This is a genomic window from Mesorhizobium sp. B2-3-14 (genome assembly GCF_006442175.1).
In the GTDB taxonomy this organism is placed as follows: domain Bacteria; phylum Pseudomonadota; class Alphaproteobacteria; order Rhizobiales; family Rhizobiaceae; genus Mesorhizobium; species Mesorhizobium australicum.
In genome coordinates this window covers 743274-856878 of sequence record NZ_VFVP01000001.1, presented here as the reverse complement: position 1 = coordinate 856878, position 113605 = coordinate 743274, and the positions used below count along the sequence as shown (strand labels likewise).

The 113605-nt window shown below is 63.6% G+C and carries 105 protein-coding genes, 1 tRNA gene and 1 riboswitch (2 of these 107 only partly in view); of the genes, 35 read left to right on the top strand and 71 right to left on the bottom strand.

Annotated features, from left to right (window positions below; translation table 11 throughout):
* Positions 1 to 16, top strand: the 3' end of a protein-coding gene (gene msrB, locus FJ950_RS03940) for a peptide-methionine (R)-S-oxide reductase MsrB (protein ID WP_015314404.1). The gene continues 488 nt to the left of window position 1, outside the view; only the last 16 of its 504 coding nucleotides appear in the window; its start codon lies beyond the left edge, outside the window; the stop codon is at positions 14 to 16.
* 117 nt (positions 17 to 133) lie between these two features.
* On the opposite strand, the gene FJ950_RS03935 is transcribed toward msrB, so the two are convergent.
* Together FJ950_RS03935 and FJ950_RS03930 are read right to left on the bottom strand one after the other, a co-directional pair.
* A complete protein-coding gene (locus FJ950_RS03935; protein WP_246681275.1) occupies positions 134 to 1690 on the bottom strand; it encodes a DHA2 family efflux MFS transporter permease subunit in 1557 nt (518 codons plus the stop codon).
* Positions 1691 to 1814: 124 nt separating this feature from the next.
* Positions 1815 to 3002, bottom strand: a complete 1188-nt coding sequence (locus tag FJ950_RS03930; RefSeq protein WP_140615189.1) for an HlyD family secretion protein — start codon at positions 3000 to 3002, stop codon at positions 1815 to 1817.
* A gap of 127 nt (positions 3003 to 3129) precedes the next feature.
* On the opposite strand from FJ950_RS03930, the gene FJ950_RS03925 reads away from it, so the two are divergent.
* Complete coding sequence (locus FJ950_RS03925) at positions 3130 to 3864, top strand: TetR/AcrR family transcriptional regulator (RefSeq protein WP_140615188.1); 735 nt, start codon at positions 3130 to 3132, stop codon at positions 3862 to 3864.
* Positions 3865 to 3959: 95 nt separating this feature from the next.
* Here FJ950_RS03925 and yihA read toward each other — a convergent pair whose 3' ends face one another.
* The 3 genes from yihA to FJ950_RS03910 all read right to left on the bottom strand — a co-directional run bounded on the left by yihA (position 3960) and on the right by FJ950_RS03910 (position 5691).
* Positions 3960 to 4619 (bottom strand): ribosome biogenesis GTP-binding protein YihA/YsxC, encoded by a 660-nt coding sequence (gene yihA / locus FJ950_RS03920; protein WP_140615186.1) that lies wholly within the window; start codon positions 4617 to 4619, stop codon positions 3960 to 3962.
* Positions 4616 to 5254: a CatB-related O-acetyltransferase gene (locus FJ950_RS03915; RefSeq protein ID WP_181171067.1), complete on the bottom strand. Its 639-nt coding sequence runs from the start codon at positions 5252 to 5254 to the stop codon at positions 4616 to 4618. The genes yihA and FJ950_RS03915 overlap by 4 nt, the downstream gene beginning before the upstream one ends.
* Positions 5255 to 5376: 122 nt before the next feature.
* Positions 5377 to 5691 carry a hypothetical protein gene (locus tag FJ950_RS03910; protein ID WP_015314398.1) on the bottom strand — a complete coding sequence of 105 codons (315 nt, stop codon included), beginning with the start codon at positions 5689 to 5691 and terminating at the stop codon, positions 5377 to 5379.
* 177 nt (positions 5692 to 5868) lie between these two features.
* On the opposite strand from FJ950_RS03910, the gene FJ950_RS03905 reads away from it, so the two are divergent.
* The 3 genes from FJ950_RS03905 to FJ950_RS03895 are packed head-to-tail and all read left to right on the top strand — an operon-like array spanning position 5869 to position 9162.
* The gene (locus FJ950_RS03905) at positions 5869 to 6333 is read left to right on the top strand and encodes a MarR family winged helix-turn-helix transcriptional regulator (protein ID WP_140615184.1); all 465 of its coding nucleotides are present in this window, start codon (positions 5869 to 5871) and stop codon (positions 6331 to 6333) included.
* On the top strand, positions 6326 to 7618 hold the full coding sequence (locus FJ950_RS03900; protein WP_140615182.1) for an HlyD family secretion protein: 1293 nt from the start codon (positions 6326 to 6328) through the stop codon (positions 7616 to 7618). The genes FJ950_RS03905 and FJ950_RS03900 overlap by 8 nt, the downstream gene beginning before the upstream one ends.
* Entirely contained in the window at positions 7615 to 9162 is a 1548-nt protein-coding gene (locus FJ950_RS03895; RefSeq protein WP_140615180.1) for a DHA2 family efflux MFS transporter permease subunit, read from the top strand. The genes FJ950_RS03900 and FJ950_RS03895 overlap by 4 nt, the downstream gene beginning before the upstream one ends.
* 206 nt (positions 9163 to 9368) lie before the next feature.
* On the opposite strand, the gene FJ950_RS03890 is transcribed toward FJ950_RS03895, so the two are convergent.
* From FJ950_RS03890 to rpmH, 6 genes are all read right to left on the bottom strand, one after another.
* Positions 9369 to 9929, bottom strand: a complete 561-nt coding sequence (locus FJ950_RS03890; RefSeq protein WP_140615178.1) for a fasciclin domain-containing protein — start codon at positions 9927 to 9929, stop codon at positions 9369 to 9371.
* A 212-nt stretch (positions 9930 to 10141) separates the two neighbouring features.
* A complete protein-coding gene (locus FJ950_RS03885) occupies positions 10142 to 12112 on the bottom strand; it encodes a protein-L-isoaspartate(D-aspartate) O-methyltransferase (protein WP_140615176.1) in 1971 nt (656 codons plus the stop codon).
* A gap of 140 nt (positions 12113 to 12252) precedes the next feature.
* Positions 12253 to 12471 (bottom strand): hypothetical protein, encoded by a 219-nt coding sequence (locus FJ950_RS03880; RefSeq protein WP_015314392.1) that lies wholly within the window; start codon positions 12469 to 12471, stop codon positions 12253 to 12255.
* A 375-nt stretch (positions 12472 to 12846) separates the two neighbouring features.
* Positions 12847 to 14667 carry a membrane protein insertase YidC gene (gene yidC / locus FJ950_RS03875; RefSeq protein WP_140615174.1) on the bottom strand — a complete coding sequence of 607 codons (1821 nt, stop codon included), beginning with the start codon at positions 14665 to 14667 and terminating at the stop codon, positions 12847 to 12849.
* Between the two features lie 14 nt (positions 14668 to 14681).
* Entirely contained in the window at positions 14682 to 15035 is a 354-nt protein-coding gene (rnpA, locus tag FJ950_RS03870) for a ribonuclease P protein component (RefSeq protein WP_015314390.1), read from the bottom strand.
* Positions 15036 to 15049: 14 nt separating this feature from the next.
* Positions 15050 to 15184: a 50S ribosomal protein L34 gene (rpmH, locus tag FJ950_RS03865; RefSeq protein WP_008833937.1), complete on the bottom strand. Its 135-nt coding sequence runs from the start codon at positions 15182 to 15184 to the stop codon at positions 15050 to 15052.
* 277 nt (positions 15185 to 15461) lie between these two features.
* On the opposite strand from rpmH, the gene FJ950_RS03860 reads away from it, so the two are divergent.
* Both FJ950_RS03860 and FJ950_RS03855 read left to right on the top strand, forming a co-directional pair.
* A complete protein-coding gene (locus tag FJ950_RS03860; protein ID WP_140615172.1) occupies positions 15462 to 16949 on the top strand; it encodes a HAMP domain-containing sensor histidine kinase in 1488 nt (495 codons plus the stop codon).
* 258 nt (positions 16950 to 17207) lie between these two features.
* A tRNA-Arg gene (locus FJ950_RS03855) sits at positions 17208 to 17284 on the top strand.
* Positions 17285 to 17361: 77 nt separating this feature from the next.
* Here FJ950_RS03855 and FJ950_RS03850 read toward each other — a convergent pair.
* From FJ950_RS03850 to FJ950_RS03830, 5 genes are all read right to left on the bottom strand, one after another.
* Positions 17362 to 19020 carry an FAD-binding dehydrogenase gene (locus FJ950_RS03850; protein WP_140615170.1) on the bottom strand — a complete coding sequence of 553 codons (1659 nt, stop codon included), beginning with the start codon at positions 19018 to 19020 and terminating at the stop codon, positions 17362 to 17364.
* A gap of 39 nt (positions 19021 to 19059) precedes the next feature.
* The gene (locus tag FJ950_RS03845) at positions 19060 to 20046 is read right to left on the bottom strand and encodes a Gfo/Idh/MocA family oxidoreductase (RefSeq protein WP_140615168.1); all 987 of its coding nucleotides are present in this window, start codon (positions 20044 to 20046) and stop codon (positions 19060 to 19062) included.
* A gap of 124 nt (positions 20047 to 20170) precedes the next feature.
* Positions 20171 to 20746 (bottom strand): YceI family protein, encoded by a 576-nt coding sequence (locus FJ950_RS03840; protein ID WP_140615166.1) that lies wholly within the window; start codon positions 20744 to 20746, stop codon positions 20171 to 20173.
* Between the two features lie 69 nt (positions 20747 to 20815).
* Positions 20816 to 21388 carry a cytochrome b gene (locus FJ950_RS03835; RefSeq protein ID WP_140615164.1) on the bottom strand — a complete coding sequence of 191 codons (573 nt, stop codon included), beginning with the start codon at positions 21386 to 21388 and terminating at the stop codon, positions 20816 to 20818.
* 59 nt (positions 21389 to 21447) lie between these two features.
* Complete coding sequence (locus FJ950_RS03830) at positions 21448 to 22338, bottom strand: LysR family transcriptional regulator (RefSeq protein WP_140615162.1); 891 nt, start codon at positions 22336 to 22338, stop codon at positions 21448 to 21450.
* A gap of 96 nt (positions 22339 to 22434) precedes the next feature.
* Here FJ950_RS03830 and FJ950_RS03825 point away from each other — a divergent pair, with 96 nt between their 5' ends.
* Positions 22435 to 23430, top strand: a complete 996-nt coding sequence (locus FJ950_RS03825) for an aldo/keto reductase (RefSeq protein WP_140615160.1) — start codon at positions 22435 to 22437, stop codon at positions 23428 to 23430.
* Between the two features lie 252 nt (positions 23431 to 23682).
* Here the strand turns inward: FJ950_RS03825 and FJ950_RS03820 are convergent, their stop codons facing one another.
* The 7 genes from FJ950_RS03820 to infC form a co-directional block, all read right to left on the bottom strand.
* A complete protein-coding gene (locus FJ950_RS03820) occupies positions 23683 to 24285 on the bottom strand; it encodes a nucleotidyltransferase family protein (protein WP_140615158.1) in 603 nt (200 codons plus the stop codon).
* A gap of 38 nt (positions 24286 to 24323) precedes the next feature.
* Positions 24324 to 26732: a phenylalanine--tRNA ligase subunit beta gene (gene pheT / locus FJ950_RS03815; protein ID WP_140615157.1), complete on the bottom strand. Its 2409-nt coding sequence runs from the start codon at positions 26730 to 26732 to the stop codon at positions 24324 to 24326.
* Positions 26733 to 26775: 43 nt separating this feature from the next.
* Complete coding sequence (gene pheS / locus FJ950_RS03810) at positions 26776 to 27828, bottom strand: phenylalanine--tRNA ligase subunit alpha (protein ID WP_224525363.1); 1053 nt, start codon at positions 27826 to 27828, stop codon at positions 26776 to 26778.
* A 299-nt stretch (positions 27829 to 28127) separates the two neighbouring features.
* Positions 28128 to 28529: a 50S ribosomal protein L20 gene (gene rplT, locus FJ950_RS03805; protein WP_006201247.1), complete on the bottom strand. Its 402-nt coding sequence runs from the start codon at positions 28527 to 28529 to the stop codon at positions 28128 to 28130.
* Between the two features lie 88 nt (positions 28530 to 28617).
* A complete protein-coding gene (gene rpmI, locus FJ950_RS03800; protein WP_006201248.1) occupies positions 28618 to 28821 on the bottom strand; it encodes a 50S ribosomal protein L35 in 204 nt (67 codons plus the stop codon).
* A 184-nt stretch (positions 28822 to 29005) separates the two neighbouring features.
* Entirely contained in the window at positions 29006 to 29653 is a 648-nt protein-coding gene (locus FJ950_RS03795; RefSeq protein ID WP_140615153.1) for an isoprenylcysteine carboxylmethyltransferase family protein, read from the bottom strand.
* 163 nt (positions 29654 to 29816) lie between these two features.
* Entirely contained in the window at positions 29817 to 30353 is a 537-nt protein-coding gene (infC, locus tag FJ950_RS03790; protein ID WP_023772325.1) for a translation initiation factor IF-3, read from the bottom strand.
* 222 nt (positions 30354 to 30575) lie between these two features.
* Between infC and FJ950_RS03785 the strand changes: the two genes are divergently transcribed.
* The 4 genes from FJ950_RS03785 (at position 30576) to FJ950_RS03770 (ending at position 33964) form a co-directional block, all read left to right on the top strand.
* Positions 30576 to 31361, top strand: a complete 786-nt coding sequence (locus tag FJ950_RS03785) for an alpha/beta hydrolase (RefSeq protein WP_140615151.1) — start codon at positions 30576 to 30578, stop codon at positions 31359 to 31361.
* Positions 31362 to 31363: 2 nt separating this feature from the next.
* On the top strand, positions 31364 to 32506 hold the full coding sequence (locus FJ950_RS03780; protein WP_140615435.1) for a benzoate/H(+) symporter BenE family transporter: 1143 nt from the start codon (positions 31364 to 31366) through the stop codon (positions 32504 to 32506).
* A 117-nt stretch (positions 32507 to 32623) separates the two neighbouring features.
* Positions 32624 to 33106 (top strand): DUF2852 domain-containing protein, encoded by a 483-nt coding sequence (locus FJ950_RS03775; RefSeq protein ID WP_140615149.1) that lies wholly within the window; start codon positions 32624 to 32626, stop codon positions 33104 to 33106.
* 99 nt (positions 33107 to 33205) lie between these two features.
* Entirely contained in the window at positions 33206 to 33964 is a 759-nt protein-coding gene (locus FJ950_RS03770) for a M48 family metallopeptidase (protein WP_015314374.1), read from the top strand.
* Between the two features lie 6 nt (positions 33965 to 33970).
* Here the strand turns inward: FJ950_RS03770 and FJ950_RS03765 are convergent, their stop codons facing one another.
* On the bottom strand, positions 33971 to 34189 hold the full coding sequence (locus FJ950_RS03765) for a hypothetical protein (RefSeq protein WP_041163587.1): 219 nt from the start codon (positions 34187 to 34189) through the stop codon (positions 33971 to 33973).
* A gap of 113 nt (positions 34190 to 34302) precedes the next feature.
* Between FJ950_RS03765 and FJ950_RS03760 the strand changes: the two genes are divergently transcribed.
* The 5 genes from FJ950_RS03760 (at position 34303) to FJ950_RS03740 (ending at position 39654) form a co-directional block, all read left to right on the top strand.
* Positions 34303 to 34962 (top strand): phosphoribosylanthranilate isomerase, encoded by a 660-nt coding sequence (locus FJ950_RS03760; RefSeq protein WP_140615147.1) that lies wholly within the window; start codon positions 34303 to 34305, stop codon positions 34960 to 34962.
* A gap of 90 nt (positions 34963 to 35052) precedes the next feature.
* A complete protein-coding gene (gene trpB / locus FJ950_RS03755) occupies positions 35053 to 36303 on the top strand; it encodes a tryptophan synthase subunit beta (protein WP_140615145.1) in 1251 nt (416 codons plus the stop codon).
* Between the two features lie 61 nt (positions 36304 to 36364).
* A complete protein-coding gene (gene trpA / locus FJ950_RS03750; protein ID WP_140615143.1) occupies positions 36365 to 37204 on the top strand; it encodes a tryptophan synthase subunit alpha in 840 nt (279 codons plus the stop codon).
* A 48-nt stretch (positions 37205 to 37252) separates the two neighbouring features.
* Entirely contained in the window at positions 37253 to 38179 is a 927-nt protein-coding gene (gene accD / locus FJ950_RS03745) for an acetyl-CoA carboxylase, carboxyltransferase subunit beta (RefSeq protein WP_015314369.1), read from the top strand.
* A gap of 149 nt (positions 38180 to 38328) precedes the next feature.
* On the top strand, positions 38329 to 39654 hold the full coding sequence (locus FJ950_RS03740; protein WP_140615141.1) for a folylpolyglutamate synthase/dihydrofolate synthase family protein: 1326 nt from the start codon (positions 38329 to 38331) through the stop codon (positions 39652 to 39654).
* A gap of 192 nt (positions 39655 to 39846) precedes the next feature.
* Here the strand turns inward: FJ950_RS03740 and FJ950_RS03735 are convergent, their stop codons facing one another.
* The 13 genes from FJ950_RS03735 to FJ950_RS03670 all read right to left on the bottom strand — a co-directional run bounded on the left by FJ950_RS03735 (position 39847) and on the right by FJ950_RS03670 (position 57759).
* Entirely contained in the window at positions 39847 to 40128 is a 282-nt protein-coding gene (locus tag FJ950_RS03735) for a cupin domain-containing protein (protein WP_140615139.1), read from the bottom strand.
* A 132-nt stretch (positions 40129 to 40260) separates the two neighbouring features.
* Positions 40261 to 40584: a thioredoxin gene (gene trxA / locus FJ950_RS03730; RefSeq protein ID WP_015314366.1), complete on the bottom strand. Its 324-nt coding sequence runs from the start codon at positions 40582 to 40584 to the stop codon at positions 40261 to 40263.
* A 74-nt stretch (positions 40585 to 40658) separates the two neighbouring features.
* On the bottom strand, positions 40659 to 44165 hold the full coding sequence (gene addA, locus FJ950_RS03725) for a double-strand break repair helicase AddA (RefSeq protein WP_140615137.1): 3507 nt from the start codon (positions 44163 to 44165) through the stop codon (positions 40659 to 40661).
* A complete protein-coding gene (gene addB / locus FJ950_RS03720) occupies positions 44162 to 47296 on the bottom strand; it encodes a double-strand break repair protein AddB (protein WP_140615135.1) in 3135 nt (1044 codons plus the stop codon). The genes addA and addB overlap by 4 nt, the downstream gene beginning before the upstream one ends.
* Positions 47293 to 48015 (bottom strand): nucleotidyltransferase family protein, encoded by a 723-nt coding sequence (locus FJ950_RS03715; protein ID WP_181171045.1) that lies wholly within the window; start codon positions 48013 to 48015, stop codon positions 47293 to 47295. The genes addB and FJ950_RS03715 overlap by 4 nt, the downstream gene beginning before the upstream one ends.
* Before the next feature lie 2 nt (positions 48016 to 48017).
* The gene (tsaE, locus tag FJ950_RS03710) at positions 48018 to 49529 is read right to left on the bottom strand and encodes a tRNA (adenosine(37)-N6)-threonylcarbamoyltransferase complex ATPase subunit type 1 TsaE (protein WP_140615131.1); all 1512 of its coding nucleotides are present in this window, start codon (positions 49527 to 49529) and stop codon (positions 48018 to 48020) included.
* Between the two features lie 8 nt (positions 49530 to 49537).
* Positions 49538 to 52078: a PAS domain-containing sensor histidine kinase gene (locus FJ950_RS03705; protein ID WP_140615129.1), complete on the bottom strand. Its 2541-nt coding sequence runs from the start codon at positions 52076 to 52078 to the stop codon at positions 49538 to 49540.
* 188 nt (positions 52079 to 52266) lie between these two features.
* Positions 52267 to 53667 carry an adenosylhomocysteinase gene (gene ahcY / locus FJ950_RS03700; protein ID WP_015314360.1) on the bottom strand — a complete coding sequence of 467 codons (1401 nt, stop codon included), beginning with the start codon at positions 53665 to 53667 and terminating at the stop codon, positions 52267 to 52269.
* A 192-nt stretch (positions 53668 to 53859) separates the two neighbouring features.
* Positions 53860 to 54156: an HPr family phosphocarrier protein gene (locus FJ950_RS03695; protein ID WP_015314359.1), complete on the bottom strand. Its 297-nt coding sequence runs from the start codon at positions 54154 to 54156 to the stop codon at positions 53860 to 53862.
* Positions 54153 to 54554 carry a PTS sugar transporter subunit IIA gene (locus FJ950_RS03690; protein WP_140615127.1) on the bottom strand — a complete coding sequence of 134 codons (402 nt, stop codon included), beginning with the start codon at positions 54552 to 54554 and terminating at the stop codon, positions 54153 to 54155. The genes FJ950_RS03695 and FJ950_RS03690 overlap by 4 nt, the downstream gene beginning before the upstream one ends.
* Positions 54555 to 54718: 164 nt before the next feature.
* Positions 54719 to 55165 (bottom strand): serine kinase of the HPr protein, regulates carbohydrate metabolism, encoded by a 447-nt coding sequence (locus FJ950_RS03680; RefSeq protein WP_015314358.1) that lies wholly within the window; start codon positions 55163 to 55165, stop codon positions 54719 to 54721.
* A 24-nt stretch (positions 55166 to 55189) separates the two neighbouring features.
* Entirely contained in the window at positions 55190 to 56974 is a 1785-nt protein-coding gene (locus FJ950_RS03675; protein ID WP_140615125.1) for a sensor histidine kinase, read from the bottom strand.
* 83 nt (positions 56975 to 57057) lie between these two features.
* A complete protein-coding gene (locus FJ950_RS03670) occupies positions 57058 to 57759 on the bottom strand; it encodes a response regulator transcription factor (protein WP_010912942.1) in 702 nt (233 codons plus the stop codon).
* A gap of 343 nt (positions 57760 to 58102) precedes the next feature.
* Here FJ950_RS03670 and FJ950_RS03665 point away from each other — a divergent pair, with 343 nt between their 5' ends.
* Positions 58103 to 59713 (top strand): phosphoenolpyruvate carboxykinase, encoded by a 1611-nt coding sequence (locus FJ950_RS03665; RefSeq protein ID WP_140615123.1) that lies wholly within the window; start codon positions 58103 to 58105, stop codon positions 59711 to 59713.
* Positions 59714 to 59736: 23 nt separating this feature from the next.
* Here FJ950_RS03665 and FJ950_RS03660 read toward each other — a convergent pair whose 3' ends face one another.
* Entirely contained in the window at positions 59737 to 60564 is an 828-nt protein-coding gene (locus FJ950_RS03660; protein ID WP_140615121.1) for an oxidoreductase, read from the bottom strand.
* 81 nt (positions 60565 to 60645) lie between these two features.
* Here FJ950_RS03660 and FJ950_RS03655 point away from each other — a divergent pair, with 81 nt between their 5' ends.
* From FJ950_RS03655 to lysM, 3 genes are all read left to right on the top strand, one after another.
* Positions 60646 to 61572: an AraC family transcriptional regulator gene (locus FJ950_RS03655; RefSeq protein ID WP_140615119.1), complete on the top strand. Its 927-nt coding sequence runs from the start codon at positions 60646 to 60648 to the stop codon at positions 61570 to 61572.
* Between the two features lie 80 nt (positions 61573 to 61652).
* Complete coding sequence (arfB, locus tag FJ950_RS03650) at positions 61653 to 62090, top strand: alternative ribosome rescue aminoacyl-tRNA hydrolase ArfB (protein WP_140615117.1); 438 nt, start codon at positions 61653 to 61655, stop codon at positions 62088 to 62090.
* Between the two features lie 91 nt (positions 62091 to 62181).
* Positions 62182 to 62652, top strand: coding sequence for a peptidoglycan-binding protein LysM (gene lysM, locus FJ950_RS03645; RefSeq protein WP_140615115.1), 471 nt, complete (start codon positions 62182 to 62184; stop codon positions 62650 to 62652).
* A gap of 70 nt (positions 62653 to 62722) precedes the next feature.
* Here lysM and FJ950_RS03640 read toward each other — a convergent pair whose 3' ends face one another.
* Positions 62723 to 64921 carry a TonB-dependent siderophore receptor gene (locus FJ950_RS03640; protein WP_140615113.1) on the bottom strand — a complete coding sequence of 733 codons (2199 nt, stop codon included), beginning with the start codon at positions 64919 to 64921 and terminating at the stop codon, positions 62723 to 62725.
* 237 nt (positions 64922 to 65158) lie between these two features.
* Between FJ950_RS03640 and FJ950_RS03635 the strand changes: the two genes are divergently transcribed.
* The gene (locus FJ950_RS03635; protein ID WP_015314350.1) at positions 65159 to 65788 is read left to right on the top strand and encodes an alpha-ketoglutarate-dependent dioxygenase AlkB; all 630 of its coding nucleotides are present in this window, start codon (positions 65159 to 65161) and stop codon (positions 65786 to 65788) included.
* A 59-nt stretch (positions 65789 to 65847) separates the two neighbouring features.
* On the opposite strand, the gene FJ950_RS03630 is transcribed toward FJ950_RS03635, so the two are convergent.
* The 7 genes from FJ950_RS03630 to FJ950_RS03600 all read right to left on the bottom strand — a co-directional run bounded on the left by FJ950_RS03630 (position 65848) and on the right by FJ950_RS03600 (position 72840).
* Complete coding sequence (locus FJ950_RS03630) at positions 65848 to 67332, bottom strand: nucleotidyltransferase family protein (protein WP_140615111.1); 1485 nt, start codon at positions 67330 to 67332, stop codon at positions 65848 to 65850.
* The gene (locus FJ950_RS03625; RefSeq protein WP_140615109.1) at positions 67332 to 68009 is read right to left on the bottom strand and encodes a glycosyltransferase family A protein; all 678 of its coding nucleotides are present in this window, start codon (positions 68007 to 68009) and stop codon (positions 67332 to 67334) included. The genes FJ950_RS03630 and FJ950_RS03625 overlap by 1 nt, the downstream gene beginning before the upstream one ends.
* A gap of 1 nt (position 68010) precedes the next feature.
* Positions 68011 to 68763, bottom strand: a complete 753-nt coding sequence (locus FJ950_RS03620; RefSeq protein WP_140615108.1) for a glycosyltransferase family A protein — start codon at positions 68761 to 68763, stop codon at positions 68011 to 68013.
* Positions 68760 to 69809: a serine kinase gene (locus FJ950_RS03615; protein ID WP_140615106.1), complete on the bottom strand. Its 1050-nt coding sequence runs from the start codon at positions 69807 to 69809 to the stop codon at positions 68760 to 68762. The genes FJ950_RS03620 and FJ950_RS03615 overlap by 4 nt, the downstream gene beginning before the upstream one ends.
* A gap of 32 nt (positions 69810 to 69841) precedes the next feature.
* On the bottom strand, positions 69842 to 70273 hold the full coding sequence (locus FJ950_RS03610) for a PqqD family peptide modification chaperone (RefSeq protein WP_140615104.1): 432 nt from the start codon (positions 70271 to 70273) through the stop codon (positions 69842 to 69844).
* 141 nt (positions 70274 to 70414) lie between these two features.
* Positions 70415 to 71515: a hybrid-cluster NAD(P)-dependent oxidoreductase gene (locus FJ950_RS03605; RefSeq protein ID WP_140615102.1), complete on the bottom strand. Its 1101-nt coding sequence runs from the start codon at positions 71513 to 71515 to the stop codon at positions 70415 to 70417.
* 77 nt (positions 71516 to 71592) lie between these two features.
* Complete coding sequence (locus FJ950_RS03600; RefSeq protein ID WP_140615100.1) at positions 71593 to 72840, bottom strand: aromatic ring-hydroxylating dioxygenase subunit alpha; 1248 nt, start codon at positions 72838 to 72840, stop codon at positions 71593 to 71595.
* A 111-nt stretch (positions 72841 to 72951) separates the two neighbouring features.
* A riboswitch (cobalamin riboswitch) is annotated at positions 72952 to 73154 on the bottom strand.
* Positions 73155 to 73646: 492 nt separating this feature from the next.
* Here FJ950_RS03600 and FJ950_RS03595 point away from each other — a divergent pair.
* From FJ950_RS03595 to FJ950_RS03585, 3 genes are all read left to right on the top strand, one after another.
* On the top strand, positions 73647 to 73847 hold the full coding sequence (locus FJ950_RS03595) for a DUF680 domain-containing protein (RefSeq protein ID WP_015314343.1): 201 nt from the start codon (positions 73647 to 73649) through the stop codon (positions 73845 to 73847).
* 69 nt (positions 73848 to 73916) lie between these two features.
* On the top strand, positions 73917 to 74123 hold the full coding sequence (locus tag FJ950_RS03590) for a DUF680 domain-containing protein (RefSeq protein ID WP_015314342.1): 207 nt from the start codon (positions 73917 to 73919) through the stop codon (positions 74121 to 74123).
* 70 nt (positions 74124 to 74193) lie between these two features.
* Entirely contained in the window at positions 74194 to 74442 is a 249-nt protein-coding gene (locus FJ950_RS03585) for a DUF680 domain-containing protein (protein ID WP_015314341.1), read from the top strand.
* 73 nt (positions 74443 to 74515) lie between these two features.
* On the opposite strand, the gene ugpC is transcribed toward FJ950_RS03585, so the two are convergent.
* From ugpC to FJ950_RS03560, 5 genes are all read right to left on the bottom strand, one after another.
* Entirely contained in the window at positions 74516 to 75628 is a 1113-nt protein-coding gene (gene ugpC / locus FJ950_RS03580) for a sn-glycerol-3-phosphate ABC transporter ATP-binding protein UgpC (protein ID WP_140615098.1), read from the bottom strand.
* 29 nt (positions 75629 to 75657) lie between these two features.
* The gene (locus tag FJ950_RS03575) at positions 75658 to 77322 is read right to left on the bottom strand and encodes an alpha-glucosidase (protein WP_140615096.1); all 1665 of its coding nucleotides are present in this window, start codon (positions 77320 to 77322) and stop codon (positions 75658 to 75660) included.
* 4 nt (positions 77323 to 77326) lie between these two features.
* A complete protein-coding gene (locus tag FJ950_RS03570; RefSeq protein WP_140615094.1) occupies positions 77327 to 78481 on the bottom strand; it encodes a carbohydrate ABC transporter permease in 1155 nt (384 codons plus the stop codon).
* A 1-nt stretch (position 78482) separates the two neighbouring features.
* Complete coding sequence (locus FJ950_RS03565; protein ID WP_140615092.1) at positions 78483 to 79496, bottom strand: sugar ABC transporter permease; 1014 nt, start codon at positions 79494 to 79496, stop codon at positions 78483 to 78485.
* A gap of 173 nt (positions 79497 to 79669) precedes the next feature.
* A complete protein-coding gene (locus FJ950_RS03560; RefSeq protein ID WP_140615090.1) occupies positions 79670 to 81025 on the bottom strand; it encodes an ABC transporter substrate-binding protein in 1356 nt (451 codons plus the stop codon).
* A gap of 363 nt (positions 81026 to 81388) precedes the next feature.
* On the opposite strand from FJ950_RS03560, the gene FJ950_RS03555 reads away from it, so the two are divergent.
* The gene (locus tag FJ950_RS03555; RefSeq protein WP_140615088.1) at positions 81389 to 82411 is read left to right on the top strand and encodes a substrate-binding domain-containing protein; all 1023 of its coding nucleotides are present in this window, start codon (positions 81389 to 81391) and stop codon (positions 82409 to 82411) included.
* Positions 82412 to 82469: 58 nt separating this feature from the next.
* On the opposite strand, the gene FJ950_RS03550 is transcribed toward FJ950_RS03555, so the two are convergent.
* Positions 82470 to 83378, bottom strand: coding sequence for a LysR family transcriptional regulator (locus FJ950_RS03550; protein ID WP_140615086.1), 909 nt, complete (start codon positions 83376 to 83378; stop codon positions 82470 to 82472).
* Between the two features lie 99 nt (positions 83379 to 83477).
* Between FJ950_RS03550 and FJ950_RS03545 the strand changes: the two genes are divergently transcribed.
* Positions 83478 to 84011: a hypothetical protein gene (locus FJ950_RS03545; protein ID WP_140615084.1), complete on the top strand. Its 534-nt coding sequence runs from the start codon at positions 83478 to 83480 to the stop codon at positions 84009 to 84011.
* Here the strand turns inward: FJ950_RS03545 and FJ950_RS03540 are convergent.
* From FJ950_RS03540 to puuE, 17 genes are all read right to left on the bottom strand, one after another.
* Positions 83983 to 85422 (bottom strand): S8 family serine peptidase, encoded by a 1440-nt coding sequence (locus FJ950_RS03540; RefSeq protein ID WP_140615082.1) that lies wholly within the window; start codon positions 85420 to 85422, stop codon positions 83983 to 83985. The genes FJ950_RS03545 and FJ950_RS03540 overlap by 29 nt on opposite strands.
* Complete coding sequence (locus FJ950_RS03535; RefSeq protein ID WP_140615080.1) at positions 85412 to 86080, bottom strand: anti-sigma factor; 669 nt, start codon at positions 86078 to 86080, stop codon at positions 85412 to 85414. Before FJ950_RS03535 ends, FJ950_RS03540 begins: the two co-directional genes overlap by 11 nt.
* Positions 86077 to 86643 carry a sigma-70 family RNA polymerase sigma factor gene (locus tag FJ950_RS03530; RefSeq protein ID WP_023772366.1) on the bottom strand — a complete coding sequence of 189 codons (567 nt, stop codon included), beginning with the start codon at positions 86641 to 86643 and terminating at the stop codon, positions 86077 to 86079. Before FJ950_RS03530 ends, FJ950_RS03535 begins: the two co-directional genes overlap by 4 nt.
* Before the next feature lie 180 nt (positions 86644 to 86823).
* Positions 86824 to 87663 carry an alkaline phosphatase family protein gene (locus tag FJ950_RS03525; protein WP_140615078.1) on the bottom strand — a complete coding sequence of 280 codons (840 nt, stop codon included), beginning with the start codon at positions 87661 to 87663 and terminating at the stop codon, positions 86824 to 86826.
* 83 nt (positions 87664 to 87746) lie between these two features.
* Positions 87747 to 89333 carry an ABC transporter substrate-binding protein gene (locus tag FJ950_RS03520; RefSeq protein ID WP_140615076.1) on the bottom strand — a complete coding sequence of 529 codons (1587 nt, stop codon included), beginning with the start codon at positions 89331 to 89333 and terminating at the stop codon, positions 87747 to 87749.
* 221 nt (positions 89334 to 89554) lie between these two features.
* A complete protein-coding gene (locus FJ950_RS03515; RefSeq protein WP_140615074.1) occupies positions 89555 to 91213 on the bottom strand; it encodes an ABC transporter ATP-binding protein in 1659 nt (552 codons plus the stop codon).
* The gene (locus FJ950_RS03510; RefSeq protein WP_015314327.1) at positions 91210 to 92034 is read right to left on the bottom strand and encodes an ABC transporter permease; all 825 of its coding nucleotides are present in this window, start codon (positions 92032 to 92034) and stop codon (positions 91210 to 91212) included. Before FJ950_RS03510 ends, FJ950_RS03515 begins: the two co-directional genes overlap by 4 nt.
* 10 nt (positions 92035 to 92044) lie before the next feature.
* Positions 92045 to 93004, bottom strand: a complete 960-nt coding sequence (locus tag FJ950_RS03505) for an ABC transporter permease (RefSeq protein ID WP_015314326.1) — start codon at positions 93002 to 93004, stop codon at positions 92045 to 92047.
* A 16-nt stretch (positions 93005 to 93020) separates the two neighbouring features.
* Positions 93021 to 94607 (bottom strand): ABC transporter substrate-binding protein, encoded by a 1587-nt coding sequence (locus tag FJ950_RS03500; protein WP_140615072.1) that lies wholly within the window; start codon positions 94605 to 94607, stop codon positions 93021 to 93023.
* A gap of 154 nt (positions 94608 to 94761) precedes the next feature.
* Positions 94762 to 96747 (bottom strand): CocE/NonD family hydrolase, encoded by a 1986-nt coding sequence (locus FJ950_RS03495; RefSeq protein WP_140615070.1) that lies wholly within the window; start codon positions 96745 to 96747, stop codon positions 94762 to 94764.
* A 79-nt stretch (positions 96748 to 96826) separates the two neighbouring features.
* Positions 96827 to 97183 carry a type II toxin-antitoxin system MqsA family antitoxin gene (locus FJ950_RS03490; protein WP_224718912.1) on the bottom strand — a complete coding sequence of 119 codons (357 nt, stop codon included), beginning with the start codon at positions 97181 to 97183 and terminating at the stop codon, positions 96827 to 96829.
* A gap of 65 nt (positions 97184 to 97248) precedes the next feature.
* Positions 97249 to 97380, bottom strand: coding sequence for a type II toxin-antitoxin system MqsR family toxin (locus FJ950_RS30045; protein ID WP_281408376.1), 132 nt, complete (start codon positions 97378 to 97380; stop codon positions 97249 to 97251).
* Positions 97322 to 97555: a type II toxin-antitoxin system MqsR family toxin gene (locus tag FJ950_RS03485; protein ID WP_281408375.1), complete on the bottom strand. Its 234-nt coding sequence runs from the start codon at positions 97553 to 97555 to the stop codon at positions 97322 to 97324. Before FJ950_RS03485 ends, FJ950_RS30045 begins: the two co-directional genes overlap by 59 nt.
* Before the next feature lie 57 nt (positions 97556 to 97612).
* A complete protein-coding gene (locus tag FJ950_RS03480; RefSeq protein WP_140615066.1) occupies positions 97613 to 98206 on the bottom strand; it encodes a nucleoside deaminase in 594 nt (197 codons plus the stop codon).
* Positions 98206 to 98709: an ureidoglycolate lyase gene (locus FJ950_RS03475; protein WP_015314321.1), complete on the bottom strand. Its 504-nt coding sequence runs from the start codon at positions 98707 to 98709 to the stop codon at positions 98206 to 98208. Before FJ950_RS03475 ends, FJ950_RS03480 begins: the two co-directional genes overlap by 1 nt.
* On the bottom strand, positions 98706 to 99569 hold the full coding sequence (locus tag FJ950_RS03470) for a bifunctional allantoicase/(S)-ureidoglycine aminohydrolase (protein ID WP_140615064.1): 864 nt from the start codon (positions 99567 to 99569) through the stop codon (positions 98706 to 98708). Before FJ950_RS03470 ends, FJ950_RS03475 begins: the two co-directional genes overlap by 4 nt.
* 10 nt (positions 99570 to 99579) lie before the next feature.
* Positions 99580 to 100998, bottom strand: a complete 1419-nt coding sequence (gene puuE / locus FJ950_RS03465; protein ID WP_140615062.1) for an allantoinase PuuE — start codon at positions 100996 to 100998, stop codon at positions 99580 to 99582.
* Positions 100999 to 101202: 204 nt separating this feature from the next.
* Between puuE and uraH the strand changes: the two genes are divergently transcribed.
* The 4 genes from uraH to xdhC all read left to right on the top strand — a co-directional run bounded on the left by uraH (position 101203) and on the right by xdhC (position 106493).
* Positions 101203 to 101577, top strand: coding sequence for a hydroxyisourate hydrolase (gene uraH, locus FJ950_RS03460; protein WP_140615060.1), 375 nt, complete (start codon positions 101203 to 101205; stop codon positions 101575 to 101577).
* 3 nt (positions 101578 to 101580) lie between these two features.
* The gene (gene xdhA, locus FJ950_RS03455; protein WP_140615058.1) at positions 101581 to 103062 is read left to right on the top strand and encodes a xanthine dehydrogenase small subunit; all 1482 of its coding nucleotides are present in this window, start codon (positions 101581 to 101583) and stop codon (positions 103060 to 103062) included.
* Positions 103062 to 105425 (top strand): xanthine dehydrogenase molybdopterin binding subunit, encoded by a 2364-nt coding sequence (gene xdhB, locus FJ950_RS03450; RefSeq protein ID WP_140615056.1) that lies wholly within the window; start codon positions 103062 to 103064, stop codon positions 105423 to 105425. Before xdhA ends, xdhB begins: the two co-directional genes overlap by 1 nt.
* Positions 105426 to 105488: 63 nt before the next feature.
* Positions 105489 to 106493, top strand: a complete 1005-nt coding sequence (gene xdhC / locus FJ950_RS03445) for a xanthine dehydrogenase accessory protein XdhC (RefSeq protein WP_140615054.1) — start codon at positions 105489 to 105491, stop codon at positions 106491 to 106493.
* Positions 106494 to 106940: 447 nt separating this feature from the next.
* On the opposite strand, the gene FJ950_RS03435 is transcribed toward xdhC, so the two are convergent.
* Positions 106941 to 107861 (bottom strand): LysR family transcriptional regulator, encoded by a 921-nt coding sequence (locus tag FJ950_RS03435; RefSeq protein WP_140615052.1) that lies wholly within the window; start codon positions 107859 to 107861, stop codon positions 106941 to 106943.
* A 132-nt stretch (positions 107862 to 107993) separates the two neighbouring features.
* Between FJ950_RS03435 and FJ950_RS03430 the strand changes: the two genes are divergently transcribed.
* The 4 genes from FJ950_RS03430 to FJ950_RS03410 all read left to right on the top strand — a co-directional run bounded on the left by FJ950_RS03430 (position 107994) and on the right by FJ950_RS03410 (position 112557).
* On the top strand, positions 107994 to 109211 hold the full coding sequence (locus tag FJ950_RS03430; RefSeq protein ID WP_140615050.1) for a urate hydroxylase PuuD: 1218 nt from the start codon (positions 107994 to 107996) through the stop codon (positions 109209 to 109211).
* Positions 109212 to 109213: 2 nt separating this feature from the next.
* A complete protein-coding gene (guaD, locus tag FJ950_RS03425) occupies positions 109214 to 110527 on the top strand; it encodes a guanine deaminase (protein WP_140615048.1) in 1314 nt (437 codons plus the stop codon).
* 76 nt (positions 110528 to 110603) lie between these two features.
* Entirely contained in the window at positions 110604 to 111110 is a 507-nt protein-coding gene (locus FJ950_RS03420; protein WP_140615046.1) for a heme-degrading domain-containing protein, read from the top strand.
* A gap of 181 nt (positions 111111 to 111291) precedes the next feature.
* A complete protein-coding gene (locus tag FJ950_RS03410; RefSeq protein WP_140615042.1) occupies positions 111292 to 112557 on the top strand; it encodes a glycerate kinase in 1266 nt (421 codons plus the stop codon).
* A gap of 9 nt (positions 112558 to 112566) precedes the next feature.
* On the opposite strand, the gene FJ950_RS03405 is transcribed toward FJ950_RS03410, so the two are convergent.
* Positions 112567 to 113605 carry the 3' portion of a UdgX family uracil-DNA binding protein gene (locus FJ950_RS03405; RefSeq protein ID WP_140615040.1) on the bottom strand. Its footprint extends 431 nt past the window's final position, so only the last 1039 of its 1470 coding nucleotides appear in the window; the start codon falls outside the window, past its right edge — the gene reads right to left on this strand; its stop codon occupies positions 112567 to 112569.

Below are 113605 nucleotides of genomic sequence, written 5' to 3'. Positions count from 1 at the left end.
GCCCGCCGCCGCCTGAGGACCCAAAGGCAATAAAAAAACTCCGGGCTTTGCGGCCCGGAGTTTTTGCGTGGTCAGAGCTTTTCGGGCGTGGACTGGAGGAGCTTCCCGAAAACCGTTGCCACGTTTCCTTGCTTCAGTGCCCGCCGCCTCCGCCGCCACCGGGCGCGGCCGGCTTCCTGATCAGCATGGTGAAGAAGCCCAGCGTCCCGAACAGCACCGTCAGCAGATAGAACACATCCATGAAGGACAGCAGCGCCGCCTGCTGGTGGACCATGCCCGACAGCTTGGAGATCGCGGCACTGGTGGCGTCGAGGCCGGTGGTCTGCTCGAAATTGAGCGTCATGTGCTGCAGCTTGGCCTGCGCGGCGGCACTGCCCCACTGCACATGCTCGGAGAGCCGGGCATAGTGGAAGGCATTACGGTCGATCAGCACGGTGTTGATGAGGGCGAGGCCGACGGCGCCGCCGAGGTTGCGAGTCAGGTTGAACAGTCCCGACGCATTCTTCAACCGGTCCGGCGGCAAAGTGCCGAGCGCGATGTTGTTGATCGGCACCATGCACAGCATCATCGAACAGCCGCGCAGGATCTGCGGGATGAGCAGCTCGTAGAAATCCCAGTCGGCGGTCAGGTGCGTCATCCACCAGGTACCGGTGGCGAAGCCGAACAGCCCGATCATCATCATCAGCCGCAGGTCCATCTTGCTCGACAGGATGCCGGAGATGGGCGCGGTGAGGAACATGGCCAGGCCGCTGACGAACAGCGCTTCGCCGATCATCATCGAATCGTAGCCGCGGATGCGTCCGAGGAAGACCGGATACAGATAGGTCAGGCCATAGAGACCGATGCCGATGACGAAGGAAAACAGCGAGCCGAAGGCGAAGTTGATGTTGCTGAACGCCTTGAGGTCGACGATCGGCTCCTCGGCGGTGAAGACACGCCAGAAGAAGATCACCGCGCCGATGGTCATGACGATGGCGCAGATGAAGACGCCCTGGTCCTGCAGCCAGTCATTGTTCGGGCCCTCTTCAAGCACGTATTCCATACAGCCGAGGAAGGCCGCCATGCCGGCCAGGCCCCACCAGTCGAACTTCGAGAACAGCTTGAGATTGGGCTTGTCGAAATCGATCAGCGACCAGGCAGCGGTCGCCACCAGGATGCCCGGCACGACATTGACCAGGAACAGCCAGTGCCAGGAAAAAGCGTGGCTGATATAGCCGCCGACGGTCGGGCCGATGGTCGGCGCCAGCGTCGCCACCAGGCCGATCATCGGCGAGACGATGGCACGGCGCGAGGGCGGGAAGATGGTGAAGGCCGCGGCGAAAACGCTCGGGATCATGCCGCCGCCGATGAAGCCCTGCACGGCGCGGTAGACGATCATCTGGTCGATGTTGGTGGCGGTCGCGGCAAGGGCGCTCGCCGCGGTGAAGCCCGCCGCCGCGACGGTGAACAGCACGCGTGTCGATAGCATGCGGCTGAGGAAGCCCGACAGCGGGATCATGACCACCTCGGCGATCAGGTAGGCTGTCTGCACCCACGGGATCTCGTCGGAGCTGGCGCTGAGGCCGGCCTGGATCTCGGCCAGCGAGGCCGAAACGATCTGGATGTCGAGGATCGCCATGAACATGCCGAACACCATCGCCAGGAAAGCGATGACGCGGCGCGTCGAAATCGTGTCGGGGGCAGCCGGCATTGCCGGCGGCGATCCTGCGGTGATGGTTGCGGTTGCCATTTCCTGGCCCTCCTTGGGGCCCCGTTGAGGCAGGCCGGGCGGCTCGGTGCTTCAATCAGCCACCAAGCCGCCCTCCGAAAAGCGATCAGTTACTGGTGGCGGCAGGCGCGGTACGGCTGTCGACGGCGACGACGACGCTCAGGCCCGCGCGCAGCTTGCCGGTCTTCAGCGCATCGGCCGGTACGTCGATGCGGACCGGAACGCGTTGCACCACCTTGGTGAAGTTGCCGGTGGCGTTTTCAGGCGGCAACAGCGAGAACACCGCGCCCGAGGCCGGCGCCAGCGAGGAGACGGTTCCCTGGATGGGCTGGCCGTCGATGGCGTCGACCGAGATGTTGACCTTTTCGCCGGGCACGAGCCTGGCAAGCTGCGTCTCCTTGAAGTTGGCGACGATGTAAAGCTTGTCCATAGGCACGACCACGGCGAGCTTTTGGCCGGGGCTGACCAGATCGCCTTGTTCGACGGACCGGTTGCCGACGACGCCGTCATAAGGCGCCTTGAGCACCGTGAAGGAGAGGTCGCGCGCGGCCTTGTCGCGGCCGAGCTGCAGGGATGCCAGCGTGCTGGCGGATTCCGCGCGCTGTGCCTCGAGCACACCGATATTGGCCTGCGCGGCGGCGATCTGTGCGTCGGCGCCGACGAGCGCGGCATTGGCCTGGTCGAGCGCGGTCTGGGCGTCGTCCAGCTGTGCCTGCGTGCCGACATGGGTCTTGACCAGTTGCGCGGCGCGCTGCTGGGCCCGGCCGGCATTGTCGGCTGCGGCCCGATCGGCGACCTTCTGCGCCTGTGCCTGCTGAAGCGAGGCTTGCGCGGCCTTGGTCTGCGCGTCGATGCGGTCGAGCGTCTTGGCCAGCGTGGCGATCTGCGCCTCGGCCTGGGCGACGGCGATCTTGTAGTCGCCGGCGTCGATCGTCAGCAATGGATCGCCGGCCTTGACCTGCTGGTTCTCGCTGACGAGGACCTGGTCGACATAGCCGGAAATTTTTGGCGAGACGAACGCCATGTCAGCCTGGACATAGGCGTCGTCGGTGGAGATCATGAAGCGGCCCGTGGTCCAGTAGTCATAGCCATACCAGGCGCCGCCGCTCAGAAGGGCAAGGCCGATGATCGGCAGCAGGAAGGAGCGCACCGAGCGCTTTTTCTTGGCCGGCGCTTCCGCCGGCGGCGGTGCGACGACCGGCTGGAGGGGAACTTCCGGAGCTTCCGTCGCCGGCGCGACCTTGGCGTTGGGGAAAGGGCGGACTTCGGCAGATGTTGGCGCGGTCGAGGACATGACATCTCTCTAAAGTTACAATACTGAACCGTTCGGTTCGATCAGGCCGTTGACATAGCGCGTAAAGAGGACCATATCAAGGGGCAATCGAACCGGTTGGTTCGAATTATTTCGAGGTCCGACTTTTATGGTTGAGATTGTACGCAACAGCGAAACCGATCCGTGCGAAGACCTGCTGGATGGTCTGCGCCGCGGTCGCCCGGCCGCTGGACAGGACCCGGTCAAGCGCAGCCAGATCATCGACGGCGCCCGCCGCGTCTTCATCGAAAAGGGCTTCGAAGCCGCCTCGATGAATGACATCACCCGCGAGGCCGGTGTCTCGAAGGGCACCATCTACGTCTACTTCGCCAACAAGGAAGAGCTGTTCGAAGCGCTGATCGAGGAAGAGCGCGGCACCATCTTCAAGAACATGTACGACATGCTCGACCGCGCCGACGACTTGCGCCAGACGCTGGTGAAGTTCGGCAAGGTTCTGTCGATGAAGATCACCTCGGCCAGGGTCATCCAGGCGCAGCGTACGGTGATCGGCGCCTCCGACAGAATACCAGACATGGGCGCGCGCTTTTACGAACGCGGGCCCAAGCGCGGCCACGACAAGGTGGTGACGTTCCTCAACGCCGCCATCGAGCGCGGCTTGCTCGAGATCGACGATGTCGACCTCGCCGCCTATCAGTTCACCGAACTGTGCCTGGCCGGTCTTTTCCGGCAGTGCATCTTCGCCTATCGCACCAAGGCCCCGACCCAGGACGAGATCGACCACATCGTCAGGTCGGGCGTCAACATGTTCCTGAAAGCCTACGGCACCGAAAGGCTGGCAGAGGAAGAAAGCCACGAGATGATTGCAATCGAGGCGAAACCTTAGAAGCAATCCAGGAAATTGCGTGCAGGTTTCCGTCCGAATGCGAGAAAACAGGGAGATAGAGCTGCCCGTTCTGATGGCCGACCTATCCCAGCTTTTTACCCGCCATTGGCGGCGAGCACGATCGCGGCCTGCAATTCCTCCAAGCCTTCGCCTTTTTCCGATGACGTCGCCAGCACGAACGGGAACGCCGCGGGACGCTTCTTGATCTTGGCCAGCGTCTCCTCGATCAGCCGCGGCACGCCGGCGGCCTTGATCTTGTCGGTCTTGGTCAGCACGATCTGGTAGGACACCGCCGCCTTGTCGAGCAGCGACAGCACTTCGTCGTCCTTGGCCTTGATGCCGTGGCGGGCATCGATCAGCACATAGACCCGCTTCAGCGTGACCCGACCCTTGAGATAATCGAAGACCAGCTTGGTCCACTCGTCCACCTTCTCCTTGGGCGCGGTGGCATAGCCGTAGCCCGGCATGTCGACCAGCGCCATTGGCGGCAGGTCGGTGCCCTCGCCCGAAAATCCATCCGGCACGAAATAGTTGAGCTCCTGCGTGCGCCCTGGCGTATTGGAGGTGCGCGCCAGGCCCTTCTGGTTGACCAGCGCATTGATCAGCGACGACTTGCCGACATTGGAGCGGCCGGCGAAGGCGATCTCGGGCGGCCCTTCCGGCGGCAGGAACTTCATGGCCGGCACGCCGCGGATGAAGATCCACCCGCGCGTGAACAGGTCGGTGCTGATCGCGGTGCTGTTGGGAACGTTCAAGCTGCTGCCTCCAGAAGAGAAATATCGGCGCCTCTGATGAGGTCGAGGTTGCGGCCGATCTTGTCCACCGGCCAATCCCACCATGCCACCGCCAGCAGCCGCCGGATCGTCCTGTCGTCGAAACGCATCTTGACCACTTTCGCGGCGTTGCCGGCGACGATCGCATAGGGCGGCACATCGTGCGTCACCACCGATTTGGCGGCGACGATGGCGCCATGGCCGATTTCCACGCCGGGCAGGATCACAGCCTCCATGCCGATCCAGACATCGCTGCCGACCATTGTGTCGCCGCGCACTTCCTTCGACCACGTGGCTGGGTCAAAACCGTTTTCCCAGCCATGACCGAAGATGTTGAACGGATAGGTTGAAAAGCCGGACATCGCGTGGTTGGCGCCATTCATGATGAAGCGCGCGCCTTCGGCTATGGCGCAGAACTTGCCGATGATGAGCTTGTCGCCGATGAAGGGATAGTGATGCAGCACGCATTTTTCGGCGAACTTGTCCGGCCCGTCGGGGTCGTCATAATAGGTGAAGTCGCCGATCTCGATATTCGGCACTGTCACCAGAGGCTTCAGGAAGCCGACGCGTGTGTGCATCGGGATCGGGTGCTTGATGCCGGGGTTGGGTCCGTCCATGTCGAAGTCCGTCCAGGAATTGATAGCCACGCCGATCCGCAATCCGCGCGCCTGGTCAAAATAACGTGATCCGCCCTATAGCACCAATCGGCTGACGAGCGAGCCTTCCTTGCTCGCCATGCTCATTTGTCGCCGCGGCAGATCACGATCGGATTGGACAGCGCGCTGTCGAACCCACTGCCCTGATACACCTGCACGTTCGACGCTCCGGGCGGCAGCATGAAGCTGCCTTCGACGACTTTTTGATCGCCCGCCATCGTGTGTAGATCCCAGCTAAACGTGCAGAACTGCGGCGGCGCCTTGGATTCGACGTGGCTGCAATTGAGCTGTGCGCCGCCCAGCATGGCGGCGCCGCCACAACTGACCGCATCCTTGGCAGCCGCAGCGCCGGGGCACCCAACGAGAGCCGTGACGGCCGCGATCCCAATCCAATTCATCGCCAAAATCCTTGCCGGCAAATCCACATCGCCAGGCGGCCTTCGCGGTGCCGTGGCCCATGCGTTTTTTCCTGCCCGACGCTTAATCGGTCTTGCGCGGGGCGTCCAGCAGGATTATGTGCATGATGATAATAAGCATGCTCACGAAAAGTTGCCTGTCGACCCCGATCTCCCGCCATGCCATCTTCCCCCAATATCAGCTTCGTGCTGCACGACGTTGCGCGCCTGCTTCGCAAGCGGTTCGAGCAGCGGTCGCGCGCTTCGGGGCTGACCCGCGCCCAGTGGCAGGTGCTGGCGTACCTTTCGCTGCATGAAGGCATCCACCAGAACAAGCTCGCCGACCTTATCGAGATCGTGCCGATCACGCTCGCCCGGCTGCTCGACAAGATGGAGGCGCGCGGCCTCATCGAGCGCCGGCCCGATCCCGCCGACCGGAGGGCGTGGCTGCTTTACCTGAAGCCGCAGGCCCGTCCGCTGCTCGAGATCATGCGCGGCAACGGCCAGAAAAGTCGAGACGAGGCCTTAGCCGGCCTTTCGCCTGAGACACAGCAGCGTCTGCTGCAAACCCTAAGCTTGATCAAATCCAATCTGCTCGCGGCTTGCACCCAGCCGGCCGTCGACCGGGAGAAAATACATGGCTGAATCAACATATCCCAAAAAGCCCGCTGGAGACGAGACGCCATCGGGTCGAAGCGACCAGATCATCCAGCTCGACAATGAGCGGGAGCAGCGGCGGGCCAACGTCGTCATCGACAATGACGAGCTGGAAACGCCGGCCGCCCTGGAGCCTGCGGCACTCGAGGCTCCGGCCAAGGAGCCGCAGCCACGGCAGGCCCCCGCCGCCGTCGCCCCTCCTGTTCCGGCCAAACCGAAGCGCAGCCTGACACGGCCGGTCCTTTTTGCCCTGCTTCCGGTCGCGCTCGTCGTCGGTGGCTATTACTATGTCACCGGCGGCCAGCTGATGACGACCGACAATGCCTATATCCAGGCCCAGTCGCTCGGCGTCTCCACCGACGTCTCCGGCACGGTGCAGGAGATCGACGTGCATGAGAACCAGGCCGTGAAGAAGGGCGACGTGCTGTTTCGCCTGCGTCCGGCCTCCTTCGAGACCGCTCTCGCCGCCGCCCAGGCCCAGCTCGGCACCGTGCGCAACCAGGTGCTGACCCTGGAGGCGAGCTACCAGCAGTCGCTGTCGCAGATCGAGCAGGCGCAAGCCGACATCCCCTATTATGAGGCCGCCTTCCAGCGGCAGCAGGATCTGCTCAAGACCTCCACCGCCTCGAAGGCGTCTTTCGACAGCGCCCAGCACGACCTCGTCGCCGCGCGCCAGAAAGTGTCCGTCGCCAAGGCGCAGGCGCAGGCCACGCTGGCCCAGCTCGGGGGCGACGCCAACCAGCCGGTGGAGAAGAACCCCTTCTACCTGCAGGCCAAGTCGGGCGTCGACGATGCGCAGCGCAACCTCGGCGATTCCGTGGTCAAGGCGCCGTTCGACGGCATCGTCACCAATGTCGACGCGCTGCAGGTCGGCAAGTACCTGCCGGCTTCGCAGCCGGCGTTCAGCCTGGTCTCGTCGACCGACCTGTGGATCGCGGCCGAGCCGAAGGAAACCGAGCTGACCTATGTCAGGCCGGGACAGACGGCGACGATCAGCGTCGACACCTATCCGGGCGCCGTGTGGCACGGCACCGTTGCCTCGATCAGCCCCGCCTCCTCGTCGAGCTTCTCGCTGCTGCCGGCGCAGAACACCACCGGCAACTGGGTCAAGGTCGTGCAGCGCATCCCGATGCGCGTGACGATCGATGGTATCGACGGCAAGCCGCCGCTGCGCGGCGGCATGAGCGCGGTGGTCGACGTCGAGACGGGCCATGCACGCGGCCTGCCCGACTTCGTCACCAATCTCGTCGGCCTGTTCGGACAAAAGTCATGACCAGCGCGTCCGCGACAGCTGCCACGCCGGTGGTCGCCAATCGCGGCGCCATCACTGCCTGCGTGATCCTGGCCGTCATCATGCAGGCGCTGGACACCACCATCGCCAATGTCGCGCTGCCTTACATCCAGGGCAGCGTCTCGGCCAGCGCCGACCAGATCAACTGGGTTCTGACCTCCTACATCGTGGCGGCGGCGGTGATGACGCCGCCTTCGGGCTACCTCGCCAACCGCTTCGGCCGCAAGCGCATCCTCCTGACCTCGATCACCGGCTTCGTCGTTGCCTCGGTGCTGTGCGGCTTCGCGCAATCGCTGCCGCAAATCGTCGGCTTTCGCCTGCTGCAGGGCCTGTTCGGCGCGGCCCTGGTGCCGCTCTCGCAGAGCATCCTGCTCGATATCTACAGTGTGGAAGAGCGCGGCTCCGCCATGGCGCTGTTCGGCATTTCGGTGATGGTCGGGCCGGTGCTGGGACCGGTCATCGGCGGCTGGCTGACCGAAAATGTCAGCTGGCGCTGGGTGTTCTACATTAACGTGCCGATCGGCGCGCTGGCCTTCGCCGGCGTGTCGCTGTACGTCCTGGAAACCAAGCTGGACTTCAGGGCGAGGCTGGATTGGCTGGGTTTCGGCATGCTCAGCATCACCATCGCTGCCTTGCAGATGTTTCTCGATCGCGGCGAGCAGCTCAACTGGTTCTCGTCATCCGAGATCATCGTCGAGGCGGTGATCTGCGCATCGGCCTTCTACATCTTCCTCGTCCACACCTTCACCGGCCGCAACACCTTCGTCAATCCGAGGCTGTTCCTGGACCGGAATTTCGCCGTCGGCATGATCTTCATCTTCATAATCGGCATCACCTACTTGGCCTCGCTGGCGCTGATGACGCCCTATCTGCAGACGCTGATGGGCTACCCCGTGGTGACGGCCGGCATCGTCATGGGGCCGCGCGGGCTTGGCACGATGGCCTGCATGTTCCTGGTCGGTCGGCTGATCGGCAAGGTCGACACGCGCTGGCTGCTGCTCATCGGCCTGCTGATCACCGCCTGGGCGATGTACGACATGACCGGCTGGACGCCCGACGTTTCGCAATGGACCATCATCTCCATCGGGTTCATCCAGGGGGCGGGGCTCGGCTTCCTGTTCGTGCCGCTGACCACCATAACCTTCGCCACGCTGGCGCCGGAGCGGCGCGCGGAAGGCACCGGCCTCTACAATCTGTCGCGCAACATAGGCTCCAGCGTCGGCATATCGGTGGTCACCGCGCTCCTGACGCAGAATGTGCAGATCAACCACGCCAACATCGCCACCTATGTGACGCCCTTCAACCAGGCGTTCAACGATCCGGCGATCTTCCAGGCGATGAACCCCTACACCGCCGCCGGTCGCGCCGCGCTCGACGGCGTGGTGACGCTGCAGGCGACTGTTATCAGCTACATGAACGACTTCAAGCTGATGATGCTCCTGTCGCTGGCCGCCATCCCGCTGGTGCTCCTGCTGCGCAAACCGGGAACGCCGGCCAAGATCGACCACAGCGCTGTCATGGAATGAGGCGGTGGAAGCGGTCGGAAGTTGAGCGCCGCTGACGCCCATTCGCCCTCACAGGACGCAAAAAGAAACCGGGGTCCTGTGAGGGACGACAGGACCCCGGCCTCGCCGATACGGCTTCCCAGAAACATGGCACCTCGTCACGAGGCGGGGATGGCGGACCGAGAAAGCCCCAACGGCCTGCCAACGCCCCCTTTCGCCGGAAGCCGTTACTTCGGCAACAGCACCTTGTTGACGACGTGAATGACGCCGTTCGACTGGTTGACGTCGGCGATCGTCACCTTCGCCTCGCCTCCGGACTCGTCCATGATGTAGAGCTTGCCTTTCTTGATCTCGGCCGTGAGCGTGTCGCCCGAGACGGCCCTCATCTCGTATTTGCCGCCCATCGCCTTGGCCTTCTTCATCATCTCGGCACCTGAAATCTTGCCAGCCACGACATGCGCGGTCAGCACCTTGGTGAGCTTGTCCTTGTTCTCGGGCTTGAGCAGCGTATCGACGGTGCCGGCCGGCAGTGCGGCGAAAGCCTCGTTGGTCGGAGCAAACACGGTGAACGGACCCGCGCTTTGCAACGTGTCGACCAGGCCGGCGGCCTTGACGGCGGCGACCAGCGTCGTGTGATCCTTCGACTTGACCGCGTTCTGCACGATGTTCTTGGTGGCGTACATCGGCGCGCCGCCGACATTCGGGTTCTTGGCGTGGGCTGGGGCGGCAATCGCCATGCCGGCGACAAGGGCTGATACGGCGATGGTCCTGAATGTGGGCAAGCGCATGTGGTCTTCCTCCGGGTGAGGGCTGATCGGAATTGATAGCCTTTGGAAACGCACAGGCAGTCACGCCGCGCGAGTGCTCGCAGTTTCGCCGATCACGGGAACGTGAACGGAGCCCTGCTCAAAGAAATACCTGGACGAACCGGGCTTTTTCGACAGGCCGCGCGATTGCGGACAGGCCGACCCGTCAGGCGCTGGAAGTGAGTCCCGGACATTCAGATACCGAAGGGAAATGTATCCGGTACCTTGCCGATGCTGCCGGCCGGCTTGCTGAGCGGCGTGACCGCGGACGTTCGATCGAACCAGACGAAGGCGTCGAACTGGCGGGAGACGGACGAGTCCATGTAATGGCTGAGCCGTTCAGTCTCCGGCCTGTAGATGACGCCGATATAGCGTTCCGGCCTCGGCGCCGCCAGGTCGGCGCCGAGCTCGCCATGGCGCTCAAAATCCAGCAGGAACGACGGTTTGCCGCTCTCGTGACACAGCCGCTCGAAGCTGCCCGGCAGCGACGGATTTACGTCCTTTACCTCCATCTCACGGTCCCAATCCGAGGCACAGGCGACGGTACCGGTATCCGTCCCGAAGCCGATCAGCGCCGTCTGGGCACCGAAGCGCTCCCGGCAGAGCTGGCCGATGTTCAACTCGTCACGGACAGTGCCCATGTCGGTATGCCGCGCGTCCCCGATATGCGAGTTATGCGCCCACACCACGGCCTTCGACTTCGGCCCATGCGCTTCGAGAAGTTGATCGAGCGTTTCAAACATGTGCCGATCGCGGAGGTTCCAGGTCTCGGCGCCACCATGATACATCACGCGGTAGTAGCGCTCGGCCGATGCGACCAGACGTGCACTCTGCTTGGCGTCGAGGAGATCGCCGTCGCCCTCCATCATGGATCGCTCGAACAGATCCATGCACTGTCGCACAACGGCCTCTTCGCAGGTTCTGTAGCCCGGCCGCAGCGCCGCGCGTCCGTAGGTGCTGGGCTCGTTCTGCCAGGGCATCAGACAGCCATAGCGCTCGCGCGCGACGGCGGCCGCTTCGGGATCGACCTTGTCCAGATAGGCAAGCACCGTGGCGATCGAGCCGCTCATATTGTAGAGATCGAGCCCATAGAAGCCTGCTTTCCGCGCATGACCGGGCACATCCCGGTTGTATTCATGCAGCCAGCCGATGAATTCGGACACCTCGGCGTTGCGCCACATCCAGGTCGGGAAGCGCTGGAAGAGCGGCTGCGCATCCGACCGCCGCTCCCCTCCGCGAACATACCGGTTGATCTGCGCCGCATCCGGCCAATCCGCCTCGACGGCCACGATGGTGAAGCCGTGTCGCTGGAGGAGGCGTCGGGTGACAGCCGCACGGGCACGATAAAATTCCGAAGTGCCGTGGCTCGCCTCCCCGAGCAGGACGACGCGCCGGCTGCCGAACCGATCGAACATCGCGCCGAAGGCCGGATCGTCGATCTGCGGCAAATCTTCGGCCGCCCTTGCAATTTGCTGCGGCAATGGAGGAGCGCGCGCCTCGCGCACCGATGCGTTTTCGTCGTGCCAGCCATGCTCGCCGATCAGCGGCACGAACATGACACCACCGAGGTCCTCCTCCTCGAACTTGTTTGCAGCGATCCGCGTGACGCGAACGAGCCGCTGGGAGTAGAGGTCTTCACCGACCGGGATGATCAGCCTGCCGCCGATCTCCAACTGCTCCTGCAAGCCGAGGGGGATGGACGTTCCGGCGGCCGCGACGACGATGGCGTCAAAGGGTGCCTTTTCCTGCCAGCCTTTTGTGCCGTCGCCGATCCTGACCTCGATATTTCGGTAACCGGCGGCATTGAGCCGCCGCTCCGCCTGCTGCGCGAGCGATCGATGCCGCTCTATGGTGAAGACGTGTTCAGCAAGTTCGGCCAGCACGGCCGCCGCGTAGCCCGAGCCGGTGCCGATTTCCAGCACGCGATCGGTCGCCTCGATCTCGGCGATCTCCGCCATTTTCGCCACGATGAAGGGTTGCGAGATCGTCTGTCCGCTGCCGATCGGCAGCGGGCTGTCCTCATAGGCGAATTCCTCGAAACCCTCGTCGACGAATTGCTCTCGCGCAACCCGGCGTACCGCATTCAGAACCCGCCTGTCATGCACTCCACGGCGCGCGATGTGCGCCTCCACCATCCGATGCCTGGCGTGCTCGAAATCCAGCATGAGAGCCTCCAATCAGGCGATTGATCGGATCGACGTGATGTCATCTTGAGAGCGAAGTCGTTTTCGGTGCCATTCGCTCTCCCGGCTCCCGGGCTCGGACCATCCGGTCTTCCTCGGCAGCCCACGCCGATCGCGCAGGCTTATTGGTTGGTTCGCCCGGTCTGTCGGGGATTGACGCCGCCTTGCGGCGTGGTGTCGTTATCGACATCTCCCTTGAAAGTGTTCTCGCCGTCCAGTTCCTCGTCCTCGTCGAGAAGATTGCCTCCCTTGATCGTGCCCCTGGAGGCGCCGATTCCGGGATTCTGCTTCAAATCCTTGTTGGTGGGCTTGGCCGTCTTTGGGTGAATGTTGCTGCTCATCGGAATGCCTCTCTGCAAGTAGCATGTGATGAGGTCGATCTACTGCACTGCCTTGAATTTGGATGGGCGCGCCGACCTGATCCTTTCCACGCGGGAGCTTAGGAAGCCTTTTGCGCGAACTCTTGAACGCAGGATAAGTTCCATGCGGAACAATCCGGCAGCGGCGAGGGCCGGCTGATTTGCCGGCAATGACGGAGACCAGGAATTGCCGACTCGGTGCCTGTTTTATCGCGTGCCGGACCACCGCATCGCTGAAACTAAAAGGCTGGGCCCTGTAGAACACAGGACCCAGCCGTCAAATCTGTTTGCTTGCCGAGACCGTCCAACTTTATGGCTCAGTCGCTGGGGCGGGCTCTCTTGCCAAAGAGGCGCCGGCTATTCCGCCGGTGACGGTTTCTTGCGGAACAGCGCCACCAGATTGTCCCACAGCTCGATCTTGGCGCCCTGGCGCTTCATGATCACGCCCTGCTGCAGGATCGACAGCGTGTTGTTCCAGGCCCAGTAGATGACGAGACCGGCCGGGAAGCCCGCCATCATGAAGGTGAAGATGACCGGCATCCAGGTGAAGATCGCGGCTTGCGTCGGGTCCGGCGGCGTCGGGTTCATGCGCATCTGCAGGAACATGGTGACGCCCATGATCAGCGGCCACACACCGATCATCAGCATATGCGGCAGCGTGACCGGAACCAGCCCGAACAGGTTGAAGATGGAGGTCGGATCGGGCGCGGCCAGATCCTGGATCCAGCCGAAGAACGGCGCGTGCCGCATCTCGATGGTGATGTAGAGCACCTTGTAGAGGGAGAAGAAGACCGGGATCTGCAGCGCCACCGGCCAGCAGCCGGCGAGCGGGTTGATCTTCTCGGTCTTGTACAGCTCCATCATCGCCTGCTGCTGCTTCATCTTGTCGTCCGCGTATTTCTCGCGGATCTCGAGCATCTTGGGCTGCACCTTCTTCATGTTCGCCATCGACGCGTAGGACTTGTTGGCGAGCGGGAAGAAAATGGCCTTCACGATGACGGTGGTGGCCAGGATCGCCAGGCCGAAATTGCCGAGGAACTTGTAGAGCGTGTCGATCAGCCAGAACATCGGCTTGGTGATGAAGTGGAACCAGCCCCAGTCGATCAAAAGGTCGAACCGCTTGATATGGCGGTCTTCGGCATAGGCGTTGATCTTGCCGACTTCCTTGGCGCCGGCGAAGATTTCGGTCTCGACGGTCGCCGACTGGCCGGCCTCGACATTGATCGGGTCGGTCAGGAAGTCGGACTGGTAACGGTGGCGGCCATCCTCGAAATACGCATAGCGCGGCTGGAACGGCTGCTTCTCGGTCGGCACCAGCGTGACGGCCCAATATTTGTCGGTGATGCCGAGCCAGCCGTCGGTCGACTTGCCAGGCTGGTACTGCTTGTCCTTCTCGACCGACGCGTATTTGTGCTCCTGCAGGCCTTCCGTGCCGGTGAAGCCGATCAGGCCTTCATGCAGCACATAGGTGCTGGCGACGGCCGGCTTGTCATAGCGCGTGACACGGCCATAGTTGAACAGCGAAACCGCGCTCGAGCCGGAATTCTGCACCGTGTCCGACACCGTGAACATGTAGTTTGCGTCGACGGAGAAGGTGCGCTTGAAGGTCAGGCCCTTGTCATTGGTGTAGGTGAGCGTCACCGGCGTCGACGGGGTCAGCGTCGGATTGCCGTCCACGCTCCAGACCGTCTCCGCACCCGGCACCGCGCCGGTCTTGTCGTTGCCGACAAAGCCGATCTCGGCGAAATAGCCGGTGGGCAGCGCCTGCGGGTTGAGCAGCTCGATCTCGGGCGAATTCTTGTCGACCGTCTCGGTGTAGTGCTTGAGCTTGAGGTCGTCGAGCCGCGCGCCGGTCAAATTGATCGAGCCCTCGAGGCTCGGCGTGTCGATCTTGACGCGCTTGGATGCCGCCAGCGCCTGATCGCGGCCGGCCACGGTGACCACGTCACCACCGGGCGCGTTGGGAATGGCGCCCGGGGTGGTCGCGCCTGGGGCCGGTGTCGACGCGCCCGGATTGGCCGCATCGGCCGCCTTCTTCTGTTCCTCGACGCGCTGCTGCTCGATCTTGGCGGCCTCGCGCTGCGCCTCGCTGCGCGGCAGCACGTAGAAGTACTGCCATACCGCCAGGATCAGCACCGACAGGGCGATGGTGATGAAGAAGTTCCGGTTGTTTTCCATCGAGAGCCCTTGGCCTATCGTGTTCCGCGAAGTCGGCGGGAGAGTTCGGCCTTCAACTGGCCGAAAGGGGCGCGCAGCGCATCATCGCGCCCGACGATGACATAATCATTGCCGGGCACCATGTCATCTGCGGCATGGACGCGGACGGCTTCTTTCAGCCGCCGCCTGACGCGGTTGCGCACAACGGCGTTGCCGACCTTCTTGGTGACGGTGTAGCCGACGCGCGGCACCCCGCCGTCGCCGCGGTCGAGGACCTCGACGAGGAAAAACCGTCCGCGTCGCTTTTCACCACGACGGACGGCCAGGAATTCCGCGCGTTTCAGAAGCCGCTCGGGATTTTGCCCCACTGGCTTGCCGGTTGCGGGCAACGATCTCGTCTCGCTTAGGCGCTGAGCCGCTTGCGGCCGCGGTTGCGGCGAGCTGCGACGACGCCACGGCCACCCTTGGTGGCCATGCGGGCACGGAAGCCGTGCCGGCGTTTGCGGACGAGTTTGGACGGTTGGTAGGTACGCTTCATTTGTTTTAATACCGCGGGGTGCGGCCCTTCTTGATTCTGTCACTTTGTAACAGGAGCTTTGCCGGGCCGGTTTTGGCGCGATCGAAACCGCGCCGGGACGAATGGCCCGAGCGTGAGCGGGCTTATAGAAAGAAGGGTTTTGGAAGTCAATCCGGCGTCGGCGCCCTAAAGACACACCTGTTTTGGAGCATCTATTTTTCCGACCAAGGGAGAAATTGGCAAAAAAGCCGTAATCGCCTAATCTTGGCTGATCAAGTGATTGTGAAGATCGAGTCGCATGAGCGAAGCCAGCCAAGCAGGGGAAGGGACCGGACCGGCGTCAGCCGTTGTCCGCACGGTACCCCTGTCGCGTGGTCTGTCGACGAAGCTGCTGCTGCTCACCATCGTTTTCGTGCTGCTGGCCGAAGTGCTCATCTTCCTGCCCTGGATCGCCAGCTACCGGCTGAGCTGGCTCAAGGAGAGGCTGAGCACGGCCGCAGCCGTCTCGATCGTGCTGGTGCAGGGCGAGTCGACCTCGCTGTCGCGTACGGCCCAGAATGACGTGCTGATGGCGATCGGTGCCAAGGCGATCGCGGTGCGCGACGGCGGCGTGTCGCGGCTTCTGGTGGTGGCTGACATGCCGCCGCAGGTCGACGAACACATCGATCTCGCCAGCGTCGGCATGGTCAAGGGCATGACCGGCGCGCTGGATACGCTGTTTTTCGGCGGCGACAGGATGCTGCGCGTCTTCGGACCGGTTGGCGACAGCGACAAGGAGTTCGAGCTGATCATGCCGGACTACTCGCTCCGCAAGGCCATGCTCATCTATTCGCGCAACGTCGCTTTCGTCTCGCTATTGATCTCGCTGTTCACGGCCATGCTGGTCTATGCGGCGATCGACCTGATCATGATCGGGCCGATCCGCACCATGACGCGCTCGATGCTCTCCTTCTCGGAGGCTCCCGACGACCCTGGACGGATCATCCGCCCCGCCGCTCGTTCCGACGAGATCGGAGTGGCCGAGCGCGAACTGTCGCAGATGCAGGAGCGGCTGCAAAAGATGCTGGCCGAGCAGAAGCATCTGGCCGATCTCGGTCTCGCCGTGTCGAAGATCAACCACGACATGCGCAACATCCTGGCCTCCGCCCAACTGATGTCGGACCGCCTGCGCCTGGTCAAGGATCCGACCGTGCAGGCCTTTGCGCCGAAGCTTCTGCGCGCGCTCGACCGCGCCGTCTCCTATTCGGAGGGCGTGCTTCATTACGGCCGCACGCAGGAGCCGCCGCCGTCGCGCCGCAGGGTGAGGCTGCGCCAACTGGTCGAGGACGTGCACGGCCTGCTCGACATCGAGCAGGGCATCGAGTTCATCAACGCCGTCGAGATGGCTTTCGAGGTGGATGCCGATTCCGACCAGTTGTTCCGCGTGCTCACCAATCTTTGCCGCAACTCGGTGCAGGCGATGGCGGCCGATACCGAAAGCGCCGTGGTGCGGCGGCTGGCGGTCTCGGCCGAGCGCATGGGCAGCGTCAGCCGCATCGCCGTCACCGACACCGGCCCCGGCCTGCCGCCGAAGGCGCGCGAAAACCTGTTCGCGGCCTTCCGCGGCTCGGCGCGCAGCGGCGGCACCGGCCTTGGCCTGGCGATCGCGCATGAACTGATCAGGGCGCATGGCGGCACGGTGGAATTGGTCGAATCGATCGGCGGGCGCACCACATTCGCCGTCACCATCCCCGACCAGCCGGTGCGGCTCGACCAGGCCCGTGGCAGCCTGCGCCGCCCGGCCTGACGGCTTCCGTGCCGTTTCCCGAGATTACCACCTTCCGGACCTGTCGCTCTCCCCAACGGTTCCCGATCGTCTGGATCAGGCCGGTCACAGCGGCTCGAAGTGCCGGGATGGGCGCCGGCATCGCCGCATGACAGGCTTGCGACAAAACTTTTGCCGGATCGGCTTGCTTTTCGCGAATTCAGTCGTTAGGGAACTGCACACATTCGCGGCCGGTCTTTCGGACCGGATCGCGGGGCCGTCGAAAACATGGCCTGATGCGCGCCCGTAGCTCAGCTGGATAGAGCACCAGACTACGAATCTGGGGGTCAGGAGTTCGAATCTCTTCGGGCGCGCCAAATCTCCTAAGCCGCGGTTTATTGGGTGCACGGTCGATGGCAGCGGCTCAGCCAAGTGCCGGCAACACGCCGCTGTCTCACCCCACCGAACGTGCCGCCGCCCGGCCGGCGCTGCGGCCCGAGAAGATACAGCCGCCCAGGAATGTGCCCTCAAGCGCCGCGTAGCCATGCACGCCGCCGCCGCCGAAGCCCGCCACTTCACCGACCGCATAGAGGCCCGGCACCGGCTGGCCGCCGGCATCGAGCACGCGGCTGTCGAGATCGGTCTGCAGGCCGCCCAGCGTCTTGCGGGTCAGGATGTTGAGGCGCACCGCGATCAGCGGTCCGTTCGCCGGGTCGAGCATCTTGTGCGGCTTTGCCGTGCGGATCAGGCGGTCGCCGAGATAGGCGCGCGCGCCGCGCAGCGCGGTCACCTGCATGTCCTTGGAGAACGGATTGTCGAGTTGCATGTCGCGGGCGCGGATCTCGCGCTCGACCGTGGCGACGTCAAGCAGCGGTTCGCCGCCGGCCAGCGCGTTCATGCGCGCGACCAGTTTCGAAAGATTGGCCTCGACGATGAAGTCCTCGCCCTTTTCCATGAACGCCTTGACCGGGCCGGGAATGCCCGACGTGGCGCGACCGAGCACCTGGCGCCAGCTTTTTCCCGTCAGGTCGGGGTTCTGCTCCGAGCCCGACAGCGCGAATTCCTTCTGGATGATCTTTTTCGTCAGGATGAACCAGGAATAGTCGAAACCGGTGCTCATGATGTGGCTAAGCGTGCCCAGCGTGTCGAAGCCGGGATAGAGTGGCACCGGCAGGCGTTTTCCCCGGGCATCGAGCCACAGCGAGGATGGGCCGGGCAGGATGCGGATCGCATGGTCCGTCCAGATGGGCGCCCAGTTCTTGATGCCCTCGACATAGTGCCACATGCGGTCGCGGTTGATGACCCTGCCGCCGGCCTGTTCCGATATGGCCAGCATGCGGCCGTCGACATGGTCCGGCACGCCGGTGATCATGCGCTGCGGCGCGTTGCCCAGCCGCGTGGGCCAGTTTTCCCGCACCAGCCGATGGTTGGCGCCAATGCCGCCGGAGGCGACGATCACCGCCTGCGCTTGCAATGCGAAATCGCCTGATACCTCGCGCGGGCTCTTGTGGCCGCGCTCGACAGGACTCGGTTGCAGGATGTCGCCCTGTACGCCGGTCACGGCTGCACCCGTCCGCGTCAGGGCATTGACCCGGTGACGAAACCTGAAGTCGATCAATCCCCGCTTTTGCGCCTCGCGCACGCGCAGCACGAAAGGTTCGAGCACGCCGGGACCGGTGCCCCAGGTGATGTGGAAGCGCGGCACCGAATTACCGTGGCCGATGGCGTTGCCGCCGCCGCGCTCGGCCCAGCCGACGACAGGAAAGAATTTCAGGCCGCGCTCGATCAGCCAGGAGCGCTTCTCGCCGGCGGCGAAGCCGACATAGGCCTCGGCCCATTTGCGTGGCCAGTGGTCTTCCGGCCGGTCGAAGGCGGCGGTGCCCATCCAGTCCTCGAGCGCCAGGTCATGGGAGTCGCGGATGCGCATGCGCCGCTGCTCCTGTGAATCGACGAGGAAAAGCCCGCCGAAGGACCAGAACGCCTGGCCGCCCAGCGATTGCTCCGGCTCCTGGTCGACGATGATGATTTTCTTGCCCGCTTCCGCAAGCTCGGCGGCGGCAACCAGCCCGGCAAGGCCGGCGCCGACAATGATCACATCCGCGTCGTCAGCCATTTTTCCTCCCCAGGATTAGCCGGCTATGTAATGCGGGTTTCAGACGGTCTCCCAGCCGCCTGTGTCGCCGGCGCGGAAGATGGCGTCGATGACTTTCTGGTTGAGCACGGATTCTTCCAGCGTGAAGACGCGCTCCTTGCCGCCAAGAGCTGCCCGCGCGAAGGTCTCGACCTCGAGCCTGTATTGCTGCGTGCCGGGGAAGCGGAACACCTGGGCCTCGGTGTGGTTCTGGTTGTGCAGTTCGACGCGGTGATGGTCGTAGAGCCCGGCATTGAAGGGCGAGAACAGTTCGATGAAACCCTTCTCGCCGTGGAACACCATCACCTGCCGCGCCGCCATCTGCGTCGACAGGTAGAAGGACAGTTCGAAATCGCCGAAATCGGCGCGGATCGAGGAATAGATGTCGGTGCCGAATGTCTTGTCGCGCTCGATCGTCGCCTGTACGCGCAGCGGCTCCTTGCCGGTCGAGAAGCGTGTCGACACGGTCGGGTAGACGCCGATGTCGGGCAGCGCGCCGCCGCCGAGATCGAGCTTGTTGCGCATGTTGTTGGGATCGACATTGTAGTAGGAAAACGCGCCCTGCACATGGCGCAGCCGTCCGATGGCCCCGCTGGCGATGAGATCACGCACCTTGATCCACTGCGGGTGGTAGATAACCATGAAGGCTTCGCAGACCAGCACCTTCTTCTGGTCGCGCAACTTGATCAGCGGCGCGATGTCCTTGGCATCGAGTGCCAGCGGCTTTTCGACCAGCACATGCTTGCCCGCTTCGATGGCTTTTGCAGTCCATTCGACATGCTGCGAGGTCGGTAACGGGATGTAGACGCCATCGACCTCGTTGGAAGCGAGCAAATCCTCATAGGAGCCGAAGGCATGGCGCGCGCCAAAGCGGTCGCCCAATGCCTTGGCCTTCGACAGGTCGCGGCTGGCGATCGCCGACAGGACGCCATTCTCCGCTTCGACGATTGCCGGCAACAGCTGCTCGCGGCCGATCTTGGCCGTCGACAACACACCCCATCGGAACATCACGCTTCTCCATATCGATTACAGGCAAGGAGGTTTGCCTGAAATCGCTGGAAAAGCCAATGCAGGTCGCTCGGTTCCTCGCCCCGTGAAAGCGGGCAAGGAACCCAGGCACCTCAACCGCGCGCTAGCCCCTTTTCCCGGTCAGCGTCATGTCGAAATCGACGACGTTGGAATAGAGCGGCGTGCCGACATCCATGCCGTAGCGCGAGCGCAGCACCTTGCCGGTGACATGGAATTTGATCGTCCCGCCCTTCAACCCGTCGAGCTCGGCGGTGAATTTTTCCGGAAACGTCTTGCCGCGCGCCGTCAGCCTGCCGGTGACAAGGGCCGACGTGTCGCCGGTGCGGGTCACGCTGGTCGAGCGGAACTGGATTTCGGGACTGTTGGTCGCGTCGAACACCGCGTCGGAGCGCAGGAACGCATCGATGCGGCCTTGGCCGGTGCCGACGCTTTCGGGATAGATGGTCAGGTCGACTTTCGAGCGGCCGACATCATTGTTGTCGATGCGGATCATGCCCTTGAAACGGGCAAAGGCGCCGTCGAACCCGCCGCCGCCGGCCTTGCCGATGGTGAAGCGGATCGCGGAGCCAGTTTGGCTGATCGTATAGCTGCCGGCGGCATCGCCGAGCACGACCGCCGCATAAACAGGCATGGCAAGGCAGGCGGCGATAGCCGCCAATCCGAGGATTCGCGCACGCATTGGGTTGTTCCTTGTTAGGAGGAAGCGCTCTCTGGCGTCCTCACCCCACAAACGAGACCAAGGCGCCTTCTATTCCCCGGCTGACGAAGGCGTGATCATACGCGCGAGCACCCCGTCGCGGAGCAGGAAACGGTGGCGCAGGGCAGCCGCGACATGCAGGGCGACAAGCGCCGCGCCGGCATAGGCGAGATACCAGTGTGCCGACGTCCAAAAGCTTTCGGCGGCATCGGATTCGGCGAGCGGCAGGTTCGGCATGACGAACAGGTTGAACGGCATGCTGGGAATCTCCAGCGTCGAGACCGACACCAGCGCCCAGCCTGACAGGGGCAGGGCGATCTGGAAGGCATAGAGCGCCAGATGCGCCAGCGGCGCCGAGCGGCGCTCCAGGGCGCCGACAGAAGGCGGCAAGGGCGGTGCCGCATTGCCGAGCCGCCAGGCTATACGCAGGATGATGAGCCCCAGCAGCAGGAAGCCCAGGGATTTGTGCAGCTGGATCAATTCGAAGGCCGTGCGTTGGCTCGGGGTCCTGACCATGACGAAGCCGAGCATGAACTGGCCGATGAAGATAATCCCGATCAGCCAGTGGAGGACGATAGTTGCCCATCCATAGCGGGTCGCGGTGTTGGTGATTGAAGCCTGCATGCGAGGCGAACGTTGGCGCGGCCAGCTTTCTTCCCCTTGCCGACGAGGAGGAGAGTTGCCTACCCACCCACCTTGAAGAAATCGACGAAAGCCCTCAGCGCCGGCCGCATCTGGCGGCGGCTCGGGTAATAGACGAAGAATCCCTGGAAGGGTGGGCACCAGTCCTCCAGCACGCGGATCAGCCGTCCATCGGCGAGCGGCGCGCGGACATAATCCTCGAAAACGAAGGCGAGCCCGGCGCCGTCGATCGCGGCCTGGGCGATCAGATGGTCCTCGTCGAGGATCAGCGGCCCTTGCACAGCCATTTCGACCTCCTCGCCGTCCTTTTCGAATTCCCAGCGGTAGAGGATGCCGCTGGAGAAGCGGAAGCGGATGCAGCGATGCTCGGCAAGATCGCGCGGGTGGCGGGGCCGGGGCCTGCTCTCGAAATAGGATGGCGCGCCCACCACCGCGCCACGAATGTCCGGCCCGATGCGCACCGCGATCATGTCGCGCTGCAGGCTCTCGCCGAGCCTGACACCAGCATCGAAACCGCCTGCCACCACGTCGGTGAAGCGATCCTCGATGATGATCTCCAGCACGATGTCGGGATAGGCTGATGCAAAGGCGCTGAGCCGTGGCGTCAGCACCAGATGCGCTGACGTGCGCGGCACGCTGAGCCGTAAGTTCCCGGCGGGCCGGTCGCGCGCCTCGACGGCCGTCTCCAGCGCCAGGTCGATCTCGGAAAGCGCCGGCCGCAATCGCTCCAGCAATTGTGCGCCTTCCTCGGTCGGAGCGACACTGCGCGTGCTGCGCGCCAAAAGGCGCACGCCAAGCCGCGCCTCCAGGCTGGAGACCGCGTGGCTCACCGCGGAGGGAGCTATCGCCAGTTCCCTGGCCGCGCCGCGAAAACTGCCGCATTGGGCAACGGTTGCCAGCACCGCGAGCTGTGAGAGATGTGCTCGATTCATTGATCTATTTCATGGAACGACCCGTACGAAGAAGAGCCGATTATCGAACGTGCTGCAAGGCGTTATTTCCTAGGCATCACAACAAGGAGATGCGTGATGAAAACCCGCAAGCTAGGAACTGAACTCGAAGTCTATCCGGTCGGCCTCGGTTGCATGGGCATGAGCTTTGCCTATGGCGGCCAGCCGGAAGCCGAGGCGATCGCCACCTTGCACCGCGCCGTCGAGATCGGGGTCAACTTCTTCGACACGGCCGAGGTCTACGGCCCCTACGAGAACGAGATCCTGCTGGGCAAGGCGCTGAAATCGGTTCGCGATAAGGTGACGATCGCGACCAAATTCGGCTTCAAGATCCTGGAGGAAGGCACTGGCATGGATCGCATGGCCGGTGTCGACAGCCGTCCCGAGCACGTCAAGGCGGTCGCCGAGGCGTCCCTAAAGCGGCTCGGCACCGATGTCATCGACCTCTACTACCAGCACCGCGTCGACCCGGACGTGCCGATCGAGGATACGGTCGGCGCCATGGCCGAGTTGGTGCGCGAGGGCAAGGTGCGGGCGCTTGGCCTGTCGGAGGCAAGTGCCGCCACCATCCGCCGGGCACACGCAGTGCACCCGATATCAGCAGTGCAGAGCGAATACTCGCTGTGGAGCCGCGACCCGGAAGACGAGACATTCGCCGTCTGCCGCGAGTTGGGCATTGGCTTCGTGCCCTACAGCCCGCTCGGCCGCGGCCTGCTCACCGGCACCATCGCGAGGCCGGAGACCCTGAGCGACGACGATTGGCGCCGCACCTTGCCGCGCTTCCAGGCCGACGCCATGGAAGCCAATGGCAAGGTGATCGCCACGCTGGAAAGGATGGCGATGGAGAAGGGCGTCACCTCGGCGCAGCTGGCGCTGGCCTGGGTGCTGCACCAGGGCGACTTCATCGTGCCGATCCCGGGTGCGCGAAAAATCCGCCATTTGGAGCAGAATACGGCGGCGGCTGACATCGTGCTCAGCGCGGCAGAGGTCGCGGCGATCGGCGATGCGCTGTCGCCCGACAAGGTTATGGGCAAGCGCTATACGGAGGAGTTGCTGGCGCTGGTGAATGGGTGAGCTCGTCGCCATGAGGCAAGAGAAGGGACGCTTCGGCGCCCCTTTCTCGTTAGATGTTAGCGCCAGGCACCCCCCTCTGTCCTGCCGGACATCTCCCCCGCAAGGGGGGAGATCAGATGTCAATTCGGCTTTCGCCAGTCTTCCACGCTGCAGGAAGGGCGTAGCGAGTGAAACTGCCAATCTCCCCCTTGAGGGGGAGATGTCCGGCAGGACAGAGGGGGGTGCCTCGCGCCGACCTGAAACTCTATTCGCTCACCACGGCATCACCTCAAGCTCCGGCCAGTTCTCCTTCGCTCGCGCTCCCTTAGTCTCATGTGTCCGCTGATTATCCATCACTCGGTTCGGCGTGATCCGAAACGAGAAGACATCGTAGAGCCCGAACGGCGCCACCAACTCCAGATTTCCGTCCCCGTCGAACCGCACCCCCACCGCATGCGTCTTCGAAGCGAAATAGCTGACGGACTCGCTGGCGCTGACGTAACGCGGGCACGGCTGCCCGAACTTTTGCGGATACCACAGATGCACGCGCGCCTGGTTGCGCACTTCCACCGGCAGCGGCAGTCCTTCGAAATGCCTGGCCGCCCGTTGGATCACCGCGTCTTCGGCCTCGTAGGACAGGTCGGAACCGTCGAAATAAAACAGGTCGACATCCTTGATGCCGTAGCCCGGCGGCTTGCCGGTCAGGTGGTTCCAGACGCTGTTGTAAAGCGCGCCGGAAACCACCAGCCAATCCGGCAGCGCAAGCGCGCGCGCCCTCGCCAGCATTTCGGCAAGCAGCGGGTCAGCCGCGACGATGTCGAGAAAAGCCGTACGCTGTTTCTCGAAGGAGAGCCCAGAATAGCGCAGATGGTCCATCGCCCTTTGGAGAGCGATTCGCCATCCGCTCGCAAGTCTCAGCCGCGCAGCACGCCGCCCGTCTGCTTGCCGACATTCTCGACGATGCGCTTGGCCAGCGTCTCGAAATCCTCGTCTGTCAACGTCTTCTCGACCGGCTGGATCGACACTTCGATGGCGATCGACTTCTTGCCTTCGCCCAGCGACGCACCTTCGAACACGTCGAAGACCGAGACAGCCGTGATCAGCTTCTTGTCGGCGGCAAGCGCGGCACGTACCAGCGTGCCGGCCTCGACTCCCTTGTCGACGACGAAGGCGAAGTCGCGCTTCACCGCCTGGAAAGCGGACAGGTCCAGCCTGGGCTTGGTCTTGGTCGGCTTGGCCTTCGGCTCGGGCACGGCATCGACGAACACCTCGAAGCCGCAGAGCGGCCCCGAGACATCGAGCCCTTCCAGCGTCTTCGGATGGAACTCGCCGAACGTGCCGAGCACGGTCTTCGGGCCAAGCTTGATCGTTCCGGAACGGCCGGGATGGTACCAGGCGGGTCCGCCGGCCTCGATCTGCAGCCGGTCGACCGGTGCGCCACAGGCTTCGAGTGCGGCGATCGCATCCGCCTTGGCGTCGAACACGCCGACCGGGCCCGAATTGCCGGCCCAGTTGCGGCCGGAGCCGTCGAGCTTTGCCGTGCCGCGGCGCACGCCGGCGGCGACGCGCCGCTGCTGGTCGGCGCCGTCGCCCTCATAGGTGCCCGAGACCTCGAACAGCGCCACGTCGCCGATGCCCTTGTCAGCGTTGCGCTGCGCGGCCGAAATCAGCCCCGGCAGCAGCGAGGGCCGCATGTCGGACATGTCGGCGGCGATTGGGTTGGCAAGCTTCAGCGCCGTCTGGCCGCCGCCGAACAGTTCGGCGTGTTTGGCCGGGATGAACGACCAGGTAACGGCCTCCATCATGCCGCGCACCGCAAGCGAACGCTTGGCGGCACGGGTGCGGATCTGCAGCGTCGTCAGGATCTTGCCGTTGACCACGTCATGCGCGCCGAGCGGCTGCGGCGCGATGTTGTCGACGCCATGGATGCGCATGACCTCCTCGACCAGATCGGCCTTGCCGTCGACATCGGGCCGCCAGGACGGCACGGTCACGTCGACGACGTCGCCCGATCCCTGCGCGTGGAAGCCGAGACGCGACAAGATGTCGAGGCTCTCCGACCTTGGCACCTCGATACCGGTCAGCCGTTTCACTTCCGATAGCGGGAGCGACACGATCTTCGGCTGATGCCCGGCATAGCCGGCCACCTCGGCCTCGGTCGGCGTGCCGCCGCAGAAATCGATCACCAGCTTGGTCGCCAGTTCGATGCCCGGCACCATGAATTCAGGGTCGACACCGCGCTCGAAGCGATAGCGCGCGTCGGTGATGATGCCGAGCGTGCGGCCGGTGCGGGCCGTGGTGATCGGGTCCCAAAGAGCGGATTCGATCAGCACGTCCGTCGTGTTCTCGTCACAGCCGGAGTGTTCGCCACCCATGATGCCGGCAATGGACTCGACGCCATTGTCGTCCGCGATCACGCACATCTCCGGCGTCAGCGTGTATTCGCGCCCGTCGAGCGCCTGCACCTTTTCGCCATTCTTGGCGCGGCGCACCATGAGGTTGCCGGCGACCTTGGCGGCATCGAAGACATGCAGCGGCCGTCCGCGATCGAAGGTGACGTAATTGGTGATGTCGACCAGCGCGCTGATCGGCCTCAGCCCAATGGCGATCAGCCGCTGCTGCAGCCATTTCGGCGAGGGCCCGTTCTTGACATCCTTGACCAGCCTGAGTGCGAAGCCGGGGCAAAGCTCCGGCGCTTCGATCGTCACCTTCACCGGGCACATGCCGTTGCCGACATGCGGCATGATCGCCCCGCCGACAAGGCGGCCAAGCCCGCTCGCCGCCAGATCCCGGGCGATGCCGTAGACGCTGGTGGCGTCGGGCCGGTTCGGCGTCAGATTGATCTCGATGACCGGATCGTCGAGATGCGCATAGGACGCAAAGCTGGTGCCGACCGGCGCATCCTCGGGCAGGTCGATGATGCCATTATGCTCGTCGGACAGTTCCAGCTCGCGCTCGGAACACATCATGCCATGGCTTTCGACGCCACGGATCTTGCCGACCGTCAGCGTCACGTCGATGCCGGGCACATATGTGCCGGGCGCGGCGAAGGCGCCGATCAGGCCGGCGCGGGCGTTCGGCGCGCCGCAGACGACCTGCACCGGCGGCTTGCCGTCGCCGGTATCGACCGTCAGCACCTGCAGCCGGTCGGCGTCGGGATGCTGCACCGCCGTCAGCACCTTGGCGATGACGAAGGGTTTCAGCCCCGCCTTATCGTCGACATGCTCGACCTCGAGGCCGATCGAGGTCAGCCGCCCGACGATTTCGGCCAGCGTGGCGTCGGTTTCAAGGTGATCCTTGAGCCAGGAGAGGGTGAATTTCATTGGGCTGTTCCGTAATAGCTGGCAGCAGGAGTCTTCAGGACCATCACGCGCTTAGGCCTCCGAACAGCGTCGGCATGTCGAGCGGCCGGAAGCCGTAATGCGACAGCCAGCGCACATCGGCGTCGAAGAAGGCGCGCAGGTCGGGCATGCCGTATTTCAGCATGGCGATGCGGTCGATGCCCATGCCCCAGGCGAAACCCTGGTATTCATCCGGGTCGAGCCCGCCGGCCCTGAGCACATTGGGGTGCACCATGCCGCAGCCCAGGATCTCCATCCAGTCGGAGCCTTCGCCGAAGCGCACTTCGCCGGGCCTGGAGCGGTCGCACTGGATATCGACCTCGAGGCTTGGCTCGGTGAACGGGAAGAAGGAGGGGCGAAAGCGCATCTTGACCTGCGGCACCTCGAAGAAGGCCTTGCAGAACTCTTCCAGCACCCACTTCATGTTGGCGACATTGGCCGATTTATCGATCACCAGCCCCTCGACCTGATGGAACATCGGCGAGTGGGTGGCGTCGGAATCCTGGCGATAGGTCTTGCCCGGAATGACAATGCGGATCGGCGGCTTTTGCTTCTCCATGGTGCGGATCTGCACCGGCGAGGTATGAGTGCGCAAAAGCTTGCGCTCGCCCTTCTCGTCCGGCTGGAAGAAGAAGGTGTCGTGCATCTCGCGTGCCGGGTGGCCCTCCGGAAAATTCAGCGCGGTGAAATTATAGTAGTCGGTCTCGATATCGGGACCTTCGGCGATGGCGAAGCCGAGATCGCCGAAGATCGCGGCGATTTCGTCGATGACCTGGCTGATCGGATGGATGCGGCCGCGCTCGGCCGGCGACTGTCGCACCGGCAGCGTCACGTCGACCTTCTCAGCCGCCAGACGGGCGGCGATCGCCACATCCCTCAGTTCAGCCTTGCGGGCCGTCAGCGCCTCGGTGACACGGTTCTTGAGGCCGTTGATGGCCGGGCCCTTCACCTGCCGGTCCTCGGCGCTCATCGCGCCAAGCGTCTTCAGCATTTCCGAGATTGAGCCCTTCTTGCCAAGCGCCGAAACGCGCACCGCCTCGATCGACGTCTCGTCGGCGGCCGAGGCGATGTCAGCCATCAGGGTATTTTCGAGTGCATCAAGGCCAATGGTTGCGTCGTTCACGATCAAACTCGCTGCGTTGGAAGTCGGCTTAAGTGAAAGTCACTTTAAAAGTGAAATTTCAGGCAGAGACAAAAGAACCCGCGCCAGCCGTGCCAGCGCGGGTTCCCAAATCAGAATTTCGAATGCTTGGGAAGCGCTGGGCTCGGAGCCCGATCCCGAAAAGTTGCAGACTTTTCGGAAAAGATCGCGCTCCCCGCTAATTTCCCTGGAGCATGATGTTGTCCAAAAAGTCAGAAACTTTTTGGCATCATGCTCTAGGCGACAGCGCTTTCAAAAGCATTCGGAGTGGTGTTCTTGAGGTACTCAAGAGCAACCTTGGCCTTGGCCACCAGGGCGGCGAAAGCCTGCGGCTCGTGGATGGCCATGTCGGACAGGATCTTGCGATCGATCTCGATGCCGGCCTTGTTCAAACCGTCGATGAAGCGGCCATAGGTCAGGCCATGCTCGTGCGTCGCGGCGTTGATGCGCTGGATCCACAGCGCGCGGAACGAGCGCTTGCGGTTCTTGCGGTCGCGGTAAGCGTACTGCAGCGACTTTTCCACCGCCTGCTTGGCGATGCGGATGGTGTTCTTGCGGCGGCCGTAGAAGCCTTTCGCGGCTTTCAGGACCTTCTTGTGCTTGGCGTGCGAGGTGACGCCTCTCTTTACGCGTGCCATGTCATGATCTCCTTAAAAGCAATTCCAGGTGCCTGGCGGCGTTCCGTTCGAAATTGCGTAAAACTGATGCGTGTCCGGACCGAATGCCTTAGAGGCCGTTCGGCAGAAAATTCTTGATGACCTTCTTGCCATCCGGTTCAGCCAGAACCATCGTGCCGCGGGCATTTCGAATGAACTTGTTGGAACGCTTGATCATGCCGTGACGCTTGCCGGCCGCAGCCGACAGGACTTTACCCGTACCTGTGATCTTGAACCGCTTCTTGGCGGCCGATTTGGTCTTCATCTTGGGCATTTTGCTACTCCGTATTGTTGGCGCACGATCGCGCTTCTTGTTCGCTCCGGGCCGACCAAAGCCCGAAAAGCAAATGAAACCGCCACGGCATGCCCTGCCGGGCGGTTTTCTTGGAACGGCGGTGCTATAGATCAAAGATGGAGCGGGCGCAACACCTCAGCACCGTGCGACGCACTGTCCCCGGTCAGGGCAGCCTAAACCAGACCGGCAGCATGCCCGATAGCTGCGCGCCGTCGATCAGTTCGAAAGCCGGCAGCGCGATCAGGAACACCAGTCCGTCGAGCAGTGTGGTCAAAAGCAGGCGCGGCTTGAAGCTGCCGGTGTCGCCTTCCTGGTAGAGCGAAAGCTTGGGGAAGAAGCGCGGCACGCGTGCCAGATAGTCGGCATAGGGTGCGCCGAGCGCTTCCTTGAGGAACTTCTCCTCGCGCAGGATGACGATATGGAAGGCGCCGGCGCACAGAACCGCGAAAAGGATGATGCCGGAGAACGAGCCGATCTGCGCGCCGACGCCGGCGGCGGCCACGGTCGAGAACACGTAGAGCGGGTTGCGGGTGATCGAATAGGGGCCGCCGGTCACCACCTCGGAGGATTTGCGCCCGCCTATATAGAGCGTCGCCCAGAGGCGCCCGACGATGCCGAGGAAAATCAAAAGCACGCCGAACATCTCGATCGTTTCGTGCACCGGCGTGTCCGGCGGGAAGGTCGACTGGCCGAACAGCAGCGCCAGAAACAGCACCACCACGAGCACGGCAAGCACCAGCCGGCGCATCTGCTGGTAGTTGCCCAGCCCGTGTTTGACGTCCTTGACGTCCGAAACCTTTTCGTTGGCCATGCGGGAATCCGATCGTCGAAGAGCTTTGCCGGCGATCGCAGCTTTGAGCTAAGAAATAAGGCGTCCCGCCGATCGCCGGGACGCCCTGTAGCACAATTCAGGCGGATTTAGAGCGCGATGTCCAGGCCTGACGTCATCGTGATCCAACTGGGTTCCGCAAACCTTAGCGCGGCGCCAGCACCATCATCATCTGGCGGCCTTCGAGCTTCGGCTCGGCTTCCACCTTGGCGATGGTCGCCACCTCCTCGCGCACCTTGTTCAGAAGCTGCATGCCGAGTTCCATATGCGCCATCTCGCGGCCGCGGAAGCGCAGCGTCAACTTGACCTTGTCACCTTCCTCGAAGAAGCGGCGCACCGCCTTCATCTTGGTTTCGTAGTCATGGCTGTCGATGTTCGGGCGCATCTTGATCTCCTTGATCTCGATGACCTTCTGGTTCTTGCGCGCCTCGGCCGCCTTCTTCTGGTTGGCGTATTTCAACTTGCCGAGATCGAGGATTTTTACGACGGGGGGGACCGCGTTGGGCGATATTTCGACGAGATCGAGCCCGGCCTCTTCGGCGAGCAGCAATGCGTCGTTGATGGAAATATCGCCGCGATTCTGACCGTCGGCGTCGATAAGCTGGACCCGGGGAACCCGGATGTCACGATTGGAGCGCGGCCCATCCTTGGTCGGCGCCGCTGCTTTGAAAGGTCTGCGAATGGTCGTGGTCTCCTTGGCCGTTTCGTTCGGGATTTGTCGGTCTTGATACGTGGACGCGCCAATGTGGTGAGCGCGCGGGCGGAGTCAATAGCACAGCATTGACAGAAAATCACCCTGATCGCTGGCCTGCACCAAACAAAGAAACAGCGCGAGTACTTTTCGCCACGCCTCCGGCTGTGCCACAAGGACCGCGTGCCAAAAGACGGGCCTGAGGAAAAAACCATGATCGCCACGCCCCCATCCTCTCTGGCTCCAACTTTTCTGGATGTCGACGGATCTGATATCGCGGTGCGCCATTCAGCCGGCTCGACGCCCGGCATCGTCTGGCTCGGCGGCTACAAGTCGGACATGCTGGGCACGAAGGCCGAGACGCTGTCGGACTGGGCGGCACGGGAAGGCCGGGCCTTCCTGCGGCACGACTATTCCGGTCATGGCGAATCCGGTGGCGCCTTCGCCGACGGCACGATCTCGAAATGGCTTGCGCAAAGCCTGGCCGTCTTCCGGCATTTCGCCAAAGGCGATCAGATCCTGGTCGGCTCGTCGATGGGCGCCTGGATCGCGCTGCGCATGGTGCAGGAATTGCGCAAGGCGGGCGACGCAAACGTCGTCGGCCTGGTGCTGCTGGCCCCGGCGCCGGATTTTACCAGCGACCTGATCGAGCCGGTGCTGACCAAGCCACAGAAGCGCGATCTCGCCGAAAAGGGCTTCTTCGCGGAACCCTCGGATTATTCCCCCGAGCCTTACGTCTACACCCGCGCCCTGATCGAGGATGGGCGCGATAACCGGGTGATGACCGGGCCGATCGACACGCATTGCCCGGTTCACATCCTGCAGGGACTGGCCGACGCCGACGTGCCGTCGAGCCATGCCTTGAGGCTGGTCAGTCTGCTGCCGGCCGACGATGTCACGCTGTCGCTGATCCCTGACGGCGACCACCGCCTGTCGCGGCCGCAGGATCTCGACATGCTGGTGCGGGCGGTCGGCGCTATGGCCAGGCGAGGCCAGTGACGATGCGCCTGTCCATCCCGATCTCCGCCTTCGTCGCGGCCATCGTCGGTTTCGGCGGCACGCTGGCCATCGTCATTGCCGCCGCCAAGGCGGTCGGCGCGACACAGGTCGAGACGGCAAGCGGTGTGACGGCGATCTGCCTGGCCATGACCGTCGAGTGCCTATGGCTGTCATGGCGCACGAAAATGCCTGTCATCACCGCCTGGTCGACGCCGGGCCTTGCACTGGTCGCCGCCTCGAGCGGCTTCTCGATGGGCGAGGCCGTCGGCGCCTATATCGTCACGGGCGTGCTGCTGGTCGCTACCGGCCTGTTTGGACCGCTGACCCGGCTGATATCGAGAATACCGGCTTCGGTCGCCTCCGGCATGCTGGCCGGCATCGTCGTCACCTTCGCCATCAATGCCATGAAGGCCATCCCGGCGGACCCTGGGCTCATCCTGCCGCTGATCGCGGCATTCTTCGTCATCCGGCTGTTCAATCCGGCGCTGTCGGTGCTGGCGGTGCTGGTTGGCGGTGGCCTTGCCGCCTTCCTTACGGGCCGTGTCGGCGGCCTGCCCGCGCCCGAACTGTCGACACTGACGTTTATCGCTCCCCATTTCACCGCCAAGGCGATCATCGGCCTGGCGCTGCCGCTCTACCTCGTCACCATGGCTTCGCAGAACCTGTCGGGGCTGGCGGTACTGCGGGCGGCCGGCTACCACCCTGAACCTGGCCCGCTGATCGGCGTCACCGGCCTGTTTTCGCTCCTGTCGGCACCATTCGGTGCCGGAACCACCAATCTGGCCGCGATCTCGGCGGCCATCTGCACCGGCCCTGACGTCCATCCCGATCCCGCCGAGCGCTGGAAGACCGGGCCGTTCTACGCGCTTGCCTATCTCGTCTTCGCGATTTTCGGCGCTTCGCTGGTGGCGATCTTCGCCGTCCTGCCGCAGAGCCTGATCGTGCTGGTGGCGGGACTTGCGCTGATGGGGTCGCTCGCCAACGCGCTGGCGATCGCGCTGAAGGACGAGGGCGAGCGCATGGCCGCAACCGTCACCTTCGTCGTGACCGCCTCCGGGCTGACGCTGTTCGGTGTCGGCGCCGCATTCTGGGGCCTGATCGCCGGGTTGGTCGTGCTTTTCCTCGATATGCTCAAAAAGCGATAATCATTTCAGGCCCTTGTTCGGTTTTGGCGGACATTGTCTTGAATCGCCGTTTTCGCCTTCCCATTTCGATTCCACGCAGCCGGTTCTGGCTGTCTCCAACCGAAGGAATGGGAGAAAATGAACACATCTGCATTGATCCGCCCGGCCTGGACGCCGGCGACCATCGCGTTGATGGTGATCGGTTTCATGGTGTTCTGGCCGCTCGGCTTCGCCATGCTCGCCTACATCATCTGGGGCGACCGGCTCGAGGGCTTCAAGCGTGACGTCAACCGCGCGACCGACGGCATCTTCGCCGGCTGCCGCCGTGGCTCCGACAAGGCCGCGCGCTGGGGCAACGGCTCCGCCCGCACCGGCAACGTCGCTTTCGACGACTGGCGCGAAAAGGAGCTTGAGCGCCTGAACGAAGAGCGCCGCAAGCTCGACGAGATGCTGACGCAGTTCGACGAGTATGCCCGCGAATTGCGCCGCGCCAAGGATCAGGACGAGTTCGACCGGTTCATGGCCAACCGCAACAAGTCGACTGCGCCGGCCAAGGCCGATCCGAGCACCGGAACGACCCCCACCAAGCGTGGCAAAGGCTCGAACCTGCTCGACGACTGAAGCCCGGCGACAGGGCCAAGGTATGATGACGGCGTCGCGCGAGCGGCGCCGTTTCTTTTTTGTTCTATTCGTTCTCCTCGAATCGCGTATCGTCCCGCCATGACCATCGGGTTCTTCCGCAATCTGACGAAGCCCAAACCCACGCCTGTTGTGGAGCGGGAATATTGCGTCGCCGGCCGCACGCTGCCGCTCAAGATCGTCGAGAGCGCCAGGGCAAAGCGTCTGACGCTGCGCATCGATTCCGGCGGACAGGGCCTGCGCATAACCGTGCCGCCGGGCCTGCGCCGCGGTGAAGTGGACAGGTTCCTCGACCGCCACCAGGACTGGCTGGAACAGCGGCTGGCCAAGGTGCCGACGCGGCCGCAGGTGCGTCCGGGCATAAAGATTCCGGTGCGCGGCGTGGCCCACCGTATCGTGCATGAGCCGTCAAAGCGCGGCACTGTCACCATATCGCGCGACGACCGCGGCCCGCTGCTGATCGTGCATGGCGACCGCATCCATCTGCCGCGCCGCATCGCCGATTTTTTGAAGCGCGAGGCCAAGAAGGAGATCGAGAAGCTGGTCGTCAAGCATACGGAGGCGCTTGGCAAGCGCGCCAAGGCGATCCGCTACAAGGACACCTCCAGCCGCTGGGGCTCCTGCACTTCGGAAGGCAATCTGTCCTTTTCCTGGCGCATCATGATGGCGCCGCAGCCTGTCATAAACTACCTTGTCGCGCATGAGGTGGCGCATCTCAAGGAGATGAACCACGGGCCGAAATTCTGGAAATTGTGCGAAAAGCTCTGCCCCGACACCGATCGCTGCAAGGATTGGCTGAAGCGCAATGGCGGCGCCCTGCAGGCGATTGTGTTCGAGTAGGGCGCCTCAATCATCATTCGCCGCATTGAGCTCATCCGGCCGCAACCCTTCGTCGCCATGGTGCGGCCAGGGTAGAAAGTTCCGGTCGAAAGCTTCGCCGCCGAAATAATCCAGCGCTCGATGCGCCTCGGCGCCATTGAAAGCGGCCCTGTCCATGAGGTGCGCTATGACCTCGCGCGCCTGCGCGATCTTCTGCTTCAATTCGGCAACGGTCTGGTCGGCCATGGCTGTGCTCCCGCCTTGCATGCTGTCCAATCCATAGGTAGCGCCTTTGGCCTTGCCGGCAAACAGCATGCTTTTTCTCGACTCTTGGCGCTTTTCGTGCCAATTCCCGCGCCATGGCGCTCGACATCAAGATCTGCGGCTTGAAGACCGACCAGGCAATGGCCGCGGCCCTGGCCGGCGGCGCCAGCCATGTCGGGTTCATTTTCTTTCCAAAAAGCCCGCGTTATGTTGAGCCGGCCGAAGCCGGCCGTCTGCGCGAAGCGGCTCGTGGCAAGGCCTTGGCGATTGCCGTCACCGTCGATGCCAGAGACGCCTTCCTCGACGAAATCGTCGAAAAGCTGCAGCCCGACATGCTGCAACTGCACGGCTCCGAAACCCCCGAGCGAGTGGCTGAACTGAAAGCCCGCCATGGGCTGCCGGTGATGAAGGCGTTGCCGCTCAGCGAGGCCGCCGATCTCGAACGGTTAAAGCCGTTTGTCGGCATCGCCGACCGGTTCCTGTTCGACGCCAAGCCGCCAAAGGGCTCGGAGCTGCCGGGCGGCAATGGTGTCGCCTTCGACTGGCGCATTCTCGCCGGCCTTGACGCCGGGATCGATTACATGCTTTCCGGTGGGCTCAACGCCGCCAACATCGGCGATGCCCTTAGGCTTGCCAATCCGCCCGCGATCGACATTTCGTCAGGCGTGGAAAGCGCCCCGGGCGTCAAGGATCCGGCGCTGATCGAACAGTTTTTCCAGGCCGTCAGGGCCGCGCGGGACGACCGCGCTGCCTGACCAAAATTTCGAACCCTGAGCATGTCCCGGAAAAGTGGGAACCGGTTTTCCGACAGGACATGCTCAAAGTACAGATCTAGGAGATCGGCGATGAACAAGCCGGCGACACCCAATTCCTTCCGCACCGGACCCGACGAACAGGGCATGTTCGGCATTTTCGGCGGTCGTTTCGTTGCCGAAACGCTGATGCCGCTGATTCTCGACCTGGAGAAAAACTGGAACGAGGTCAAGAACGATCCGGAGTTCAGGGCCGAACTGACCGGTCTTTCGACCCATTATGCCGGACGGCCGTCGAAGCTCTACTTCGCCGAGGGCCTGACCAGGCATCTTCGTGAGGTTTCCTCGGCGAAGGGCCTCGGGGGCGGCGCGAAAGTCTATTTCAAGCGCGAGGATTTGAACCATACCGGTTCGCACAAGATCAACAACTGCCTCGGCCAGATCCTGTTGGCCAAGCGCATGGGCAAGAAGCGCATCATCGCCGAGACCGGAGCCGGCCAGCATGGCGTGGCGTCCGCCACGGTCGCCGCTCGCTTCGGCTTTCCCTGCGTCGTCTATATGGGCGCGACAGACGTCGCCCGGCAGAGCCCCAACGTCTTCCGCATGAAGCTGCTCGGCGCCGAAGTGCGCCCCGTCACCGCCGGTCACGGCACGCTGAAGGACGCCATGAACGAAGCCCTTCGCGATTGGGTGACCAATGTCGAGGACACCTATTATTTGATCGGCACCGCGGCTGGCCCGCACCCCTATCCGGAACTGGTGCGCGATTTCCAGTCGGTGATCGGAACCGAGGCGCGCGCGCAGATCCTCGAACAGGAGGGGCGGCTGCCCGACACCATCATCGCCGCCGTCGGCGGCGGGTCCAACGCCATCGGCATGTTCCATCCCTTCCTCGATGACAAGGAGGTTCGGATCATCGGCATCGAGGCCGGCGGGCGCGGCCTCGACGGCATCGAGCATTGCGCCTCGATGAATGCCGGCTCCCCCGGTGTGCTGCACGGCAACCGCACCTATCTCCTGCAGAATGCCGACGGCCAGATCATGGACGGCCATTCGATCTCGGCCGGCCTCGATTATCCTGGCGTCGGCCCGGAGCATTCCTGGCTGCGCGACTCCGGCCGTGTCGACTATGTGCCGATCCTTGACGACGAGGCGCTCGAGGCCTTCAAGCTGACGACCCGCGTCGAAGGCATCATCCCGGCGCTGGAATCCGCGCACGCCATCGCCCATGCGGTCAAGATCGTGCCCGCCATGGACAAGGACCAGATCGTCATCGTCAACCTGTCCGGCCGTGGCGACAAGGACGTGCACACGGTGGCCTCGATGCTGGGCATGGAGATCTAGGCCCTTTGGACCGTTCGACCTGGGAGTTGATTATGAGCAAAATTCGTCCAAAGGGCCTGACATGACAACCCGCATCGACCGCCGCATGGCGAAGCTGAAGGCCGAAGGCCGCCCGGCCCTCGTCACCTATTTCATGGGTGGCGACCCCGACTATGCAACCTCGCTGTCGATCATGAAGGCGCTGCCCGGCGCCGGCTCCGACATTATCGAGCTCGGCATGCCGTTTTCCGACCCGATGGCCGACGGCCCGGCGATCCAGGCGGCGGGCCTCAGGGCGCTCAAAGGCGGCCAAACGCTGGTCAAGACGCTTAAGATGGCGTCGGACTTCCGCGCCGGCGACGATGAAACGCCGATCGTGCTGATGGGCTACTACAACCCGATCTACATCTATGGCGTCGACCGCTTCCTGAAGGACGCGATCGCCAGCGGCATCGACGGGCTGATCGTCGTCGACCTGCCGCCGGAGATGGATGAGGAACTCTGCATCCCGGCGCTGAAGGCCGGCATCAATTTCATCCGGCTGGCGACGCCGACCACCGACGACAAGCGCCTGCCCAAGGTGCTGCAGAACACATCCGGCTTCGTCTACTACGTGTCCATGACCGGCATCACCGGCTCGGCGCTTGCCGACACCGGCAAGGTCGCCACAGCGGTCCAGCGCATCAAGGGTCACACCAACCTGCCGGTCTGCGTCGGGTTCGGCGTCAAGACCGCCGAACAGGCGCGCGTGATCGGGGCCAACGCCGACGGCGTGGTCGTCGGCACGGCGATCGTCAACGCGGTCGCGAACGTGCTGGGGCCGAAGGGTGAAAAGACCGCCGATCCGGCGGAGGCAGTCGCCACGCTGGTCAGCGGCCTTGCGCAAGGCGTGCGCTCGGCCCGCCTTGCTGCCGCCGAATAGTTTCCCTACGTCTTTACCCAACTCTTCGTCAGGACAGGAGCCGAAGCGATGAACTGGATCACCAATTACGTTCGCCCGAAGATCAATTCGATGCTCGGCCGGCGCACCGACATGCCCGAGAATCTCTGGATCAAGGATCCCGAGACCGGCGAGATGGTGTTCCACAAGGACCTGGAATCCAACCAGTTCGTCATCCCGTCTTCCGGCCATCACATGAAGATCTCGGCCAAGGAGCGGCTGAAATTCTTCTTCGATGACGGCAAGTACGAGACCCTGGACAATCCCAAGGTCATGCAGGATCCGCTGAAGTTCCGCGACGAGAAACGCTATGTCGACCGGTTGAAGGACGCCAAGGCCAAGACCGGCCTGGAAGACGCCATCATCAACGCGCTGGGGACCGTCGAGGGCTTGCCGGTGGTGGTGACGGTGCAGGATTTCGCTTTCATGGGCGGCTCGCTCGGCATGGCTGCGGGTGATGCCATCGTGCATGGCTTCGAGGTCGCCTTGCAGCGCAAGCGGCCGTTGATCCTGTTCGCCGCCTCCGGCGGCGCGCGCATGCAGGAAGGTATTTTGTCCCTCATGCAATTGCCGCGCACCACGGTTGGTGTCGACCGGCTGAAGGAAGCCGGCCTGCCCTACATCGTCGTGCTGACCAACCCGACCACCGGCGGCGTCACCGCCTCCTATGCCATGCTGGGCGACGTGCACATCGCCGAGCCCGGCGCGCTGATCGGTTTTGCCGGGCCGCGTGTCATCGAACAGACCATCCGCGAGAAGTTGCCGGACGGCTTCCAGCGCTCCGAATATCTGATGGAGCATGGCATGGTCGACATGGTGGTGTCGCGGCTGGAGCTGCGCGAGACCATCGCCCGCCTGTTGAAGATGCTGCTCAAGATGCCGGAAGAGCAAAAGCCTCTGGAACCGGAAATCTTGCCGCCGGCCGTGGTTGCCGCCGAAGTCCGGCCGCAAGCTTGACGCTACACCGACATGACGTGAGACTGGCCTGACGCGACATTGGCCGCCGCGAACAGCGATTGCGCGGCATCCGTTGCACGCTGTAGCCTTTTGATAGCCGTGGTCTTTGCGGGAGCGATTCTGGCTCCAGGCCATGCACGGGATTTGCCATGACGACGCTTGCCGCGGACCGCGAAATCGAAGCCCTGATGGCGCTTCACCCGAAGGGCTTCGACCTTTCGCTCGACCGCATCTCGCGGCTTTTGGAGCGGTTGGGCAATCCGCAGGACCTGCTGCCGCCGGTCATCCACATCGCGGGCACCAACGGCAAGGGTTCCTGCGCAGCCTTCTCGCGGGCGCTGCTGGAAGCCTCCGGCCGGCTCGTCCATGTCCACACTTCTCCGCATCTGGTCAGCTGGCACGAGCGCTACAGGCTGGCCGCCGAAGGCGGGGGCAGGCTGGTCGACGACGACATCTTCGCGGAGGCCATTGCCCGCGTTGCCAAGGCCAATGCAGGCCAGAAGATCACCGTCTTCGAAATTCTCACCGCCGTCACCTTCATCCTGTTTTCGGAACATCCGGCCGATGTCGCGATCATCGAGGTCGGTCTTGGCGGCCGTTTCGACGCCACCAATGTCATCGCGCGGCCGGCCGTGTCGGTGATCATGCCGGTGTCGATGGACCATGAGGCCTATCTCGGCGATCGCGTCGAACTGATCGCCGCCGAAAAGGCCGGGATCATGAAGCGTGGCTGCCCGGTGGTCATCGGCGCGCAGGAAAGCGAGACGGCGCTGCAGGTGCTGATCGACGCCGCCGAGCGGCTGGAATGCCCGACCCTGGTCTACGGGCAGGATTTTCTCGCTTTCGAGGAAAACGGCCGCATGGTCTACCAGGACGATGATGGGTTGATGGATCTGCCGCCGCCGCGCCTGCCCGGTCGCCACCAGTTCGCCAATGCGGCTGCTGCGATCGCCGCGGTCAAGGCGGCCGGCTTCGAGATCAGCCACCGCGCCGCCGAGAAGGCAATGACCAACGTCGCCTGGCCGGGCCGCATGCAGAAGCTGGCGCAGGGCCGGCTGGCGGAACTGGCGCCGAAGGGCGCCGACATCTGGCTCGACGGCGGCCATAATCCCGGCGCTGGCGTCGTCGTCGCCGAAGCGCTGGCCGAGCAGGAAGAAAAGAACCCGCGTCCGCTCTTCCTCATTTCGGGCATGATCAACACCAAGGACCAGGCCGGCTATTTCCGCGCCTTCAAGGGCCTCGTCCGGCATGTCTACACCGTGCCCGTGAGCATGAGCGATGCCGGTGTGCCGAATGACGAACTGGCGATCCGTGCCACGGAAGCCGGGCTGACGGCCGAGCCGGTAAGCTCCGTCGCCAGCGCCCTGATGCTGCTGCGCGACACCTGGGACGGCCCAACGCCGCGCATCCTGATCGGCGGGTCGCTCTACCTGGCCGGCGCGGTTCTCGCCGAGAACGGCACGCCCCCAACCTGAGGCCGCCCATTGCCTCGTTATCCCAGGGCGTAGCGAGGAGCGAAGCGAAGCAGCGGTGCGGAATTTCCTTCAACTGCATTCGTCGAGGGCCGTCACGGCATGGATACCAAGGTCTTCGCGACGGAGCTTCGCTCCTGCTTCGCCCTGGTATGACGAAGTTAAGGAGGCTTCGGTCAACGTCAGGATTGCCGCTTACTTCAGCTCGATCTCGATAAAAGCGTACTCGCCCTCATTGGCGCTGACGACGTCGTGTTCCACTCCCTCCTTACGGAAATACGGCGCGCCTTTCTTCATCTCGGCGAAGGTTTCGCCGTCCTTGGTCACCAGCTTCAGCTTGCCGTCCATCAGTGGCACCACGAGATAGTCGTGGCCGTGGCGATGCCAGCCGGTGTTGTCGCCCGGCTGGAAGCGGTACTCGGTGACGATGACGCGTTCGTTGTCGATGAAGACGGTGGCCTTGGCGGATCCGGTCATTTCTCTCTCCCTGCTTCTGCTGCCAACAGAGGACATGGAGTGGCCCGATGTGAGGGCCAGAGCGGCGCACCGATGACGCCAACAAAAAGCCCGGCGCGATGGCCGGGCTCAATGCTTCGAATTCAGATGGCATCAGGCGAGATTGCCGTTGACCCAGTGCGACAGTGCGGTCTTGGGCGCGGCGCCAACCTTGATGTCGGCCACTTCGCCGCCCTTGAAGATCATCAGCGTCGGGATCGAGCGCACGCCAAACTGGGCGGCAAGCTCGGGATTTTCGTCGATGTTCAGCTTGGCGATCTTTACCTTGGCGCCGAGCTCAGTGGCGATGTCTTCGAGCGCCGGTGCGATCATCTTGCAAGGGCCACACCATTCCGCCCAGAAATCAACCACAACCGGCACCTGGGCATTAAGCACGTCAGCCTGGAAATTGTTCTTGTCGACCTTGACGGTGGTCATGCGGAAATCCTTTCGAAATTTTTCGTCCCACCAAATGTGGTGGTTGTCGCGCCCTTCTTCAAGCAGTTCTTGTGTCACGCTCCCGTGAGTCGGGCAAGGGCGTCGTCCATGGCCCGGGACGGCAGTTCGATCAGCCTTGGCGCTTCGGTGAACAGCAGGGCTGCCTTGACCTCCCGCCCGGGGTAAAGCGGCTGCAGCAGGGCGCGATAGAGCGCGAGCTGAAGCAGATAGGCCGGCGGGACTTCCGCCAGGGAGGCAGGTGCGGGCCGGTTGGTCTTGTAGTCGACGATCGAGACCGCGTTCGGGGTCACCGCCAGCCGATCGATCTTGCCCGAAATGGAGCGGATCTTGCCCTTGACCTCCAGGCTGCCCATGATCGCGACCTCGGCGCGCGAGGAGGGCGCGAACAGATGACCGAGGCCGGGGTCGGCAAGGATGGCGATGACCGATGCCAGGGCCTTTTCACGCTCGGCCTCAGGCCACGCCGCACCCGTTCGGGAGAGATAACGCTTCGCAGCGTCCTCCCGTGCGTCCTCGGCGATGCCGGGCAGCATCTGCAGCAGTTTGTGCAGGGCGAGCCCGCGCAGCACGGCAAAACCCGGCTCGGCAGCGGCGTCCAGCACCGGCGACGCCTTGTCGACAACCGCTTCCTTGCCTTCCTCGATCAGCGCCGAGGCGCCCGACGGCGACAGGGGACGCGGCAGGTCCTCGAAAGGCGGCAAGGGCCTGAACAGGGTCGCCGGCAGGGGGCTGAAAGCATCGGCCTGCCGCGCCTGTTCGCCCGGACTTGGCGCAACCGGCGGCAGTTTGGTGACGTGGAAACGGTAGACAGGCTCCCCGTCGGCAGGATGCGGACGCTGTTCGCTTTCGGGCGCGCCGCTCAGCGCGCGGCTGACGATCGAATGCCAGGTGCCGGCGTTCGGCGCCCGCTTGCCGTGATAGCCGCAGACGACAAGCCGATCCTCGGCGCGCGTCATGCCGACATAGAGCAGCCGGCGGTACTCGTCGTCGGCGAGTTCGCGGGCGCGAGCGGCGGCCGTCTTCGAGAAGCCGTTGGCGACGTCGCTGGCCGAACGCCAGAGATAGCCCCTGCCATCCCAATGTCGGCCAGAGCCGTCGAAAGGCATCAGGCGCGGCAAATGCTGGTCGCTGAACGGGGCGGAACCGCCGTCGACCAGGAACACCACGGGCGCCTCCAGGCCCTTGGCCGCATGCACGGTCATGACCCGGACTTCATCGCGGGTCTGGTCCATCTCGCGCTTGATCTCGGGCCCGGCGTTTTCCAGCGTCGACAGGAAGGCTTCCAGCCCGGGCAGGCCGGTCCGCTCTTCGGCAAGGCAGAAGCTCAGGAACTCATCGAGGATATCGCCGGCTTCCGGCCCGAGCCGCGCGATCATCTTGCGGCGTACGCCATCGCGCGCCAGCAGGGCGGCATAGAATTCGAACACCGGCTTGAAGGCGGCCTCGTCAGCCCAGGCGTCGAGTTGCGCGACGACCGCCGCGAGCGTTTCGCTTTCGCCGGCATGCTGGCGCAGCGATGCCGCCAGCGACACGCCGGACGGCCGCTGCGCGGCGAGCGTGAACAGTGTCTCTTCCGGCAGGTCGAAGACCGGGCTGCGCAGCAGAGCGGCGAGTGACAAATCGTCCTGCGGCTGGATCAAAAGGTGGCCGAGCGCGATCAGGTCCTTGACGGCAATATGGCCCGACAGGCTCAGCCGGTCGGCGCCGGCAACCGGGATGTCGCGACGCTTGAGCGCGCGGGTCAGCGCGTGGACGAAGCTGTCGCGCTTGCGCACCAGCACCAGCACGTCGCCCGGCCGCAGCCGCTTGCCACGCCCCTCGATGATTTCCCCCTTGCCGATCCAGCCGGCAATGGTGGCCGCGACATTCTCGGCGACGCGTACCGCCGGCGCATGGGCATGATCGATCGCTTGCGCCCAGTCGTCGGGCTCGTCGACGGCCTCGGCACCGACCGACGGCCAGACCTCGACATAGCCTGGCGCATCGGTGCGGATGGCCTTGTGGTTCAGCGGATCGGGATCGTGGCTGATGCCGCGCCGCACGATGGGATCGGCAAAGACCCGGTCGACGGCGGCCAGCACATCGTCCGTGGAGCGGAACGACCAGGTCAGCTTGAGGTCGGCGAAGGACGCTTCGGCATCGCGCACACGCCCGGCGAATAACAACCGGCTGTCGGCGAAGGAGTCGGGTGCCGCACCCTGGAAGGAGTAGATCGACTGCTTCTCGTCGCCGACGGCAAAGACCGTGCGGTGGACCCGCTCGCGGGCGCCGAAGCCGGCAAAGAATTCTTCCGCCAGCCGCTTCACCACCTCCCATTGATCCGGGCTGGTGTCCTGCGCCTCGTCGAGCAGGATGTGATCTATGCCCTGGTCGAGCTTGTATTGCACCCATGGGCCGGCATCGGGCCGCGCCAAAAGGTTCACTGTGCGGGTGATCAGGTCGTTGAAATCGAGAAAGCAGCGGCCGCGCTTCAGCACTTCGTAGCGTGCGATCAGCCAGTCGGCGATGGTCAGGGCCGCGCGGGTGCCCTCCAGCATCCGGAATAGCGCCAGCCGGTCGACAGTCTCCATGATGGCGCTGGCGGCCGACAGATAGCGCTCGGCAAGATCAGGCAGCCGGTCGGTGAGCGCCTTTTTGAACGCCTTTGCCGGATCATAAGGATCGCCGTCGGTCTTGAGGAAGGCTCTTGCAAGCAACTGCAGCCGGCGGAGAGGGTCGCTCTCGGCGAAGGCCAGGCGCGCATAGGGCAGGATGTTGTTCAACACCGACCTGGCGTCGGTGGCTTCGGCTGCCTGGGCAAAGCCGGAAAAATAGTCCGGCAGGAAGCCAGGCAGCGGCCATACAGATGCCGCTATGCCTTCGGCGGTCTGGCCGGGCTGGAAATGGAATTCATCGAACAGCGGCTGGAAGCCGTCACGCCCCACAGCATCGAGGAAATGGCGCAACCCGTCACGCTTGCGCACGATCTCGCCAAGCAAGGCGTCGAGACCGGCTTCACCGCCGCGTTCCAGGATAGTGGCGAAGGCCTCCGCCAAAGTCCTGTCGCCGGCGGCGGAGATCATCTCGCGGCGCGCAGCGGCAAAAAGCGAGGCCTCCATCTGGCTGTCGAGCATTTCGAAATGGGCGGGGATGTTGGCTTCCAGGGGGAACTGATGCAGAACGGATTCGCAGAAGGCGTGAATGGTCTGGATTTTCAACCCGCCAGGCGTCTCCAGCGCCTCGGCGAACAGGCGGCGGGCACGGCGCATGGTGTCGCGATCGGCCCGGCGCCCTTCCAGCGCCTCTATTCTGGCGGCCAGCTCCAGATCACCCAGCGATGTCCATTCCGACAGCGTGGAGAAAACCCGGTTCGACATGTTGGCGGCCGCGGCGCGCGTATAGGTCAGGCACAATATCTTCGAGGGATCGGTGCCGTTGAGCAGCAGCCGGATGACGCGCTGGGCCAGCACGTGCGTCTTGCCCGATCCCGCATTGGCCGACACCCAGGCCGAATTGCCGGGATCGGCGGCCCGCGCCTGGCTCGAAGCCGTATCGCTGGGGATCGGATAGGCTTTCTTCATGCCTCCCCTCCCTCATCCCCGGCGTCGCCGCCGGCGGACCATTCGAGCACGCGAGCGAGGTGGTCGTAATCGCCATCGGTTTCGCCTTCGCGAAACGGCAGCGCGCGTGACAGATAGCCGGTCGCCGGGTCGCCATAATGGATCAGCAGTTTTTCCAGTCGCGCCCAGGCCTCTTCGGCAAGATCGGCGGCGGTGCGTGGTTGGCGGTTGTGTTCGAGTATGGACTCCTCGAACACCTCGCCATTCGGCTTCAACCTGATGAAGGCCAGTTGCGACGGTTCGCGCGTGCCCAAATCCTTGAATGCGCCACGCCTGAGCAGCGCCCCTTCCAACGCCAGTTGCGGCGCCAATAGCGTATGGGCCTGTGCCTTGGAAGGCGATGAGCCCGTCTTGTAGTCCAGAATGTCCGCCATGCCGCCGGCCAGCAGGTCGACACGGTCGGCATAGCCGGACAGCGTTACGCCGGACTGTCCGACCACAGTCTTGCCGGCGCGCTCCTCGGCATGCCGCTGGATGACCGCGTCGGCGCGCGTTCGCTCCCATTCGATGATGTTGGCGGCGAGCTTTTCGAACCGCGGCCACCACACCGCCTCGACATCGGCGGGAAGCGCCGCCTCGGCAAAACAGGCGCGGCCGGCGGCGATGAGCCCGGCCAATGCGTCCGGCCCGCGCGGGTCGGCCACCTCGGACGAAAAGAGATGCAGGATGGCGTGAAACAGCGTGCCGCGCTCCGCCGCACCCGGATCGCGGACGAGCGGATCGAGCGGCGTCAGGCCAAGGATCCTCCGGGCATAGACAGCGTAGGGGTCGCGGCGCAGCGTCTCGATCTCGGTGACAGAGAAATGCGTCGGGCGGACCGAGAGCGGTGGCTTCGGCTGCGGCCGTGGCGCGAAATCCCGCTTCGGCCCCGTGTCGAGCGCGCGCGCCCAGGCGAGCAGTTCATCGCCGCGCCGGCGCAGTGCCGCCGCCTGATCGTTGCCAATGAAGGTGAGCAGCCGCTGCAACCAGCGCGACGGCACGGCGGGCGCGTCGCCGGCACGCGCCGAGCGGGCCAGCACCACATGTCTCGCGCCCATGGCCATCTGGAAATCGTGCGCGGCAAGCCCGATGCGCCGCTCCGGCGGTTCTAGGTCGATGCCGGTCTTCATCAGCCGCGACATGAAGCGGTCGCTCTCCGGCTTGCGCGGCCAGACTCCTTCGTTGAGCCCGCCGATTACCAGCGTGTCGACATCCTGCAGCCGCGCCTCCAGGGCGCCCCAGATGGCGATGTTCCTGTCGGTGCCTTGCGCTGGCTTGACGGTCTCGGGCGCGATCAGCGCCTCCATCACATCGGGCCATTCGATTGCCGCGAACGACAGCCGCGCCGAAGCCGCGACCAGCCCGCGCAGCAGTTCGGCGAGTTTTTCGCCGGCATCGCCGGCGTAGAGTTCGCCAAGACCACCGTCGGCGGAACGGCCGAGATTTTCCAGGGCAACGACGCTGGCTTCGACCAGCTCGGCAAGGCCGGCCTCCGCCTGGCCGCGAAAGGCCGAAAGCGGCGCCAGCGCGTCAGCCAGGCGTGCGAGAAGGGTCCGCGCAACCTCAATGGAGCGCACGGTCAGGCGGGCAAACCAGAACGGCGGCCGGCTGCCGTCGCCTAGCCCGGTGAGGCGGGCCTCGAAAAGATCCGGCAGCGAAGCGATGTCGGGGCGGCCGGTGCCGCCGCGCAGCGCCACCAGTTCGACCAATTCCGCCGCGTGGCGCACGTTGACCCGTTCCAGACCCAGGCCAAGCAGGGGATGCTTGAGCAGCGACAGCAGGCCGACCGGATCGCCCGGCCGGAACACCGCTTCGAGCGCCAGCCTGAGCAGGCTGGCCGCCGGCGTGTTGGACAGCGGCGTGCCGCCGGAATCGTCGGCAACGACACCGAAGCGCTTGAGCTCGACCGAGACGCGGCGTGCCAGCGCGCGGTCGCCGGTCACGAGAGCGGCCCTTTGGCCGGGTTCTTCCACTGCCTGCTTGAGCGCGACGGCGATCGCGACGGCTTCGTCGCGCTCGCTTGCCGCCTCCAGCAGCGTCACGTCGGCGAAGGCGCCGGCAATATCGGACGCTGAAAACCCGTTTCGTGTTTCCGCCCACAATTCCGTGGTCTCGGCCGGCCGCAGCGCCTCGCCGACAAGGGCGGCGCGGCGCGCGAGCTTCGGCTCGGCCGCACCGATCTCCTCGACATCGCCGCGCAGCACGCCGATCTTGCCGATCAGCTTTGCCAGGCCGTATTGCGGATGGCCCAGCACGGCTGGACGCGCGCCGGGAGCGACGAGCGCCTGGAAGGAGGCTTCGTCGAGCATCTGGTCCAGCCCGGGCAGCACGATGGCACCGCCGGACAGGCCGGCGATGGTCGCAAGCAGTTCCGCCGTGGCGGGTATGGAGCCGGTGGACCCCGCGGCTATGACCGGCCCGGCGGGTGGATTGCGCCGCAGCCGCGCGGCCTCGGCACGGATCAGGGCGCTGCGATGCGCGGCTGGGTTGGAGCGGTCGCTCTCTGCGAGGAATTTCGGCCAGGCATCGGTGACGATGCCGAGGAATTCGAGCGTGACCTGCCACCATCCGGCAAGGTTGCCACTGACGAGCCCGGCAAGTTTGGCCCAATCGGTGCCTTCCGTCTCGATCTCGTCCATCAGCCCGGCCAGATCGCGCGCCAGCCAGATCGCGTCGGCGGTGGAGGCCGGGACGACGATCTCCTCGGCGAAGAGGACCGCGACATGGGCGGGCAACCGGCGTTTCCACGCCCGCACCAGCGGCGTCAGCAGCAACAGTCTCTCGGTGGCGGGGATCGCGGGCGCGAGATCGATTGCCGCCGTTGGATCGGTCTCGAATGCGGCCTCATCCTCGTCGAATTCGCCGAGCGGCCGGATCACCGGCAGGATCGCCGAACCGCCGCTGCCACGCGCCTTCAGGCTGTCGACGAAGACGCCGCGCAAGGCACGTGCGGCCCGGCGCGTCGGCACATAGATGGTAACATCGGCCAAAGCGAGGGGGTCACCGTCGAACCGAAAGCCGGAGACAAGGCGGCCGTCAAGCAGCGCCTCGGCCAGCGTCGGCAGAAACGGCGCTCCGGAGGGAATGGAGAAAACGCGGCTTGAGCCGCTCATTGCGATCCGATGAGTGCGCCGGCCACTGCGTCTTCGGCGAGCGGAATGGCATCGGGCGTGCCGACGGTTATCCAGTGGCCATGCATCGGCATGCCGAACAGGCGGCCGGCGGCAATCGCCTTGTCGAAATAGGCATTGAGCGAATGCGGTTCGGCGGGTGCGTTTTTGAACAGGCGCGGATGGATGATCGCGGCGCCGGCATAGATCAGGCCAGCGGGGTCGCCTTTTGAACGCCGCAGGGCGCCATCCGGCGCCACCAGGAAATCGGTGCTGCCACAGTGCCCTGTCGCCTGATGGAGATCCGCCAGCATCAGCAGAATATCCATTTTCGCGGCGTCCCATGCAAGGGCAAGCCGCCCGAGATTGAGCTCGCCGTGGTCGATCCAGAATGTATCGGCGTTGAGGATATAGAACGGCTCCTGGCCGAGCTCCGGCAGCGCCTTGACGATGCCGCCGGCGGAATCGAGCAGCCGGTCGCTCTCATCGGAAATGACGATGCGCGGCGCGCGGCGCGCGGCCACATGAGCGACGATCTGTTCGGGAAGGTAATGGACATTGACCACCGCCTTGCCGACGCCGGCCGCCGCCAGGCTGTCGAGGCCCCAGTCGAGCAGCGTCTTGCCGGCGATGCGGACCAGCGGCTTGGGGATAGCGTCGGTGATCGGCCTCATGCGCTTGCCGAGCCCGGCGGCAAGGACGATGGCGGTGTCCGGTTTCATTGTCACAGCGCTCGTTCCTCCAGCAGCCCGTGCGCGCTATAGAAATCCCGCAGGTCGGCGAGCGTGGGATGTGACAGCGCCCGCCTGAGATAATCGCGGATGCGCGGCAGGTGCCTGAGATAATAGGGTTTGCCGTCACGTTTTTCGAGGCGCACGAAAATACCCAGAATCTTGGAATTGCGCTGCGCGGCCATGATTGCATAGGCTTCGAGGAAGCTTTCTTCGTCGAAGCCGCCCGCTGCATGACGTGCGGCGACATAGGCGTCGAGCGTCCGCTTCTCGATCTCGGGTGCCATTGTGACGCGAGCGTCCATGGCGAGCGAGGCGACGTCATAGGCGCAAGGCCCGATCAGCGCGTCCTGGACGTCGACGATGCCGAGCCGGTCGAGGCCGGATCGCTTGCCGCGCCAGATGATGTTAGGCGAGTGGAAGTCGCGCAGCATCAGCGTGTATTCGCTGCCTTGCAGCCGGTCGAGAAGCGCATTCCATGTCTTGTGGTAGCCGGAACGCAGCGCCTCGCTTGCCGGCTCGCCCGATATCGCCGGCACGTACCAGTCGATCAGCAGGTCCGCCTCGATCAGCATGGCGTCGCGATCAAAGGGCGGCACGTCATGAACGACGCCGGGAGCCGCCTCCATGCGGTGAGGCCAGGCCTTGCCGTGCATCATGGCAAGCAGTTCGGCCGCCGCCTCGTAACGTTCGGCGACCGGCTCGACATTGCCGTCGAGGAAACCTTCCGAGCCCAGATGCTCGAGCAGCAGGAAACCCTGGTCGAGATCCTGCGCGTCGATCCTGGGCACCGCGACCCCGGCGGCCAGCAGCGCACGGTCGATTGCGACGAAGGCGGACACCGACTGCGCCGTATGGGCGATCACGGCATAGGGTTTGCCGTCGCGCACGGGCGGGCCGAGCACCAGCCGCGGCGAGTTCATCAGCACGCGCGGCGCCTCGCCGGCAAGCGTTACGATCTCGTAGGAGCGGGCCGAGGCATCGCCGATGAAATGCCGGCGCCGCGCTTGCCCCCAGCCGGCGCTCTCCAGAAAACCGCGCATGGCCAGCGAGCGCGCGACACGGTCGAAGGTAACCCCTTGCCCCGACAGTCGGGCCAGCCGGCCCTCGCCATGCTGGACGAGTTCGATCAGCACCGTCGCCTTGGGCAGGTAGCCGTCAGCCCGTTCAGGCCATTCGATCAGGGCGGCACCTTGCGCCAGCGACTCCTCGAAGCCGAGTTCGTCGAGCTCGGTCGCCGAGGACAGGCGGTAGAGATCGAAATGGTGAACCGGCACGCGGGTATCGTAGCTCTGTACCAGCGTGAACGTCGGGCTCGGCACTTCGAGACCGGCATCGTCGGCCAGCGCCCGGATCAGTGCCCTTGCCAGCGTCGACTTGCCGGCGCCGAGATCGCCCTTGAGCGCCAGCACGTCGCCCACGCGCAGCGCCAACGCCAGATCCTCGCCCAGCCGGGCTGTCTGGGTCTCGTCGGCGAGCAAACGCTCCAGCACCGGTTCCGTCATCGAGCGCGCTACTCGGCCGCTGCGCGGATACCCGGCATGTCGGGAAAGGTGCAGATGACGGTCGTGCCCTTGTCCTTGCCGGTTTCGATGCGAACGGCGCCGCCATGCAGTTCGACAAAGCTCTTGACGATCGACAGGCCGAGGCCGGCGCCGCGCCGGCGGCCCCCATTGGCGCGCGGTTCGAAGCGGCGGAACACCGAATCGAGCACATCGGGCGGCATGCCAGGCCCGTCGTCGTGAACCGAGAACTCGACCCCGTCCGCCAGCTGGCGGCAGGCCAGCCGGATGGTGCTGGCCTCCGGCGCGTAGTTGGCGGCGTTGCTGAGCAGGTTGTAGAGGATCTGGCGGATGCGCGTTTCGTCGCCATGGAACGTCTTCGGCGCGGCGGCGGCATCGACCGCGAGCCGGATCGAATGCTCCTCCAGTCGGTCGGCGACAAGCTCGGCGGCAGCCGCGATGGTGCGGTCCACGTGCACCTCGGAAATGTCGAGCTGCATGATGCCGGCATCGACGGTCGCCAGGTCGAGTATGTCGTTGACGATGGTCAGCAGCACCGAGGAGGACGAGCCGACATGTTCGACATATTCGCGCTGCTTCTGCGTCAGCGGGCCAGTCGCCGGCAGCGACAGCAGCTCGGTGAAACCGATGATGTTGGTCAGCGGCGAACGCAGTTCGTAGGACACATGCTGGACGAAGTCGTTCTTGAGCTGGTCCGATTTCTCCAGCGCCTCGTTCCTGTCCTTGAGCGCGCGTTCGACATGGACGCTGTCCGTGACGTCGACGAAGGTCATCATCACCTGCCCGTTGGGCAGCGGAATCACGGCGTAGCGCAGCACGGTGCCATTGTTGAGCTCGGTCTGGCCGTGGCGCTCGCGGCGCTCGTCGTCGAAGCCGGTGATGGCGGCGACAAAGCCGGGCCAGGGGCTCTCGACCGCCTGCCGATCTGAGAGCTCGCGTATGGTCGATACGTGCACATTGGGCTTGGCGACTTCCGTGCCCAACCCCCACAGCGTGGCAAAGGCCGGGTTCGACAGCCGCAGCCGGCCATCGGGACCGAACACCGCCACGCCTTCGGCCAGATTGTCGAGCGTTTCGCCCTGGACCCGGACCGCGGTGCGGTAGCGGCTTTCGAGATCCATCTTCTCGGTCAGGTTCTCGAACACCCAGGTGACGCCGCCCTTGGGTTGCGGGTTGGCGACGACGCGGATGGTCTTGCCGTCCGGCAGGTGCCACCAGTGTTCCTGCGATTCGACCGCACGATAAGCGCCGAGCAGGCCTTCCTTCCAGCGGCGCCATTCCGGCTGTTCGGCGATCTTGCCCTCGCTGCGCAGCCGGTCGAGCAAAAGGGCGTTGTCGGGCGCGCTGTGCAGGAAGCCGCTGTCGAGCCCCCACAGTTTCTGGAAAGCCTGGTTGAAGAAGCGCAGCTTCTCGTTCGTGTCGAAGATGGCGACTGCCGTGTTGAGCTGGTCGAGCGTATCGGCATGGCTGCGCACGGTCCGCTCATATTCGCCGCGGATGGCCTCGATGGCGCTGGTGTCGCAGGCAAGGCCGGCCGAACCGTCGGCGCCGGCAAAGTCGGTCACGGCAAACACGCGGCGGTCGCCTTCGATCACCGTCGAAAGCGATTGCTCGAACACCGGATGCGATTTGTGCTGGGCGGCGATGGCCTCGCGCGCCTGGCCGCCGAGGAACTCCTGGGCGTCACGCACGGCGGCTTCAGCGTTCTCGGCTTCGACCGCGTCGGCATAGGCCCGGTTGACCCATTTCAGCCGGCCATGCTCGTCACGCAGCCATGCCGGCATCTTCAGCGCCTCGAGCAGGCCGATCATCGTGTCATGGTCGGCGGCCAGCCGCTGGTTTTCGATCTTGAGCCGGGCCTGGCTGCGCTGTGTCTCGGACAGCGAGACAAACCGCACCAGCACATGGGCCGCGCTCTTTCGGCCATGCACTTCCAACGGAGCGCCGGCCTGCGATTCCACCACCAGGTCGAACGCCCTGCCTTTTTCCCGCAAACCCGTCACGGCATGTTCGAGTGCCGCCGCCGAGCGCGGCATCAGCCAGCGCCCAAAGGCTAGGAATGCGGCCCGTTCCTCCGGCGCTCCGCTTTCGGTCGGCAATGTGCCGATGAGCTCGGGTTTCTTGTTTTCCGAGGCCCAGACCACCACACGCTGGTCGCGCAGATTGAGCAGCGCTTCCGAACGTCGCAACGCCGCGCTGATATCGGCGACGCGGCTTCTCAGCTCGACATTTTCCGCCGAGGTGCGCGCGCGTTCGCGAATGAGAACGATGGCCGACAGGAATGCCGCTCCCATCACTCCGGCAAAGACGGCTAGCTGCATGACCTCGATCGTGCTGACCGAAAGGCCGGCCGCCACTTCGGCGCCCTGGGCGCATGCAACCCCGCCAAGCAGCGGACCGGCAAGTGTGGAGCCGGCAAGCAACAGCCCCGCGCGGCCACGCCACGAAGGGCGCCGCGAGCCAGTGGTCCCCGAATCCTGATGGCCGCCGGAAACGGCCTGTCCCGCGTGAAGCGGGTTTTCCCCCGGCATGTCTTGGTCCTCTTCGCCGCCTGAATGCAAGACCGCCCTGACGCGTGCGCCGGTCCTCGCCCCTGGACCCGCGAATCACAACAATAGCGCCTGCTGGAATCGGCGTGAAGAATCATTCGGCGCAAAAATAATGCCGGGCGAAAAGTCAATCGCCCGGCATCAATATCTTGTAGCAAATTCGGCTTTGGTTAATAGCGGTAGTGTTCCGGCTTGAACGGCCCCTGCGGCGTGACGCCAATATAGGCGGCCTGCTCGCCCGACAGCTCGGTCAGGCGGGCGCCGAGCTTGTCGAGATGCAGGCGTGCGACCTTCTCGTCGAGATGCTTGGGCAGCACATAGACCTGGTTCTGGTACTGCTCGCCCTTGGTGAACAACTCAATCTGCGCCAGCACCTGGTTGGTGAAGGAGGCCGACATGACGAAGCTCGGGTGGCCGGTGGCGTTGCCGAGATTGAGCAGGCGGCCTTCCGACAGGAGGATCATGCGCTTGCCGTCCGGGAAGGTGATCATGTCGACCTGCGGCTTGACGTTGGTCCATTTCAGATTGCGCAGCGACGCAACCTGGATCTCGTTGTCGAAATGGCCGATGTTGCCGACGATCACCATGTCCTTCATCGAGCGCATGTGGTCGAGGGTAACCACATCCTTGTTGCCGGTGGTGGTGATGACGATGTCGGCGGTCGGTGCCGCATCTTCCAGGGTGACCACTTCAAAGCCGTCCATCGCCGCCTGCAGCGCGCAGATCGGATCGACCTCGGTGACCTTGACGCGGGCGCCCGCGCCCTTGAGCGAGGCGGACGAACCCTTGCCGACGTCGCCATAACCGCAGACGACCGCGACCTTGCCGGCCATCATCGTGTCGGTGCCGCGGCGGATACCGTCGACCAGCGATTCCTTGCAGCCATATTTGTTGTCGAATTTCGACTTGGTGACCGAATCGTTGACGTTGATGGCCGGGAAGGGCAGCAGGCCCTTCTTCTGCAACTGGTAGAGCCGGTTGACGCCGGTCGTCGTCTCTTCGGTGACGCCGCGGATCGCTTCCTTCTGCTTGGTGAAGAAGCCCGGCGAAGCCTTCAGGCGCTTCTTGACCTGGGCGTAGAAATATTCCTCTTCCTCGCTCTGCGGATTGGACAGCACGTCCTCGCCGGCTTCGGCGCGGGCGCCGATCAGGATGTACATGGTGGCGTCGCCGCCGTCATCGAGGATCATGTTGGAGAGGCCGCCATCGGCCCACTGGAAGATCCTGTCGGTGTAGTCCCAGTACTGTTCGAGGCTCTCGCCCTTGACGGCGAAGACCGGAATGCCGGTCTCGGCGATGGCCGCGGCGGCGTGGTCCTGGGTCGAGAAGATGTTGCAGGAAGCCCAGCGGATGTCGGCGCCGAGCGCCTTCAGCGTCTCGATCAGCACCGCCGTCTGGATCGTCATGTGCAGCGAGCCGGTGATGCGCGCGCCCTTGAGCGGCTTCTTGGCGCCGAATTCCTCGCGGCAGGCCATCAGGCCCGGCATTTCGGTTTCGGCGATATCGAGTTCCTTGCGGCCCCAGCCGGCAAGAGAGATGTCGGCGACCACATAGTCCTTGCTACCCGTCATGGCAGTGCTCCGATGCGAATTGTCTTGCTGTGAATTGATCGTTTGGCTTGCGAATTGGTTGCGGATGCGCCCGCGCCGGTCGGCGCGTCGAAGGGCGCGAATTGCCGGCCTGACTAGCAGATCGGGCTTCGCACGACAATGGGATATAAAGAAATCTTTATTCGTGCATGTCTCGGATGGCTGACTTCCGGGTCAGCACTCCTCGCCGAAACGGGAGGCGACGAGCTGCTCCAGCGCGTCCATGACCTCGAGCGCCTCCGGGCCGCTGGCGGTGACGCGGATCGAGTATCCAGGGCTGGCCGCCAGCATCATCAGGCCCATGATCGAGGTGCCGCCGACCTTGACGCCGTCCTTCTCGACATGGACCGAAGCGTTGAAACCGCTGGCAAGCTGGACGAATTTCGCCGAGGCGCGCGCATGCAGGCCGCGCTGGTTGACGATCGGAAACTCCCTGACGATCTGGTCCTTGTCAGGCGACAGCGTACTCATTTGCTGCTCAAAAGCTGGCTGGCGACGTTGATATATTTGCGGCCCGCGGCTTGCGCTTCATCGAGCGCGGCCGCCATGTTGTCGCCCTTGCGGATCGACGACAGCTTGATCAGCATCGGCAGGTTCATGCCGGCGATCACCTCGGTGCGGCCGGACTCCATTACCGAGATGGCAAGGTTGGACGGCGTGCCGCCGAACATGTCGGTCAACACGATCACACCCGCCCCCGTATCGACACGGGAGACGGCGTCGACGATGTCGCGGCGACGCTGCTCCATATCGTCGTCGGCACCGATCGCCACGGTTTCGAAATTGTCTTGTGGCCCGACGACATGTTCGACGGCATGTCTGAACTCGGTGGCCAGTTGACCGTGCGTTACAAGCACGAGTCCGATCATTCTTTGGTGGCTCCCGTCATCGCCGCTTCACAGGCGCATTTTATGCTCGCCAGCCAATCCAGGCGGCGGGAGCGCTATCTTGTCGACGCGCGGCCCGTTGACAAGCCCAAAATTGCGCCGGCCCACGCCATTTTGACGCATTGCAGCAAAAAACCCAGCGCGGATCATAGAAAAGGCGGGATCGACAGCCGCGCCATCACGGCGAGCAAGGCGGCCGCGACATTGCGCTCGGCCAGATCGATGCGCGCCACCGCACAGCCGGCGATGTCGTCGCTTGCATCCTCCTGGAAGCGTGCGATTTCGCCGGCCGGCAACAGGCGCACGTGCAGATCGACGACGCAGGCCGGTTCGAACGGCAGGGACCGTGGCCCATGTCCCGGCACCTCGGCAAGGCCTTCGATGGTGCCGGGCGCACGGCACACCAGCCGCCCGGCATGGGCTTCGACGAAGAGCTGATCGTCGCCGACCAGCCGTGAGAACAATCCGCGTTGCAGGCAATGGCTGATCAGCGTCAGCGCCAGCGTTGTCTTGCCCGACCCGGATGAGCCGCTGATGAGAATGCCGCTCTCGCCGATCAGCAGCGCCGTGGCGTGTATGTTGTCAGACCGCACGTCGCGATCCCTGGCGATTGGCGGTCATCCCTCGGCCGGGAGCGTCACGACGAAGCGTGCGCCCTTGATCTCGCCGGGCTTGGTGCCTGGTATGTTTTCGGCGGTCAACGTACCGCCATGGGCCTCGACGATCTGCCTGGAGATGGACAGGCCAAGGCCGGAATTCTGGCCGAACGCCTCGCCGGCGGGCCGGTCGGTGTAAAAACGTTCGAAGATGCGGTCGATGGCGTCGGCGCGGATGCCGGGACCGTTGTCGTCGACGGTCAGGATGTTGAACTTGCCGGCGCGCGCCAGCGACAGGCTGATATGGCCATGGTCCTCGGGGACGAAGGAACGGGCGTTCTCGATCAGATTGGTGATGACCTGGCCGATGCGCAGATCGTGACCGACGACGACATAGCCCTTGGCGCCCTGCGGCAGCTTGGCGACTTTGAGCTCGATCTCGACCGCCTTCTTGTTACGCGTGGTTTCACGCGAAACAGCGACGAGGTCGGTGACGAATTTCTTCAGGTCGACGGTGCCGGCATCTTCGCGCGCCAATTCCGCATCGAGGCGCGAGGCGTCGGAAATGTCGGTGATGAGGCGGTCCAGCCGTTTCACGTCATGCTGGATGATCTCCATCAGGCGCGCACGGGAGGTGTCATTCTTCGCCAGCGGCAATGTTTCGACAGCACTGCGCAACGACGTCAGCGGGTTCTTCAACTCATGCGAGACATCGGCCGCGAAGCTTTCGATCGCCTCGATGCGCGCATAGAGTGCGTTGGTCATGTCGCGCACGGCAATCGACAGATTGCCGATCTCGTCCTGGCGGTCGGAAAAGTCTGGGATTTCCTCGCGGCTCTTGACGCCGCGACGCACCCGTACGGCCGCCGCCGACAGCCGGCGCAGCGGGTTGGCGATGGTGGACGCCAAAAGCATCGACAGGATGGCTGTGACGAGCGCCGCGATGCCGAAGACGCGCAGGATCGCCTTGCGTTCGGCGGCGACGATCTTGTCGATATCACCGCCTTCGGTCGACAGCATCAGCACGCCGAGCACGGCGCGAAAACGCTGGATCGGCACCGCCACCGAGACGATCTGCTCGCCCTGTTCCGAGACGCGCACGATGGTCGACGGACTGCCCGTCAATGCCTTGACCACTTCCGGGAAGGCGGCGCCGTTGCCGCCGGGCTGTTCGTGATAGACCGGCAGGTCGGTGTTGCGGAAGAAGTCGAAGATGAATTTCTGGACGCGCTCGACAAGGTCGGGCTCCTCCTCCTCGACCGGCGGCAGGTCGTAGCGCAGGATCTGACCGCGCGAATAGAGATGGCGCGAATCGAGCAGCAAATTGGCGTCGCGGTCATAGATGCGGGCTCGGGTGCGGGTCGGCGAGATCAGCCGCCGCAGGACCGGCGCCACGCGCTCGGGATTGATCGGAAAATCCAGATTGTCGAGTTGGTCCGAGCCAGGCCCCAGGCTTTCGCCGGCCTGCAGCTCAAGCAGTTTTTCCGGGTCGATGCTGATCGAATCCGTCTCGACCGTCGCCGACGCCGCAATCGCGCCGGCGATGATTTCGCCCTGCGTCATCAGGCTTTCGACGCGCGCGTCGATCAGCCCGTCGCGGAAGGTGTTGAGATAGAGGATGCCGGTGACGAGCACCGCCAGCCCGGCGAGATTGAGGAAAAGAATACGCCGCGTCAGGCTGGAAAAGATATGGTGGCCGAGGAAGCGGCGCATCGGCACCGTGATTTTCGACACGAAGGAAGACATGATGCGCGACGGCCGCCTGGCGGCGCCCGCCGGTCTTGTTCGCTGTGCTTCCACTGCCATCGAATAGCAGCTCCCGCTAGTCCCAGGTTTGACGTATGTCGCAGCCCCACACTAGGGACCGCTTCTGCTCGACATACATCAAATTACGCTTCGCGGAACCGATATCCGACTCCGTAAAGGGTTTCGATCATCTCGAAGTCGTCGTCGACAGCCTTGAACTTCTTGCGCAGCCGCTTGATGTGGCTGTCGATCGTGCGGTCATCGACATAGACCTGCTCATCATAGGCCGAATCCATCAGCGCATCACGGCTTTTTACCACGCCGGGACGCTGCGCCAGCGAATGCAGGATCAGGAACTCCGTGACGGTAAGCGTCACCGGCTCACCCTTCCAGGTGCAGGTATGGCGTTCCTGGTCCATGACGAGCTGGCCACGTTCGAGCGAGCGGGCCTGCTGACTCGGCGCTTTTGCCGCGGCCTCGCGGGCACTGGCACGGCGCAGCACGGCGCGCACCCGCTCCACCAGCAGGCGCTGCGAGAACGGTTTGCGGATAAAGTCGTCGGCGCCCATCTTGAGACCGAACAATTCATCGATCTCGTCGTCCTTGGAGGTCAGGAAGATCACCGGCAGGTCGGATTTCTGGCGCATCCGGCGCAGCAGCTCCATGCCGTCCATGCGCGGCATCTTGATGTCGAGGATGGCGAGATTAGGCGGCCTGGCCGCCAGGCCTTCCAGCGCGGACGCACCATCCGTGTAGGTCTCGACACGATATCCCTCGGATTCGAGGGCGATCGACACCGACGTCAGAATGTTGCGGTCGTCATCGACAAGCGCGATTGTTGCCATTTCAAGCGGCTCCCTCATGAGCTGTCCCTTCTGTCGTAGAGAAGGGGCTTTTGCAGGACAAATTAGGTACAAAATGTGGCATAGGCCTTAACCGCTGTCACGCGCGGGGTGCCGCCGGCCACAATCCGACCTCGACATGGATCGACGAACGAACCTCGCCAATCCTTTGGGCAACCGTGGAACTTTTCGCATATATAAACGATTTAAACAACTTTCAAAATATTTAAATCGATTAATGATTTGATATCATTTGGCTTTTCTGGTTCTGACCATCCTAGCCTGCTTAGTGGGTGTGCCGGAAATACGCCGGCAAAGATGCGGCAAATCTTGAAAAGGGTCACCAATGTCGGAAGTCGGCAAACGCAATCCTGCCTGCGCGATCGATCGTGTCGGTCTGAAAACCTCTGGCACGGTGCGCTACAATTTCGGCGCGGCCGCGCTCTACGAGGAAGCGATCCGGCGCGGTGAAGCCCGGCTGACCGCGCATGGCGCGCTGCTCGCCGAGACCGGCCAGCACACCGGTCGCTCGCCCAAGGACAAGTTCATCGTCCGCGACGCTGCCACCGAGCCGCAAGTCTGGTGGGACAACAACAAGGCGATCTCGCCGGCACAGTTCGACGCCTTGCTCGCCGATTTCCAGGCCCATGCCGGGGACAAGGACCTCTATGTGCAGGACCTGGTCGGCGGTGCCGACGCGGAGCTAAAGCTGCCCACCAGGGTGATCACCGAACTTGCCTGGCACTCGTTGTTCATCCGTAACCTGCTCATCCGTCCCGAGGCGGCCGAACTCGAACACTTCGTGCCCGGGATGACGATCATCGACCTGCCGTCCTTCCGCGCCGATCCCGGCCGCCACGGCAGCCGCACCGAAACGGTGATCGCCGTCGACCTGGCGCGCAAGATCGTGCTGATCGGTGGCACCTCTTATGCCGGCGAGATGAAGAAGTCGGTGTTCACCATGCTCAACTACCTCCTGCCGGAGAAAGGCGTGATGCCTATGCACTGCTCGGCCAATGAGGGACCGGCCGGCGATGCCGCTATTTTCTTCGGCCTGTCGGGAACCGGCAAGACCACGCTGTCGGCCGATCCGTCGCGCACCTTGATCGGCGATGACGAGCACGGCTGGGGTCCGCACGGCATCTTCAATTTCGAAGGCGGCTGCTACGCCAAGACGATCAAGCTGTCGGCGGAAGCCGAGCCGGAGATCTTCGCCACCACGCAGCGCTTCGGCACCGTGCTGGAAAACGTCGTACTCGACGCCCATGGCATGCCGGATTTCAATGACGGCAGGCTCACCGAAAACACACGCTGCGCTTATCCGCTCGACTTCATCCCCAATGCCTCGAAAACCGGGCGCGCCAGTCACCCGAAGAACATCATCATGCTGACCGCCGACGCTTTCGGCGTGATGCCGCCGATCGCCCGGCTGACGCCGGCGCAGGCGATGTATCATTTCCTTTCCGGCTACACGGCCAAGGTGGCCGGAACGGAAAGGGGCGTGACCGAGCCGGAAGCGACCTTCTCGACCTGTTTCGGCGCGCCGTTCATGCCGCGCCATCCGTCGGAATACGGCAATCTTCTGCGCGAGCTCATTGCTCGCCACGGCGCCGATTGCTGGCTGGTCAACACCGGCTGGACCGGCGGTGCCCATGGCACCGGCAAGCGCATGCCGATCAAGGCGACGCGCGCCTTGCTCGCCGCCGCCCTCGGCGGCTCGCTGAAGGCAGGCGCTTTCCGCACCGACGCCAATTTCGGCTTCGAGGTGCCGGTGGCGGTCCCGGGTGTCGACGGCGCCATCCTCGATCCGCGATCGACTTGGGCCGACAAATCGGCCTATGACCGGCAAGCGGCAAGGCTGGTCGGCATGTTCGCAGTCAATTTCGAGAAGTTCGAAAGCCATGTCGACGCCTCCGTCCTCGGCGCGGCGCCGCACATGCAGGAAGCGGCGGAATAGGCGCAGGCAGGACGTCGGTGCCGTCAGCCGTCGGTCGAGACAGTGACAGACTTCCACACCTCGATTTCCTGCCGGAGACGTTCGATTCTGTCCGACACGAGCTTGAGAGCATCGCTGCCAAGCAGAAGCTGCGGCGGCGGATCACTGGACTCGACCAGGCCTAAAACGGCGGCTGCCAGTTTATCGGGATCACCGAGCTGCTTGCCGCTCTTTACCTGTCGCGCCTCACGTATCGGATCAAAAAGCGCGTCGTAGTCAGTGATTGATCTCTCTGTGCGGACCATTGATCGTCCAGCCCAATCCGTCCGGAACGAGCCGGGGCAGACTGCGGTCACGCGGACACCGAACGGGGCCATTTCCGAACGCATCACCTCCGATATGCCCTGGAGCGCAAACTTGCTGCCGCAATAGTAAGCAATGCCGGGCATGGTGATCATGCCGCCCATCGACGTGACATTGACGATGAATCCACGACGTCGCTCCCGGAACCGGGGAAGAAAAGCCTTAGCGACGGCGACAGCGCCGAAGACATTCACGTCGAACTGACGCCGCATCTCTTCGATCGGCGACTCTTCAAGCACTCCCTCGTGCCCATAGCCGGCATTGTTGATCAGCACGTCAACCGGTCCATGTTCGTTCTCCGCCTGCCTGACCACGTCGGGTATGGCGTCGAATTCCGTTACGTCGCACAGTACCGGCCGAACTGCGGGAAGAACGTCGGCGAGCGCTGCGCGTGATGTCTCCGAGCGAACGGCGCCAATCACCTTATGGCCGATCTGGATAGCCGCGGAAGCTATCGCCAAGCCGAAGCCGGAATTCGCGCCGGTGATAAAGAAGGTCTTCTGTGACATGACTCGCAAGCTTTCCTTGATTGGTGATGAGTTGACAAATATTATGAGGAACCGAGCGTTTCGATTGCGGATCCTCTGAATTTGTTGCCAAATCCTATTCCTCCCAAACACGGACGATCCAAGCTGGTCGAGTTGGCCGGAGCTCTCGCCCCTCGTCGCGGCTACAATCCGACCGCGTTCAGCCGCGTCCGCATACTCCGGACGGAAGCCGTGCTTCACGACATCCCGGTCCTCTATAAGCCAGGCGCGGTGTTCGTATTACAGGGAAGCAAGCAGGGTATCCTCGAAAGGGAGATCTACCTCTACGACGAGGAGCACTATCTGGCGGTTTCGGTGCCCGTTCCATTCCGCATGAAATCGATGGCCAGCTCGGAGCGACCATTGCTTGCGGTCTATGTTGAGTTCGATATGCAGATGGCAGCCGAGCTCGCCATACAAGCTCAGATGCATGCCGAACCGGCGCGCGGCAAGCCGCGAGGTCTCGTGTCAAGCAGGATGGCCCCCGAAATAGAGGATGTCCTGCTGCGCCTCCTTGTGGCACTTCGCAGCCCCGTTGAAGCTCTCGTCCTTGGTGACGGCATTCTGCGCGAACTGCATTACCGGGTGCTGGTCGGCCCGCAGGGCGGTGCAATGCTCGCGGCGCTGCAGCAGAAAGGCACGTCCGGAAGGATTATCCAGAGCCTGGCCTGGTTGCGAGAGAACTACGGTTCTGAAATTTCGATCGGCGACCTGGCAAAAGACGTGGGCATGAGCGTTCCTTCCTACCATGTCCATTTCAAGAGCCTGACCGGCAACAGTCCAATGCAGTACGTGAAGGCGATACGGCTCCACGAAGCACGATTGATGATAGCACGCCAGAACAGGACGATCGCAGAGGTCGCGGCTTTGGTAGGCTATGCGAGCCCGTCCCAATTCAGCCGCGACTTCAAACGGCATTTCGGGCGCACGGCGTCGGAAGAGACGAAATGGCTTCGTCGCCATCTTGGCGAACTCGCCTGGGCGTCGTGATCAGGATCGTATATGCCAGTTAGGGGCTGCGCTTTCGATCGGGCCTTTTCTTTTTCGGTCCGCCGCGCCATGACTGCGGCATGCCGATCGACGACGACATCATCATATCGGGCGAAGCCGTGATTCACCCGGGCGACCTGCACGAGGATTTCATCCGCTCGTCCGGTCCCGGCGGCCAGAACGTCAACAAGGTGGCGACGGCGGTGCAGCTTCGCTTCGACGCGCGGAACGCCGAGGGCCTGTCGGACCGCGTACGCGAGCGGACCATAAAACTTGCCGGCCAGCGCGCCACCAAGGATGGTGTCATCGTCATCGAGGCCGGACGCTTTCGCACACAGGAGCAAAACCGCGCCGACGCACGGACCAGGCTGGCGGCACTGGTGGCCAAGGCCGCAGAACCGCCGCCGCCGCCGCGCAAGAAGACACGGCCGTCGAAAGGCGCGGTCGAGCGTCGGCTGAAGAGCAAGGCCGGGCGCGGTACGATCAAGAAGCTGCGCGGTCGCGTGGAGAGCGATTAAGCAACACGCAAATCGTGCCCGCAAAACCACTTTCAATTTTGCGTTGCGGATGCGAGGTTTCCCTTATTGCCACAGCAAGGGAGACCTAGAGATGGGTATGTTCGATTTCGTCAAGAACGTCGGCAAGAAGCTCGGCATCGGCGGCGACGAGGAAGCCGCACCCACCGCCGACACGCTCAAGAAAGAGCTCGATTCACACAAGCTCGGTACCGATGGCGTGCAAGTTGCCGTCCAAGGCGATACGGCGGTGCTGAAGGGCGTCGTAAAGGACCAGTCGATCTTCGAAAAGGCGGTCATCGCCGTCGGCAACACGCTGGGCGTCTCCAAGGTGCAGGCTGACGAGTTGCAGGTCGCGCCGGCTTCGGGCACGGCGACCGCGGCCAAGGAGCCGACCTTCTATACGGTCCAGAAGGGCGACAATCTCTGGAAGATCGCCGAAAAGAGCTATGGCAAGGGCCAGGGCGCCAAGAACACGGTCATCTTCGAGGCGAACAAGCCGATGCTGACCCATCCCGACAAGATCTATCCGGGCCAGGTTCTGCGTATTCCAGAACTTGGCTAATCGCCGGGCATGGTTGTATCAAAACGCTGAATCAGTGCGCCGCGCGTCCGAAAGGCGCGCGGCGTTGCCTTTACCAGCGGCGCTTCAGCGAAGCCGTGATGTTGCGGCCCTGGCCCATGTAGCAATAACCGGAATTGCACACCGTCGCGCGGTCATCGGCAATGTTGCGGACGGCGAAAGCGGCCGAGACACCTTCATACCTCTTGTCGATGGCGCCGAAATCGTAGGACGCCGAGGCATCGAGATAGACGGCGGCATCGTTCTTGGCGGTGTTTGACGTGTCGGTATAGGTCGCGCTCTGCAGCCGCACGCCGGCTCCCACCGAAAGGCCGGGTGCCGCACTGCCCTCGTCGAATTTGTAGTTCGCCCAGAGGCTCGCGACATGTTCGGGGGTGACGGCGGGGACCTTGTCCAACTCCGTCGAGTCAGGGCCGGCGCCCGTGATCTCGGCATGGTTGTAGTTATAGGCCGCGATCACGTCGAGCCCGTCCATGACGGCCGCGCGGGCTTCCAGTTCAAAACCATTGCTGGTGACCTCGCCCAGTGAACGATAGGTGCCCGCATTGGGATCGACGACTACCGGCTTGTTCTTCTCGACCAGATGGTAAGCGACCGCGGACAGCAGGATATCCGTTCCCGGTGGCTGGTACTTGACCCCCACTTCGAACTGTCCGCCCTTCGTAGGCTGAAGAATGCCGCCGCCATCGGCCGAGCGGTTCGAGATCGGTTCGAATGACGTCGCGTAGCTGGCGAAGGGCGCGACGCCGCTATCGAACAGATAGAGGGCGCCGGCCTGCATGCTGAAGGCGTTCTTGTCCACCGCTTCGGAACCGCCCCCAAAATAGTCGCGCGTCTGCTCGACCCAGGTCTGGCGGCCACCGAGCGTGAAACGCCATTTGTCCAGTTCGACCTGATCCAGCGCATAGACGCCGGTCTGGCTCAGATCCGCGTCGGACGCAGAGAAAGTGGTGTCCGGGGTCGGGCCGGAGAAACCGTAGGTCGGGTTGGCAATGTCGAAATCGTAGGCCGGATCGGGCGGATCGAACCCATAGCCGAAGGACGAGGTCAGGTTCGTGTAGTCGAGGCCGAGAAGCAGCGTGTGGGCGAGCGCCCCGGTGTCGAACCTGGCCTCGACCTGGTTGTCGGCCTGGAAAACGTTCATTTCGTCGCGAATTGAGGTCGCATAACGATGCGCGACCGTACCTGTCCAACCGGAAACCGCGAGATAGCGCGACCTCAGGTCGAGATGGGAGTATCGTACATTCTGGCGCACCGTGATGCCGCCGTCGAAATCGTGCTCGAACTTGTAGCCGACCTGCTGCTGCCGGATCTTCTGATGGTCATAGTCGGGGTCGCTCTCGCGCAGGGTGTGGACCTTTCCCGACGGATCGGTGATCACGCCGACATTGGAATCGGTCTCGTCCGCCTGCACCAGCCCATAGATGGTGAAGGACGTCGCGGCGTCCGGATTCCAGGTGAACGACGGCTGCAGCAAATAGCGGTCGTCGGCGATGTCGAAATTGGTGTCGCCGTTTCGCGCCAGGCCGACGATCCTGTAGAGGAAATCGTCACTGCCCTTGGTGACCGGGCCGCCGAAATCGAAGGCGGCCTGCGCCCTGTCCTTCGTGCCATAAAGCAGTTCGACTTCCCTGATCCTGTCCTCGGTCGGCAGCTTGGGCACCTTGTTGACGATGCCTGCCGGCGTTCCCGCGCCGTAAAGCACCGATACCGGTCCCTTGATCACCTCGACGCGTTCGAGCGAATAGGGGTCGGTGCGGAACGTGCCGTAGTTGATATAGGGCTGGCGCAGGCCGTCCTTGTAGTCGCCGAGCGTGGTTGCGTCGTAGCCCCTGATATAGATCTGGTCGAATCGCGGGTCGAATCCGTAAGCGCCGGTGCTGACGCCTGAGGAATAGCGCACCGCCTCGATAATGTCCTGCGCGCCGCGCTCCTCGAGTTCCTTGCGTGTCACCACCGAGACCGAGCGGGGCGTTTCGATGAGGGGCGTGTCCGTCTTGGTCGCACCGGAGCTGCGCTTGGCAGCCACCGTCCTGTCGTCCTCACGGGACGTGTCGCCGCCGGCCTCGCCGCTGACCGTAATGGGCTCGAGCACGGTGGCGCCGCCCGATGCCTGGGTGCCTGCCTGCTGGGCGGAGGCTTGGTAGGCACCAGCCAGCGTCGCCAGGCATGTCGTGGCAAGCAGTCCTCGCCGCGACCAGATGCAGCCCCGTTCGATCGCGTTGAAGCCTTGAAGAAATGTCACTTCCATATCCCTCGCTCTCGTTGGCTGCCTGCGGCTTCGCTGGACGCGGAAGCTGAAAATTCTTGTGTCAACCGGTCCGGTTCTAAATCTTGACTATGTTAGTCATCTTTGTTCGTCAACCGCCATTTGGCCAAGACGAATTCGCTGCGGCCATCCCTCGTAAGAACCACGACCGCTTTCGGGTCGCCGTTTTCGTCTGGCGGTGGCATGCTGAGGCTCCGAACCATTCACATGAGCCAACCCATGCTCGTTCTGCCCAAAGGCATCCGTCACATGCCGGCCCATCTGTCCCGCGCCGTCCAGGAGACGCTGGTCGAGGAGGTGAGAAGCATTGTCCAGCAGGCGCCGCTGTTCGTGCCGGCCATGCCTCGGACCGGCAAGGAGATGAGCGTGCGCATGACCAATTGCGGTCCTCTCGGCTGGGTCACCGACAAGGAACGCGGCTATCGCTACCAGCCGACGCATCCGCTGACCGGAGAGCCGTGGCCGCCTATCCCCGACAGTCTGCTAGACCTGTGGCGTCAGGTGTCGGGCTATCCCAATCCACCGCAGGCCTGCCTGATCAATTTCTACACGCCGGAAGCGAAGATGGGCCTGCATCAGGATCGCGACGAGGCCGATTTCTCGGCACCCGTCGTCTCCGTCTCGCTGGGTGACGATTGCCTGTTCAGGGTCGGCCAGACAACCCGCGATGGCGCCACCAAATCGTTCAGGCTCAAAAGCGGCGATGTCGTCGTGCTTGGCGGCGAGGGCCGTCTTGCCTTCCATGGCGTCGACCGCATCTACCCTTCGACCTCGGCGCTGCTCAAGAACGGCGGCAGGATCAATCTGACGTTGCGGCGGGTGACGAAGCCCGACGAGGGCGCCGTATAGGCGAGGGTTCGCGCCCCGCACGGCGCCGCCGACCTTTGGGCGACCAGCGATAGTTCAGTTCAGCGCAGCGGTGAAAAAATCGCCGAGACCAGATGGAAAGGCAAAGCGCCGTAGGCGGCGACCGTCGCCTGATCGTCCCATTGGCGGAACTGCCGGGACGGCCGCGCCTCCAGCGTCAGCGCATGCTGTCGGCCATCGAATGTCACCTTGCCGCGAAAGCGCAGCACCCGCTCTCCACCAGACCGGCTGATGGCCATCGCACGCAGACGCGCGACGTGGTCGTCGCCCACATTGATCTCCATTTCGATGCGGCGCCGGACCGGCGGGACGCTGATCCTGATCGTGATGTCCAGCATCATCTCCCCCGCCGTCGCAGGGCACGGTATGGTCTGCGAGAAGGCCAGGGGCGACTGTCCTTCCAGCGGCTCGCGAGGTGCCTGCCTGCCGCGCCATGCTCTGCCGCGCCATGCCCTGGCGGGCGGCTCCTGCCGCAGCCGACCGCTCTTGCGTCTCAGCCGCAACTGCTTGGCGAAGCCGCGCGACAGCCAGGTCAGCCTGCCGAAGTCGGTTCGCGGCTTGGCCTGCAGCACCGCCGACCAGCGTGCAAGGCCGGTGCGGTCGGCCATGTCCAGCACGCGCGCCAGCACCTTGTCAGGCACCGTCACGCCAACATCGAGCGCAAGGTAGGAAAGCGCCACCGCCGCGGCAACGGCAAGGCCACGCCTGGCGACGACATCGAGGAACACGTCCCAGTCGACGCCGCCGGTGCGAATGGCCACCGCGCAATCGACCAGCCAATCGCTGTGGGTGTGGGCATCGAGCCCGCCATGCGCGATGGCGAGCGCGATGCGATCCGCGGGCGACGGCACCAGCACGCCGACACCGCTGAATTCGGCCGTCGCCGCGCGCTGCCAGATCGCCTGGTCATCCTCGTCGCTTTGCTGCGAGCCGTCATAGGCAAGCTGGTGCAGATCGATATCGCCATAACTGCCCTTGAAAAAATTCATCGAGCGCAGCGACGCCAGCCTTGTCCTCAGATATTGGGGACTCACCCCGGTGGCGATCTGCCAGTCGCCGTCGCGCAGCACGCCGAACGCCGCCGGCATGTCCTGCGGCCGCACCAATATGTCGATGTCGTGCGCCACCCGGCCACGCTGCGCCGAGGCGTTCAAGGCAATGCGGCTGGCACCCTTGATCAGCATCACCAGGCAGCCGGAATCCGTCATCGCCTGCAGCGCCGGTTCGGCCTCGCGCATCGCCATGCGCGACTTGGTCCACAGCATCTTTTGCAGGCCGACAAGGCGCGGATAGGCGGATTGGCCGGCCAATTTCCGGCCGAACCGATCGCAGATCGCGGCCAGCAGCCGGTGTTCCCTGAAGGAGACAAGGTCGATGTCGTTCGCGCTTAGCCACTGCATGGCGCAACCGGCGGCCGCGTCCTCATCGGCAAGAAGGGCAGCCTTGAGCAGTTGGTCGAGCCCGCCCGTCGGCCAGGACCAGCCATAGTCCGGGAAACGTCGGCTGATGCGGCGAATGCCCGCCATCAGCCCGCGCCGGCCTTGTTCCGGGACCGTCGCAGCATGGCGAGCCGCGCCACTTCGAGATAGCCGCGGTCGCGCGCCGCATCGCGGCCATAGGACAGGCTGCCGGGCCTGATGCGGCGCAGCGCCAGCACCTCTTCCACCATGTCGAGGGCAAGGCCCGCCTCGCGTACCCGCGCGATCCAGTCGATCATTTCGCCGCGGCCGCCCGGCGGATCGACGACTGCTCCAACGGTCTCGGCGACCTCGCGCCGGATCAGCATCGTGGTCCGCGACCAACCGGGTACGATCGCGTCCTCGGGTGCATCGGGCCGGTCATTGCGGAAGTTTCGCAAATGGCAAAAAACGCCCGACGTTGCGGGATGCCTTTCGAGATGCGCGAGCTGTGTTTCGGCCTTGCTCGGCAGCCACAGATCGTCGGCATCGAGCGTCGCAATGAGCGGCGTCGGCAAGGCGGCGATGCCCCTTGTCGTGGCGCTCCCAGGTCCGGCATTTGCCTGGCGCAGCAATTGCAGCGGCAGGTCCGTTCCGCCGATCGCCGCCGCGAGATCGTCGCTGGATCCATCGTCGACGATCACCACCAGCTCAGGCCGCACTGTCTGCGCCGCGACCGATCGCAGCGTCTCGGCGATGGTGCCGCTGGCGTTGAAGGCAGGTATGACGACGCCATAGCTCCGCATGCTACATGAAGCGCCAGTTGGCGAGTTCTTTGACATCGAAGATGCCTTCGATCCCGCGCAGTGAAGGGTCGGCCTTGCGCCGTTTCATCGATTTGTGGATGGCCCGCAAGAATTCCCGAAGGGACGTGTCGACCTGCTTCGTCATGTTGCCGGGATGACGTCGGTAGTAAAGCGACACGGTATCCGGCAGGACGAATCTGGGGCCGCTTTCAAAGGTGCGCAGCAGGTAGTCTGTGTCTTCGGCCTGGCCGAAGGCCTCATCGAAGCCGCCGATCCGTTCGATGAGCTTACGCGAGAAAATGCCTGACGACAGATGAATTCCCCGCACGGTCATGAAATGGCTGCCGGGGCAGGGTTCCAGCAGATCGTCGTCGATGTGTTCGACCATCATCATCAGGGAATAGGTAAGCTCCAGAGCGGGGTCGGCGTCAAAGCATGCGATATCGGCCTTGAATCGTCCCGCAGGCGAGACATCATCCGAATCGAGGAACGACACGAGCTCCGTTTCCGGCGTGAGCAGTCTGAGACCAGCGTTGCGGGCCCGGGTCACGCCCATGTTCTCTTGCCGGAAAAGGCGAATGCAGGGGTTCAGGGCCATCATCGAACGCACGGCCTCCGCCGACCCGTCGGTCGAGCCGTCGTCGATCACGATGATGTCGAGATCGGCGGCATCGTGCTGCCGCACGAGCGAGCGCAAGGCCGAGACGACATAGCGCTCGCGATTGTACACAGGCATGATCACGCTGAGCTTCACCGGGCGCCTCGTGTCAGGAAATCCTCGATCGTGCCGGCGATCTCTGCCGGGTCGGTGCCGAGGGACAAACGGAAGCACGGCAGGTGGCGCGTCAATTCGCTGAAGAAGCGAAAGCCGCTTTCGCGCTCGCCCGGCATCTGGGCGATGCCGGACGGCGCCAAGGCAATCATGGCATCCCTGCGCGACACCGGCATAATCGAACTTGCTCCGCCTCCGCTGATATGTGGCACCACCAGCGCGACGATGTCCAGCATGGCGGGCACCGGCCGAGGCGCGATATCGTGAATATGGAACGTGTGCTTGCCTTGCCAGTTGAGCGGGCCTTGCGCCGTTAGCCGCTGCCGCAGGCCCAGCCGGGCGAAACCTTTCGTGTCCTGCTTCAACGTCGAAAAAAGCGGGCGCGCGGTCACGCCGTCGGTGAGATCGATCAGCACATAGTCGTCGCCGACACTGTCGAGCCCGTTGAGGAGGCCGGCGGCGACGGTCCCCGATTTCCCGGCCCCGCCCGAGCCGGCAAGCAGAATACCCTTGCCGTCGATGCTGAGCGTGCCGGCATGGGTCAGCCGCATGCCGCGCGCCGCATATTCCCAGTGCAGGAAGGCGCGCAGCGGTGCTCCCGGCTCCCAGGGCGGAAAGGCATCGGCCGAGGCCATCAGCTGCACGCCGACGCGGCGGTGCGGATCGTAGACCTGCCAGAAATCGAGGTCGTGGAAATGGTGCCCGCGCAAACCGGCTTCGGCGAGCTGTTTGGCAAAACCGTGCTCGGTGAAATGGGCATCGCCCCAGTGCGCCGGCTCCGGGATGCCGTCAATGCCGGGATGCGCGATGAAGATGCGACCCGTGGACGGTGCCGGCTGGTCATGCCCGGGCTCGACAAAAGCATGGCCCAATGCATCGGCAAGCACGCCGTGACCGAGATGCACGGTCAGTTCAAGCCAGGGCAGGCGAACCTTTCGCATGGTCGGATAGCGCGCGGCCGCGCCTTCAGCGGCGGCGATGAGATACCTGGCGTAATCCGGCAAGGTTTCGAGCGTGACGCGCGGCATCAATCGCCTTCCATCACGCTGCGGCCGCCCCGTCAGGAAGCCTGCTTGACCGCCGGCCAGCCGAGAGGTTCCTCGACCTCGTGGATGGGATCAACGACGATCAGGTCGGCGAGGTCGTCGTGAATGCTCACATTGAGCGGCTCGTTCGTGGCGGCAAGCTCGGCAGGCAAATCGCCCGGCAAAGGCTGCGCCGCCGCGTCCAAGCGCACCAGCAAACCCAATTCGAGCAATTGCGATATGAAGCGTTCGAGTTCGGCCTGGCCTATTGTCGAGCCGCCGGCGCTCAGCCCGACCAGAGCCTGGGCGTCCGCGCCGGATGAAAGCGCCTGCCATACCTTGCTGCCGGAATCGGAAAAGCCGAAATATTTGCCATTGGCAAGATTGAGCACCACGGCCTCGCCATCGAAAGATTCGAAAACGATATCCCGGCTCGCTACCGCATAGGCGTGGGAGTCATGCGTCATTGTTGCCCCGTCCTGCATTTCCTGCCCGCCAGCAGGACCGCTTCCACCAACAACGCCTGTAAACTTTCAGGTCTTCCTTGGCAAGGTAACCTTTGCCGGCAACGCGGGACCATTTCCGGGTTCAGTCGAAAGCCGGGCGGATCAAGCCTCGATTTCAAGCGGCGACAATGGCTTGGAACAACAGGCCAGGATGAAGCCATCATCGATCTCATGATCGAGGATGCCGCCATTGTGGCTCATCTCGACGCTGCCGGAGACTTTCTTCACTTTGCAAGTTCCGCACAGGCCGAATTCGCAGGCGGCCGGTATTCGCACGCCCGAGGCGCGCGCCGTCTGCAGCACGGTCTGGCCGGCGACACAGTCGGCGTCGACATCCGAAAGCGCGAAGCGGATCGGCGTCGCGGCTTCGACGCAAATCGCCGCGCCGTCTTCAGCCGGCGAGGCAAACGGCGCTGGGATTTCCTCCATCGCCGGCGCGGCAAAGCTCTCTTGATGGTATTTTGCCATGTCGAACCCGGCGGCCTCCAGCATGCCGCGCACGGCGCGCATGAAAGGGTCGGGGCCGCAGCAGAAGATTTCGCGTTCGCGGAAATCGGGCGCCAGGAGCGGCAGCCGGATGGCGTCGATGCGGCCCATATGGCCGTACCAGCCCTCGCGGCTCGACCGCTCCTCGATCATGAAGCCGAGCGACAGCCCCGGCATATGGCCGCCGAGCAGTTCGAGTTCCTTGCGAAAGATGATCTCTTCCGGGCGCCGCGCGCAATTGACGAAGCCGACATCGGTCCATGGCGCGCAGTCGTTCAGCCAGCGCAGCATCGACATCATCGGCGTCACGCCCGAACCGGCCGAGATGAACAGGTATTTCGCCGCCGGGTGGCTGTGCAGCGAAAAGTCGCCGCCCGGTCCATAGGCCTTGACGTGCGAGCCGGGCGTCAGGTGATCGAACATCCAGCGTGTGCCGACGCTGCCCGCCTGCGCCTTCACCGTCACCGCGATCGAGAATGGCCGTGACGGCGATGATGACAGCGTGTAGGTGCGCATCAGCGGGCCGTCCGGTGTCGGCAATTCCAGCGTCACGAACTGGCCCGGCTTGTAGCGGAACCAGGTCTGGTTGTCGGAGCGGAAGGTGAAGGTCTTGACGTCGGGCGCCTCGTCGCTGACGCCGGTTACTTCCAGCACCTGCAGCCTGTCGTTCCACGGCGCCATCTGGTCGAGGTGGCGATAGAGGCCAAGATCAGTCATGGCGTTCATCCCTGCATACCTTTCATTTTGGGCGTGTCGTGATCCCAAAGCCGCTGCACAGTTTTGGCCGACATGCGCTAGGCGACACTGCGCAGAGCAGGCCGGCCGTCTTCGGAAAGCCGTGGGCCGATAAAGCGCGCGTACCAGTCGACGAACTGGATGACGCCGCCCTCGTGCAGCTCCGAATAGGGACCGGGCTCGTAGGCCGGCGACAGGATGCCGAAGGCATTTTCCTCGACGATGCGGCGGTCCTGGTCGTTGGTCTCGGTCCAGACATGGGTGAGTTCGGCGAGATCGTAGTCGACGCCTTCCACGGCATCCTTGTGGACCAGCCATTTGGTCGTAACCGCTGTTTCCGTGGCGCTGACCGGCAGCACGCGGAACGTCACCGCATGATCCACGAGGATATGGTTCCAGGTTGTCGGGTAGTGATAGTGCATCAGCGTGCCGATCCGGTCGGCCGAGACGCTGTCGGACAGGTTCTTCTTCACCGCCCGCTTGCCGGTCATCGTGTAGCTCTGGGCATCGCGCAGCAGCGGCGCGCGGGTGGCGCGGTATTGTCCGGCCGGGTCGATGCGAAACTTGCTGGGCAGGCCAACAGCTTCGCACTTCGCCCAGTGGGCCAGCATCTCCGGATCGCTGTCGGCGCCTTGCACGCCGGTCACGGTCGGCGCTTCCGGGAAGGTCTTGCACAGCTCAGGATGGTTGCCCGCGCAATGGTAGCATTCGCGGTTGTTTTCCCAGACCAGCTTCCAGTTGCCCTTCTCGATGATCGTGCTCTCGAAGGCGATCTTGGCCTCGCTCAGCCGGTGCGGCTGGAGATAGGGCTCGATCATCGCCTGCATCGGCGCGAAGTCGGCGGGCTCCTTGGCCAGGCAGATGAAGACATAGCCGGCGACGCTTTCGCAGGCGACCGGCTTGAGCCCGAACTGGCTCTTGTCGAACCCATCGGCCATCTGGCGGGCGAACAGCAGCCGGCCGTCGAGTTCGTAGGTCCACTGGTGATAGGGACACACCAGTTTGGCGGCCATGCCCTTGTCGGTGTTGCAGACGCGGCTGCCGCGATGGCGGCAGGAATTGTGGAAAGCGTTGATCTTGCCCTGCTGATCGCGCACCAGCACGACCGGATAGTCGCCGATCTGCACGGTGATGAAGCTGCCCGGCTTGGGCAACTCGCAATCATGGCCGATGAACAGCCAGTCGCGATACCAGATCAGTTCCATGTCAAGCTTGAAGTAGTCCGGGTCGGTATAGAAGGGCTGTTCCAGCGAAAGGCCCTGTCTGCGGCCGTTCAAAAGCCTCAGCATGTCGTTGCGCGCGTCCATGTCCTGTCCTCATTTTCAAGGACTGAACTGGTGGTGATGGAGGAAGGACTGGGCGCAAGCCGGCGAAGCCGGACAACACCATCCGCCCCTTGACCGCCCACCGCGATCAGTCGAGTTCTAGCGATCTCGGGCTGGTTTCCGGGCTCTGGAGTTGTCCTGGCGGACCATCGCGACACCTTCCCAGGCTTTCGCCCAGTGGTCTCCCGTTGCGACTTGAACTCCACCACCGTTGCGGGGGCAGCGCCGGAATCTGACCGGCTTCCCAATTCTCCGCTCCGTCGTCACGCAGCGGCACCTGAGATCGCTCGATCTAATCACGACAGGGTTTGCGACATCGGCACGAAAGCGACATCGCATCCATGCGGCGCGACACGTACGCGGGATCGTCCCGGCGCGGTTGCAGCGGGGGAATCGCCTCTTCTCGCCAGGCGCGCGGGCACAGTTTTCGACCCTCAGCCGGGCCGGAAAAGGGTTAATGGTTTCGAAAAGTGACTATTAGCAGAGTCTAAAATCGAACCGAACGGTTCGTTTCTGTTGACGGTGCGTGCAGGACGGTGTGAACGCCCAGCCTTCCGACACAGTTGGTGATCGGGTTATGATCTCAGACAACTATTTGATATCAAACGGAAAAATAAGACATGTAGAAGGCGTTGGTACAATTTCAAGTGGTGGAGTCATGGTCCACGCTGAACAACTTCGTGATTGGAAACGGCAAGGGGGCTCTCCCACATCGGGGCTGTCCGAACGACGCGATTTAATCCCAAGACACGCCGCTAGACGGACGGGAAAAATACTGGAGTACAAAAATGAAAAAGATCATTCTCACTGCCGCCGCCCTTCTGGCTATTTCCGGCAGCGCCTTCGCTAGCAGCGACCATTATGGTTCGAACGCCGCGACCCCCACGGCTACTGTCGACAGCTCCTACACCGCTTCGACTAAGAAGTCGGAGCCGGCTGCCCAGACGCCTGTGACGGGCGCCGACCACAACCTCTTCGGCAACAATTAATAGCGATCCCCGGCACGCGGCGGGTGACCCTGCCGCGCTGGTGGACCCTACAAATTCAGGAGTATTAAAATGAACAAGATCCTCATTGCTGCCGCTGCCGTTCTGGCTCTCTCCGGCAGCGCTTTCGCCGGCAGCGACAACTATGGCTCCAACGGCGCCAACCAGGCTGCTGCCGCTTCGACCGACAATTCGAACACCGCGTCGATCGGCAAGTCGGCTCCGGCCACCTCGGCGCCTGTCCAGCAGGGCAGCGACCGCAACCTCTTCGGCCATTAACGGCCATCCCACGGCCGGTGGGCTCTGGCCCGCCGGTCCGCGGGACTTCCAAAATTCAGGAGTACCTAAAATGAACAAGATCCTCATTGCCGCCGCCGCCGTTCTGGCCGTCTCCGGCAGCGCCTTCGCCGGCAGCGACAATTATGGCTCCAACGGCGTCAACCAGCCCACTGCTTCGTCGACTGTCAATGTCGATACGTCGCATACAGGTGCGATCCGCAACAGCGATTCGCCTGTCTACAAGCTGCTCAACTCGTCCGGCGACGTGCAGAAGCCGGCCCATCAGGGTGCCGATCGCAATCTCTTCGGCAACAACTAACCAGCCTGTGCAGACAAGAACAGCGGCGGGCCAGGCCCGCCGCTCTTGTTCTTTCATTACCGGACGGCCGTCTTCAGGCCGCCTTTGCTTCCGCTTCGTGGAGGGCAAAGGAGCGACCATCGGCATCGAAGATATGGAGATCGCCGGCATTGGCGGTCAGCCGCAGCGTCGAGCCGCGCTTGACCTCGACATTGCCCGGCAGCTTGGTCACCAGCGGCAGGTCGGCCCGGCCGATATCGACATAGACCAGCTGGACCTCGCCAAGCTGTTCGAGATAATCGACGGTCCCCTCGAACAGATAATCCGCACCGCTGGCGATCGCGAGATCTTCCGGCCGTACGCCGAAGCTGACCGCCGCTCCCTTTGCCGAAGCAGGTGTCGCGATCGGCACCGTCGCCTTGCGGCCGCCGACATGGCTGACGATGGTCGGATTGCCCGTCTTGTCGACCGTCGCCGGCAGGATGTTCATGGCCGGCGAGCCGATGAACTGGGCGACGAAGAGGTTGCCGGGGTTCTTGTAGAGTTCCATGGGCGTGCCGACCTGCTCGATGTGCCCGTCCTTCAGCACGACGATGCGGTCGGCCAGCGTCATCGCCTCGACCTGGTCGTGCGTGACGTAGATCATGGTCGTGTTGGGCATCGATTCCTTGAGCTTGGCGATCTCGATGCGCGTCGCAACGCGCAATGCGGCGTCAAGGTTCGACAGCGGTTCGTCGAACAGGAACACCTTCGGATTGCGCACGATGGCGCGGCCGATGGCGACGCGCTGCCGCTGGCCGCCCGACATCGCCTTGGGCAGACGGTCGAGATATTTGGTCAGCTGCAGGATCTCGGCGGCTTGCCGAACCCTTTTGTCGATCTCGGCCTTGCTTTCCCCACCGATCTTCATCGAGAAGGCCATGTTGTCGTAGACGGTCATGTGGGGGTAGAGGGCATAGGACTGGAACACCATGGCGATGCCGCGCTTCGAGGGTGGCACGTCGTTGACCACCTGGCCGTCGATCTTGAGTTCACCCGACGTGATTTCCTCGAGCCCGGCGATCGAGCGCAGCAAGGTCGACTTGCCGCAGCCCGACGGGCCGACGAAGACTATGAACTCGCCCGATTTGATGTCGAGGTCAATGCCGTGGAGAATGTTAAGATTGCCATAGGACTTCTTCACTTGTCTCAAATTGACATCGGCCATTGGTTTCCTCCAGTGATTCCTCGGATGTTTCAGCCTATGCGTCCGAACCAGGCGCCATAGCCGCCGAGCTCGACCGACCCGGTGCTCGCCTGCCCGGAGAGCCCGTGTCCCGGCAAAGGTTGCAGGGTTCGGTTGCCGAGGTCAACCTTCGCCGGCCTTGCGCCCAGATTGAAGACGCAGACGATCTCCTCATTGCCCGACCGGCGGGTGAAGGCGACGGTGTCGCCCTGGCTTTCGATGAAGGCGATGTCCCCCTTGGCCAGCGCCGGATGGGCGCGGCGGAAAGAAAGAAAGCGCCGGTAATGCTCAAGCAGGGAGGTTTCGTCGCCTTGCTGCACGTTGACCGCCTGCGGCAGATGCTCGGCCGGTACCGGCAACCAGGGTTTTGCCTGGGAGAAGCCGCCATTCCTTGCATTGCCATCCCACACCATGGGCGTGCGGCAGCCGTCGCGGCCCTTGAATTCAGGCCAGAAACGGATGCCGTAGGGATCCTGCAGATCCTCGAAGCGCAGGTCGGCCTCGCCGAGGCCGAGTTCTTCGCCCTGGTAGATGCAGACCGAACCGCGCAGCGACATCAGCAATGCCGAGATGACCTTGAGATAGGCCGACGGGTCCGCCTCGTCGGCGGCCCAGCGCGAGGCCGGTCGCATCACGTCATGGTTGGAAAACGCCCAGCACGACCAGCCGTCGCTGGCCACCCGGCCAAAAGCTTCCAGCACCGAGCGGACCTTGGCGGCGCTGATCTTTTCCGGCGCCAGGAAGTCGAAGGAATAGCACATATGCACGCGCTTGCCGCCGGCGGTATAGGCGGCGACCACGTCCAGCCCGCGTTGCGAATCGCCGACTTCGCCGACCGCGGCGGTCGCCGGGTACTCGTCGAGCAGCGCCCGGAAGCGCTCGAGGAAGGCGAGGTTCTCCGGTCGGCTTTTGTCGTAGATATGGTCCTGGTAGTTGTAGGGATTGACCGCCGGCGCGGTCTGGTCGTTGCGCTGTTCCGGCGGCAGCGGCGGGTTGTTTTCCAGCCCCTGGCTGTGGAAGTAAAAATTGATGGTGTCGAGGCGAAAGCCGTCGACGCCGCGTTCCAGCCAGAAGCGGGTGACGTCGAGCAGCGCGTCCTGGACTTCGCGGTTGTGGAAATTGAGGTCGGGCTGCTCGGCCAGGAAATTGTGCAGGTAGTATTGCTGGCGGCTGGTGTCCCATTGCCAGGCCGAGCCGCCAAAGATCGACAGCCAGTTGTTGGGCGGCGTGCCATCGGGTCTTGCATCCGCCCAGACATACCAGTCGGCCTTGGGATTGGTGCGGCTCGAGCGGCTTTCCTTGAACCAGGGGTGGATGTCGGCGGTATGCGACAGCACCTCGTCGATCATCACCTTGAGGCCCAGTCGGTGCGCCTCCGCCGTCAGCGCATCGAAATCCGCCAGCGTACCGAACATCGGGTCGACGTCACAATAATCCGAGACGTCATAGCCGAAATCCTTCATTGGCGATTTGAAGAAAGGCGAGATCCAGATGGCGTCCGCGCCAAGGGCGGCAATGTAGGGCAGCCTGCCGATGATGCCCTTGAGGTCGCCGATGCCGTCGCCATTGGAATCCTGATAGCTGCGCGGATAGATCTGGTAGATCACCGCGCCCCGCCACCAGTCGCGGTCGATGGCGGGGTCTGGTTTCGAAGTCGCCTTCAAAGCCGATTGCATGGTCTCAACCTCCTTTCACCGAGCCGGCCAGCAGCCCGCGGACGAAATAACGCTGCAGCGAGAAGAAGACGATCAGCGGCACGATGATGGTGATGAAGGCCGATGTCGTCAGGATCTCCCAGTTACCGCCACGCGAGCCAAGCAGAGCATTGAGCTTGGCCGTCAGCACGATCTGATCGGGCGCCGTTCCGAGGAAAACCATTGCCACCAGGAGATCGTTCCATACCCACAGGAATTGGAAGATGGCGAAGGAGGCAAGCACCGGGAAGGACAGCGGCAGCACGATCTTGACGAAGATCTCGAAATCGCTGGCGCCGTCGATGCGCGCCGATTCCATGATCTCGCGCGGCAGGCCGGCAATATAGCTTCGCAAGAGGTAGATGGCGAAGGGCAGTCCGAAGCCGGTATGCGCCAGCCAGATGCCGAGGTAGGTCTTGGACGGCACGCCGAAGAACGTGCCGACGCCATTGTAGAGCTTCAGCAGTGGAATGAGCGACATCTGCAGCGGCACCACCAGCAAGCCGATGACGACGGCGATCAGGAGCGCGCGGCCTGGAAAGCGCATCCAGGCCAGTGCGTAAGCCGCAAAGGCCGCGATCAGGATCGGGATGACGGTCGCCGGGATGGTGACCGTTAGCGAATTCATGAACGAGCGGCCGATGCCTTCGGAAAACAGCACGGTCTGATAATTGTCGGTGGTGAATTTCGGCGGCGCCGACGAAGCGTAGTAGACGCGCTGGCCCCTGTCGCCCTCGAACGCCTTTGGCGAGGCCATGACGAAGCTGCCGTCGGCCTTGATCTGGAGGGTCACGCCGTCACCGAGATCGGCTGATGTGCCGGCAGGATACTGCGTCGGTGCCGCCGCCTTGACGCCGAAGGCGCTTATCGCGCGCTTGGCCCCGTCGCCGAAGATGTTGCCCTGGAGAACGAACTTGCCGTCCTTTTCTACCTGTGTGGAGGCGGCCGGCAGTCGCCCGGCTTCCGTCTGGCTGGAACTGGCGAAGGAATTCCACCAACCCGAGGCGATGATCTGGTCCTTGTCGCGCAGCGACGAAACGAGGATGCCGAGCGTCGGGATGGTCCAGATCACCACGAAGACGAGCACCGCGATATGGACGCCGAAACGGCTGGCGAAGGAATTTCCGGTCGCGACGGCCATCTCAGTGCCCTCCCGTCTCTTTGTTGGCCTGGCGGATGTTCCAGACCATGATCGGAATGACGGCAATCATGATGATGATGGCTATGGTCGCGCCGCGGCCGAAATCGCCGCCGCCGCGGAACATCCAGTCGAACATCAGATTGGCCAGCACCTGGCTGTTCCATTGACCGTTGGTCATGGTCAGAACGATGTCGAACACTTTCAGCACCAGGATGGTGATGGTGGTCCATACCACCGCGATGGTGCCCCAGATCTGCGGCACCATGATCTTCCAGAAGATCTGGAACGGGTTGGCGCCGTCTATGACTGCGGCTTCCAGTGTTTCTTCGGGGATGCCGCGCAGCGCCGAGGACAGGATGACCATGGCAAAGCCGGTCTGGATCCAGATCAGGATGACCATCAGGAAGAAGTTGTTCCAGAACGGCAGCGATATCCAGACCTGCGGCTGGCCGCCGAAATACTGGATGATGGCGTTGAGCAGGCCGATCTGGATCTGGCCCTGGCCACGATATTCGTAGATGAACTTCCAGATCACGCTGGCGCCGACGAAGGAGATGGCCAGCGGCAGGAAGATCAGGCTTTTGGCAATCGTTCCCCACCATATCTTGTCGGTGAGCACGGCGATGATCAGGCCGAGGAAGGTGCAGGCCGCCGGCACCACCGCCAGCCACAATATGTTGTTGCGGATGGCGTTTCGCAGATCCGGATCGCGCAGCGCCCATTCATAGTTGGCGAACCCCACGAAACTCGTGCCGCCGCGATCGAAGAAGGACAGCCACAGTGTCGCGATCACCGGATAGACCAGGTAGATGGTCAGGATGATCAGCGCCGGACCCACGAACAACCAGGGCCGCACCAATCCCTGCCGGCGCAGATTGTTGACGGCGGCCGCTCCGGACACTCCGCGCGCGGGGAAGATCAGGTCAAGCAGTTTGTTGGCGCCCCAGAAATAGGCGACGCAGCCGCCGACGCCGATAATGATGACGAATATTGCCGAGAAAATCTGAGCCGCCATGGGTCCCTCTCCCTGCGCGTGACCGGCCAGCGGTGCTGGCGACCGATGCGCCGACTTTCAGTTATTCGGAACAATCGAAATGCGAAGCTTCCGGCGTGTCCCGCCGGTCGGATCCGGGCCGTAGCCCGAATCCAGTAGCAAGATGAGGAAAGATCAGGTCGCGCCGGAGCGGCCTATTTGATGGCGTCCCAGCTCTTCTGGATGTCGGTGGCGACGTCCTGGGCGGACTTGCCGCCGACCAGGTCGATCATGCCAGTCCAGAACGAGCCGGCGCCGACCTTGCCGGGCATCAGGTCGGAGCCGTCGAAGCGCACCGTCGTGGCGCCGACCAGGATCTCGCCCTGCTTCTTCAGCGCATCGCTGCCATAGGCGTCCTTGTTGGCCCCCTTGAAGGGTGTGACGAAGCTCTTCTGTGCCATCCACAATTCATGCGCGAGCGGCATTTGCAGGAACTTGATGAATTCGCGCGATGCCTTGGAATCCTTGGTGATCATCACCAGCGTTCCGGCGACTTCCAGCGGCGTCCCGAGCTCCGGCTTGGAGCCGTAGGGCGGGTAGGGGAAGAAGTCCGCATCCTGGCCAAGCTTCACGCCTTCCGGGAAGAAGGAGGGGATGAACGATGCCTGATGGTGCATGTAGCACTTCGGCGGTACGGTGAAGAGGCCCTTCGGGCTGTCGCGGAAGTCGGTCGCCGCGACCGCCTTGGCGCCGCCGTCGACCATCTTGTCGTCGGTGGCGATCTTGCCGAAGATGTCGATAGCGTTGACCACGGCCGGGTCGTTGAACGGAATCTCGTTCTTCACCCACTTGTCGTAGACTTCGGGAGTCTGCGTGCGCAGCATGATGTCCTCGACCCAGTCGGTCGCCGGCCAGCCCGTCGCGCCGCCCGAACCAAGCCCGATACACCACGGCTTGCCGCCATCGGCGATGATCTTCTTCTCGAGTTCGGCAAGTTCTTCCTGCGTCTTCGGCACCTTGTAGCCAGCTTCCTCGAAATTGTCGGGCGAGTACCAGACCAGCCCCTTCACGTCGATCTTGTAGGGAAAGGCATAGAAGCCCGGCTTGCCGTCCTTGCCGTTGTAAGTTCCGAGCTTGGCCCAGGAGTCGCCGGCGGCGTAATTCTCCTTGACCCAGGCTGCGACGTCGTCGCCGAGCGGGGTCAGCACGCCCTTGGAAGCGAGGTCCTGGATGAGGCCCGGCTGCGGCAGGACGGCGATGTTGGGCGGGCTGCCGGCCTGGGTGTCGATGACGATCTGCTGCTCGTAGTTCTCGGACGAGGAATATTTGACCTCTGCGCCGGTGGCTTCGGAGAAATAATCAAGTACCGACCGGACAAGCGTCTCGTCCTCGCCACGCCACGGTCCGAAGATGGTCAGGGTCTCGCCCTTGAGGTCGACTTTCTTGAGGTCCTCGTAATTCGCCCAGTTGAAGCGCTTGTCCTCGCCCGGCTTGAACTTCAGTTCGGCATGCGCGGGCGCGCTCAGGGCGAATGCGGCAGACGCAACACCCAGCAAAAGCATTTTCTTCATCGGTATTCCTCCCAGTGGGTCATACACACCGGACGGAACCTCCATTCCGCCCGCCGACGCCGCAGGACTGTGACTCAGTCGCAAGGGAACCGCAACCTTTCGAACAGTCTTCCAAAGCGCTTTGGCTTTGTTGATCTCGCCACTGAATCGGACGGGTGTCAAGGGGGAGCAGGAACTAATCGATTTAGTCGCCGTCTGCCAGGGTCCAAAAATTTGCACCGCAACATGCTTTTTCGGCACTGCAGCAGCAATTTTCGTTTCAAACCGGGCCCCGGCACGCTTATGGTCCATGTGGAGTGGCCACGCCCTTGTGGCGTTTGGGTCGATTCAATTTAAAAGCGCTTTGAGGCAGGGAGGCCTCTCGTGAACCTCAAGCAACTCGCGCATATGCTGGCGCTTTCCCAGACCACGGTAAGCCGGGCGCTGAACGGCTATCCCGAAGTCAACGAGGAAACCCGCAGGCGTGTCATGGACGCAGCCAAGCGCCACGGCTATCGCCCCAATCCGAGTGCGCGCCGGCTGGCCACGGGTAAGTCCGGAATGATCGGCTATGTCCTGCCGACGGGTGCAGCCGTCGACATCGATCCCCATTTCGTCGAATTCCTGTCCGGTCTTGGCGACTATGCCCGCTCGCACGAGCTCGACCTTGTCCTGTCACCGACCGATGCCGATGACCAGGAAACGACCTACCGCCGCATCGTCGCCAACCGACAGGTCGATGCCGTCTACATCTCTTCGCCGAGGCCGCAGGACAGGCGCGTGGCGCTGGTCAACACGCTCGGCATTCCTTTCATCGTCCATGGCCGCAGCGAGGGCCTGAATTTCGACTATCCCTTTCTCGACATCGACAATGAAGGCGCCTTCCACGAAGCCGCGCGGCTGCTCGTCCAGCTTGGCCACCGGCGGCTGGCGCTGATCAACGGCGACGACCGCGAGACCTTTGCCATCCACCGCGAGCGCGGCCTGCGCCGGGCGCTGGCCGCGAGTGGCCTGGCATTGGACGATCGCCATGTCTGCTCGCTCGTCATGACCGAGGAGAACGGCTATCGCGCCGCCCGGCGCCTGCTCGAACAGGAAGGCGCGCCGACGGCAATCGCCTGTTCCAGCCTGATCATGGCGCTCGGTGTCGTGCGCGCGGTGCGCGACCTTGGCCTCAGCATTCCCGGCGACGTCTCGCTGATTGCCCATGACGACGTTTTTCCCTGGCTGAAGCCGGAGAATTTTTCCGTGCCGCTGTCCACGACGCGCTCGTCGATCCGGCTGGCCGGCGCACGCATCGCCGAGCGGCTGGCGGCGCGGATATCGGGACTGGAGGACGGCGCGCGCGGCGAGGTCTGGCCGGTCGACCTGGTGGTCAGGGGATCGGTCGCCGGCGCGCCGGCCTGACCACTCGCCAGCGGGGTCAATTGCTGGAACGACTTCTGCGCTGCCTCTGCCCGTTGTCTCAGACCGCGGATTTAAGATGATCGATGAAGGCGCGCAGCTTCGGCAGGACCTGGCGCTTGCCTGGATGATAGAGGAAGACGCCCGGTGTCGCGCCGGCAAAGTCCTCCAGCACCGGTTTGAGTTTTCCCTGTTCTATTGCGCCGTCGGCGACAGGCCGAGGCGTCTGCGCCAGGCCGACGCCTTGGATCGCGGCCCCCAGCAAGGTTGGATAATCATGCGCGATCAGCGGGCCCGAGACGACCGCCTCGATCGCCCCGTTGCCGTCGGCGAAGGACCAGGGTGCGACGGCGCCGTTCGCGCGGCGCAGGCGCAGGCAGGCGTGGTGGCGCAGATCGGTGATCTGTTCGGGCTGGCCGTGGCGCTCGAGATAGTCCGGGCTGCCGACGACCACGAAGGAGAATGGCGGCGTCAGCCGCACCGCGATCATGTCGGGCGCGATGAACTGGCCCAGCCGGATGCCGGCATCGAATCCGCCGGCGGCGAGATCGACCATCTCGTCGCTGGCGGCGATCTCCAGTTCGATCTCGGGATAGGCCCGGCAGAACGACGCGATCATCGGCTCCAGGATCAGCGGCACGACCGCGCGGGGCACGGACAGTCGCAAAAGCCCGGTCGGCCGCTGGCCGACATCGCGGGCGACCTCGCCTGCGGCCACGATCTCTTTGAAGGCAGGTCCGGCGCGGTCGAGGAACCGCTGGCCAGCCTCGGTCAGGCCGACGCTTCGGGTCGTGCGGGCAAACAGGGCCGCACCGATGCGGGCTTCCAGCGCGCGCACCGCCTGGCTCACCGCGGACGGCGTTACCGCCAGTTCGGCCGCGGCACGGCGGAAGTTACGATGCCGCGCGACGGCCAGGAACACCTCGACCCCGTCCAACGCACCGTGTCGGATTGTGTATCTCTGCTTCATAGGCTGTTCTGATTACAGCGGATGGCCGAACTATGAAAGCAGTCTTAGCTAGCGATCGAAGTGTGCGGGACCGCATGGCCACCTGTTGCGAGGAAACCGATGTCAACGCCGATGCTGTTCCAGATCCAACTCGCCCTGGGCTATGTCGCATGGCTGCTTTGCTTCGGTGCATATGGCCTGCCATGGCTGGTCTCGATGGATCGGATGGCGGCGCAACGCGCCATTGCCACGCTGCACAGTTTCCGCTTCTTCGGTCTCGTGTTCCTGCTTCCGGGCGTCGTCGGCCCCAATCTGCCTGCCGGCTTCGCCATGTTCGCTGCCTATGGCGACTTCGCCACCGGGGTGCTGGCCATGCTGGCATTGCTGACGGTCAGAGTTCGCTTGCTCTTCTGGTCGTTCGTCGTCGCCTTTAATCTCGTCGGAATGGCCGACCTCGTCGTCGACTATTACCATGCGGTTCAGGAAGGCCTTCCCGAGCACGCGGAGCAGTTGGGAGCCACCTACGCGATCCCCATCATCTACGTGCCGCTGCTGATGATCACGCACATCGCCGCGTTCTGGTTCCTGCTTCGTCCCGGCAAAGCGCCGCGTGAGCCGTCGCTGGCTATTCCTTCGCAGTCCCTGCAGCCTTGATGTCCAGCAGGCCGTAGCCGAAATCATTGTCGCGCCCCTTAAGCCCGAGATCCTTCGCGGTCGCCGCAAGCACCTTCTCGATGTCGTCGGCGGAGCGGCCGGGCGTGGCATGGATGAGGTTGGCGATGGCGCCGCTGACGATTGCCGCGGCAAACGAGGTGCCCGTGACGACGTCCGAGCCGGCACCGCTCGGCGCCACCATGTCGACGCCCGGCGCCGAGATGAACACATAGGCGCCGCGATTGGCCTGCGGCATCAGCGCATCCTTGGCGTCGGTGGCCGTCACGGCGATGACGCCGTCAAAGGCGGCCGGATAGCCGTAGGGCGCCTTCGGCCCGTTATTGCCGGCCGCCGCCACCAGCACCATGCCAAGCGCCCGTGCATTGCGGCAGGCGGTGCCGAGCAGGTCGTTTTTCGGTCCGACGAAGCTCATATTGATGATGCTGACATTCTGGTCCGCCGCCCAGTCGAGCGCCGACAGAATGACGTCCATGGTCGACTTGCCGCCCTCGAAGGCGCGCGCATGGTAGATCCTGGCGCCCGGCGCCATGCCTTCCAGCGGGCCGACGCCGGCAATCAGACCGTCGATCGAAGTGCCGTGGTCGCGCTTTTCGATCGGCACGTCGGGCATGGCGTCGAACTGCGCGGCGATGACGCCGGCAAGCGCCGGATTGCTGTCGTCGATGCCGGTATCGATGACGGCGACGCGCACGTTCTCGCCGCTGGCCTGTTTGGCGTCGAGCGCGATGCGGTCGAAGGCATAGTTGACGATGCCGGCCGCCTGCTGCAGCGAGTAGATGTGGTTGGGCTCGCGGCGCCGCGTGCGGCCGTCGGCGGCAAGCTGCGCCAGCACCACGCCGACAGGGCGGCCATCGGGAATGCCGAAACGCACCAAAGTGGCGCCAAGCAGCCGGGACTGGCGCTGCGAGCGTACTTCTAGGCCGAAGGAAGCGGCGATCTGCTGCACGGCACCGGCATCGCCATCGACCGTCACCAGCACCTCGTCCGGCACGAACTCCCCGGTCACGGCGCGCCGCGACTGGACGGTGATGAGATCGGTCGGCGAGACGATCGGTCCACTGGCTGGTGGGCCGGCCTGGTTGCCCCCGGGGGAAGTCGCGGGCTCCGGCCGTGGTGCCGGCACCGGTGCAGGAGGGGCGGCCGGATTGGGGAAAAGGTCGACGATCAAGGCGGGCAGAAAAACGGCGCTGGCCTGGGCCGCACCCGACCCGCCTTTGGTGGCGTCGCCGTCCTTGACGCAGTCGGCCGCCATTGCATTGGCCTCGTTGCTGCAATCGATTTTGGCCCGCTCGGGATTGCCGTCGTTTGTCTGCGCCGACACAGGCACGGCGGCGATTGTCATCGCCGCCGCAAGGACAGCCGCAAATCGAATGACCGCCTCAGCCGCCATCAACAGGTTTCCTTCCCTCGATCACAGTCTCGGCGAAAGGCTGGGCGGCAACAAGGCTGCGCGCCTTCTCGTAGTCGGCGGCTGTCGTCGCCGGAATGGCGAGCCTGAAGATGCCATCGGCGGTCGGTCCGCCGATGATCTTGAGCTTGTTGGCGTCGAGGAAGACGGCAATGTCGGCCATCCTGGCGTCCGGCTTGAACTTGACCAGCGCAAACGGCAATTTGGCCAGATCGTCTTGTGCGCCGGCGATCTCGAAATTGCCGCCCCTGCCGCCGGGCTGCACCAGCGACTGCACCGCGATCAAGGCCAGCAGAACCGCGGCCGCCGCCCAGGCGACGCCGACCGGCACCGCCATGAAACGGCCCCACGCCTGCGCCAGCCAGGACGATCCGGCCGGCCTGCGTGCAGGCCCGGCCTCCGCGTCCAGCGCCTTGGCGAAGCGGCTGAGCGCATCGGCCGGCGGGCGGATCGCCTCATTGGCCGCCGCCGTGCCGGAGAACTCGGCTTCCGCCTCGCCAAGCGCGGCAAGTGCCGAGGGATCGTTGGCCAGCCATTCCTCGACGGCTTCCAGATCCGATCCTTCGAGCGAGCCGTTCAGGTAGAACGGCAGCAGCGTCTCCATTTCGTCGCGGCGCGACATCTTTTCAGCGGCGCTCATGGCCACCCCCTGTCGTAACCGGCGGCTTTCAGGGCTTCGCCGAGTTTCTTGCGGGCGTAGAACATACGGGTTTTGACGGTCGCGACCGGAATATCGAGCACCTCGGCGATCTCGGTCACCGATTGGCCCTGATAATAGGCGAGATCGATCACCGTGCGGTGCTCCTCGGGCAAGGCATCAATCAGGCGGCGCAAGGCGGCGGCCTTATCCTCCTTCATGGTGACGACCTCGGGCGTGTCGGCGCTGTCGGGCACCGCGGCGGCGGCCTCGTCGTCGATCCAGTCTTCCTTCTTCTTGCGCAGCAGCGACAGCGCCTTGAAGCGGGCGATGCCGAGCAGCCATGTCGAGACTTCGGAGCGCCCTTCGAAACCCGGCGCCTGGCGCCACAATTCGAGAAACACCTCGTTGGCGATATCGTCAGCCATCATTTCCGATCCCGTCTGGCGCGCCACGAAGCGGTAGACCCGCGCGTGGTGACGCATGAACAGGAGCCGCACGGCGGCCCGGTCGCCCTTCGCGACCCGGTCGACCAGCGCGCGATCGGTCTCCGTCGCCGCTGTCATGGCCGGTCGAGCCGCCTGGCTCTTGTTTGCTCTGTCGCCGATCGGTCCAAAAAGGTTCATCCTCCGCCAAGGAATTTTGGGAGGCTAACCGAAGAGCTGGGCGGTTGCCAGAGCATCCCTTCGCCCCGTTTAGGGGGAGAAGGTGCCGGCAGGCGGATGCGGGAGGCGCCAGCCGCCCGATCAGGTGAGAAAAGCCTTCGCCTTCATCGTCGCCGGCACCGGCACGCCCAGCCGGCTCAACACCGTTGGCGCCAGTTGCAACTGGTCGAGCAGCGTGTCGGCTTCCGGCCCTTTGCCTTGTCCGAAATAATACAGTGCGAAATCCTGCATCTCGTCGTCATGGCCGCCATGGTGACCGCGGTCGGTCTGGCCATGGTCGGCGGTGACCATGACCTCATAGCCGGCTTCGATCCAGCCCGGCAGGAAGGCCGCCAGCATGCCGTCCATGGCGTAGCAGGCATGGTCCATCTCGTGGCAGTCGTGACCGAAGCGATGGCCCATCGAGTCCAGCGTGCAGGTGTGCAGGATGCCGTAGTCGATGCCGTGGCGCCGGGTGAGCATGGTCAGCGTCGCGAACAGGTCGACATCGCTCGGCGTCATCTGGTTCTTGAGATTGTAGCCGGTCATGGTGTGGAAGCGGCCATGCGTGATCGGTCCGCCGGGCTCGTCATATTCCATGTCTTCGACGAGGTCGAAGGGATAGGAACGGAAGAATTCAGACCAGTAGGAATGGGTAACCGCGCCGGTCCTGCCGCCGGCCTTGCTGACTTCCGAGAAGATATCGGGCTGTCCGACGCGAAACCGGTTTTCGTTGGACAGGATCCCGTGCACCTGCGGCGAAACGCCGGTGTGGATCGAGGCATAGCAGCAGGCCGAGGTCGACGGCAGCACCGAGCGCATCTTCCACACCCGCGCCTCGCCCGATTGCACCCAACCCTCGAGATTGCCCATCAGCCGGCGCCAGTTGCGGTAGGGAACGCCATCGAGGATGATCAGCAGAAGCTTGGATTGGATCGCCACCGGTTACTCCACGCGATTGTCTGTTGAAACGAGTGCGCCGCGTGTCGTTGGGACACGCGGCGCTTTTCAATATGAGACAGATGTCAGGCGTTCAGCCAGCATTCTCCCAGCGCGTACCCATCCATCATTTCGCCGATCGGGTTCTTGACCCATCCGCTGATCTTGTTGGTGGCGGCCGCGTCGATGAACTGGTTGAAGAAGGGCACGATCAGGCCGCCTTCGTCGCGCATCATCACCGCCATGTCGTGGTAGATCGCCTTACGCTTGTCCTGGTCGAGCTCGCCGCGCGCGGTGAACAGCATCTTGTCGAATTCCGGCCGCTTGAAGCGCGTGTCGTTCCAGTCGGCCGTCGAGACGTAACCGGTGGAATACATCTGATCCTGCGTGGCGCGGCCGCCCCAATAGGAGAGCGAGAAGGGCTTCTTGTTCCACACCTCGGACCAGTAGCCATCGCCGGGCTCGCGCTTGATCTCGATCTTGATCCCGGCTTTGGCCGCACTCTGCTGATAGAGCTGGGCGGCGTCGACGGCGCCGGGGAAGGCGACATCGGAGGTACGCAGCAGGACCGAGCCGCTATGGCCCGACTTCTTGTAGAGGGCGGCGGCTTTTTCCGGATCGAATTTGCGCTGCTCGATGGCGGTAAACAGCGGGTAGGCTTCGTTGATCGGGAAGTCGTTGCCCACCGAGCCGTAGCCGCGCAGGATCTTCTCCAGCATTTCCTCGCGGTCCATGGCCAGCTTGAGCGCCATACGCAGATCGTTGCTGTCGAAGGGTGCGGTGTCGCAGAACATGTTGAACGGGTAGTAGCCCTTGCCAGACACGTTCTCGATACTTACGCCGGCAATGCGCTTGACCAGATCGACAACCTTCGGCTCGACGCGGTTGATCATGTGGACCTGACCGCCCTGGAGGGCAGCGAGACGCGCCGTCGCGTCGTTGATGACGACGATCTCGACCTGGTCGGCATGGCCGGACTTGTCGCCCTGCCAGTAGTTGGCAAAGCGTTCGCCGCCATGGCGTACGCCCGGCTGGTTGACGGTGACCTTGTAGGGACCGGCGCTGATGCCGGCATTCGGGTTGTCCTTGCCGCCATTCGGCTGGATGACGAGATGGTAGTCGGCCATCAGATAGGGGAAGTCGGCGTCTGCATCGCCGAGCGTGACGATCACTTCCTTGCCGCTCGCCTTGACGCCCTTGATGTTCTTGAGAATACCGAGCGCGCCCGACTTCGACTTCTCGTCGGCATGGCGCTCGATGGTGGCGGCAACGTCTTCGGCGTTTACCGTCTTGCCATTGTGGAATTCGATGCCGTCACGGACCTTGATCGTCCACGTCTTGGCGTCCTTGGAGGCGCCGATGTCTTCGGCGATCAGGTTTACCAGCTTGTTGTCTGGGCTTAGCCGGGCAAGATACTCGCCCCACTGCTTGCTGAAACTGTAGGTGACCTGGCTGAGGTTCAGGGCAGGGTCGAGGCTGTTGGTCGATTCACCGCCCTGCAGGCCGGCCTTGATGATGCCGCCCTTGACCGGGCTCTGCGCGAAGGCCCTCCCGGCCAGCGTGGTTGCCAGCGCGGCGGACACGCCAAGCGCCGCGGTGCGGCCAAGAAAGTCGCGGCGCGATATCCGGCCCTGGCCAGCGAGATCGGCGAGATGATCGAGTTCAGTCTTCATGTCCTACCCCTTGTTGAAACAACGCCGCACCAGTGGCGCCCGTCCAAAGGACGTGTGGCGCCCTAGTGTTGCATGCGGATGACGGCCGCCATCTCCCCTGGTTGGCGGATCGCTGGGTGCCTAGAGCAATTCCAGGAAAAGTGTGAACGGTTTTTCCATCCGGAATTGCATAAAAACAAAGAGATAGAGCAGTTCACCGTTCCGTGAAACCGTGAACTGCGCTAGTTCCCGGCGCTGGCCATGCGCCGCCCCTTGATCGCCTTTTCCAGCCAGCCGATCTCCATCTCCGGGACCGATGACAAGAGAAGGTCGGTGTAGTCATCGAAGGGGGGCGTCAGCACCTTGCTCTTCGAACCATAGCGCACCACCTCGCCGCGATACATCACAGCGATCGAATCGGCGATCGACTTCACCGTCGCCAGATCGTGGGTGATGAACAGATAGGCGACGTTCTCCTCCTTCTGCAGTTCAAGCAGAAGCTTCAGGATGCCGTGCGCCACCAAGGGGTCAAGCGCCGAGGTCACCTCGTCACAAATGATCAGCTTGGGTTTTGCCGCGAGCGAGCGGGCGATGCAAACACGCTGTTTCTGGCCACCGGAAAGCTCGGCCGGGTAACGGTCGACAAAGCCCTTGCCCATTTCGATCTTGTCGAGCAGTTCGGCGACGCGGGCATCGCGCTGTTTGCCGCGCATGCCGAAATAGAATTCGAGCGGCCGGCCGATGATGGTGCCGACGGTCTGGCGCGGGTTCATCGCCACGTCGGCCATCTGATAGATCATCTGCAGCTGGCGCAAATCCTCCTTCGGCCGGTCGGCAAGCCGGTTGGCCAACGGGCGTCCGTCGAACGTGACGGTGCCCTGCTCGGGTGGCAAAAGTCCGGTTATGGCGCGCGCCAGCGTCGATTTTCCGGAGCCGGATTCGCCAACCACGGCCAATGTCTGGCCGGGGTAGATATCGACCGAGACGTTCTTCAGCACCTTGACCTGGCCGCCGCCATAGGCAGCGGTGACGTTCTTGACCGACAGGAACGGCGTGGTGCCGGGGTTCTGCTCGGCATGTTCGATCTCGTGCACCGAAACCAGGGCGTTGGTGTATTCCTGGCGCGGTTCCTTGATGATCTGGCGAGTGCCGCCCCATTCGACCAGCCGGCCGTGGCGCAGCACCATGATCTCGTCCGAGACCTGGGCGACGACGGCCAAATCGTGCGTGATGTAGAGCGCCGCCACATGGGTGTCGCGGATGGCATCCTTGATCGCCGCCAGCACGTCGATCTGCGTCGTCACGTCGAGCGCCGTGGTCGGTTCGTCGAAGACGATCAGGTCAGGCTCCGAGCACAGCGCCATAGCCGTCATGACGCGCTGCAACTGGCCGCCTGACACCTGGTGCGGAAAGCGTTCGCCGATGGCTTCCGGGTTCGGCAGGCTGAGCTTCTTGAACAGCGCGATCGCGCGTTTCTCGGCCTCCGCCCGTGTCGCCGTCCCGTGCAGCAGCGTGGCTTCCACCACCTGGTCCATCAGCCTGTGCGCCGGGTTGAAAGCGGCCGCCGCCGACTGCGCGACATAGCAGACCTCGCGGCCACGCAGCTTGCGGAAACCTTCCTTGCCGCCCTTCAGGATGTCGCGGCCGTTGAGCAGCACCTCGCCGCCGGTGATGCGCACGCCGCCACGGCCATAGCCCATGGACGACAGGCCGATGGTCGACTTGCCGGCTCCGGATTCGCCGATCAGGCCGAGCACCTTGCCCTTCTCCAGCGTCAGCGAGACGTCGTGCACCAGCACGATGTTCTTCGGCGCCTCACCTGGCGGATAGACCGTCGCCTCGATGCGCAAATTGCGGATATCGAGCAGAGGGGTGGACTTTGCCTTCACGTCGGCCGTCATCCGCGTCCTCCCTTCAGGCTTGTCGTGCGGTTCAGCACCCAGTCGGCCACAAGATTGACCGAGATCGCCAGTGCTGCGATCGCGGCCGCGGGAATGAGCGCGGCGCCTATGCCGAACACGATCCCGTCCTTGTTCTCCTTCACCATGCCGCCCCAGTCGGCGTCCGGCGGCTGCACGCCGAGGCCGAGAAAGGACAACGTCGACAGGAACAGCACCGCATAGATGAAGCGCAGGCCGAGCTCGGAGATCAGCGGCGACAGCGCATTGGGCAGGATTTCGCGGAAAATGATCCAGGCGCTGCCTTCGCCGCGCAGCTTGGCGGCCTCGACATAGTCCATGACGTTGATGTCGACGGCGACCGCGCGCGACAGGCGATAGACGCGCGTCGAGTCGAGAATGCCCATCACCAGGATCAGCGTCACCAGGTTGGTTGGCAGCACTGAGAGCACCACAAGGCCCATGATCAGTGTCGGGATCGACATCAGGAGATCGACGAGGCGCGACAGGATCGTATCGAACCAGCCGCCGAACACGGCCGCCGAAAAGCCAAGTATGGCGCCGAGCGAGAACGACAGCGCGGTGGCCAGCACCGCGATAAACAAGGTGATGCGGGCGCCATAGATCATCCGGGACAGCAAATCGCGGCCAAGATTGTCGGTGCCCAGCCAATGCGCCGCCGATATCGGCTCCCAGACATCGCCGACGATTTCGGCGTTGTCATGCGGTGAGATCCAGGGCGCGAAGATCGCCGCCAGCACGAACAGTGCCGTCAGGACGATGCCGATCAGCGCGGGGATGGGGATGCGTTTGATATCGAGCATATCAGCCCCCCTATTTCGGATGGCGGAGACGCGGATTGGCGACGATCGCCGCTATGTCCGCGATGATGTTGAGACTGATGTAGACGGCGGCGAAGATCAGGCCGACGGCCTGTACCACCGGTACGTCACGCTTGGTGACGTGATCGACGAGATATTGTCCCATGCCGGGATAGACGAAAATCACCTCGACCACGACGACCCCGACGATGAGATAGGCGAGGTTGAGCATGACGACGTTGATGATCGGCGCGATGGCATTGGGGAAGGCGTGCTTGCGGATGACGTTGAACGCCGACAGGCCCTTCAGTTCCGCCGTCTCGACATAGGCCGACTGCATGACATTGAGGATCGCCGCTCGCGTCATGCGCATCATGTGGGCGAGCACCACCAGCGTCAGCGCCGTCGCCGGCAGCGCGATCGCCTGCATCCGCTCACCGAAGGGCATGCCTTCGTAGACAGTCGAGATGCCGGGAAAGATCTGCCACTTCACGGCGAAGAAATAGACCAGCACATAGCCGATGAAGAATTCGGGGAAGGAGGTCGAGGCCAGTGCCAGCCCGGAGATCAGCTTGTCGACCCAGCCATTGCGGTAGCGCACCGCGATCAGGCCCAGGATGATGGCCAGCGGTACGGCCACGATCGCCGCCCAGAAGGCGAGGAACAGTGTGTTCCACAGGCGCGACTTGATCGAGGTTGCGATATCCTGCCCGCTCGACATCGCCGTGCCGAGGTCGCCGGTCAGAACGCCGCCGAGCCAGTGGAAATACCTGACATAGGCGGGGTCGTTCAGCCCGAGCTGCTCGCGCAGATTGGCGAGCGATTCCGGCGTCGCGGATTGTCCCAGAATTGCTTGCGCGACATCGCCTGGCAGAATCTGCGTGCCGGCGAAGATCAGGACCGAGATGGCCAACAGAAGGAGGATGCCCAGCGCAATGCGCTGGGCAATGAGTTTCAGGATGGGTGAAGACATCTCTGCAAAGCCGGACTCAGGCCTGCAGCCAGCACTTCGCCAAGGCGTAGCCGTTCATCAGTTCCTGGTGCGGATCATCCACCCAGCCATCGACCTTGGCGCCGGTGGCGTCGATGAACTGGTTGAACATCGGCAGGATCAGGCCGCCATCGTCGCGGACCATGACAGCCATGTCATGGTACATCTGCTTGCGCTTGGCCTCGTCGAGTTCGGCGCGCGCCGCCAGCACCATCTTGTCGAAGTCCGGGCGCTTGAAACGCGTGTCGTTCCAGTCTGCCGTCGACAGATAGGCGGTCGAATACATCTGGTCCTGCGTCGAGCGGCCGCCCCAGTAGGAGGCGCAGAAGGGCTGCTTGTTCCAGACCTCGTTCCAGTAGCCGTCGCCGGGCTCTCGCTTGAGCTCGATCTTGATGCCGGCCTTGGCCGCGCTCTGCTGGAACAACTGGGACGCATCGACGGCGCCGGGGAAAGCCACGTCCGAGGTCCTGAGCAGAACGGTGCCGTCATGGCCTGATTTCTTGTAGTGGAACTTGGCCTTGTCGGGATCGTACTTGCGCTGCTCGATCTCGCTGAACAGCGGATAGGACGCGTTGATCGGGAAGTCGTTGCCGAGCGAGCCGTAGCCGCGCAGCACCTTGGTCAGCATCTCCTCGCGGTCGATCGCCAGCTTCAGCGCCATCCTGAGGTCGTTGTTGTCGAACGGCGCCGTGTTGCAATGCATGATGAACACGTAGTGGCCGGGACCGGCGTGGTTGCGGATGGTCACGCCCGGCACGCGCTTGATCAGGTCGACGATCTTCGGCTCGACGCGGTTGATCATGTTGACCTGGCCGCCCTGCAGCGCTGCCGTGCGGGCGGTCGCGTCATTGATGACGATGACCTCGATCTGGTCGGCATGGCCCATCTTGTCGCCCTGCCAGTAATTGGCGAAGCGCTCGCCGCCATGGCGCACGCCAGGCTCGTTGGTCTTGACCACGTATGGCCCTGCCGAGATGCCGGCATCGGGCTTGTCCTTGCCGCCATTGGGCTGGACGATCAGGTGATAGTCGCTGAGCAAATAGGGAAGGTCGGCATTGGCCTCCTTCAGCGTCAGCACCACTTCCTTGCCGCTGGCCTTGATGGTGTCGATGCCCTTCATGTAGCCGAGCGCGCCGGATTTCGACTTCTCGTCCGAATGGCGCTCCAGCGTGGCGGCCACGTCCTCCGCGGTCACGGTCTTGCCGTTGTGGAATTCGACGCCGTCGCGGATCTTCAGCGTCCAGGTCTTGGCGTCCTTGGACGAGCCGATGTCTTCGGCGATGCGGTTCTCGAGCTTGCCTTCCGGCGACAACTCGACGATCATTTCGCCCCAGCACTTGCCGAAGGCGAACGGCACCTGCGTCATCATCAGCGCCGGGTCGAGGCTGTTGGTGGATTCACCGCCGACAAGGCCGGCCTTCAGCGTACCGCCCTTGACCGGACCCGCCGCCCGCGCCGCGCTCGAAAGCAGCGAGTTGGCGAAGGGTGCGGCGATGCCGAGCGCTGCCGCCCGGCCGAGAAAATCACGACGGCTCAGTTTGCCGGACGCAACGCGCCGGCTAAGGAATTCCAGTTCGTTTGACATTTGAGTTCCTCACTCTGTTGGTTCGACTCTGCGGTCGATTTTCTTGCTTCTTGTTAAAGGGAATAATGACCGCAAGGGAAAGCGGTAAGCAAGACCGAATGCGACATGCCGTGGCGTAAATCGCACGTCGCATTTGGATCAATGATTTCAACGCTCAAACAAGCGCACGCGGGACCTTTTCGTCGAAATCGCGCTCGAAGACGAGTTTTTCGCCCTCATAAGCTTCGATTCGGGCGCTGACGATGAAGTTTTGCGTGTCCGACCGCATCTGCGCCCATGTCTCGGTACGGACCGACCATCCATTTCGCGACAGGGTCTGCGTCCAGTGTGTCTTTCCCGAGGCTGACAGGGGATCGTCAGGTTGGATGGTCCAGGTTTCGCGGGCGATGCTGCCGTTGACCAGTCCGTGGTCGAGATCGCGCACTTCGCCGAAGTCGTCCGTTATCGACAGCGTGACAATCCCGGTCTTTTCGTCGCGATCGACATGGCGTTCGGAATTGGCGGGCCGAACCGTCTCGGTCGCCCACGGCGTAGCACCTTCCGGCTCGGCGAAAACGGCTTCGTCGCCTGTTGCCAGCAGGCGCAACGGCACCGATAGCGTGGCCGCCGACACGGTCAGTCGTACCGGCTCGGGCGAGGGCCAGATAGCGGGCCAGTAGGCGGTCGAAACGGCGACGCGCAGACGATGGCCGGCCGGCACGCGGTAGGCGCATTGATCGAGCACGACACGGACCGAAACCGTCTCCCCGGGGACCGGCGCCTCGGGGAATTCATGCGAGCTGCGGTGCGTCAGATTGAGCACGCCATAGGAGATCAGTTCCGAGGCGCCGTCGGGATGCACGTCGCAGAGCCGGACAGCGATGTTGGCCTGGGGCCGATCCGAGGCAAGCTGGACCTGAAGCTCCGGCGCGCCGACGATCTCGATCGGTTTGGTGAGCTCAGGCTGGTCGAAACAGGCCGACAGCCCATCATCAGGACGCTGATCGCCCGGCAGTTCCGGTCCGAAGGTGAACGGAAAGTATTCGCCGCCGGCAAGCCCACAGGTTTGCGGCGAAGCGACGGTTGAAGGCCCTGCACCCGGAGCCATGAGCTCGAGCGCTTCAATCGTTATGTTGGACGACGGCCATTCCTGCTCGGCTATCCAGCGGCCGGGCCGCTCCGGATGCCAGCGCGCGGGACGCACGCTGTCCATCACATAGGCGCGGTAGTCGGGATCGGCCTCGACGCCGGTCTCGGCGCCCTTCAGCCAGCGGTCCCACCAGCGCAGCGCTTCCTGGAGGAAGCCGATGGCTGGCTTGGGGCCGGCATAGTGCGGGTATTTGTGGATCCACGGTCCGACGATGCCCTTGACCGGTGCCTCGATGTTGCTGACGAGGTGCGAGATCGTGTTGCGGTAGCCGTCGTGCCAGCCGCCGATCGACAGCACAGCCGCCTTGACGGCCGAAAAATCCTCGCAAATCGAACCGCGCTTCCAATAGGCGTCGCGATGCTGGTGGCTGAGCCACAGCGGCGCCATGAAGGCCAGGTTCTCCAGCCGGGTCATCCAGAGGTCGCGCCATCTGTTGTCGCCGGCAATCAGCGGATCCGGCGGCCGCGACGAATAGGACAGCATGGTCGAGGCCCAGCCGAAATTTTCGTTCAAAAGGCAGCCGCCCTTGTAGTGGATGTCGTCGGCATAGCGGTCGACGGTCGAGCACAGGCTGATCACCGCCTTGAGCGCCGGCGGCTGTTTGGCCGCCACCTGCAGGCAGTTGAAGCCGCCCCAGGAAATACCCATCATGCCGACATTGCCGTTGCACCAGGGCTGGGCCGCCGCCCAGGCGATGACATCGCAGGCGTCCTGCAGTTCCTGCTCGGAATATTCGTCGTCCATCAGCCCTTCGGAATCGCCATTGCCGCGCATGTCGACGCGGATCGAGGCGTAGCCGTGGCCGGCGAAATAGGGATGGGTAAGCTGATCGCGAAAGATCGTGCCGTCGCGCTTGCGGTAGGGCAGGTGCTCGAGGATGGCAGGCACCGGATCGTCGCCCGCGTCCTCCGGCATCCACACCCGCGCCGACAGCCGGCAGCCATCGGGCATGACGATGCCCATATCGGGAAATTCGACGACCTTGCGGGGAAATTCGGTGATGATTTTCATGGCAGGCATAACGCTCCGCGGCACGAGAACTTTCAATCGCCATTCGCGACTGGAGCAGCGAAATATGCGACCTGTGCCGCTACCGCAATTCGTCGAGCAGTTCGGGATGTTTCTCCAGCAATGTCATCAATTGAATGGTCGGGCCACTCGGTTCGATCAAGCCTCTTTCATACTTGTCGAAGGCGTTCTCGCCGACCTTGAACAAGGATCCGGCCTCGCGCTGCGACAGCTTGAGCTTCGTGCGCATGCGGCGGATGGTTGACGGGGCCGGCACGCCGTCGATCTTCTCCTTGAGCGCGCGCAGCGCGGCATCAACGGCGGCCATGTCGTCGCCGACATGCACACCCTCGCCATCCGATGGCGGATAGTAGCCGGGCAGGTCGACGATCATGCTCTCGCCCTTATAGGTCACGGTGAATGGACGGACTCCGCGCATCAACGTTTCTCCGGTTTCGGGGGAGACCATCCTATTCGTTTCACTGCTCTCCCTTGTCGCCATGGTCATTTCTCCTTGAATGACATGATCGTGAATTCGGTCACGACATCCGCCTGGAATTTCACATAGAGAAGCATGTCACGAGCTGGCACGTGATAGACATCCTGCCACACTCGATGATCCGCGAAAGTCGTCATCGACTTCACAAACATCTTCCGACGTCATGCTGTCGATCACCTCGATCACACCGGCGCGATCGAAGCCCAGCCCAACAGCATCCCGCAGTGCGGACGTTGTGATCGCCAGCGTGTCGACAGACCCAAATGTCGACTTGATTGCATAAAGATCGTAAGTGGGTCTGCGTTTATCCATAATCCAGTATGCCCCCATAAAGGGGGTAACTCAAGCGGCGATTGTTGAGACGGAAGCTCAATTCAGCGGAATGTCGTTCTCAGCCTTGCTCGCCTGGTAGTCACCCGACAATTCGTCGTAGCGCGCCGAGATTTTCCCGATCCGCTCCTCCAGCCGCTGGCGTTCGGCCCCGGCCAGCGCCCGCACCAGCTTGCGGATCGAAAAACTTTTCCAATAGGCATTCTCGGCATTGTAGCCGCCGGGGTCGAGGGTGAAGACCTCTTTCAGAATTTTGAGATCATGCGGGATCGCAAAACTGTCGCGCGAATCCTCGTGGCTGAACAAATAGTAGAAATTGTCGAAGCCGGCCCAGGTGATCGCCGACAGGCAGAGCGAGCAGGGCTCGTGTGTGGCGAGAAAGATGGCGCCCTTGGTGTCGATGCGCTCGGCCCTGGGCATCTCGTAAAAGCGCTTCAGGCAATGCACCTCGCCATGCCAGAGCGGGTTTTCCATCTCGTTGTTGGTCTCGGCCAGTACCAGCGAATGGTTGTCCTTGCGCAGGATCGCCGCGCCGAACAGCTTGTTGCCGTGGGCGACGCCTTCTGCCGTCTTCGGCACGATGTCGTGCTCGATGACGTCGAGCAGGCGGTCGATCAGCGAGATGTCGGTCATCACAAGCTCTCGTCGGGGAGGTGGATTTCGTAGGCGTGCGAGAAATGGAATTCCTCGAGGTTGGAGCCGTCGCCGCCACGGTCGACGATCAAAAAGTCCTGAGGCTCTCCGAGCGGCGTCAGCACGCCGTGCCAGAGATTGCGGAAATAGTTGATGCCTTGCCCCGGTGCGGTGACGAAGGCATGCGGCTCGCCAGGCCCGTCCTTGCCGTCAGGGCAGACGACGACCAGGAACGGACGCGGCGACAGCGGTATGAAAGCCTGGCTGCCCAAGGGGTGGCGCTCCACCATGGTCAGCTTCAGCGGCATGTCATAGGGCGTGCCGCGCACCATCGAGATCAGCACGCGCGCATTCGGCCCCGTGGCTTGCGCGGTGGCGAGGTCATGGTAGCGCTCTGCCTTGCCGCCATTGATCGGATAGTGGTTGTCGCCGCCCATGTCGATGACATCGCCGAATTCGGCGAAGGCCCCACGGGTCAGCGGCCGCGCGACAATGCGGCTCATGACGTCCGCTTCGCGATGCCGGCCCCGCCGAGCTTGGCGTGCCGATTGACGTCCTTGTAGAGCAGATAGCGGAATTTGCCGGGGCCGCCGGCATAGCAGGCCTGCGGGCAGAAGGCGCGCAGCCACATATAGTCGCCCGCCTCGACCTCGACCCAGTCCTGGTTGAGCCGATAGACAGCCTTGCCTTCGAGCACATAGAGCCCGTGTTCCATGACATGCGTCTCGGCGAACGGAATGACCGCGCCCGGCTCGAGCGTGACGATGGTCATGTGCATGTCGTGGCGCAGATCGGCGGGATCGACGAACCGCGTCGTTGCCCAGCGGCCCTCGGTGCCGGGCATCGGCGTCGGCGCGATCTCCTGTTCGTTGGTGAAGAAGGCTTGCGGAATCTCGAGGCCGTCGACCGCCTCATAAGCCTTGCGTATCCAGTGGAAGCGGACAGCCGCCTTGCCTTCGTTGCGGACTGTCCAGCCGCTGGCCGGCGGCAGGAAGGCAAAACCGCCGGGGCGCAACACATGTTTCATGCCGTCGAGCAGAACCGTCAGTTCGCCCTCGACCACGAACAGGGCGCCTTCGGCGCTGGCATCGGGCTCCGGCCGCTCGCTGCCGCCGCCGGGCGCGACCTCGACGATGTATTGCGAAAACGTCTCGGCGAAGCCGGACAGCGGCCGCGACAGGATCCAGACACGGGTCTTGTCCCAGAACGGCAGGGCGCTGGTGACGATGTCCTGCATCACGCCCTTGGGGATGACTGCATAGGCCTCGGTAAAGACGGCGCGGCCGGTCAGAAGTTCGCTCTGGCCGGAATGGCCGCCCTTTGGGGCATAATAGGTTCGCTCGGGCATCCTGATCGTATCCATGGGTTCAAACCTATTGTGGAAGCATGTCCTTGAGGCGCAGCAGCGCGATGCGCTCGACCTGTTTGCAGGCGGTTTCGAATTCGACGCCGCGGCCGTTGCCGATGCGGGCTTCGAATTCGGCGAGGATTTCCTCCTTTGTCTTGCCTTTCACCGCGATGATGAAGGGAAAGCCGAAGGTGGTGACGTAGGCGGCGTTGAGCTTGGAGAACAGTTCGCGTTCCTTGTCTGTCAGCGCGTCGAGACCGGCGGAAGCCTGTTCCCTGGTCGATTCCGCCGTCAGTCGCCTGGCCTTGGCCAGCTTGCCGGCGAGGTCGGGATGGGCGTTGAGCACGCCGAGCCGTTCGGTCTCACTGGCGGAACGGAAGATGCGGCAAAGCGCATTGTGGAGGCCGCCCGCCGTGTCGTGCGCCGGGCCGAGCTCCAGCTCGTAGGCCCGCTCGGCGATCCAGGGCGAATGTTCGAAAACGCCGCCGAAGCTGTGAACGAACGTCTCGAATTCCATCTTCGAGGGGCGTAGCGCGGCCGGCTGATAGGGGTGGTTTTCCTGCCAGTGCTTGGCGATGTCGATACGCCGCGCCAGCCAGACCTTGTCGTGCGATTTGACATAATCGACGAAGCGTTTCAGCGCCGCCACCCGGCCCGGCCGCCCGACCAGGCGGCAATGCAGGCCGATGTTCATCATGCGCGGCCGGCCGGCCTTGCCCTCGGCATAGAGCGTATCGAAACTGTCCTTCAAATACGCAAAGAACTGGTCGCCCGAGTTGAAGCCTTGCGGTGTGGCAAAGCGCATGTCGTTGGCGTCGAGCGTATAGGGGATGATGAGCTGCGTGCCGTCTTCATGCTCGAACCAGTAGGGCAGTTCGTCGTCATAGGTGTCCGAGACGTAGTCGAAGCCGCCTTCCTCTGCCACCAGCCGCACCGTGTTGATAGATGTGCGGCCCGTATACCAGCCGGTCGGGCGCTGGCCGGTCACCTCGTAGTGCAGCTTGATCGCCGCTTCGAGGTCGCGGCGCTCGTCCTCGGCGTCGTGGTCGCGGTAGTCGATCCACCTCAACCCGTGCGAGGCGATTTCCCAGCCGGCTTCCTGCATCGCCGTGACCTGGTCGGGCGAGCGCGCGAGCGCCGTGGCGACGCCATAGCAGGTGACAGGCACTTGCTCTTCGCTGAACAGGCGCAGCAGCCGCCAGAAGCCGGCCCGCGCCCCATACTCGTAGATCGATTCCATGTTCCAGTGGCGCTGGCCCACCCAGGGCGCCGCGCCGACGATCTCGGACAGGAAGGCCTCAGAAGCTTTGTCGCCGTGGAGCACGCAGTTCTCGCCGCCCTCTTCGTAGTTGACGACGAACTGCACGGCGACATGCGCGCCGCCAGGCCATTTCGGATCCGGCGGATTGGCTCCGTAGCCACGCATGTCCCTGCTGTAACGCATCGTCCCTCCGCGCCCGGCATCACCGGAAGTATGATCAGGATATCGAAAGGGTGCTTCTCGCATTCCCCTCAAAATTTTTGAAAGTGTTTTTGTCGCACTCCGCTCGACCGGGACTTATGCATCGCCTTTAATTGGCGCACAATTCATCAGTAGTGTTCGATTGTACCGGCCAATTTGTTCGTATTGGAAAATGGGAGGCGGCCAATGGCAGAGACATCGAAAGCCGATGGCGGGCGTCTGACGACCCATGTCCTGGATACCGCGACCGGCAGGCCGGCGGCGGGATTGTCCATCGCGCTCTACCATATCGAGGGTTTGGCCCGCACGCTTCTGAAGACGGTCGTCACCAATGCCGACGGCCGCTGCGATGCGCCGCTGCTGGCCGGTGCCGACTTCCGCATCGGCGAATATGAACTGGTGTTCGCGGCCGGCGACTATCTGCGCGGCCAAGGAACGAAGCTGCCCGAGCCGGCCTTCCTCGACAGCGTGCCGATCCGCTTCGGCATGGCGCAGGCGCTGCACTACCATGTACCATTGCTGATCTCGCCATACGGCTATTCCACCTACAGGGGGAGCTGAGGCATGGCCAAAGTCAATATCCGCAACGAAATCCGCTTCATTCTGAATGGCAGGGATGTCGCGCTGTCATCCGTGGCGCCTGACGCGACCCTGCTCGACTGGCTGCGGCTCGACCGTTCGCTGCGCGGCACCAAGGAAGGCTGCGCCGAGGGCGATTGCGGCGCCTGCACGGTGCTGATCGGCAGACTTTCGGCCACCGGACTGGTCTATGAAAGCGTCAATGCCTGCATTCGCTTTCTGGGCTCGCTCGACGGCACCCATGTCGTGACGGTCGAGCACCTGCGCGGCGAAGCTGGCCAGTTGCATCCGGTCCAGCAGGCTATGGTTGATTTCCATGGCTCGCAATGCGGCTTCTGCACGCCGGGTTTCGTCATGTCGCTCTACGGCTTGTGGATGAAGTCACCGGACCCTTCGGACGCGGCCATCGAAAAAGCCTTGCAAGGCAATCTCTGCCGCTGCACCGGCTATGAGGCGATCATGCGCGCCGCGCACGCCATATCGAGCTACGGCAAGGCGGCAAAAGACGTGCTGGCGGTGGAGCGCCGGGACGTCACCACACGGCTGCAGGCGTTGCAGGATGGCGCCAGGGTCGAGATCGGCGCCGGCGGGACGCGGCTGGTAGTGCCGGCCGATGCCGACGATTTCGCGGCTGTCTTCGAAAAAGAGCCGACCGCCACCGTCGTAGCCGGTTCGACCGACGTTGGCCTGTGGGTGACCAAGCAGATGCGCGACATCTCGCCGGCGATCTTCATCGGCAATCTGCCGGGGCTTTGCACCATCACGGAAGACAATGGTGTCATATCGATTGGCGCCGGCGTCACCTACACCGAAGCCTTTTCGACACTGTCGAAACGCATCCCGGCATTGGGGCCGTTGTTCGACCGCATCGGCGGGGAACAGGTCCGCAACATGGGCACGATCGGCGGCAACGTCGCCAACGGCTCGCCGATCGGCGACACGCCGCCACCGTTGATCGCACTCGGTGCGCGGCTGACATTGCGCAGGGGCAAGACACGGCGCACGATCCCATTGCAGGATTTCTTCATCGCCTATGGCAAGCAGGACCGCCAGCCAGGCGAGTTCGTCGAGGCCGTGCATGTGCCGGTGCCGGCAAAGGGGACAAAGTTCGCCGTCTACAAGGTCACCAAACGCCGCGACGAGGACATCACCGCGACCCTTGGCGCCTTTTATCTGGCCTTGGCCAAGGACGGCACGGTAGCCGATATCCGCATCGCCTATGGCGGCATGGCGGCAACGCCGAAGCGGGCGTCCTCTGTCGAAAAGGCGCTGCTCGGCAAGGCCTGGACCGAAGTGACGGTGGAAGCGGCTATGGCCTGCTATGCCAGCGATTTCACCCCGCTGACCGATATGCGCGCAACCGCCGAATACCGAGCTTTGGCGGCGAAGAACCTTCTGTTGCGCTTTTACGTGGAAACCACCGGCACCAAGGCGCCGTTCCAGGTATCACGCAGCGAGGCGGCCTGATGAACAAGCACGCACCATCAAACCTCAAGGCCGAGAAGATCGTCGGCGGCGTCGCCACCGACCAGCGGCACGATTCCGCCCACAAGCATGTCAGCGGCGGCGCGGTCTACATCGACGACATGCCGGAGCCGGCCGGCACGCTGCATGTCGGTCTTGGCCTGTCCAAGGTGGCGCATGGCGTCCTGAAGAGCGTCGATCTCTCGGCGGTGCGCGCGGCCCCTGGCGTCGTCGACGTGCTGACCTATGCCGACGTGCCGGGCGAAAACGATGTCTCGCCCAGCAACATGCATGACGATCCGGTGCTGGCGGAAGGCAAGGTGCAGTTCTTCGGCCAGCCGATCTTCGCGGTCATTGCCGAGACCCGCGAGGCGGCGCGTCGCGCCGTGCGCCTGGCTGGGATCGAGTATGACGAGCTTCCCGCCGTCGTCGACATATGGGACCTCGATCCGACCAAGGACAAGCAGGTCACCACGCCGCTGATCCTGAAGCGTGGCGACGCGGCCGCCGCAATCCAGGCCGCTCCCCGCCGCGTCAAGAACCGCATGTGGCTTGGCGGCCAGGACCATTTCTATCTCGAAGGCCAGGTGTCGCTCGCCATCCCCGGCGAGGACGACGAGGTGACCGTCTACTGTTCGACGCAAGGGCCGAGCGAGACGCAGCATCTGGTCGCCCACACGCTCGGCGTGCCGAGCAACGCGGTGACGGTGGAGGTGCGCCGCATGGGCGGCGGCTTCGGCGGCAAGGAAACGCAGGCCAACCAGTGCGCCGCGATCGCCGCCATCGCCGCCAAGAAGCTGAAGCGGGCGGTCAAGGTCCGGCTCGACCGCGACGAGGACATGACCGCCACCGGCAAGCGGCACGATTTCGCCATCGACTACGAGGTCGGCTTCGACGACGAGGGCAACATCCTCGGCGTCGATTTCACCTATGCCTTGCGCTGCGGCTTTTCCGCCGACCTGTCCGGCCCGGTCGGCGACCGCGCGCTGTTCCACTGCGACAACGCGTATTTCTATCCCGCGGTGTTGGCCAAGTCGGCGCCGCTCTACACCAACACCGTCTCCAACACCGCCTTCCGCGGCTTCGGCGGCCCGCAAGGCATGATCGGCGCCGAGCGGGTCATCGACGAGGTCGCCTTCGCGGTCGGCAAGGATTCGCTCGAAATCCGCAAGCTGAATTTCTATGACTCGATGGAGGCGATCGGCGCGCGCTGCGTCACGCCCTATCACCAGAAGGTCGAGGACTGCATCATCCAGCGCATCGTGGCGGAACTGGAAGAGAGCGCCAGCTATGCGCGCCGCCGCCGCGAGATTTCCGCGTTCAACGCCAACAGCCGCTTCGTCAAGCGCGGCCTGGCGCTGACGCCGGTCAAGTTTGGCATCTCCTTCACCAAGACCGAGTCCAACCAGGCCGGGGCGCTGGTCCATGTCTATGCCGATGGTTCGGTGCACATGAACCATGGCGGCACCGAAATGGGGCAGGGCCTGCACCTCAAGGTGGCGCAGGTCGTGGCCGAGGAGTTCCAGATCGACCTCGACCGCGTGAAGATCACCGCCACCACAACCGCCAAGGTGCCCAACACCGCGCCGACGGCGGCGTCCTCGGGCGCCGACCTCAACGGCATGGCGGCGCAGAACGCGGCGCGCCAGATCCGCCAGCGGCTGACCGACTTCGCCGCCGAGAGATATCAGATACCTGTCGACCAGGTGGTGTTCCTGCCCAACCGGGTGCGCGTCGGCAACCAGGAAGTCAGCTTCAACGATTTGGTCAAGCAGGCCTACATCGCGCGTGTGCAGCTCTCGGCCGCCGGCTTCTACAAGACGCCGAAGATTCACTGGGACCGCGGCAAGGGCCAGGGCCACGCCTTCTACTACTATGCCTATGGCGCGGCCTGCGCCGAAGTGTCGGTCGACACGCTGACCGGCGAGTATGTCGTCGAGCGCGCCGATATCCTGCACGACTGCGGCCGTTCGCTGAACCGGGCCATCGACCTCGGCCAGGTCGAGGGCGGCTTCATCCAGGGCATGGGCTGGCTGACCACCGAGGAACTGTGGTGGGACGACAAGGGCCGGCTGCGCACCCATGCGCCCTCGACTTACAAGATCCCGCTGGCCTCGGACCGGCCGAAGATCTTCAACGTCGCGCTGACCGACTGGTCGCAGGCCTATGAGCCGACCATCCATCGCTCCAAGGCGGTCGGCGAGCCACCGCTGCCGCATGGCATGGCAGTGCTGCATGCGCTGTCGGATGCCGTGGCCAGCGTCGCCGACCACAAGATCTGCCCGCGCCTCGACGCGCCGGCGACCCCCGAACGCGTGCTGATGGCGATCGAGCGGTTGAAGAAAGAGGTCAAGGCTGGCGCCTGAAGGCCGGCAAACGTGCAATTCCAGCCGAAAAAGCCTATATTTTGCATTCGGGAACCGTGAACCATGAACTCGAACGTGCAAAGCCTGAAAACCTTTCTCGGCAGCGCCGCGCGACTTGCCCTGGTCGAAGTGGCCGGTACCAAGGGCTCGACGCCGCGTGAGAAGGGCGCCTTCATGCTTGTTTCGTCGGCGGCGATCTTTGGCACGATCGGCGGTGGTCAGCTCGAATACATGGCCATCGACAGAGCTAGGCAGATGCTCATCTCCCCCCTCGAGGGGGAGATGGCCGCGAAGCGGCCAGAGGGGGTCCTCGCAGGAGGCACCGCAAGGGGGTCGAGCACTGCCGCAACGACCCCACCCGGCGGCTTCGCCGCCACCCTCCCCTCGAGGGGGAGGGGAACCCGCATCGAGGCCGACGAAATCTGCGCCTCGCTGGACGTCCCGCTCGGCCCCGAAATTGGCCAGTGTTGTGGCGGACGGGTCGAGGTGCTGATCCGGCTGGTCGATGCAGCGCTGGCCGCCGAACTGGTTGCGGCGGCGGAAGCCGAGGAGGCGCAGTTGCCGCATGTCTATATCTTCGGCGGCGGCCATGTCGGCCAGGCGCTCGCGTCTACGGTAGCGCTTCTTCCCGTGCACGGTGTCGTCATCGAGACGCGGGCCGAGGCGCTGGCAGGCATGCCGGAAACCGTCGAGACGCGGCTGACGCCGATGCCGGAAGCCGAGGTGCGCAACGCCCCGGCCGGCACCGCCTTCGCCATCCTCACCCATGACCACGCGCTCGATTTCCTGATCGTCGCCGAGGCACTGAAACGCGGCGACGCTGCCTATGTCGGCATGATCGGCTCGAAGACCAAGAAGGCGACATTCAGAAACTGGTTCCTGAAATCGGCGGACGGCGCGGAGACTGAATTTGCCCGGCTCGTCTCGCCGATCGGCGGCGACGCCGTCAAGGACAAGCGCCCGCCCGTTATCGCCGCACTGGCGGCCGCCGAGATCATGGCGGCTCTAGTCGTGCACGGAGCGGCCTCAAGTTCCGACCGTCCCCATGACAGGGTGATGGCGAGTTAGACTTGCGCCGCCGCTAAGCCGGCCGTTTCAAGCCGAGATGTTCAGGCAGCGTGACCGCCGCTCTCGTCGAACAGTAGAGCATCAGCGTCCTGCCACAGGCCCTGCACGATGCCTGTGAATTCCTCCGCGCAGCGTCGAAAAACCGTGTCCGAAAATCCTTCGGGCCTGCTGAAGTTGGTGGCCTCGCGCGGGTTGGGTCAGCGATGCGTTCCAGCCGGCACGGCCGTGGCTGATGACGTCGAGGGGACGCGAAGCGTCGCGCCAGATTATAGGCTGATGCGCGGGTCGAGGCGCCCCGGAATCGGCAACGATGACCCATCGGCTTTGCTCATACCTCGACCAAGGTGCGGATTGCTCGGTCAAAACCGCGCAGGACGAAACTAAGTTCGTCCTGCAGCAAGACAAGCCCGGCGAATGGACCAGCCGGCGGTCACTTGCCGGCCTGTTCTACCGCCCAGCCAGGATGTCCTTGATCAGCCGCTGGCAGCGCTCCGCCATGAAGTCGAGCAGCAGGCGCACCTTGGGATCCTGCAGCTTCTTGTGCGGATATACGGCAGCGAATTGCACCGGCGTAGGCGGGGTGCTGGCGAGAATGACCTTCAGCCGCCGGTCGCGGATGAACGGCTCGACCTCGAAGCGCGGCTTGTTGATGATACCGCGTCCCGACAGAGCCCAACCGGTCAGCACGTCGCCGTCATCGGTGTCGTAGGGCCCGTGCACTTCGAATTTTTGCTGGCCGGCCGGCGTTTGCAAGGTCCAGACATATTCGCGTGCGCCGGAATAGCGCAGCATCAGGCAGTCATGTCTCCTGCCGATCAATTCCTGCGGATCCATGGGCTCGCCGCGTGCCTCAAGATATTTGGGTGCGGCGACCAACACACGTTCGCATTCCATGATGCCGCGCATCCGAAGGCTGGAGTCCTCGATGATGCCGAGCCGGAAGGCGACGTCGATGCCCTCTTTCATGATGTCGACATTGTGGTCCGAGAGCCTGAGCCGCACCTCGATATCAGGGTATTTGTCGTGAAAATCGGGAATGCCCGAGGCCACCAGCCGCCGGCCGAGCCCAAGCGGCGCCGTCACCTTGATGGTGCCGCGCGGCTGGCCGGACAGTGCCGAGACGGCCGCCTCCGCTTCAGTGATCGCCTCCAGAACCTGCTTCGCGCCCGAGTAGAACACGGTGCCGTGCTCGGTCGGCATCAACTGCCGTGTCGTGCGGTTGAACAGCCGGACGCCGAGATGCTTCTCCAGTTCCTTGATACGGTTCGAGGCGACCGCCGGCGAAATGCGCATGTCGCGCCCGGCCGCCGACAGATTGCCGAGCTCGACGACGCGGACGAAGACGGCGATGTTGTCGAGATAGGCCATGCGGAGCACCTTCGCCGGTTTGCAGGGATCAACCTAGTATTTTCCAATTTTTTTTGAAAGTCATCGCACACCTCGCCTCTTTCCGTTTACGCGCCACACCTTAAAGTCGCGTCATCGGCAGGGACGACTTCAATGATGGATTTCGCGATTTTCTGGGACTGGCTGAGCTTCGCCGTGCGCTGGCTGCACGTCGTCACCGGCATCGCCTGGATCGGCTCGTCCTTCTATTTCGTCGCGCTCGATCTGGGCCTGCGCCAGCGACCAGGCATGCCCGTCGGCGCCTTCGGCGAGGAATGGCAGGTGCATGGCGGTGGCTTCTACCACATCCAGAAATATCTGGTGGCGCCGGCCGAGATGCCCGAGCATCTGACCTGGTTCAAGTGGGAATCCTACGCCACCTGGCTGTCCGGTTTCGCCATGCTGTGCGTGGTCTATTACGCCGGAGCGGACCTGTTCCTGATCGATCCCAATGTGCTGCCGATGTCGGTGCCAACAGGCATCCTGCTGTCGATGGCGACGATCGGCGTCGGCTGGGTGGTCTATGATCTCCTGTGCCGCTCGCCGCTCGGCAAAAGCGACACCGGCCTGATGCTGGTTCTCTATTGCGTGCTGGTGTTCATCGCCTGGGGACTGACGCATCTGTTCACCGGCCGCGCCGCCTTCCTGCATCTTGGCGCCATCACCGCGACGATCATGTCGGCCAATGTCTTCATGGTCATCATTCCGAACCAGAAGATCGTCGTCGCCGACCTCATCGCAGGACGCAAGCCGGATCCGAAGTACGGCAAGATCGCCAAGCAGCGTTCGCTCCACAACAACTATCTGACGCTCCCCGTGCTGTTCCTGATGCTGTCGAACCACTATCCGCTGGCGTTCGGGACACAGTTCAACTGGGTCATCGCCTCGCTGGTGTTCATCATCGGTGTCTTGATCCGCCACTATTTCAACAGCGTGCACAAACGTGCCGGCAACCCGCACTGGACCTGGCTGGGCGCCCTTGTCCTGTTCCTCATCATCATCTGGCTGTCGACCGTGCCGAAGGTGCTGACCGGTGAACCCAAGGTTTCCGCCTCGGCGCAAGTCTATATCGCTTCGGCGCATTTCCCGGCGGTGCGCGACACCGTGCTTGGCCGCTGCTCGATGTGCCATGCCGCGGAGCCGGTCTACGAGGGCATCTACCACGCGCCCAAGGGGGTGATGCTGGATACGGACGCGGGCATTGCTGATCATGCCCGCGAGATTTACCTGCAGGCAGGCCGCAGCCACGCCATGCCGCCCGCCAATGTCACAGAGATCACCGACAAGGAGCGGGCGCTGCTGGTCGCCTGGTTCGAAGGCGCGGGGAAATAAGCATGACCTCGACACTTCTGCGCGGCCGCACGCTGTCCTTCGTGCGCTGGCCGCTAGCCATCGACGACCACTCCGCCTGGCGCTACGAGGAAGATGGCGGCCTGCTGACAAGCGACGGCAGGATCGTTGCATCGGGCGCCTACGCCGATGTCGAGAAACAGGCGGGCGAGGGGACAAAAAAGATCGATCACCGGCCGCATCTGTTGCTGCCGGGCTTCATCGATGCCCATGTGCATTTCCCGCAGATGCAGATCATCGCTTCCTATGGCGCCGAACTGCTCGACTGGCTGAACACCTACACCTTTCCAGAGGAAACAAAATTCGCCAACGCGCAGCATGGCCGCCGCATCGCGCGCCTGTTCCTTGATGAGACGGTGCGCCATGGCACCACGACGGTCGCCGCCTACTGTTCGGTGCACAAGGCGTCGGCGGAAGCCTTCTTCGCCGAGTCGCACGCGCGCGACATGCTCAACATCGCCGGCAAGGTGATGATGGACCGCAATGCGCCCGAAGGTGTGCTCGACACGCCGCAATCCGGCTATGACGACACCAAGGCGCTGATCGCCGAGTGGCACGGCAAGGGCCGCCAGCTTTATGCCATCACGCCACGCTTCGCCATCACTTCGTCACCGGAGCAGATGGAGATGGCCGGCGCGCTGTGCCGCGAACATCCCGACCTGCACATGCAGACGCACCTGTCGGAAAACCACGCCGAGATTGCCTTCACGCAACAGCTCTACCCCTGGTCGCGCGACTACACCGATGTTTACGAACATTACGAGCTGCTTGGCAAAAAGAGCCTGTTCGGCCATTGCATTCATTTGTCGGAGCGTGAGGCGGACGCGCTGTCGGACAGCGGTTCGGTGGCTGTATTCTGCCCGACCTCCAACCTGTTCCTCGGCTCGGGCCTGTTCGACTATCAGCGCTTTCGCCGCCGCGACAAGCCATTGCGCATCGCGGCCGCCACCGATGTCGGCGGCGGCACCAACTATTCGATGCTGCGTACCATGGACGAGGGCTACAAGGTCATCGCGCTCAATGGCGAGAAGCTCAACCCGTTCCAGTCCTTCTGGCAGATCACGCGCGGTAACGCCGAGGCGCTGTCGGTAGTGGACAGGATCGGCACGCTGGAGGATGGCACCGACGCCGATATCGTCGTGCTCGATGCCAGGGCGACGCCGGCGATGCGGCTCAGGATGGAAACGGTCGAGACGCTGGCGCAGGAACTGTTCCTGCTGCAGACGCTGGGAGACGACCGCGCCGTGCGCGAGGTCTATGTCGCGGGGCGGCCCGCCAAGAGCGACATCGCAATTTAGCACTGCGGCGTGTTCCCCGCTTGACCCGGCGGCAGCCATCGGTCAAAGCGTGCGGCGAAGTTGACAGGGGGACGACATGGCCGTTGCTGACGACATCGCTCTGATCAAGAGACAGGAAGAGACGCTTGTCTTCACGGCCTTCGACGAGGCTGTCGCCTTCGAGATCGGTTCGGCCATCCGCGACCGGGCGCTCCGGGAAGACTTGCCCATCATCGTCGACATCAGGACCTTCGACCGGCCGCTGTTCTATGCCGCGATGCCGGGCTCGAACGCTTCCAATCCCGACTGGGCACGGCGCAAAATCAATGTCGTGAAGCGCTATCTCAGAAGCACTTACCGGCTGGTGCTGGAGCAGCAGCGCCCCGACCGCACCTTCAAGATCGGCGAGGGGCTCGATATTGCTGACTATGTGTTGGCCGGCGGCGGCTTTCCGGTTGCGGTCAAGGGCGTCGGTGTTATCGGCGTGATCGCGGTCTCTGGCCTGCCTGAGCGCCAGGATCATGGCGTGGTGGTCGATGCGCTGTGCGATTACCTGGCCATCGATGCAGGCAAGCTTGCTCTGCCGCCGGAAGAAAAATCGTGACGTCAGCGCTGCCCCTCACCCTCACCCTCACCCTCTCCCCGTATAGAGACGGGGAGAGGGGCGTACCAACGCTGGAGCGCTTCCCTTCTCCCCGTCACTATACGGGGAGAAGGTGCCGGCAGGCGGATGAGGGGCGGGGCCAGCCTTGCGGCTATTCGCAAATCGCCGATGGCAGCCAAGGATGACCGTGCTCGATCCCAAATCCTTCCTCATCTCCATCTTCGACGCCGCCGTCGCGGCCGCCGATCCGGAAAAGACCATTCGCGATCATTTGCCGGCAAAGCCGAAGGGCCGCACCATCGTCATCGGTGCCGGCAAGGGCTCGGCGCAGATGGCGGCGGCCTTCGAGAAGGTCTGGGATGGGACGATCGAAGGCCTGGTCGTTACCCGCTACGGCTATGGCGCCAAATGCGAGCGCATCGAGATCATCGAGGCCGCACACCCGGTGCCGGACGCTGCCGGGCTCGAGGCCTCGCGGCGCCTGCTGGAGAAGGTGCAAGGGCTGACAGCGGACGATCTGGTCGTGGCGCTGATTTCCGGCGGCGGTTCGGCGCTGCTGCCGTCTCCGGCCGCCGGCCTGACGCTGGCCGACGAGATCGCCGTCAACGAGGCGCTGCTTGCCTCCGGCGCGCCGATCGCGGCGATGAATACCATCCGCAAACACCTCTCCACCATCAAAGGCGGCCGGCTGGCTGCCGCGGCCTGGCCGGCCAAGGTGGTGTCGCTGGTGGTCTCCGACATCCCCGGCGACAATCCGGCCCTTGTCGCCTCCGGCCCAACCGTTCCCGATGTCGGCAGCCGTGAGAATGCCCTGGCTTCTATATCAGCCTACGGCATGAAACTGCCGGACGCGGTCATGGCGCATATCCAGTCGCCGGCGGCCGACGCCCCAGATCCCGGCGATCAGCGCTTTGCGCGCAACGAGGTGCATCTGATCGCATCGGCCGGCGTGTCGCTGGAAGCGGCAGCGGTGGAAGCGAGGCGGCAAGGCATCGAAGCCGTCATCCTCTCCGATGCCATCGAAGGCGAAGCACGCGAGGTCGGCGGCGTCCACGCGGCCATCGCCCGCGAAGTGGCGACGCGCAACCGGCCCTTCCAAAAGCCGGTTCTGATCCTCTCGGGCGGGGAGACCACCGTCACGCTGCGGGCCAAAGGCAAGGGTGGCCGCAATTCGGAATTCCTGCTTGCCTTCGCCATTGGCATCAATGGCATCGAAGGCATTCACGCCCTGGCGGCCGACACTGACGGCATCGACGGCTCGGAAGACAATGCCGGCGCCTTCGCCGACGGCTCGACCGTTTCGCGCATGCGCGCGGCGGGTGTGGATGCCAAGGCGATGCTGGCCAGAAACAATGCCTGGACGGCCTTCAATGCCGTTGGCGATCTCTTCGTGCCCGGCCCGACCGGCACGAACGTGAACGATCTCCGAGCAATTCTCATCCGCTAAACCGGCAGATCAAGCCGCTATCAGCTTCTTCACCTGCTTCATATCCTGCAAAAACCGCTCGCGTTCGGCTTCTTTGCCGGCGCGATCCCGAATGCGCAGGATGAAGGAGGGATGGATGGTGAGGAAGACACGCAAGCCATCCTCGCGTTCGATCACCTGGCCCCGCATCTTGGTCACCGGGACCGCCTTGCCAAGCAGGGATAGCGCCGCCGTGGCGCCGAGCGCCACGGCGAGATTCGGCTTGATCAGGTCAAACTCGTGGTCTAGCCACCAGCGGCAGGCTTGAACCTCGCCGACATTCGGCTTGGAGTGGATGCGGCGTTTTCCGCGCGGTTCGAATTTGAAGTGCTTGACCGCGTTGGTGACGTAGACCTTCAGCCGGTCGACCCCGGCATCGTCCAATATGGCATCGAAAACCTTGCCCGCCGGGCCGACGAACGGCTGGCCGGCGAGGTCTTCCTGGTCGCCCGGCTGTTCGCCGACGAAAATCACCTTGGCGTTGTCAGGCCCCTCGCCGAATACGGTCTGCGTCGCATCGCGCCAAAGCGGACAGCGGCGGCATCCCTTGGCGGCCTCGCGCAATTCGGAAACCGTGTGCGCGGCATCGTCCTCAGGCGCTTCGGTAGGCTCATGCTTAGGCCAGTGCCTCGCCTGCACCTTGGCGTGGTGCGGCGCGGGCATTGTCGGCATCTTCGCAATCATATCCCTGGCGGCCTCGTCCGCTCCTGCGATCAAGTCAGGAATGAGCGAGGCCTCGGGAAGGTTCCGCCAATATTTCTTCGGCATCTCCTTTTGCATGGCCTTCACCTTGAGGCGTGCCGGATTGAAGATGTTCTCGAAATAAGTCCTCCACAGCGTCTCGGTGTCGTCCTTGTCTGGCGCATCGCCCTTGGCCGCGCCCGGCCCGATCGCCAGCCTCTCGCCATCCCAATCGGCGGACGCGTAAGGCGTCAGGATCGTCCAGCGCATGCCGGTAAAACGCCTGACGAAGAAATCCGCATTGCGCTCGACGATGAAATGGTCGGGTTCGAACCAGGCGACATAGCGT

Excerpts from the sequence above, each read along its gene's own strand:
- FJ950_RS03420 (WP_140615046.1), top strand. The coding sequence starts at position 110,604 with ATGGCCGTTGCTGACGACATCGCTCTGATCAAGAGACAGGAAGAGACG.
- xdhA (WP_140615058.1), top strand. The coding sequence starts at position 101,581 with ATGGCCAAAGTCAATATCCGCAACGAAATCCGCTTCATTCTGAATGGC.
- FJ950_RS03480 (WP_140615066.1), bottom strand. The coding sequence starts at position 98,206 with ATGACCGACATCTCGCTGATCGACCGCCTGCTCGACGTCATCGAGCAC.
- yidC (WP_140615174.1), bottom strand. The coding sequence starts at position 14,667 with ATGGAAAACAACCGGAACTTCTTCATCACCATCGCCCTGTCGGTGCTG.
- FJ950_RS03915 (WP_181171067.1), bottom strand. The coding sequence starts at position 5,254 with ATGGACGGACCCAACCCCGGCATCAAGCACCCGATCCCGATGCACACA.
- FJ950_RS03540 (WP_140615082.1), bottom strand. The coding sequence starts at position 85,422 with ATGGCGGCTGAGGCGGTCATTCGATTTGCGGCTGTCCTTGCGGCGGCG.
- rpmH (WP_008833937.1), bottom strand. The coding sequence starts at position 15,184 with ATGAAGCGTACCTACCAACCGTCCAAACTCGTCCGCAAACGCCGGCAC.
- lysM (WP_140615115.1), top strand. The coding sequence starts at position 62,182 with ATGGGTATGTTCGATTTCGTCAAGAACGTCGGCAAGAAGCTCGGCATC.
- FJ950_RS03430 (WP_140615050.1), top strand. The coding sequence starts at position 107,994 with ATGATGGATTTCGCGATTTTCTGGGACTGGCTGAGCTTCGCCGTGCGC.
- FJ950_RS03890 (WP_140615178.1), bottom strand. The coding sequence starts at position 9,929 with ATGCGCTTGCCCACATTCAGGACCATCGCCGTATCAGCCCTTGTCGCC.
- FJ950_RS03820 (WP_140615158.1), bottom strand. The coding sequence starts at position 24,285 with ATGGACCATCTGCGCTATTCTGGGCTCTCCTTCGAGAAACAGCGTACG.
- FJ950_RS03595 (WP_015314343.1), top strand. The coding sequence starts at position 73,647 with ATGAAAAAGATCATTCTCACTGCCGCCGCCCTTCTGGCTATTTCCGGC.
- FJ950_RS03560 (WP_140615090.1), bottom strand. The coding sequence starts at position 81,025 with ATGAAGAAAATGCTTTTGCTGGGTGTTGCGTCTGCCGCATTCGCCCTG.
- FJ950_RS03565 (WP_140615092.1), bottom strand. The coding sequence starts at position 79,496 with ATGGCGGCTCAGATTTTCTCGGCAATATTCGTCATCATTATCGGCGTC.
- FJ950_RS03930 (WP_140615189.1), bottom strand. The coding sequence starts at position 3,002 with ATGTCCTCGACCGCGCCAACATCTGCCGAAGTCCGCCCTTTCCCCAAC.
- puuE (WP_140615062.1), bottom strand. The coding sequence starts at position 100,998 with ATGCGTTACAGCAGGGACATGCGTGGCTACGGAGCCAATCCGCCGGAT.
- FJ950_RS03670 (WP_010912942.1), bottom strand. The coding sequence starts at position 57,759 with ATGGCAACAATCGCGCTTGTCGATGACGACCGCAACATTCTGACGTCG.
- FJ950_RS03600 (WP_140615100.1), bottom strand. The coding sequence starts at position 72,840 with ATGGACGCGCGCAACGACATGCTGAGGCTTTTGAACGGCCGCAGACAG.
- pheT (WP_140615157.1), bottom strand. The coding sequence starts at position 26,732 with ATGAAATTCACCCTCTCCTGGCTCAAGGATCACCTTGAAACCGACGCC.
- FJ950_RS03925 (WP_140615188.1), top strand. The coding sequence starts at position 3,130 with ATGGTTGAGATTGTACGCAACAGCGAAACCGATCCGTGCGAAGACCTG.
- trpB (WP_140615145.1), top strand. The coding sequence starts at position 35,053 with ATGAACAAGCCGGCGACACCCAATTCCTTCCGCACCGGACCCGACGAA.
- FJ950_RS03615 (WP_140615106.1), bottom strand. The coding sequence starts at position 69,809 with ATGCCGCGCGTCACGCTCGAAACCTTGCCGGATTACGCCAGGTATCTC.
- FJ950_RS03590 (WP_015314342.1), top strand. The coding sequence starts at position 73,917 with ATGAACAAGATCCTCATTGCTGCCGCTGCCGTTCTGGCTCTCTCCGGC.
- FJ950_RS03705 (WP_140615129.1), bottom strand. The coding sequence starts at position 52,078 with ATGCCGGGGGAAAACCCGCTTCACGCGGGACAGGCCGTTTCCGGCGGC.
- FJ950_RS03715 (WP_181171045.1), bottom strand. The coding sequence starts at position 48,015 with ATGAAACCGGACACCGCCATCGTCCTTGCCGCCGGGCTCGGCAAGCGC.
- FJ950_RS30045 (WP_281408376.1), bottom strand. The coding sequence starts at position 97,380 with ATGACGACTTTCGCGGATCATCGAGTGTGGCAGGATGTCTATCACGTG.
- FJ950_RS03665 (WP_140615123.1), top strand. The coding sequence starts at position 58,103 with ATGTCGGAAGTCGGCAAACGCAATCCTGCCTGCGCGATCGATCGTGTC.
- FJ950_RS03780 (WP_140615435.1), top strand. The coding sequence starts at position 31,364 with ATGCGCCTGTCCATCCCGATCTCCGCCTTCGTCGCGGCCATCGTCGGT.
- FJ950_RS03690 (WP_140615127.1), bottom strand. The coding sequence starts at position 54,554 with ATGATCGGACTCGTGCTTGTAACGCACGGTCAACTGGCCACCGAGTTC.
- xdhB (WP_140615056.1), top strand. The coding sequence starts at position 103,062 with ATGAACAAGCACGCACCATCAAACCTCAAGGCCGAGAAGATCGTCGGC.
- addA (WP_140615137.1), bottom strand. The coding sequence starts at position 44,165 with ATGAAGAAAGCCTATCCGATCCCCAGCGATACGGCTTCGAGCCAGGCG.
- FJ950_RS03505 (WP_015314326.1), bottom strand. The coding sequence starts at position 93,004 with ATGTCTTCACCCATCCTGAAACTCATTGCCCAGCGCATTGCGCTGGGC.
- accD (WP_015314369.1), top strand. The coding sequence starts at position 37,253 with ATGAACTGGATCACCAATTACGTTCGCCCGAAGATCAATTCGATGCTC.
- FJ950_RS03935 (WP_246681275.1), bottom strand. The coding sequence starts at position 1,690 with ATGCCGGCTGCCCCCGACACGATTTCGACGCGCCGCGTCATCGCTTTC.
- FJ950_RS03770 (WP_015314374.1), top strand. The coding sequence starts at position 33,206 with ATGACCATCGGGTTCTTCCGCAATCTGACGAAGCCCAAACCCACGCCT.
- FJ950_RS03410 (WP_140615042.1), top strand. The coding sequence starts at position 111,292 with ATGACCGTGCTCGATCCCAAATCCTTCCTCATCTCCATCTTCGACGCC.
- FJ950_RS03515 (WP_140615074.1), bottom strand. The coding sequence starts at position 91,213 with ATGACGGCCGACGTGAAGGCAAAGTCCACCCCTCTGCTCGATATCCGC.
- FJ950_RS03625 (WP_140615109.1), bottom strand. The coding sequence starts at position 68,009 with ATGCGGAGCTATGGCGTCGTCATACCTGCCTTCAACGCCAGCGGCACC.
- FJ950_RS03830 (WP_140615162.1), bottom strand. The coding sequence starts at position 22,338 with ATGAATCGAGCACATCTCTCACAGCTCGCGGTGCTGGCAACCGTTGCC.
- FJ950_RS03520 (WP_140615076.1), bottom strand. The coding sequence starts at position 89,333 with ATGAAGACTGAACTCGATCATCTCGCCGATCTCGCTGGCCAGGGCCGG.
- FJ950_RS03485 (WP_281408375.1), bottom strand. The coding sequence starts at position 97,555 with ATGGATAAACGCAGACCCACTTACGATCTTTATGCAATCAAGTCGACA.
- FJ950_RS03495 (WP_140615070.1), bottom strand. The coding sequence starts at position 96,747 with ATGAAAATCATCACCGAATTTCCCCGCAAGGTCGTCGAATTTCCCGAT.
- rplT (WP_006201247.1), bottom strand. The coding sequence starts at position 28,529 with ATGGCACGCGTAAAGAGAGGCGTCACCTCGCACGCCAAGCACAAGAAG.
- FJ950_RS03880 (WP_015314392.1), bottom strand. The coding sequence starts at position 12,471 with ATGAGCAGCAACATTCACCCAAAGACGGCCAAGCCCACCAACAAGGAT.
- FJ950_RS03775 (WP_140615149.1), top strand. The coding sequence starts at position 32,624 with ATGAACACATCTGCATTGATCCGCCCGGCCTGGACGCCGGCGACCATC.
- FJ950_RS03530 (WP_023772366.1), bottom strand. The coding sequence starts at position 86,643 with ATGACAGCGGCGACGGAGACCGATCGCGCGCTGGTCGACCGGGTCGCG.
- FJ950_RS03635 (WP_015314350.1), top strand. The coding sequence starts at position 65,159 with ATGCTCGTTCTGCCCAAAGGCATCCGTCACATGCCGGCCCATCTGTCC.
- FJ950_RS03470 (WP_140615064.1), bottom strand. The coding sequence starts at position 99,569 with ATGGATACGATCAGGATGCCCGAGCGAACCTATTATGCCCCAAAGGGC.
- FJ950_RS03630 (WP_140615111.1), bottom strand. The coding sequence starts at position 67,332 with ATGGCGGGCATTCGCCGCATCAGCCGACGTTTCCCGGACTATGGCTGG.
- FJ950_RS03765 (WP_041163587.1), bottom strand. The coding sequence starts at position 34,189 with ATGGCCGACCAGACCGTTGCCGAATTGAAGCAGAAGATCGCGCAGGCG.
- pheS (WP_224525363.1), bottom strand. The coding sequence starts at position 27,828 with ATGGCTGACATCGCCTCGGCCGCCGACGAGACGTCGATCGAGGCGGTG.
- FJ950_RS03835 (WP_140615164.1), bottom strand. The coding sequence starts at position 21,388 with ATGCAGGCTTCAATCACCAACACCGCGACCCGCTATGGATGGGCAACT.
- xdhC (WP_140615054.1), top strand. The coding sequence starts at position 105,489 with ATGAACTCGAACGTGCAAAGCCTGAAAACCTTTCTCGGCAGCGCCGCG.
- uraH (WP_140615060.1), top strand. The coding sequence starts at position 101,203 with ATGGCAGAGACATCGAAAGCCGATGGCGGGCGTCTGACGACCCATGTC.
- FJ950_RS03795 (WP_140615153.1), bottom strand. The coding sequence starts at position 29,653 with ATGGCCAACGAAAAGGTTTCGGACGTCAAGGACGTCAAACACGGGCTG.
- FJ950_RS03660 (WP_140615121.1), bottom strand. The coding sequence starts at position 60,564 with ATGTCACAGAAGACCTTCTTTATCACCGGCGCGAATTCCGGCTTCGGC.
- FJ950_RS03490 (WP_224718912.1), bottom strand. The coding sequence starts at position 97,183 with ATGCGCGGAGTCCGTCCATTCACCGTGACCTATAAGGGCGAGAGCATG.
- FJ950_RS03535 (WP_140615080.1), bottom strand. The coding sequence starts at position 86,080 with ATGAGCGCCGCTGAAAAGATGTCGCGCCGCGACGAAATGGAGACGCTG.
- FJ950_RS03550 (WP_140615086.1), bottom strand. The coding sequence starts at position 83,378 with ATGAAGCAGAGATACACAATCCGACACGGTGCGTTGGACGGGGTCGAG.
- addB (WP_140615135.1), bottom strand. The coding sequence starts at position 47,296 with ATGAGCGGCTCAAGCCGCGTTTTCTCCATTCCCTCCGGAGCGCCGTTT.
- FJ950_RS03825 (WP_140615160.1), top strand. The coding sequence starts at position 22,435 with ATGAAAACCCGCAAGCTAGGAACTGAACTCGAAGTCTATCCGGTCGGC.
- FJ950_RS03575 (WP_140615096.1), bottom strand. The coding sequence starts at position 77,322 with ATGCAATCGGCTTTGAAGGCGACTTCGAAACCAGACCCCGCCATCGAC.
- FJ950_RS03545 (WP_140615084.1), top strand. The coding sequence starts at position 83,478 with ATGTCAACGCCGATGCTGTTCCAGATCCAACTCGCCCTGGGCTATGTC.
- FJ950_RS03500 (WP_140615072.1), bottom strand. The coding sequence starts at position 94,607 with ATGTCAAACGAACTGGAATTCCTTAGCCGGCGCGTTGCGTCCGGCAAA.
- FJ950_RS03850 (WP_140615170.1), bottom strand. The coding sequence starts at position 19,020 with ATGGCTGACGACGCGGATGTGATCATTGTCGGCGCCGGCCTTGCCGGG.
- FJ950_RS03840 (WP_140615166.1), bottom strand. The coding sequence starts at position 20,746 with ATGCGTGCGCGAATCCTCGGATTGGCGGCTATCGCCGCCTGCCTTGCC.
- FJ950_RS03860 (WP_140615172.1), top strand. The coding sequence starts at position 15,462 with ATGAGCGAAGCCAGCCAAGCAGGGGAAGGGACCGGACCGGCGTCAGCC.
- FJ950_RS03905 (WP_140615184.1), top strand. The coding sequence starts at position 5,869 with ATGCCATCTTCCCCCAATATCAGCTTCGTGCTGCACGACGTTGCGCGC.
- FJ950_RS03910 (WP_015314398.1), bottom strand. The coding sequence starts at position 5,691 with ATGAATTGGATTGGGATCGCGGCCGTCACGGCTCTCGTTGGGTGCCCC.
- ahcY (WP_015314360.1), bottom strand. The coding sequence starts at position 53,667 with ATGACGGGTAGCAAGGACTATGTGGTCGCCGACATCTCTCTTGCCGGC.
- rpmI (WP_006201248.1), bottom strand. The coding sequence starts at position 28,821 with ATGCCCAAGATGAAGACCAAATCGGCCGCCAAGAAGCGGTTCAAGATC.
- FJ950_RS03610 (WP_140615104.1), bottom strand. The coding sequence starts at position 70,273 with ATGACGCATGACTCCCACGCCTATGCGGTAGCGAGCCGGGATATCGTT.
- FJ950_RS03605 (WP_140615102.1), bottom strand. The coding sequence starts at position 71,515 with ATGACTGATCTTGGCCTCTATCGCCACCTCGACCAGATGGCGCCGTGG.
- FJ950_RS03475 (WP_015314321.1), bottom strand. The coding sequence starts at position 98,709 with ATGAGCCGCATTGTCGCGCGGCCGCTGACCCGTGGGGCCTTCGCCGAA.
- trpA (WP_140615143.1), top strand. The coding sequence starts at position 36,365 with ATGACAACCCGCATCGACCGCCGCATGGCGAAGCTGAAGGCCGAAGGC.
- arfB (WP_140615117.1), top strand. The coding sequence starts at position 61,653 with ATGCCGATCGACGACGACATCATCATATCGGGCGAAGCCGTGATTCAC.
- tsaE (WP_140615131.1), bottom strand. The coding sequence starts at position 49,529 with ATGACGGAACCGGTGCTGGAGCGTTTGCTCGCCGACGAGACCCAGACA.
- FJ950_RS03895 (WP_140615180.1), top strand. The coding sequence starts at position 7,615 with ATGACCAGCGCGTCCGCGACAGCTGCCACGCCGGTGGTCGCCAATCGC.
- FJ950_RS03845 (WP_140615168.1), bottom strand. The coding sequence starts at position 20,046 with ATGTTCCGATGGGGTGTGTTGTCGACGGCCAAGATCGGCCGCGAGCAG.
- FJ950_RS03585 (WP_015314341.1), top strand. The coding sequence starts at position 74,194 with ATGAACAAGATCCTCATTGCCGCCGCCGCCGTTCTGGCCGTCTCCGGC.
- FJ950_RS03760 (WP_140615147.1), top strand. The coding sequence starts at position 34,303 with ATGGCGCTCGACATCAAGATCTGCGGCTTGAAGACCGACCAGGCAATG.
- FJ950_RS03900 (WP_140615182.1), top strand. The coding sequence starts at position 6,326 with ATGGCTGAATCAACATATCCCAAAAAGCCCGCTGGAGACGAGACGCCA.
- FJ950_RS03570 (WP_140615094.1), bottom strand. The coding sequence starts at position 78,481 with ATGGCCGTCGCGACCGGAAATTCCTTCGCCAGCCGTTTCGGCGTCCAT.
- FJ950_RS03695 (WP_015314359.1), bottom strand. The coding sequence starts at position 54,156 with ATGAGTACGCTGTCGCCTGACAAGGACCAGATCGTCAGGGAGTTTCCG.
- FJ950_RS03885 (WP_140615176.1), bottom strand. The coding sequence starts at position 12,112 with ATGCTGGATTTCGAGCACGCCAGGCATCGGATGGTGGAGGCGCACATC.
- ugpC (WP_140615098.1), bottom strand. The coding sequence starts at position 75,628 with ATGGCCGATGTCAATTTGAGACAAGTGAAGAAGTCCTATGGCAATCTT.
- guaD (WP_140615048.1), top strand. The coding sequence starts at position 109,214 with ATGACCTCGACACTTCTGCGCGGCCGCACGCTGTCCTTCGTGCGCTGG.
- trxA (WP_015314366.1), bottom strand. The coding sequence starts at position 40,584 with ATGACCACCGTCAAGGTCGACAAGAACAATTTCCAGGCTGACGTGCTT.
- FJ950_RS03785 (WP_140615151.1), top strand. The coding sequence starts at position 30,576 with ATGATCGCCACGCCCCCATCCTCTCTGGCTCCAACTTTTCTGGATGTC.
- FJ950_RS03740 (WP_140615141.1), top strand. The coding sequence starts at position 38,329 with ATGACGACGCTTGCCGCGGACCGCGAAATCGAAGCCCTGATGGCGCTT.
- FJ950_RS03735 (WP_140615139.1), bottom strand. The coding sequence starts at position 40,128 with ATGACCGGATCCGCCAAGGCCACCGTCTTCATCGACAACGAACGCGTC.
- FJ950_RS03640 (WP_140615113.1), bottom strand. The coding sequence starts at position 64,921 with ATGGAAGTGACATTTCTTCAAGGCTTCAACGCGATCGAACGGGGCTGC.
- FJ950_RS03435 (WP_140615052.1), bottom strand. The coding sequence starts at position 107,861 with ATGGCCTATCTCGACAACATCGCCGTCTTCGTCCGCGTCGTCGAGCTC.
- FJ950_RS03675 (WP_140615125.1), bottom strand. The coding sequence starts at position 56,974 with ATGGCAGTGGAAGCACAGCGAACAAGACCGGCGGGCGCCGCCAGGCGG.
- FJ950_RS03510 (WP_015314327.1), bottom strand. The coding sequence starts at position 92,034 with ATGCTCGATATCAAACGCATCCCCATCCCCGCGCTGATCGGCATCGTC.